We start from the raw sequence: 115,343 nt of genomic DNA on the forward strand, positions 1-115,343 counted from the left end.
CCAATGCGAAACGTTATGTGCCTTTTTATATGGCGTTAGCGGGTTTTGTGATGTCATTAGTGACAATCACCAAAGGCTTAAAGCACGTTGGTTTACACTTTTCGACCGTTGAAGCATACATGTTAGCGACTGCTGTTGCTGTTGCTGTCGGTATTGTGGGCAAAGTTGCGATTAGTCGTTTAAAAATGAGTGACAAAGCAGACGTTAAAACCCAATTTGGTAATGTTGAGAAAGTATTTGCCGTATTAATGGTTGTAACGGCCTGCTGTATGGCGTTTGCACATGGCTCAAACGACGTCGCCAATGCGATTGACGCGTTAGCTGCAGTGGTCTCTATTGTAGAAAGCGGTGGCGTTATCGGTGCTAAAGCCGTGTTATCTTGGTGGATTTTACCATTAGGTGCTACGGGTATTGTGTTAGGTTTGGCTATTTTTGGTCAGCGTGTAATGCAAACCATTGGTAAAAATATCACTCATCTAACTCCTAGCCGTGGTTTTGCTGCCGAACTTGCTGCCGCATCTACCGTGGTATTAGCTTCTGGTACTGGTTTACCTATTTCGACAACTCAAACCCTAGTTGGTGCAGTATTAGGTGTTGGAATGGCTCGTGGCATTGCGGCGATTAACATTGGTGTAGTGCGTAATATTGTTGTGTCTTGGGTCGTTACCTTACCTGCAGGTGCGGCATTATCGATAGTGTTCTTTTACATTATTAAAGCAATGTTTAGTTAATTTAACTATCGAGTCGCACACATTCGTAAAAATATGAATGGTTAAATGCATTTAAGAAGGAAGTCATATGACTTCCTTCTTGCATTCAGGGCATTTAATAAATAGCATGACAACAAGTTTACAACGTTTGGATAATTACCCGTGTTAAGACTGCTTTCAATCTTCGTTTTAGTGCTTGTACCCAGTTTAGTGTTTACTGTGCAAGCCGAATCTAATTATATCTCTGATGATGTATTCACCTATATCCATGGTGGTAGGAACTGATTACCGTATTCTTGGTAGTGTAGAAGCTGGGCAGCCAATCACTTTATTGGATAATACCCAAGGTGACTATACTCAAATTATCGACCATAAAGGTCGTGAAGGTTGGGTGTTAAGCAGTTTAGTGACCGACAAACCCAGTTTCCGTGTACGTTTTCCTGAGATGGAAGCGCAACTGCGAGAAACCAATGAGCAGCTCAATAAAGTGTCTCTCAGTACCGACAACAATGAAGAATACTTAAAGCTGGCCAATGATAAAATTGCCGAGCTGACAACAGCGTTAGCACAAGCCACGACGGAACGTGATGAAGCGCAATCTAAAATTTCTCAAGTGGTTGATGATCAACGTTATGAGTTGTGGCAACAAGGTGGATTGATTGGTGGCTTAGGCGCGTTAATCGGTATTATTTTAGTTTATTTACCTCGCCCGCAGCGTCGAAAGAAAAATCGTTGGATGTAAGCTAATCGCGATTCTCTGCTAAACTACAGCTAATAAATGGTCAACGATTTAAACGTTGGCCTTTTTTTATGTTTTTTTATAATGAATTTTACTCATGGATTAACATTTTAGTGGTTGGTTATTAATTTTATATAAATTAAAGGTTTACGATTATTTTTGAGTGTAAAAAACTGATTTTGACAAAGTTTTTTTGCGAGTTCTAATCTAATTAATTAAACATTCAATCACAACTATTCAACTAATGTGTGCAAGTTCACATTTTGAATGTATAATCGCCGAAAATCAGATCGTACATTGTATACAAAATAAAATATTCGTGAATACAGTGTCCATAAATCACCACCATAACCATCCTTAACCTGACCTAGATGGAAGCGAATACTATGTTCAAAGCGAGTGAAGTACTGGGCGGTCGTTATGACAATGCCACTCTAGAGGAACTGTTTCGTGCAGTGACGAACAACTACATTGTTGATGAAGAGCAATACTTGTCTGAGTTAATTAAGCTTGTGCCATCGTCAGAACAAGACATTAAACAAGTCACTCATCGTGCCCATGAGCTTGTGAGCAAAGTGCGTCAGTTTGAGAAAAAAGGCTTAATGGTGGGTATTGATGCCTTCTTGCAGCAATACAGCTTAGAAACACAAGAAGGCATTATCTTAATGTGTTTAGCAGAAGCCTTATTGCGCATTCCAGATGCGGAAACGGCGGATGCATTAATTGAAGATAAATTGTCAGGTGCGAAGTGGGATGAACATTTAAACAAAAGTGGTTCTGTGTTAGTTAACGCGTCTACTTGGGGCTTAATGTTAACCGGTCGTATCGTTAAATTAGACCGTAATATGGATGGCACGCCAAGCAACCTATTGAAGCGTCTTGTTAATCGCGTGGGCGAGCCGATGATCCGCCAAGCCATGCTTGCCGCAATGAAAATCATGGGCAAGCAATTTGTATTAGGCCGCGATGTCAAAGAAGGGCTTAAAAACAGCGAAGCAAAACGTAAGTTAGGCTATACCCACAGTTATGACATGCTCGGCGAAGCGGCATTAACCACATTAGATGCGCAAAAATATTTTATTGATTATAGCAATGCGATCCGTGAATTAGGCGCGCTGCAATACGATGAGTCAGACTCGCCAAGACCGACGATTTCAATCAAGCTTTCGGCTTTGCACCCTCGTTATGAAGTGGCAAACGAAGACCGTGTATTAACCGAATTATACGACACTGTTATTAAGCTCATTGTCCAGGCGCGTGAACTGAACATTGGTATTTCTATCGATGCTGAAGAAGTGGATCGCCTTGAGTTATCACTCACTCTATTTAAACAGTTGTATCAGTCTGAAGCCGCTAAAGGTTGGGGCTTATTAGGCATTGTTGTGCAGGCTTATTCAAAGCGTTGTTTACCCACACTATGTTGGCTAACGCGTTTGGCGAAAGAACAAGGTGATGAAATTCCACTGCGTTTAGTTAAAGGGGCGTATTGGGACAGTGAGCTTAAATGGGCGCAGCAAGCGGGTGAAGCAGGCTACCCACTGTTTACTCGTAAAGCGGGTACCGATGTGTCGTACTTAGCTTGCGCGCGTTATTTATTGTCTGACACCACCCGCGGTGCTATTTATCCTCAATTTGCGACTCACAATGCCCAAACTGTTGCCAGTATTGATTTGATGGCTGGCGATCGTTTGTACGAGTTTCAACGCTTACATGGAATGGGCCAAGAGCTATACGACACCATGCTGGCTGAAAGCGGTGCCAAAGCGGTCCGCATATATGCGCCAATTGGTGCCCACAAAGACTTATTGCCCTACTTGGTGCGCCGTTTACTTGAAAATGGTGCCAATACGTCGTTTGTGCATAAGCTCGTTGATCCAAATACCCCAATAGACAGCTTAGTGGTACACCCTTTGGTCACGCTATTAGGTTACAAGAGCTTAGCAAATCATAAAATTGTTCAACCAGCTGATATTTTCGGTGCAGAACGTAAAAACTCTAAAGGATTAAACATGAACATTATTTCTGAATCAGAGCCATTTTTTGCTGCAATCGATACCTTTAGCAACACTCAATGGACTGCTGGCTCATTAGTTAATGGCAAAATCTTACCGGGTGAAGTGCAAACCGTTGTGAGCCCATTTAATACTGAATTAACGGTAGGCACAGTTGCATTTGCCGACGCAAACGCGATTGAGCAAGCCATAGCAGGTGCTGATGCCGCATTTACCAGTTGGACACGAACTCCCGTTGGCACTCGTGCGAACGCACTGCAAAAATTAGCTGACTTATTAGAAGAAAACCGTGAAGAATTGATTGCATTGTGTACCCGCGAAGCTGGTAAGAGCATTCAAGACGGTATTGATGAAGTGCGCGAAGCCGTCGATTTTTGCCGTTACTATGCAGTGCAAGCTAAAAAGATGATGGCTAAGCCTGAGTTACTTCCTGGCTCAACAGGTGAGTTAAACGAACTGTTTTTACAAGGTCGCGGTATTTTTGTGTGTATTAGCCCTTGGAACTTCCCATTAGCGATTTTCTTAGGTCAGGTATCAGCAGCACTAGCCGCAGGTAACACGGTGATTGCTAAACCTGCAGAGCAAACGTGTTTAGTCGGTTTCCGTGCAGTGCAATTAGCTCACCAGGCGGGTATTCCGACTGACGTATTACAGTTTTTACCCGGTACGGGTGCTGTGGTGGGGTCGGCGATTTCAGCTGATGAACGTATTGGTGGTGTATGTTTTACTGGTTCAACGGGCACGGCTAAACTAATTAACCGTACTTTGGCAAATCGTGATGGTGCCATTATTCCATTGATTGCTGAAACCGGTGGCCAAAATGCCATGGTGGTTGACTCTACTTCTCAACCAGAGCAAGTGGTTAACGATGTCGTTTCGTCATCATTTACCAGTGCAGGTCAACGTTGTTCGGCGTTACGTGTGTTGTTTTTACAAGAAGACATTGCCGATCGCGTCATTGAGGTGATGAAAGGCGCCATGGAGCAATTAACCATTGGCGACCCAAGCTCAGTGAAAACCGATGTGGGTCCAGTGATCGATGCCACTGCAAAAGCGAATTTAAATGCGCATATTGATCACATCAGCCAAGTGGGTAAGTTACTTAATAAGCTTGAGCTGCCAGAGGGCACTGAAAACGGTCACTTTGTGGCGCCGACCGCTGTTGAAATTGATTCAATTAAATTACTAGAGAAAGAACACTTTGGTCCTATTTTACATGTGATTCGGTACAAGGCTGCCGATCTTGCTAAAGTGATTGATGAAATCAACAGCACAGGTTTTGGCTTAACATTGGGGATCCACAGCCGTAATGAAGGTCATGCATTATCGTTAGCCGATAAAGTGAATGTGGGTAACGTGTACATTAACCGTAACCAAATTGGTGCAGTGGTTGGCGTGCAACCATTTGGCGGCCAGGGATTATCTGGTACTGGTCCTAAAGCCGGTGGTTCACACTACTTAACGCGTTTTGTGACAGAAAAGACCCGCACTAATAACATTACCGCAATTGGTGGTAATGCAACGTTATTGTCGTTAGGCGATGCTGACGAGTAAGTCATAAAGCCATTATGCTGAATAGCCCACGTTTAAGTGGGCTTTTTAATGCCCGCTAATGTTGAGTGGGAACATTATTGCGTTTTAAACCACGGTTAACGTTTGTGCACATTTTGGCAAAGCGACTGATATCACCGAGTGTAGGAGTAATCCCTTGAGCCATGGCGGCTTCCCAATAATTGATTTCAGCGTCGACTAAATCGAGTAACTTTTTAGGGCAACCGACACAAGTATTATTTGGCTCACAGCGAAAGATATCAGGCTGATCAAGTGGGAAGCTGGCTTTTACTTGAGAGATGAGTTGTTTCATTGCCGTCATTCTGTCTGGCTTATGTAACATAGTTTCACCTTATGGATGTCGATGAACTTTTGTAACGTTAACAAATCGGCATTAGGTTAGTGTTAATTTAAATCAAGTTTGAGTGAAATTAATGGGAGAGTCTGATTAAATTTTGTAGAAGTTTACCTGCTTAATGATAAATAATGCTTTGGCAGCAAAGAAGTCTAGACGTCTAGATTGACATAAGCAAAAAGTTCTCTTATTCTTGGCGCAACTTGTTAAGATGTGACTGCAATATTTAGTTTGTGCCCCAGAGCCACTAGATAATACCGATGACCGAGATTGTGTCGTACTCGCTTTTCTCATCCGACAACCCCAAATCGTTAAGATAAAGAGAGATTACTTTGACCACACCAATTCAATCATCCACGACAGCTGTTAAAACTCCTGCTTCGTTTGTGGCGTTATTACCCTTATTTGTATTTTTAGGTTTATTTATTGGCGCTGGCTTATACTTTCAAAGCCAAGGTATCGATTATGCGTTTTATCAATTACCGAGCGTAATCGCCATTTTGCCGGCCATTGTATTGGCCATATTGTTATCTAAGCAGAAAATTAACCAAGCAATTGAAACGTTTATTGAAGGCATTGGCCACAGCAATATCATTGCAATGTGTTTAATCTATTTGCTCGCGGGTGCTTTTGCTGCAGTGGCTAAAGCAACGGGGGGTGTCGATGCGACCGTCGCCTTAGGTTTATCGTTTATTCCGTCTAATTTATTGCTGCCAGGCTTTTTTGTAATAGCAGCATTCATTGCCACGTCAATGGGTACCTCAATGGGAATGCCATTGCTGCGGTTGCACCTGTCGCGCTAGGTGTTGCTGATCAAGCTCAAATTGATTACGCATTAATGGCGGGCGCAGTGATGTCGGGTGCATTATTTGGCGATAACTTATCGATTATTTCAGATACCACTATCGCGGCAACTCGTACGCAAGGCTGTGAAATGAAAGACAAGTTTCGTGAAAATTTAGTCTTTTCTATTCCAGCATCAATCATCACCTTGGTGTTGTTTGCCCTCGCAGGCCAAGGCCAGGCAGACATTGTTGCTCAAGATATTGATTTGCTGAAAGTGGTTCCATATTTAACGATTTTAGTGCTTGCAGTTGCAGGACTTAACGTATTTGTGGTGTTGTCTTTAGGCATTGTACTTGCCGGCGCCACAGGGGTGTTTACTTCAGAATATACCGTTATCCAAATGGGTAATGATATTTACACTGGTTTTACTAACATGCAGGAAATTTTTATTCTGTCGATGTTAGTGGGTGGTTTAGCCGCGCTAATGCAGCAACAAGGTGGATTGACCTTTGTCAGTCAAATCATTGAGAAACTGATTCGTCGTTTTTCAAAAGCCAGTGGTGAAGCGTCAAGCCGCGCGGCAGAATTAGGTATGGCGACCATTGTTGCGGCAACCAATACCTGTGTGGCAAACAATACGGTATCAATTGTTGTTACTGGTGATATTGCCAAAGAACTCGCTGAAAAACACGGCGTAACACCTAAACGTGCTGCCAGTATTCTGGATATTTTCTCTTGTATTATTCAAGGGTTAATTCCCCACGGAGCTCAAGCATTGCTGATAGCATCGGTATTTACCATTAGCCCATTAACTGCAATCTCAAACGCATGGTATTGTATGGTGTTAGCCGTTACTGCCGTGGCAATTGTGATTTTGCGAAAGCGAACTTAATCAGTAGCAAGCTTCATTTATAATTGATACAAGCATGCCCAACCCCAAACGGTTGGGCATGTTGTTATTTGCTTTAAATTTAGCCGCTAACGGGTTAGTATTTGCCTCCTTTTTAATATAAGCATGATCAGTATCAAGTGATATCTAGAACTCGAAATTACGACTTGCACCTAGTGATTGTGTTGATGTCTTTAGCCGCAGCAGTGATTTCCTCATTTGGGGTCGGCAGTGCATTACTGGCTGATGCTGGCGAGATCAGCGTTGATATGCTGATGACCCGTCCTGACACGTTGGGTGATTATATGAACTCGCCGCTGGCGGTGGTGTTTAATTTGTCGTTGTTAGCCGCTGGCGCTTGCTTGTTGCTGGCTATGGTTGCAGTATTTCATACCTATCAAGATGGACTCAGTCGCTACTTGGCTATGATGGGGGGGATTGTGGGGGCGAGCATTATTTTGATGGGCGTGTTTCCGATTAACTTTTTAGATATCCACCGCAAAGTGTCTACGTTGTATTTGTTTAGTTCCATTGTACTGCATTGTGTATGTGTTTTAGATTACTTTAAACCCGGCAGTACCATGAATAAGCGCATGTTGGCGTTTACTATTATGGCGTTGTTCAGTGGTGGCTTGTTATTGTTACTGTTAGATTGGAATTTACTCGACTTTCCTGAGTGCTCGGCTTACATGCCGCAGTATTGTGGTGTGCCTTTAGCGATGTGGTCGTTAACTCAAGCCAATATTTTATGGTGTGTTTGTTTGAGTTTTCACATGATGAAAGCCATTAAAGCTCAGCAAAAAGTGGTTTATAAGTGGCTCGAAAACTATTAGTTTTTAATTTAAAGGTAACTCTAGGCTATGTCTTTGGTTCGCATTAGTCATTATTTGGCCTTATGTGGTGTTGCGTCACGTCGCCAGGCTTCGCGGTTAATTGAGAGCGGAACCGTTACCATAAACCAGCAGCGGGCTAACCATAGCGACCGCGTCGATAGCTCAACGTTGCTTAATATTTGTGTTAATGGCCAATCTGTGTCAGCTCCACAACAAAAGCAATATTGGCTGTACCATAAGCCCGTCGGTATTGATTGCCGTTTATTGATTAACGACCCCAACAGTTTACTTCATTTACTTCCCGCAAGCCCAAGGCTGTATCCCGCAGGGCGTTTAGATAAAAACTCGCGTGGTTTATTACTGTTAACCAATGATGGCGAGCTTACTCAAAGGTTAATGCATCCAGATTTTCATCACAGTAAAACTTATGTAGTACAGGTGGATAAACCGCTCACGGCTGAGTTTTTAAATGATATGGCACAAGGAGTGAGTTATGCCGAGGTACAAACAAGGCCATGCGCCATAACGTTAGTTAACTCAACAACCTTTGAAATTGTGCTCACTCAAGGGTTAAATCGTCAAATAAGGCGCATGTGTCAGGCGTTGGGTTTTAAGGTGATTGATTTACTGAGAACAAAGCTCATGGCGGTGTGTTTAGATGATTTGCCAGAAAAAACAATGCGGCCAGTATCGGCCGCAGAGTTATTGATTTTACAGCAACTTAGTTAAAGAAACTGAGTTAATACAAGGACTATTTGGCGATATCCATTTCAGCTAATAGGTTGTCAGCATTATCTAAATACTTCATCACCCATAACATGTAGCGGCTATCAACTTGAATAGAACGATTGCTTTGAGCATCGTAACCCCAATCGCCAATAATGCTCTCGTATACGCCATCAAACAATAAACCAACAAGTTCAGCACGACCATTTAAGGTGGGTGAGCCCGAGTTACCGCCTGTGGTATCGAGGGTCGACAAAAAGTTAACTGGCACAGAATCAATTGCCTTAACGTAGTAATCGCCATATTGCTTTTGCTTAATCAGTTCAAGTTGTTTAGCTGGTGCATCAAATGGATCTGCTCCAGTATCTTTAGCTAATAAGCCCTCTAGGCGAGTAAAGGGTACCGCCTGTAATCCATCTTGTGGCGAGTAACCTTTCACGTTACCCACAGTCACTCGTAAGCTTGAATTTGCATCAGCGTAAACTGGCTTACCTAGCTCACGGTTATAGGCAATGATGGCATCCATATATTGTGGACGCACTTTCATTAAGTCACCGCTTAACTGCTTTTCGGCTTTTTCGAGTGCCATGTCTGCATCATAGGTTTGTACTGCAAATTGAATAAAGGGATCGTTAGACGCTTTAAAGTCGGCAACTGATTTATTCATCCAGGCTAAACGCGTGTCTTTATCGTCTAGCTTGGTTTTGGCGTACATTTTGTCAAGTGTTTTCGCTAAGGCTTTAGCGTCAAACGTATCGGTAATACCAAATGCCTTATCTAATGATGCAATGCGCTGCTGTGCAGGTAATGCAGCATAGCGAGTCAGTAAATCTGCTAATAACGCTTTATCAACACTGGCAGCATAGCGGCGATCGATTCGCTCCATGCTTGAAGTAAAGTTAGTCATGTCGCGGTCTTGGTAACCAGGCTCGCGCGCCATATCGGCTAAGTTTTTCTCGTTTGCTAAGCGGTATAATTTACGTGCAGTGGTGACCATGGTGGTGTAGCCAATATAACCTAGTAATATGTCACGCTCTTGGTTTAGTTGGCTTTTAGCCACTAATTTCTCAAGGTTTGCTAAGGTTTCGCCGTACTTTTGCTGGCGTTGGTTATCTTGGCTAATCCAGCTTGCAAGATCACTTTCCACTTTTTTGCGATCGGTTAACATGGTTGATTTACCATAAAACTCAATCATCGAAGTGAAGTTTTTAGCATAGTTAGCTAAGCCAGCAATTAAACTTTCGTACTTGATACGCTCGTCGCTGCCTTCAGGTGCGGTGTCTTTAATGATATCAATCATTGTCTCTTGCAGTTCTTTTGCATGAGGATAAGACCAATTAAACTGATTGTTCACTTCATCTGCGGTGCGATAACGGTTAGTGCGGCCAGGGTAGCCTGCCACCATCACAAAATCGCCATCACTCACGCCTTTGGCTGATACTTTTAAAAAGCTTTTGGGCTCATAAGGAACGTTGTCTTTACTAAAGTCGGCTGGCTTACCATCTTTTGATACATAAGCACGGTAAAACGAGAAATCACCGGTATGACGAGGCCACATCCAGTTGTCGATATCGCCGCCGTATTTACCCACGCTGGCCGCTGGGTTATAGGCTAAACGCACATCGCGAATTTCAAGTTGTTTTACTAGGTAGTATTCTAAACCGCCGTGAAAACTATACACCTGGCAGCGGTAGCCATCTTCTTTTTCACACTCAGCGACTAAAGCTTTTTCTTGTAGCTCAATGCCTTTGTAAAAGTCATTGCCGACTTTATCCATTTGGCCAGCAGTCACTTTGTCTGTCACGTTGGTGACGTCTTCGGTAACAAAAATACGTGAGCCTGGTGTGGCTGGTAATTCTTCTGCATATGTTTTGGCTAAAAAGCCGTCTTTAAGTAGGTTTTTCTCTGGTGTGGAGTTGTACTGAATCGATCCATAAGCACAGTGATGGTTGGTAACCACCAACCCTTTAGGTGATACAAATGATGCTGTACAACCGCCTAGGCTGATCACGGCATTCATTGGGAATTCTGTTAATTTTGAAATAGAGTCTGCGCTTATCTCTAACCCTTTTGCTTTTAGCTCATCAGCCATTGCAGGTAATTGATGTGGTTGCCACATCCCTTCATCAGCCGAAGCACCAAAACTGGCGGCGATGGCGATGGTTAATAACCATTTTTTCATTTTGATTAGTCCATTTAGGTTTTATTAGTTGCCCACAAACAAAAAAGTCAGGCTAGGCCTGACTTTAACAAAAGTTGTCACTTCATGGTAGCGCCTGAAAAACTCGCTTACAAATGATTAACAGGCCTGAATTAGCCCAGTGCGACCATCAGTTGAGCAAACACAATAAGGGCTCCTGATAATCCGGCAATGGCTAGCGCAAATTTACCACCAGAGACTTGATAACCCCCTAAAAACTGGGCGCGTTGTTTTAATGCCATTGCGATCGGTAAAAAGATGATCATCACTACTAGTGGAATGGCGGCAAACCCCAATACCTGGAAAAAGCCATCAGGATAATAAAGCGCGCACAGCAGAGGTGGTACAAAAGTGATTAACCAGGTTTTAGCCCGTCCGGCAACATTATCTTTGGCGCGAGTTAACTCTGCGACGTAATCAAATAAGCTCATGGTTACCCCTAAAAATGAGGTAATTAATGCAAGGTTAGCGAAAAGATCAATGGCCTGGCTAATAATGCTTGATTGGACCAGTCCTTGTAATGCAGCCACCAATTTAGGCAATGAACCACCAAAACTATGTACCGCTTCACCGCCTAATGAACCTAGAGTCACCAGTAACCATAAAATGTAACAAACTAAAGGAATGGTTGAGCCGATTAAGAGTACTTTTCTTAATGCCACAGCATCACCATCAAGGTAGCGCACAATAGTTGCAATACACACGTGAAAACCAAAAGAGGTAAATACCACAGGGATAGCAGCTAACCAAAGTTGTTGCAGTGCATCACCAGATGCCACGGTTGTAGAGTAGTTATTTAATGCTGTCATTAAGCTCACATCGGGTAGTAAAAAGCTGACGACCACAACTAATAACAGCACCATGGCACTAAACAAAATACGCGATATTTTATCAATCCATTTAACGCCGATAGCAATCAAGCCACCAAAAAATACGGTAAATAAAATCACCGCTACTTGGTTGCTCATGTTAATGCCTATTGGTTGCAGGCGGGTTTCAAGCAACGATGAACCACCCATTAAATAGACCATGGTTAAGGCAAATAATAAGCTCAAAAAGGAGCCACCTTGAATCACCTGGCCAGCTTTACCTAATGTTTTGCCTGTGATGGCATGGACATTATCGCCCACACCGCTGCGCAGGTTAATTTCTAGCATAAGAAGAGAGGTGTAGGCAGAGATAGCCCAAATGACCACTAATAAGATTAATGCGGGGATCATACCTAACGCCGCAGTGGCTAAAGGTAAGGCGAGCATACCGCCGCCAATAGCGGTTCCCGCGACAATCGAAATAGAACCTAACGTTTTCAAATTCACAGCCAATGTCCAGTGTAATTATTATTTTATTTGTGTCGGACATTATCAGAAGGATAACAGGGCAGGCAAGGATCTTCGGCAGTTAAAGGCTATTAGCGCTGTTTATAAACAATTACGTAACATTAAGCCAATCTGTTTTACACGCCATTTTTTGCAATAGTGTAACATTACAGCATTGCTGTTGGTTCGCTATGGATTTTAAGCCAGATTTATAATGTATAAACAGGTGATTGAATAAAATTCCTAAGCCGTTATAATGCGCCTAGTTTTAGGGGAGTAGCTAATCTTGTATTGCGCAACGTAGCATGCAAGGTGTCTGTATCAACATATTTGGCCTCATGCCATGGTGCAGACAGTAACACGCTGTAAATCGGTGATGTTTACCCAGCGAGACCTAAGCACAATCACTGCATCAAGGGGTATGCGGCGGCTTGTGCTTAGTTGTCATTTACCCCTAGGATTGTCATATTGGACGCATTACTCACTTCAACCTTTTCTGTTGCAATTGCCGAAATCGGCGATAAAACACAATTACTCGCATTAGTATTAGCTATCCGTTTTAGCAATAAATCCGCCATTATTAGTGCCATTTTACTTGCTACATTAATGAATCATTTTATTGCTGCGTATTTGGGGCAATGGGCTATAGGCTGGCTCGATCCTCAATGGTCACGTTATATTATTGCCGCGAGCTTTTTTGCCATTGCATTATGGGTGTTAATTCCAGATAAAATCGACGATGATGATCATCGTTTTTATAAACTCGGGGCTTTTGGTGCGACGTTTATTTTGTTCTTTATTGCTGAAATAGGCGATAAAACGCAAATCGCCACAGTGGTGCTCGCGGCAAAGTATCAATCGCTGACCTGGGTTGTTATTGGCACTACGTTAGGCATGCTCATTGCCAATGTACCTGTGGTGTTAGCAGGGCACTTTAGTGCGAACAAGTTACCTATGGCACTTATTCACCGAGGTTGTGCGCTGATTTTTGCACTGCTTGGGATCGCCACGCTCATGTGGTAAAGAGGGATGATGATCAAAAGCCAAATTCTTGATAACAAGACTGCCCGAGGATTACCTTGGGTAGTGGCGATTGCGTTTTTTATGCAGTCGTTGGATGGCACTATTCTCAATACCGCCTTGCCCGCAATGGCCAACGATTTACATGAAGACCCACTGCGCATGCAAGGGGTCATTATTGCTTACATGCTTACGGTGGCATTGTTGATCCCTGCATCAGGCTGGATAGCCGATCGCTTTGGCACCAAAAAGATTTTTTTAAGCGCGATTGTATTGTTTAGTTTTGGCTCTTTGTTGTGTGCTTTATCAAACTCACTTGATATGTTGATTGGTGCGCGTGTGGTGCAAGGGCTCGGCGGCGCATTAATGTTGCCGGTAGGGCGCTTAGTGGTTTTGCGAGCTTATCCGCGATCTGAGCTTGTGCGGATAATGGGTTTTATTACGATCCCTGGTTTACTCGACTCATTGATTGTACTTCAACTATGGGCGGTTGGATGGTGCAATACTTAACCTGGCATTGGATATTTTTAATTAACCTGCCAGTTGGACTCGTAGGATGTTATGCCGCCTTTAAGTTTATCCCCGACTTACGTGGTAAACAAAAATCGCGTTTTGACAGTCTAGGTTTTGTGTTATTTGGCGCTGCGATGCTGCTCATCACCATTGCCATGGAAGGGTTGGGTGAGCTGCACTTACCTCATTTACGAGTAATGTTGCTGCTATTTGCTGGCATGGCATGTTTGATTGCTTATTGGCTGCGAGCTGGACGTGTTGCCAATCCCTTATTTTCACCTTCTTTATTCAACACCAGAACATTTGCGATAGGGTTATTTGGCAATCTCTTTGCAAGGCTTGGTAGCGGAGCATTGCCTTTTTTAGTGCCGTTATTATTGCAAGTGGCTTTGGGTTACTCACCGTCTCAAGCTGGGATGAGCATGTTACCTTTGGCCGCCGCAGCCATTTTGGCTAAGTCGTTAGCGCGACCCATTATTGAACGTTTGGGTTATCGATTGGTGCTTACCGCAAATACACTCGCATTGGGGATTATGTTGGCCAGTATTGGCCTTGTGAGCGAGCAAACTCCTTATTGGTTGTTACTGGCTTTACTTGCCATTTTAGGTGCAATTAACTCTTTGCAATTCACTGCGATGAATGCGGTAACACTGATTGATTTAGATGATGAAAATGCCAGTAGTGGCAATAGTTTGCTATCAGTGGTTGCCCAGTTATCGTTAAGCCTAGGGGTTGCATGTGCTGGCGCGTTGCTCGGCGGCTTTAGTGCCGAGGTTGGTAGCGCTACACAAGACACTGTGTTGAGTGCGTTTCAGCTGACTTTTTTTAGCGTTGGTGTGATGACCATATTCGCTGCAGCGATCTTTTCTCTGTTATCAGAACATGATGGTCGGATGATGGTTCAAGACTAAAATACACTTACCATTAGCTCAGCCTAAATCTGATGATTAATTAAGCATTTTTTGTGCGGTTAGGCACACTCTTTACCTTTAAAGGGGTTAAAATATCAACATAAGTCTCGGTTTTTTTATATTACTAAGGAGTGGGGTATGAGTATTAAAAAACATGGTTTGTCGATTGGCATAAACCGTATCGAGAATGTTTTCTTTGTGACACTTAAAGCTGTGGGTACCCTAACCCATGAGGATTATCTGGTGATAACGCCAATGCTTGAAGGTGCGCTTAGCCAAGTCGAACAACCCAAAATCAGTTTGTTATTGGATGCTACTGAACTTGAGGGCTGGGATTTACGTGCAGCCTGGGATGATTTAAAGCTGGGATTAAAGCATCAGTCTGAATTTGAACGCGTAGCCATATGGGGCAATAAAGGCTGGCATGAATGGGCTGCAAAAATGGGCAGTTGGTTTATTTCTGGTGAAATGAAGTATTTTGAAGAGCAAAACGATGCGCTGAAATGGTTACGTTATTAACCCCTAAGTCGCCTTAAAAACAAAAAACAGCTAGGGTCTGTAGATCTTTTAAGGTTGTTTTTGCAAAGATCTGCTGGCTCTAGGTTTTTTTATGCACTATGTTGCTATGCCGTGGTATTAATATTATGACCGCTATTGCCGACTGGTTGTGGTGCTGCGGCTTCAATAAGCTGTAGTGCCATTTGACCTTCAACTTCTTGTTGATCTTTTGCCATCACAGCCACTTTCAGGCTGTTTCCTGAATCAATCGTCGTTGGCATCGAAGATGGTGCATTCACACTGATAGTCATGTTTTCCCCTCAGATTCATATGATGTTTAGTTATCGGCTTTTGCCGTAACAACTTGAGCAAAATATCATAACCAATATAGATTGCGCACAATCAACATGTGTTACAATAAGGCCATTGATTAAATGATGTGTTGCGACTTTTATTTATTAATTGAGTATAGCCTATGACGACTAAAACCCCCATGGTAAGCGGATCTAAAACTGCCCAGAATCCATTAGCACTTGAAAACCAAGTTTGTTTCTCATTGTATAGTGCGACCAATGCCATGATCCGCGCCTATAGACCGCTACTTGAGGAACTGTCACTCACTTATCCGCAATATTTAGTCATGATGGTGCTTTGGCAAGAGCCAGGTATTAGCGTGAAAACCTTAGGTGAAAAGCTCCATCTAGATTCTGGTACGTTAACACCATTACTTAAACGCCTTGAGGCCAAAGAGTTAGTCAGCCGTGGCCGCAGCGAATTAGATGAGCGCGTACGAGTATTGCACGTTACCGAAGCAGGACGTGAGTTACATCATCAAGCGTTAGCGGTTCCAGAGCAAATGCGTTGTAAAGTTGGCGGAACGCTTGACGATCTCGCCCAACTTAAACAATTGTGCGATCAGGCTTATGCCATGCTGAATTCGGGCGAGGCGACAAGCTGTGAAATGTGATTATTTTCAGCGTGGTGATTGTTTATCATGTCGCAATATTGTGCAACCAATGGCACAACAAATTGCCATTAAACAACAGCAACTTGTGGCGCTATTTGGTGAGTTAGCGGTAGGCAAATGGCTACCACCGGTGTTGAGTGCCGAGTCTGGTTTTCGTAATAAGGCAAAAATGGTGGTGTTAGGCGCGGCGCATCAACCTATTTTAGGTTTGGTTAATCCGCAAGGTGAGGCTGTCAGTTTGTGTGATTGCAGCTTGTATCCGCATGATATGCAAACGCTGCTGCATCGGTTAGAGCGTTTTGTGCAACAAGCGGGCTTACCGCCATATCGTGTCGACAAAGCCAAAGGTGAACTAAAATACATCTTACTGACACGCAGCCAAAAGTACGGCCAATTTATGTTGCGTTTTGTGCTGCGCAGCGAGCAAGCCATTGCTCGGATCGAACGCGAGTTACCGCAGCTTTTACAAGAGTTTCCTGCTATAGCGTTAGTGTCTGTCAACATCCAGCCTGTACACATGGCGATATTGGAAGGCGAGCAAGAAATCTTTTTAACTGAGGCGACTCGTTTAGAAGACCAGTTTAATCATGTGCCACTTTTTATTCGCCCTAAAAGCTTTTTTCAAACCAATCCAGAGGTGGCAGCACAGTTATATCAAAACGCTCGGGAGTGGGTGGCTGAATTTAACCCTAGTTACATATGGGATTTGTTTTGCGGCGTAGGGGGCTTTGGTCTGCATTGTGCCGATAAACACATACGCTTAACGGGTATTGAAATTGAAGCCGAAGCGATTGAATGCGCCAAACTATCAGCTAAAAAGCTAGGGCTAACCAATGTTGATTTTAGTGCACTTGACTCAACAAAATTTGCCCAAGGTCAAGCTGAGCAAGACAAACCTGATTTGATTATTGTTAATCCTCCACGTCGAGGATTAGGTGAGGCATTGTGTCAGTCACTGAGCCATTTTGCGCCTCAAGCCATAGTGTATTCTAGTTGTAATCCTCATACGTTAGTGAGTGACTTAGCCAATATTGAAGGCTATCAAATCACCAAAGTACAATTGTTTGATATGTTTGCGCATACTGAACATTTTGAAGTGTTAGTCATGTTAGAAAAACAGTAAGTTAACAGTAGCGCGGTCATGAAATTGTCACTTTTATGTCATAAAATGATGGTTCAACATAAAAAGGATCTCGGGCGATGTGGCAAATCTTCAGTCGTTTTTTAGCATTAGGCTTAATCAGTTTTGGTGGCTATGCGGCACATATTGGCTATTTTAGAAAAACATTTGTTGAAGATTTGCAATGGTTAGATGGTAAGCAATACGCCAGTTTTGTTGCCTTAAGCCAATTTATGCCAGGCCCGGGTTCAAGCCAAGTCGGCTTTGCAATTGGTTACCATAAAGGTGGCTTACTGGGCGGGCTCGCCGCGTTTTTAGGTTTTACTTTACCGTCGTTTTTGCTGTTGTTTTTGTTTGCGGTAACTAGCGCACAATGGTTAGAGATTACCGCAGTGCAAGGCGTTATTCATGGTTTAAAATTGTTGGCTGTTGTGGTGGTTGCTGATGCCACGTTATCAATGTTTAATCAGTTTTGTCAGCGTAAAACGGCTAAGGTGCTAATGGCAGTAACAGCGGTTGTTATTGTAGTTATGCCGTCGATGTTAACTCAAATAGCCGTGCTTATTGTTGCCGCCATTGCTGGGGTGATATTACTGACTCGCGGTGAAAACATGACCCCAGAGACTCCTCAAATCTCGCTTGATTATCGCTGGCTGGCCATATTTATTTTTGGCTTAGTGGGGTCACTGTATTTAATCGGCCATGATGATAGTCTAGGGCAAATTTTTGCGCAGTTTTTTCAAGTGGGTAGCCTGGTTTTTGGTGGTGGTCATGTGGTGCTGCCATTACTTGAAGCAAGCGTTGGCGACTACATTACCCCAGATAGATTTTTGACAGGTTATGCGCTTGCGCAAGCGATCCCTGGATCGATGTTTACTCTGGCCACCTTTTTAGGTGCAGACATGTGGCTAGAATCTCCTATACTCGGCGCTATTGTGGCGACCTTAGCGATTTTTTTACCGGGTTTTTTACTGATGCTGGTGGGCTTAAAAAGTTGGCACGCGATTAGTCAATGCCCTCACATTGCTGGTGCACTAACCGGCGTTAATGCTGCCGTTGTGGGGTTATTACTTGCAGCGCTTTATCAACCGGTATTTACCAGTGCGGTGATTATGCCGCTCGATATGGCAATGGTGATTGTAGGCTTTAGTGTATTGAAAATTTTTAAACCGAGTATTGTGTGGTTGGTGCTAGGATTTGCAGTTATCGGAGCGTCACTCACTATGCTGTAGTGGTTATTCATTTTTTGTCATTTTGGGATATATTTCACTTTATTTGTTGAGAATGTTTGGTTACAAATCATAAACATCTATACTTAATTTACAATTACTCTATAGGTTGATTCAACTATGCTGAAATCCTCCCTACGCAATAAACTTTTGGGGTTATCACTAATCCCTTTATCGCTAATTTTAGCGGTATTACTGAGTCTGTTTTATGTTAATGAAGGTACCTCGTTAAAAAATGATATTGCCCAATTTCGCGGCGAATTAATCGCAGAACGAAAGACCCAACTTGCTGAAGCAACCGAAATTGCCCAAGGCGTTGTTGAGCATCAGCTTTCGCTTGGAAGCGACGGAAATGTTAACCAGGCATTACGCGATTTACGCTTTGGTAGTGCCGGTTATTTTTATATTTATGACACTGCTGGGGTCAATATTTTCCATGCAACTACTCCAGAGTTGGAAGGGCAAAATAAAATCCATATGGCTGACCCTAATGGCACTAAAATTATTGTCGGGTTATTAAATGCCGCTAAATCTGGCGATGGTATTTTTTCATATTATTATCAAAAGCCCGGCTCAGATAAGTTAATCGAAAAACTAGGTTATGCCGTGATGGTGCCTAATACTAACTGGATGTTAGGTACAGGGGCATATATTGATGATATCGAGCAATCTATAGCCACATTTCACGATGAAAAAGAAGAGCGGATGAACACCAAAGCGCTGATGTTTTTAATGATGGCGCTCGGCTTAACGGGTATTACCGCATTTGTGGTAATCATTATGGCGCACAAGTTAGTTGTGCCTATCCAAAATATGGCTAATTCACTTAACGATATAGCCCAAGGTGAAGGTGACTTAACCAAACGCTTAGATGTGGCTAGCGAAGATGAAATTGGCCAGCTAGGCAGTGCGTTTAATTTATTTGTTGATAAGCTGCAAACGATTATCGGCGATGTAGCCGGCGCGACTGATAAAGTCAAACACGGCGCACAAAGTATTAGTGTTCAAACGGCTTCAATGACCGAACAGCTTTATAGCCACAATAATGAAATTGACCAAATTGTTACTGCCATTACTGAGATGTCAGCTACCGCAAATGATGTGGCACACAATACCAGTATGGTGGCAGATGCAACGCACACTGCCTCAGGCGATGTGTCTAAAGCACAAGAGTGTGTCGATACCTCATTGACTGAAGTCTCTAATTTAATGAAACAAATTGATAATGCCGCTGAAGATGTTAAATCCTTAAGTGAGCAATCACAAAAAATTAATTCTGTGTTGAGTGTGATTGGTGGCATCGCTGAACAAACTAACTTATTGGCGTTAAACGCAGCCATTGAAGCGGCGCGTGCAGGTGAGCAAGGGCGTGGGTTTGCGGTGGTGGCTGATGAAGTGAGAAACCTCGCTAGCCGTACCCAAAGCAGCACGGTAGAAATTAATGACATGCTATCGCAGTTGCATAAATTAGTGACTAAAGCCGTGCAGACCATGCAAGAAAGCCAAACAAGCTGTTTGAGCTCGGTTGAATCGTCACGTGCAATATCTGAAAGCCTAGGTGCTGTCACCACTTCAGTCACCAGCATTAATGATATGAGTACCCAGATTGCGACAGCTGCAACAGAGCAAAGCTCAGTAACTGAAGAAATTAACCGCAACGTTAACTCGGTGCAAGAAATCGTTAACTCGTTATTAGCCGCCAGCCAAGATGCATCTGGGGCTTGTAAAGATGTTGCTAACGAAGGGCAAACCCTCGCTAAGTTGGTGGGTCAGTTCAAAATTTAGTGTACTAATTAACGAGGTTTACGTTTTATAGAAATGAACTCCTGGTGGGTTCATTTTTTTATACAAAAAAGCATATTGACCGAGTGTTCGCACTGTTGAAATTTATTCGCCATTAGTTTGTTAATAATCGGCCTTTCGGTCTAGGTTTAGCGCGTATCATGGGGTAAAATGCGCCGTTGCACCTTTTGTTAACTGCTAATTTAAGTTGAATATTCATGTTTGAAGTTAATCCGGTAAAATTCAAAATCAAAGAGCTCGCTGAACGTACTGAGTTACTTCGGGGGTATCTTTGACTACGCTGCTAAAAGTGAGCGTTTAGAAGAAGTCAGTCGAGAACTAGAAAGTGCTGAAGTGTGGAACGTACCTGAACGTGCTCAAGCACTGGGTAAAGAGCGCGCCGCACTAGAAGCGGTTGTTAAAACCATTGATGATATGGACGCAGGTCTTGAAGACATCGAAGGATTGCTTGAATTAGCCATCGAAGAAGATGACGAAGAAACCTTTAACGATGCTTCAGAGGAGCTAAAAACTTTAGATTCTCGTTTAGCTGACTTAGAATTCCGCCGGATGTTTTCGGGTAAAAATGACGCCTCAAATTGTTATTTAGATATTCAATCTGGTTCGGGCGGTACTGAAGCTCAAGATTGAAGCCAACATGATATTGCGCATGTATTTGCGTTGGGGCGAAGCCCACGGCTATAGCCCAGAATTAATGGAAGTCACCGACGGTGATGTTGCGGGTATTAAAGGCGCAACGATTAAATTTACTGGCGAATATGCTTTTGGCTGGATGCGCACCGAAACGGGCGTGCATCGTTTAGTGCGTAAGTCACCGTTTGACTCATCAGGTAAGCGTCATACGTCTTTTTGCTCGGTATTTGTTTACCCAGAAATTGATGACGATATTGAAATCGAGATTAATCCATCTGATTTACGTATTGATACCTATCGCGCCTCGGGTGCCGGTGGTCAGCACGTTAACAAAACGGATTCAGCGATACGTATTACTCACTTGCCAACCAATACCGTTGTGCAATGTCAAAACGATCGCTCGCAGCATAAAAACCGTGACTCAGCCTTTAAGCAATTAAAAGCTAAGCTATACGAGTTAGAAATGCATAAGCAAAATGCTGATAAGCAAGCCGCTGAAGATGCTAAATCTGACATTGGCTGGGGCAGTCAAATCCGTTCATACGTATTAGACGATGCGCGAATTAAAGATTTACGTACAGGGGTTGAGAATCGTAATACTCAATCTGTGTTGGATGGTGATTTAGATAAGTTTATTGAAGCCAGCCTAAAATCAGGACTTTAAAAATTAACTTTTTTCGTCATGCATTTAAGTGTGGCGAGTAAACGCGAGAATATAACATGACCGAACACGTACAAGATGAAAACAAACTGATTGCAGAGCGCCGCGCCAAACTCGAACACATCCGTACAAGCTGCCCTGCAAATGCTCATCCTAATACCTGGCAACGTAGCCATAAAGCCGCTGAACTGCAGGCGCAATATGGTGAACAAACTAAAGAAGCTCTAGAAGCGTTAGGTTTTCAAACCAGTATAGCCGGTCGTATTATGGCTAAACGTGGTCCATTCTTAGTGCTTCAAGACGTGTCTGGTCGTATTCAAGCCTATGCTGGCAAGCCAGTACAAGGCGACTTAAAAGAGCGTTATCAAGGTTTAGATATTGGTGACATTATCGGTGTTAAAGGTCAGCTGCATTTATCGGGTAAAGGCGACTTGTATGTCAACATGGAAGAATACCAGTTGCTGACTAAAGCATTGCGTCCATTACCAGAAAAATTCCACGGGTTAACCGACCAGGAAACCCGATACCGTCAGCGTTACGTTGATTTGATCGTGAACGAAGAATCGCGCAATGCATTTGTTATGCGCTCTAAAGTGGTTGCTGCTATTCGTAACTTTATGATCAAAAAAGAGTTCATGGAAGTTGAAACCCCAATGATGCATGTTATTCCTGGTGGTGCATCTGCACGTCCATTTGTCACTCATCACAACGCATTAGACATGGCAATGTATTTACGTATCGCGCCAGAACTATACCTTAAGCGTTTAGTGGTTGGTGGTTTTGAGCGTGTGTTCGAAATTAACCGTAACTTCCGTAACGAAGGCTTATCACCACGTCATAACCCTGAATTCACCATGATGGAATTCTATATGGCGTACGCTGATTACAAAGATTTAATGGACCTAACTGAAGAGATGCTCAGTTCAATCGCCATTGAATTATTAGGCAGTGCACAAATGCCATACGGTGAGCACACTGTTGACTTTGGTAGCTCTTATGCGCGTTTAAGCATGTTAGAAGCCATTCAAAAGTACAATCCAGATAACGCTACTATTCAAGCAATGACCTACGAGCAAGTTAAAGACGTTGAATTTATGCGTGATTTAGCGAAGAGCTTAGGCATCAAGTTAGAAAAATTCTGGACTTGTGGTCAGCTACTAGAAGAAATTTTTGGTGAAACCGCAGAGCCTAAGTTAATGCAACCTACGTTCATTACCGGTTACCCAGCAGACATTTCACCGCTTGCACGTCGTAACGATGACAACGATTTCATTACAGACCGTTTTGAGTTCTTTATTGGTGGTCGTGAAGTGGCTAACGGCTTTAGCGAGCTTAACGATGCAGAAGATCAAGACAACCGCTTTAAAGCACAAGTCGATGCAAAAGATGCAGGCGATGACGAAGCCATGTTCTACGATGCAGACTATATCACAGCCCTTGAGCACGGCTTACCGCCAACAGCGGGTCAAGGTATTGGTATCGACCGTTTAGTGATGTTATTCACTAACACTCATACTATTCGTGACGTGATTTTATTCCCAGCGATGCGCCCACAAGCCTAATCGCCCTTGTTGGCTTGGAGCCAATATTGAGGAATAATAAAAAACCAGCCTGCGGGCTGGTTTTTTGTTGCTGCTTTTGTTTTAGTGAGTTGGTATAACTCTTAAGTTAAAAGCGAGCGTTGACCATTTGGAAGGTTTTGTAACCGCCCGTGAGGTTACGCACCTTAAAGCCGTGTTGAGTGAGCATGCGATAAGCAACATGTCCACGTAAACCAACCTGACAGAATACCAATAACTCTTTGTCTTTTGGAAGCTCATTAAGTCGGTCACGCAGTTGTGGCAGTGGCATATTCATCGCGCCACCAATAGCCCCTGCAGTGGTTAATTCACCAGGATTGCGAATATCGACGATGATTTGATTTGCACTTAAGTTAACGAAATCTTGAGTGTGACAAATCTGTTCATCACCTAACAATACGTTTGCAGCCACCATACCCGCTTGGTTAACCACATCGCGCGCCGAACCAAATGGCGGTGCATAGGTCAGCTCAAGGTCGGCTAAGTCATATACTGTCATACCAGCACGTTGTGCCACGGCTAGCACGTCAATTCGCTTGTCTACGCCATCTAATCCTGCCGCTTGAGCGCCTAAAATTGTGCCATTATCTGGGCTAAATAACAGTTTTAACGTAATAGGGTGAGCACCAGGGTAATAACTGGCGTGGCTGGCGGTATGTACATAAATTTTTTCAAATGGAATGGCTTTTTTGAGCAAGGTCTTTTCATTGAGTCCAGTAGACGCTATGGCCATGTCAAATAGCTTACAAATAGCAGTACCCTGAGTGGCGCGATACTTTATATTTGCACCTAACATGTTATCGGCTGCTAAACGCCCTTGTCGGTTAGCGCACCGCAAGTGGGATTAACGTTGGGTTACCAGTGACAAAGTCAGCGGTCTCTATGGCATCACCAACGGCAAAAATATCGGCGTCTGAGGTGCGCATTTCGTCATCAACTCGAATACCACCGAGCTGACCTAACTCAAGGCCGCATGCCGACGCCAAGCTGGTTTCTGGTTTAACACCAATGGCTAAAATCACTAAGTCGGTGGCGAGTGTTGTGTTATCACTTAAGGCTAATTGCAAATGAAAATGTGGTGATAAAGGTTTATCGTAGTCATCCGTGTTGTCTGATTCAGTCAATTGAATAGGGCATTCTGTTATGGCAGCTAGCCCGGTTTTTAAACGTAAATCAACGCCGTTATCCACTAACTTTTGGTGCAGCATATTGGCCATTTCAAGGTCTACGAGCCCATAACTTGGTCGGCAAGTTCAAGTAAACTGACCTTTAAACCAACATGGCGTAGTGCCTCGACCATTTCTAAACCAATAAATCCACCACCCACAACCGTGGCATGTTTGGGCTTATGCAACATTAAGGTGGATAGGACTTTATCCATATCGGGAATATTACGCAGGCTATGAACAAAGTGGCTATCAATCCCTGGCAGTGGCGGTTTAATTGGTGAGGCACCAGGGCTTAGCAGCAATTTATCATAAGATTCTTGGTAGGTTTCATTGGTTGCAAGATTGCGTACTGTCAGTTGTTTAGCCTGGCGATCAATAGTGATCACTTCGTTTAATACTCGCACATCAACATTAAAGCGCGATTTAAAGCTTTCGGGCGTTTGCAGTAATAGCGCATCTCTTGATTCTATCTCGCCACTAATATGATAAGGCAGGCCACAGTTGGCAAATGATACAAACTCGCCACGTTCTAACATAATAATTTCAGCGGTTTCAGATACTCGTCTTGCTCTTGCTGCTGCAGATGCACCACCGGCAACGCCACCAATAATCACTATTTTTGTCATGCTTTTCTCCAGTAAATTAAGTCATAAAACCGATGTATAATGCGCAATAGGTTTTAGGTAATCGATTCGTTTTGATGTGCTTTTTGACACTCAAAGCACTGGCCATACATATTAAGGCTGTGGTGATGAATGCTCATACCATGATGCTCAGCAGCTAAGCTTAAACGCAGTTCAATTAGCGGGTCGACAAAATCAATGACCTTGCCGCAAGTTAGGCAAATTAAATGATCATGGCGTGGTTTATTGCTGAGCTCGTAAATCGTTTTCTCAGATTCAAGCAAACGACGAGTCACAAGGCCTGCTTGCTCAAAATCAGACATCATCCGGTAAACACTGGTGAGTCCAATGCTCTCACCTTGTGCGTTAATACCTTGATAGATATTCTCTACTGTTAAATGCTGCTCATCAACTTGGTTGATAAATTCGAGCAATTTACATCTTTGATGAGTTACTTTGAGGCCAGAGTCTTTTAATACTGCTTGCATTAGCCTTACCTATTCACGCCATTACGTGTTTACTGTACTGCTGATTTAGTTGATGCTTTTTGTCATCAATGCTTTGCCATTAATTAAGCTATCAACCACCTTGAGCCTTGCGGCTTTCACTAAATTGGCCAGTGTTTGACGAGATACGCCCATCGACTTAGCCGCCTCTTGTTGTTGCATACCGAGCAAATCAACTAAGCGTAATGCTTCCATTTCGTCCTCAGCTAGAGGCACCTGTTCCAATTGCGTCATTGGAATACCATTAGGTTTAAAGCAAATGTTGGCTGGTTGTCCGCATATGTTTCGGGGTATTTTAGGTCTTGCCATTTGACACCTCATTTTTAGCATATGCTATATATACTGAATGTGGTTCACACATGCAAGCTCTATTGTTTATAGAGTTTGAGATACAAACAGATCTTTGATCTAGCCCATAAAGCTGACAACTCTACGATACTGATTTTATCACTGTGCTAAATCAAGCTGGCATTGGGAGTGTTAGTGATGGTTTAGTGATGATATTGATTCTATCCGAGATTATTTTACGCCAAACATTGCAAGCATCTATGAGGCGCCAATTACCAATCAGCCACACTAACAAATCAAATAATGCGGTAATGATTTTAATTATAACGGTGGCTTATAAACTTATAAGCTCCACGTCTCAAGTGCGCCATCTGAGCTTAAGGTCAATAGCTTACCATCAGGTTTCATTACCATTGAAAATACCGTGGTGCCAGCGTTATAGGCGGTGATATCCCAATGAGAAAGCTCTTTTCCTGATGAGGCATCCCAATAGATAACACTTTGTTTTGACGTTGCGGTAATTAAGTTTTTGCCGTGATTGACGAATAAAGCCTGCCGAAAATAGCGATAGCGTTCAAGGTAATCTAGATGACTTACTGACTGCATTGTTTGGGTATCGATAATGACATTGTTATCGAGTGCATCGGCAATAAATAAGCGCCGATTAGCGTCATCAAAACTCACGCTGGTGATTTGCTGAGGACGTGAGAAACTGCTGATTAACTCACCGCTATAAGCAGCCCAAATGTGTACATCACCATCAAGCCCAGTCGATAATACCTGCTGTTCAAAGCCCGATAGTTCAACATGATTAACTGCGGCGCTGTGTTGTTTAAACAATGACATTGTCATGCTACTTCGTTGTATCACTGTAATTGAACCATCATTCATCCCCACCAAAATAGTGCTGCCTGTTTGGCTTAGAAAAAGGCTCGAAATACTGGCGTCGGGATTAAATCCCTGAGCGAGCCAACGGATATCTAATTTGCCTGTCTCAAGGTTAAAAACGGATATTTTTTGTTTGCCAGCAGTCGCAAGGAATTGTTTGTTACCTGATAACGCCAGCAGATAATTGGTTTCATCAAAGTCATCGTCAGACCATTGATGTAATAGTTGGCTTGTTGCCACATCCCAAATGGATAATGTACGGCTTCTGCCTAATGTAATAGCCATACTGGCATCGTTAGACAATACGCCATCAATTAGCGTTTCTTGAACAAGTGGTTGAATATTGTCGGAGGTTTTCATCACCTCAGCTTGATTGCAGCCAGAGACAATCATCATTATCGTGATGACGGTAATAAAGTGCACATTGATTAGTAATCTAGAACCGGCATTAGCTAACAATTTAATTCCCCTATAAGAAAGATGCTTTCAACATAATAACATAGAGGGTTACCGCTGGTTTTAATGGTCTGTCGCTACATGAATCGCGCGACTTTATATTAAAAATGGCATGATTTTTTGATATAGAAAAGTCTGCGTTCAAATTATGCATCTATTAAGAAAAAGCGAATTCAGGCACAATAGCGGCAATTTTGGTAGTAGCACTAGGAATCTACATGACGCAAATAACCCTAACAACGCCAGACGATTGGCACCTTCATTTTCGTGATGGTGACATGCTGCGTGAAACCGTACCCGCAACAGCAAGGTTGTTTAAACGTGCGATTGTGATGCCAAACCTAGTACCACCGGTTACCAATGCCGACATGATTGTGGCCTACCGTGAGCGCATTTTAGCAGCGCGCCCACAGGGTAGTGATTTTGAGCCGCTAATGACGCTGTTTTTAACCAACAACACTAGCGCCCAAGATATTATCGACGCTAAGGCCGCCGGTGTGGTTGCCGCTAAGTTATACCCTGCAGGCGCCACGACTAACTCTGATGCCGCAGTAAAAGCATTAGATGCGTTGTTTCCCATATTTGAAGTGATGGCTCAGCAAGGCATGTTGTTGTTAGTACATGGTGAAGTGACAGAGTCGCACATCGATATTTTTGATCGTGAAAAGCTGTTTATTGACCGCTATTTATCTCGCATTGTTGAAGCTATTCCTCAACTTAAAGTGGTGTTTGAACATATCACTACCAAAGAAGCCGCCGAGTTTGTCGCTGGCGCATCAGCTAACGTGGCCGCCACCATTACTCCGCAACACTTACTGTTAAACCGCAATGATTTGTTAGTCGGTGGTGTGCGCCCGCACAACTTTTGTTTGCCAGTATTAAAGCGAAACATTCACCAGCAGGCGCTGCAAGCCGCGGTGGCAACGGGTTCTAGCAAGTTCTTTTTAGGTACCGATTCAGCCCCACATGAAAAACACCGTAAAGAGTCTGCATGCGGTTGTGCAGGCTGTTACAGTGCGTGGAGTGCATTAGAGTTATATGCGCAGGTGTTTGATAATCTAGGCGCGCTAGATAAGCTGGAAGGTTTTGCCAGTTTCCATGGTGCTGACTTTTATGGTTTACAGCGTAACACGGGGACTGTGACGTTAGTAAAACAAGAGTGGACAGTACCAGAGCAAATTATTTTGCCAAATGGTAACCCAATTGTACCGTTTTTTGCTGGCGAAACCGTTAGCTGGAAAGTGAAAAGTGCTTAATGGCTGTTAGCTTTTGCTGGCATTATCGCAACGGCTAACTCATCTTTGGGGTTAGCTGTTGCGTTATGTCAAAAGGGTTGGCAGTATTATTTAGGTTCGTGTTGTGCGTCTAATAGCGCTTCAAATTCAGCTTGAGGCAGAGGTTTGCTAAACAAATAACCTTGGCCGTAATCGCATTTTAATGCATTAAGTAATTGATATTGTTCTTCTGTTTCAATCCCTTCAGCAACCACTCTTAAGTTTAATCCATGGCTCATTGCTATGGCGGCGCTCACCAATTCTAAATCACCCGGGTCGACGGTAATGTCATTAATAAAGCTTTTATCTACTTTTAAGGTGTCAAAAGGATAACTGCGCAAATAGCTTAAGGATGAGTAACCAGTACCAAAGTCGTCCATGGAAATACTGACACCAATATTATTGATGGCCGTTAAGTTATTATTGATAATCTGGTCGCCGCTGAGTAATACCCCTTCAGTGATCTCGAGCTCTACACTACTAGGCTGAATATCGTATTGAGATAATGTCGCTGTAAGCATATCGACAAATTTATTTTCTCTAAATTGTTTTGGTGACACATTAATCGCGATTTTAAATTGGCGGTTATAATACATTTGCCAATGGTATGCGGCACTAAAAGCGTTTTCTAATACAAACTGCCCAATAGAAATGATTAATCCTGTTTGCTCTGCGATTGGAATAAACTCGTCAGGTGTGACATTACCGAGTTCAGGGTTATGCCAGCGTAATAAAGCTTCTGCACCAATAATGTTACGATTACGAATATCAACCAGCGGTTGAAAGTAAACCTCTAACTCATTGTTTTTTAATGCATTACGTAACGACTCTTCCAATTGAAGGCGGCGGTGCATGTCATTATTCATTTTATGAGTGAAAAATGTGTAAGTATTCCGGCCTTGTTCTTTTGAGTGGTACATCGCCGAGTCTGCCTGTCTAAGCAGCTCTTTTGCATCAACACTGTCGTTAGGATAAAGCGCAATACCAATACTAATGGTGGATACCAATTCTCGTTTTTCCAGCTGGAAAGGTAAGTAGAATTGCTGTAACAATTTATTCGCCGCAATCTCAATATCTGTTGGTTGGTGAATGTCGCTTAGTAAAATAATAAATTCATCACCACCAAGACGCCCGACAACATCATCACTGCGAATGGTGTTTTGCAAACGGGTAGCGGCTTGTATTAACAGCTCATCACCCACCGAGTGCCCTAAGGTGTCGTTAACCTTTTTAAAGTCGTCTAAGTCTAAAAATAATACGGCGACTTGGCTGTTGTCGTGTTTTCCTTGTGACAGCATTTGAGCGAGCCGCTCTAGTGACAATAAACGGTTAGGTAAGCCGGTTAAACTGTCGTAATGGGCTTGATGAAGGATTTTTTCTTCTTGCTGTTTGTATTGAGTAACATCTTGTTTTAACGCTAAATAATGTTTAGTGATCCCAGCGTTATCAAAAATAGGGACAATGTGGGCGTGCTCCCAAAATATGTCGCCATTTTTCTTTCTATTCTGCAGTTCGCCTTGCCAAGTCTTTCCGGAGGTAATGTTTTCCCATAGTTCGCTATACAAAGATTTGGGCGTTAATCCCGATTTAAGCATACTCGTAAACTGGCCTAAGACTTCGGCAGCACTGTAACCAGTGATCTTTTCAAAGGCGCTGTTAACGTATTCAATTTTACTGTCTGTATCAGTTAAAATCATCGAGATAGGGCTTTGCTCAATAGCTTGTGACAAGGTTAGTGCTTGTTCTTCAGCTTTTTTCTGGGCGCTTAAGTCAATATCGATACAATACATTTCCGTTTCGTTGTCGGTGTTGTTGATTAATGTATGCGAGGAATAAACAGGGACGCTGGTACCATCTGCGCGTTGAAGCATTAACTCTTCTGCTGGAATTGGAATACCCTCATTGAGCCATGATGTAACGTTATTGATAACATCCTGTCTATATGGCGCGGGAATAATCAAATCCTCCAGTTTTTTCCCCAGAGCTTGCTCCCGAGTGTAACCATACAGTTTTTCGCTAGCTTTGTTCCAAAAAATCACTGAGCGATTTTTGTCATATCCTTGTACTGAAATCGCCGGGATACGTTCAAAAATATGCCTGAACTTAGATTCACTAAGCAGGAGTTTTTTCTCAGCCTCGATCCGCTCCGAAATATCTTTAACAAAACAGAAAAACATGCCGTTATCGCCGTCCCAATAACTGACCGTGACTTCAACATGATAAAGGTGCCCTTGTTTATGTCTATGTAATGAGGTGTAGTTAAAGCGTTTTTCACGTTTTGCTTGGTCAAGTTTTCGCGTTGAAAACTGGTGTTTATCATCGGTTTCAATTTGATTAACAGACAGGCTAGTTAATTCATCTGTGGTATAGCCTGTCATATTGGCAAAACTCTGGTTTACCTCTAATATCTTTCCTTCTAGCGAGGCAATTAAAAAACCGTCCTGGGCGGTGCTAATAATATTGTGGTAAGTGGACTCACTACGCTGTAATTGTTTTTCGATATGCAGTTTTTCTGCGACATCGTTGCTCACTCCGACAGTCCCTAAAATATCGCCATCAACATTGGTGAATGGCGTTTTTTGAGTGCGATAAATATGCTCCATTCCATTGTCGGAGGTCACTCTATCTTCATAAACTAGGGTTGCCTTATGCGTTAATACTTGAGTGTCTTCATTAGTGAATTTGCTGGCTTTTAGTGTGTTAAAGAAGTCATGGTCAGTGTGCCCCTTGATTTCATCTAACGTTCGATTTAATGCGTTCGCAAATGCTTTATTGCAACCGAGATATTTACCATCAGTGGATTTGTAAAAAATCAAATCGGGTATGCCGTCGATGATATTTTGTAAAAGGTTTTTTTCAGTTTCGAGTAACTGTTTATGGTGCAATAACTCTCTGGCCAACTTTTGACCATCAATCCGATGTTTCAGTAGGAGTCCGAGTAAGAATGACAATGCAGTGAATACGGTTAATAAGGTAGGGCTAATTGTTGAAATAATGGTATATCTATCTGATACCGGCATGAGCAGTAAACAGATGATAACAATCACTTCTACGGCCACGCTTAACGCTAAAATGTTTTTCCAAGTCAGCTTTGTATTTGATTTTGTTAGCCAGTAACGCCAACACAATCCGCTAATGGCGCTGATGACAATAATGAACGTCCCTACATAGACTCCGTCGCCACCCAGGTAAACCCTAAAACTTACAGCAAATATGGTTGCAATAAGCGTGGGGACGAATCCAAAAAATAACCCGCTAATGCTCAGTAATATCCAGCGTGCATCAAAAAATACCCCTGGGCGCAGTTCCCAAGGATTACTCATGACACTAATGGCAATGATGCCAATAAAAACCCCACTTAATAAAGACTTGTATTTAGACGGGGTTATTTTTTGCAAGCCAATTGCATCGTATATCACGACTAGCGCGAGCAAGAGTATTGCGTTGTTCATCAAGCTAAAAAAACTATCCATTGGTTCCCCGCAGATAAAAGAGCCTGTCATCCATTACTATAAGTTGTGCGCATTGACTTGGCTTAAAAATGCCATTGTTCAAGTTACAAATGACGCACTGAATTCCTTTTAATGAGTTTAGTCGTATATTTATTTTTTACCTAAATCATCGCCATAGCGGCAAACTAAGATCAAAATTGAGAAATGAGGTTCACGCTATCATGCAGCTTAATAGATTGCTAAATAAGCTTAAGTAAATGTGAGTGGGCGCATACTTATTTATGGAAGAAAATTTTTTATTATTAAAACAAGTGTAGTAGATTGTTTTTGGGGCGATGTTAGAGAGCTTTAAATTGATATTCAAACATTGTTGAAAGATTAATTGTACTCGAGGGGTCTTTTAAATCAATACAACTTGCTTGATGGCCAGGCAACATTTTAAAAGGACAACCCCATGAAATTATTAACTAGCAATGCAATGACACCTAAATCTGTTTTTAGCACAGCGATTATCAGCCTCAGTTTATTATTTGGAGTTCAAGCGCAGGCCTCCAGTTTAACTGTGCCTGATTCGTTTATTGTCGAAACCGTCAATGGCGAGAGTGTTAGCCTTGATAGCACTGTCGGCCTTGAACGCGGTCAACAACTGGTAGAAATCAATTACCGGGATTTGTTTCAAGATAACGCCGATGACTCAGGTTATTGGGTGCGCTCAAAGCCACTTTATCTCACGTTAAATGTGGCTAACAACCAACGTTATGAAATTATCACCCCAACCATTTACAACGCTGAAGAAGCGCGTGAGTTTTTAGAAAACCCACAAGTTAAGTTAACCATCAATGGTGAACATCATGATGATGTTGAGTTACTCACTCAAGCGAAATTACTCACACAATTGCTGCTTAAGTAGTGTATAAGGTTAACTTAGCATTAGGCTTACGAGCGGGTGCTCGTAATTAAAAAGACAAACATAAAAGCAGAAAGGTAGCCTAGGCCACCTTTCTATTTTGATATAATAAGCATGAATGTTTTGGCAGTTTATCTAGCCAGTGTTATGCGGTACAGGCTTATTTATTGTCAGAGCGGATCACCAGTTCAACTCGGCGGTTTTGCTTTTGTCCCGCTTCATCAAGGTTATTAGCAATGGGTGAGTACTCACCAACACCTTTGGCTTCTACCTGTTGTGCTGCAATAGAGAATTGTTTAATTAGGTGTGTCATATTTAGGTATCGATAATTATCAAATAGATGAAAATGAGGCGTTAGCGTTCGAAGATGCTAAAAATTCTAGCAGCAGTTTAGTTAGTGACAACGCTAAGCAGCGTGGGCATGACTTAGAGCTGTGGGTTCCATACCGTTTCGACACGATATCACCAAAGACTAACGAAGCGATTCAAGGCTATGGGACTTGCAAGCTAGCCTATTTAGAAAACCAGTGGAAGGTTGTTACGTTATTGTAGGAGTCTACCTTTCCTGTTTACTTATTAGCAGCAGCTAAAAAGCCTAGGGTCTGTTGATCTTTCAAGGTTATTTTTGCAGCGAATTGTTGGCCATTTATACAAGGCAGAGACTTTGAGGTGTAGTTATTCTACATAAAAAGTCGATAACGCAGTAAAAATGGCCAACAAACGCTGCCCGAAGGGTTCGGCTAAAAACGTTTTACTCTTTGTTAAATGGATTTTGCTTAGATTGCTAGGCATCAATCCATTCGCCTCGATTAAAACGTTTTTAACTCGAACAAAATTCAAACAGCAAAGATCAACAGACCCTAGGTACGATGAGTTTATTCATGGGATGTTTTGTAGAACAAGTCTACAAAACGTAATCATATCACTGTTAATTGTTAAGGATAACAAGTGCAACATTCATCATTTTTAAAAAAAGCCAGCTTGCTGGTGGTCATGACTACCGCCATTACCACAATGAGCTTTGCAACATTGGCGAGCAACCAAGGCGCTATTGATGCGTTTGAGGCTAAAACTAAACCGATTGCCCAAGATGCAAAAGTGATATCTGAAAAACAATTAGTGTTAATGGACGATTTTAATCAACTTATGGAGTCGGGTAATGCTGCTGCAGTATTTCAAAGTGGTAAGGTGACAGAGTTACAAGATCTAGGCGAACAGACGCTGGTGCAAGCTAAGCTGTTTGTCAAAGAGTATGAGCAGTTTTTAGCGCAATTACCTGAAACCTCTACCTGTTATACACCTGAAAATGTCACTGAATATAATCAGCTTATTAATGAGGTGGCGACTAAGAATCAATCTTTATCTGAGTTAAGCAGTACGGTCGCACCAGGTGATGAAATGGCGGCTACGATGGCAGTATTAAACTTACAAATGCATGCCGGGCAGGTGGGTAGTTTGGTGCAAATGTTCCAACTGGTTAAGATGTGTTACATCTCTGATGCGATGGGTTATACCAAAGAAGATGTTGAGCGTATGCAAGCACAAGAAGAGCAGTAAATTCTATGTGAGTGATTTTTATTAACGCGCAATTGTAATGCAGCATCAAAAATAAACCCCATTCGCTTTTGCTTATGGGGTTTATTGTTATCGGTGACAACGCCTTAAATTAGACGACACAACTAGAGTTAAAGTACCAGTGGATTAACCTGATCATATAAGTGTTGGTATAACGTTTGAGTAAACCCAGTGTTATTGTCAAAGGTGACTGACACATTGTTAGAAGCAGACGTTTGCATTTTTTCATTGAGTTCAACTTTCATCAGCTGTTGGTCAACAAATAAGAAGTAGTCTGGATAGACATAATCCTGTGCAGTGCCTTCAACGATTTCAGCGACTTTAATTAATAACTGATCACTTGGACTGGTGCTTTTTGTCATTTGATAACGTTGTTCAATGTTGCCATCGCTATCAAGCAAAGCAATGGTTTGATCTTCTTCATCGATAATGATGTCGAGCGGGAAATAAAAATCAAATAAGACTTCGGCTACCATTGTTGTTGAAAGTGTTTCTTCAGTGACAAAACTTGATAGCGCGTATGTCTCATAATCTTCAACTACTCGGCACATTACATCTTCGACTTGAGTGAACGTTAAACTGTATAGCGTATCTGGCCAGGTTAATGTGTCTAATTTTAATAATTCTGGAGATGTATTTAACACTGACTGCCAAAAGTCGCTGGTGTTGGCGTTAGTGATTTTATTGATGTCGATAGTAATAGGGACATTCGTGCCGGCATAAACCGTGTTGTAGGTATTACCTGTAATGCTAGGTTCGGTGACAGAGCCATTGTCTTCTGTATACCAGCGTTTGTCTGTTGTGTGCCAACATTCGGTAAGCTCGTCATCGTCTTCATCTAATGGGGCTTCAAATGCTAGGGCTTGACCGGCCAGAGCGGAGATCCAGGTTAACATTTTTGTGTTGTCGGCATTTTGCATAGAAAATGCACTCAGATCAGAAGATAAAGTCAGTGATAAGGTATTAGCAAAACCGCTTTCATTAATGATATTACCTAGCGCAATATCCCAATCATCTTGTGACAAAATACGCGAATCGATAGGTAATTCTGTAAACCCTAATGCGATGGCTGAGTCACTAAAGAGTATATTAGCCGCTAAAGTGAATGTGTCATCCGAGAAGAACGCTTCGATAGACAGGCCGCTATCACTTAATATTTGCCAAAGCTCAGCATAAGTCGCGGCAAGGATTTTTTCTGCTGCAATGACGTTTGGAATTTGAGTCGCGATGACTTGTTGTAAATAGGCAATGGCATAGTCAATACGCATAAAATTAGCTGTGGCTGACGTTTCAGCGGAAACTGAGTATAAAGTGTCGGCATCTAATTGATACAAAATAGCTAATAGCGCGTCTAACTCGGTTGATAGTTGACTAATGTCACTGTCAGACAGATTTTGATTCATCATTTCTATTACGCGAGACTGCTTGATGTGTGTCAGGTTGTTAATCGCGCCATTATATTGTGGGTTTGCGATTAATGTTCCTTGTCCTGCATCATCAACAATTGCTTTTGGTGCTGCTCGGTTAGTCGGGTTTTTAACCTTAAGTGCCAAAGAGCGAGCCTGGATGGCTTGCGTTGCTGTCGCTGCTTGCCAGTTAGCCACTAAATAATAATTTGGGGTTTCAACTTCGCTCGTCCAGTCTATTTGATAATTACCCTCCGCGTCAGTTATTGCAAACGGTTCATCACTATCACAGCTTAAGTTTTTATTTAAATCTGCACACACTGTAGCGCCAGATAATGCCCCTTGATAAACCGCTAACCCAGCTATTTGATGGTTATATTCTGACACAGGGGTTGTTGGTGTGCCTGAGTCAGGCAGGGTTACTTCTGTACTTTTATCGTCGTCAGAGCTGCAACCGACAAGAAGTGTGCTAGAGATTAAAATAGCTAATAAACTTTTATGATGCATTAATGTGTCCTTACATTAGTAGGTATTACGCTGTATTAGTTGCGCAATGAGGTGATACATCGAAATCCATCAGTCATACTCAACTTTCAATATGAGGCAAGTTAAACTGTGGATACAACAGCGATGTAGTGTGATTGAACAGAAGATACTGATTAACCCGCAGCGAACGCAAATAGCTGGCCACGATTTTTAATCTTGGTTTTTTTATAAATATTTTGCACGTGCATTTTGACCGTATTAACGGAAATGTTGAGCTCTTTAGCGACTTCTTCGTTAGTGAGCCCATGCAGTATTAGGGATAAAATTTGTTGTTCTTTTTTTGTGGTGACGGCGAGAATTTTAGCGCGGTTAGCGGAAGAGGGTACGCGTTTTTTTTGTAAAATATACTTAGATACTGCTTTGTCGCTAAAGCTAATCTCGCCGTCTTCAACTTTTTTTATACTTTGTATTTGATCAACGACGCTTTCATCGACACTTATTGCGCCATGAAAGCCAGATGCAATTAATATGACTTCAAGCTCTGTATTTAATGATGGGCAATAAGCGATATGTCGGTTGCTTTTGAGTGTATCTCTGGACAGGTAACTTATTTTTTGAAGGGGGTTATCAAGGTAATGAATCAATATCGCGGTACTATTTTTAATGTTAGCAATAGTTGCTAGCTCTGCTGAAGTACTGCTAGAACTGCATGAAATAAGGTTGCATTCAATAAGGTTTGCAAGGTGCTGAAATGGTGCTTGCAGATGCAGAGGGAGGTCTAGAATAAGAAGATGCTTACTGAACATGTTACTTTCCTTGTGTCAAAATACCGCATCCCTTTGCGATATTGTTTGAACTTTTCGGTTATCGACCATGTTTTAGCTGATATAGCCTGACTATTCTAATGGAATACTATTAACATTTTGTACATATCAGCAACATTGGTCGTATTCAAGGCTGCATGTTTTATGAGCATAATAAAGCATATTTAAAAGCTGAAATGTAAATGACGCCATTGTCAAAGTTATAGTGTAAACCACTGTTTATAAGTCATATTTAACATTAACTATTGCTAATAAAACGAGCAAGGCAATATACTACAACATAATTATCTTGTTGCATACGGTAAAGCAGGTGTTTTTTTGTGCAACACCTATTCTTTACAATAGACCTTTTGTGTTGCTGAAGCGTTAACGCTTAGGTTTGCGCGAATGGTTTGGTTTACCTTTATTCGCGGTGGGTTTTTTAGGTTTGCTGCCTCGGCCTTGCATAAAGTGTTCTGGACCTTCAATTTTGTCGCGCAAACTTTTTAAAGGTTTCTTCTTGGCTTTTTGAGGGGCTTTTTTCACTTCAGAAGATGAATGCTCGATTAACTTCATTAAAGTGCTGAGCTCTTGCTCGTCTAGGTCGCGCCATTCACCAATGGGTAATCCTTTGAGTGACACATTCATAATCGATTGGCGTTCAAGCTTGGTGACTTCATAGTTGAAGTATTCACACATGCGGCGAATTTGGCGGTTAAGGCCTTGGACCAACACAATTTTAAAGGCGTAGGTTGAAACCTGCTCAACCTTACACTTTTTGGTTACTACACCCAATATCGGTACACCAGCGGCCATTCGTTTAATAAAATCATCGGTGATAGGTTTGTTAACGGTAACCACGTATTCTTTATCGTGGTTATTGCCCGCGCGCAAAATTTTATTCACTAAATCGCCATTGTTGGTTAAAAATATCAACCCTTGTGAGTCTTTATCTAGACGACCAATCGGGAAAATCCGTTCGCTGTGGTTAACAAAATCGACAATGTTATCGCGCTCGGTGCTTTCTGTTGTACTCACAATACCGACGGGCTTGTTTAAGGCAATAAACACTAAATCTGCTTCGTCACGCGGTTCAATGTCCTGACCATTCACTTTTACTTTGTCACCAAAACTTACCGTGTCGCCAATTTTTGCGCGTTTGCCGTTAATAAATACATTGCCTTGCTCTATAAAGCGATCTGCTTCTCTGCGCGAGCAGATCCCGCTCTCGCTGATGTATTTATTTAAACGGGTTGCAGATTCACTCATAGCGGTTCCTTTATCAACATAAACGCGCTGCAATGGCAGGCTTAATCGGCGCAGATAATATCATAAAATTTTTGATTATTCTGTAAGGTGAAGTCGTTAAAACTTGATGTGCTCATCATCTTTGTTGCGTTATAAATCAAAGCCCATTTGCGCGGTCGCGTCTTGATGTTGTGCCAGTAAGTTGATGTCGTTAAGTGAGGCGGGGGTATCGATTAATTGTTGCTGTAATAACCGATATAAATCGACAGCTAATAGGGGGGCATCGTGATTGTCTGGGGTGTGAATAAACAAGTAGGGCTGCTTGCCCTGGGCCATCCATAATGGCAGTTGTTTCAGCCAGTTTTGAAAAAAGTGCACATTGGCTTCAGCTTGCGGGTGGCCAATAAAACGTACTACCGGATGTTGAGCAGTGGCGATGGCGTGCACTGGTACTTTGGGCTTTTTTTGATGGGCGTCAATGACGGCTTCGGATGTTGGCGGTGCTGCGAATACGGGCCGAGTATCCATCATAATGCGGTTGCATTTATTATCGATAAGCAAGCGGTTAAGGTCTCGCTCAGCATCACCTTTGGCAAAAAAAGCTGGGTGACGAACCTCTACGCCATAGGTTAATCCTTGGGGCACTTGTGTTAAAAACTGGGCTAAAATAGGCAGATGTTGTGCACCAAAACTGGCGGGTAATTGAATTTTCCACATGCCTGTCACGTCGATTAATGGTGCCATTGCCGAAAAAATTGTTGTACTGCAATATTGGAGTCTTGCAGCATTAATTCGTGAGTAATGAGTTTGGGCAGTTTAAAGGTAAAACGAAAGTTGTCATTAACGGCATTACGCCAAATTTGGGCTTGCTGTATCGATGGCGTAGCATAAAACGTGGTGTTGCCTTCAACGGTATTGAATATTTCAGCGTAACGAGCAAGCCGCTGGTTGGGGTCGTTATGGCCATAAACAGTATGTTGCCAATGGTTTTGTGACCACATTGCGAGTCCCAATCTTATGGCGGGAAAATCGACTTGCGATGATGCTTGTGTATTCAAAACGATCCTCAAGCTGAAATGTCGCTTTTATATGAAAATATCGTGGTAATAACCAAAACCGCTTAAACTAGCTAAAAAGCAATATTTAGTTATTTTGTCTATATCTAATCGCTTTATCCATCTGATAAAATTAGCGAGATTGACAATCATATCAGTCAAAAAACACATTGTGCATTATCTTGGTTTTATGGGTTAGTTGGAGTGTTTGTGTCGAGTCAGCATACTGAGCGCCAGTTTGATAATTATCGTCCAAAAGAGTCTACGGCCAAGCCGGTTAAAGCTCGTAAAAGCAAAGCCGGTATTTTATGGGTAATCCTGATATTGGCGACTGCTTATTTGCTTGAATTCGAAGTCAGGACATCTTATTACCAATCGCACTTTCTGCACCAGTATGCCAGCAAGCTCACCTATAAAAAACGTGATTATCGTAGTGATGCGGTGATTTATCCTGAATATGGCCCTTTGATGATAGGCATGGCTATAGCCAATTACCGAAAAAAATTGAACGCCTAATCGAACGTAATTACCAGATTACTCAGCAAGTGGTATTTTCGCCAATGTTGATGGATTACACCGAAAAGGGCTTTTTCCCACCGTATCACGAAAAAGCCCAATCAGGTCTGTTGATTAGAGATTGCCGCGCCATGACGGTATTCGACTTCTCGTACCCTAAACGTGTCTATCAAGACCAGGACACCATACCGCAACAAGTCATGAGTACCTTGCTGTTTATCGAAAACCGCGAAATGCTTAGCCCTGAAACCAACTATAACCCAGTGGTCGATTGGCCTCGTTTTGTATTGGCTGCAACGAGCCAAGTTGCCGAACTGGTGGGTGTAGATATGTCAAAGGCTGGTGGTAGTACATTAGCCACCCAAATTGAAAAGTTTAGGCATTCAAATCACGGCTTAACCTTAAGCATCAAAGATAAACTGTTGCAAATTGGTTCGGCCATTGTGCGGGTATATCAGCAAGGCGAAAATACCATTAATGCACGCCAACGTATTGTGCAAGATTACCTCAACACGGTGCCATTATCATCTGCTCCAGGTTTTGGCGAGGTGCACGGTATAGGCGACGGTTTATGGGCGTGGTTTAAAACCGACTTTGCCCAAGCAAACCAGTTATTACTTAGCCGACACACGCCACAAAATGGTGCGCAGCGCGGTAAAGTGTTTAGAGAAATCGTCGCGCTTATGATTGCTCAGCGTCGTCCGTCATATTACTTACTACAAGGCCACGATGATTTAGAGTCATTGGTCGACAGTTACTTACGCTTATTGGGTCGTGATAGCTTAATTGAAACCCAGTTAATGGTGGCAGCGTTAGAGAGTTCGTTAACCTTTAACACCACTAAGTTAGCTGCTACTAACCAAACCCATGATAAAGGTATTAATGCGGTGCGCATTCGCACGGCAGGTATGTTAGACCTTAATTTATACGATTTAGACCGTTACGACTTAGCCATTAACAGTACATTCCATGGTGATTTACAGCAAAAAGTGAGTGATTACTTACGCAGTTTAGCGCACGTCAATTCAGCAGAGCGCATTGGCTTATTAGGCGAACGTTTATTGTCGGCGCAACAACTCGACAAAGTGCTGTATAGCTTTACCTTGTACGAAAGCACCGACAGCGCAAACAGAGTGCGTATCCAAACCGACAGTATCGACCAACCTTTTGATATTAACGAAGGCAGTAAACTGGAGCTTGGCTCAACCGCAAAACTGCGAGTATTGGCAACCTATTTAGACATTATTGCCGAGTTGCAACAGCGCTTCTCGGCCATGACGGTAGCCGATTTGCGCCAGGTCGATGTAGAACGTAAAGACCATATCACCCGCTGGGTGGTTGATTATTTGATTACCACGCGTGACCGTAACTTAACCCGTATGCTCGATGCAGCCTTACAACGTGAATATTCTGCCTCGCCAGATGAACGCTTTTTCACAGGGGGGCTTGCATGTGTTTAATAACTTTAACAAGAAAGAAAACAGTCGTGTTCCCAATTTGTATCAAGCCTTGCAAGAGTCGATAAACTTACCGTTTGTACGCTTAATGCAAGACATTGTCAGTTACAGCAGTAGTTACAATAGCGAAGGCAGTGTGTCGCAATTATTGCGTAATGATAAAGATCCGCGCCGCGAAGAATATTTAAAAGCCTTTGCTAAACGTGAAGGAAGCTCGTTTGTAAAACGCTTTTATCGTAAGTACCGTCAATTGGCGCCTGAACAACGCTTAGACGTGTTATTTGATGGTATTGCACAGCAAGAGCAAAAGTTAGCGGCAGTGTATCGCTATGTAAAACCTTACGATGGTGCCCGTGATCTTAAAGCGTTTTTAAATGCGCGTTTGCCAAGCAAACACTTTAGCGATAAAGAGATTAACGCACTGTATAACAAGTACGGCGAAGACAAGTTTAACCTAGCCGACCAGGGTTATATTGCCCGAGTACATCCACTTGAATTATGGGTACTTCGTTATTTAAATGATTACCCAGAAACTGGCTTAACCCAGGTATTAGACGATGCGCAACCGCAGTTACAAGCCGTGTATCGTTGGTTATTTAGAACCCGTTATCAAAATGCCCGCGATGTACGTATTCAGGTGATGTTAGAGGTTGAGGCGTTTTTAAGTATTCATCAGCGTTGGGTGCGTATGGGTTACCCGTTTGAATATATGGTGCCGTCGTTAGGTTCTGCATTAGGCAGTTCGGGCGACAGACCCGCAGCATTAGCTGAACTAATGGGCATTATTCAAAATGACGGTTATCGTTTTCCAACCGTACGCATTGATGAGCTGCAATTTGCTAAAGACACACCCTATGAGGTGACGCTTGCCAACAATAAGCAAATGGTTACTCGGGTAATGCATCAAGAAGTGGCTCGAGCCCTTAAGCGTGCGCTTGCGAATGTGGTGCAAAATGGTACCGCTAGACGCCTTAATGGTAGCTTGACGGATAATCAAGGCCAGGCAATTGTAATGGGCGGAAAAACCGGTACTGGCGATAACCGCATCGCAACCGAAATTCGTGATGGTCGTAAGGTTGCATCAACTGCCATCAATCGCACTGCGACCTTTGTGTTTTATTTAGGCGATAGTCACTTTGGTACCTTAACGGCATTTGTGCCGGGTGAAAAAGCCGATGACTTTAGCTTTACTTCTGCACTGCCATTACAAGTGCTTAAAGGTATGATGCCAATTTTGTCGCCGATGATTAATCAAACCGAGCAATGCCAGGCAGGATTGTGATTTAACTAAAGCGATTGCGTAAACAGCCCATAAACCTTTGGGCTGTTTACATTGAAAAACTATTGATACAAGCTAAACATCACCACCGCATGACACAATGCGACCACACTGGTGAGTATGGTGCGCAGAGTCATGTAGCTGGCAGAACTTGATAATTGCTTGGCCTTAAACTCAACAAACAGCAGGTATAAATAACCACTGAACAATAAGATTAATGCTGACAATTCAAACGGCGTTAATAATGCAACCCAGCAACCTAACGCAATAACGTTACTGACAATCAATAGCTTAGCAAAATTATCTTCGGTGCTAAGAACAACGGCTTTACCCCATAATGTGCCCGCCATAAAACTTAAAATAATTGCACTATAGCTAATAAAGCCAAGTAAGGTATGCTCAGGAGATAGCACGCTATGATTAAACGCCAATAGGCTTAACACAATAAACGGCATTAAACCTGCGACCCCGAGCCATTGCCAAGTACTAATGTGTTTCATGCTATCTCCAGTGATACAAATAAAACCTCTAGATCCAATATAAATGATCTTGGTTGTACAACCTATAGGTGAGCGAAGCGCAATGAATATTTATCTTAAAGACGTTAGCGAACAAGATTTAAGCGTATTATTTGATTTTCAAAATGATCCTATAGCCAACAAAATGGCCGATGTGCCGGCGCGAGCGCGCACGGCGTTTTATCAGCATTGGCGACAAAATATTTTTGCCAACGAGCAAGGTATCGCAATCGGTATTTGGCATGACAACGTATTAGTTGGCCATCTGGTATCGTGGATTAATGATGAGTTAGCCACCGAAAATGAACCAGAAGTGCGACTCATTGGTTATTGGATAGGCCGTGAATATTGGGGGCAGGGGATTGCCACCAATGCCTTGAAAATGTTTTTACAACACTATATAAAAAGCCCGGTTTACGCCTACATTGATGCGCAAAACCAAGGCTCGCGAAAAGTGGCTCAGGCCAATGGGTTTGTTAATGTTACGCCGCAATATCCATCGCTGTTTACTAAAGATAACTTATTAATATTTAAGCGCGATAACCTTAAAAGTTAATTAGCCGCACCGCCACATCCACCACAACAGCTGCCGCCATTACCTTGTTTTTTCTGTGATGTGTCAGTTTTGGGTGCTGAGTTGGCTTGCTCTGCTTTGGGCGCAACATGACTAACCGATTCAGTTTGTTTGACCGGTTTAAAAATACCGCTAATTGAAAAACTCATGGTGATGCCTCGTAATAAAGTGGTGTATAACAAATGAATTAAACATATAAATATTTTGCATGTTTAAATTGTATAAGTCCCACCTTTTTAGTCAAGTACTATTTGTGGCATTTTGTTTGGCATACATCGGGATGTGTTAAACGTCACATTGAGTAGCAGCACAATGTCATTACGAGTCTTTGTTTTGATGCGAATGGGCATGATAAACTGCGCATCCACCTGTTTGGAGCTGTTATGTCTTTTGTTGAATTATCACTACACCCTTCGTTAATGACCCGTTTAGCTGAGCTTAATTATCAGCAAGCGACCCCGATCCAATTACAGGCTATTCCGGTGATTTTAAGCGGTAAAGATGTCATGGCTGGGGCGCAAACTGGCACGGGTAAAACCGCTGCTTTTGCGCTGCCTATATTGCAGTCAATCTTGAGTCAGCAATCATCAACTCAAATACATTCAACAGAAACTCAAGAAACACCACAGCGTCTTAGCAAGGTTATTCGTGCGCTTGTATTAGTACCTACACGCGAGCTGGCGCAACAAGTTCATCACAGTATTGAGCAATATGCCCAAGGCAGCGGGATTAGCAGTGTAATGGTATATGGCGGCGTGAGTATTGGCGCACAAATTCACCAGCTCAATAATGGCACTGATATTCTGGTGGCAACCCCTGGGAGATTGTTAGATTTATTACGTAAGCGGACATTGACCTTATCGCAGTTAACGCATCTCGTGTTTGACGAAGCCGATCGCATGCTAGATATGGGCTTTAAAGACGAAATTATCGATGTACTAAAACAAGTGCCTAAAACCCGGCAAACGCTGTTGTTTTCAGCCACCTTAGACGATCGCATTTTTAGCTTTAGTAAGCGTTTATTACAGTCACCTAAAGTGATTGAAGTCGCCAAGCGTAATACTACTGCCACGAGTATTGTTGAACGCGTCTATAACCTAGACAGCAACCGAAAATGTGCCGCATTGTGTCATTTAATTAAGGTTGAAAAGTGGCAACAAACTTTGGTTTTTAGCCGAACCAAACAAGGTGCCGATGCCTTGGTGAAACAAATGAAGCACGCAGGTGTCGCCGCCGCAGCATTTCATGCTGATTTATCGCAAGTGCTGCGTGAGCAAGTGCTAAGCCAGTTTAAAAATGGCGAGCTAACCGCATTGGTGGCTACTGACGTCGCAGCGAGAGGATTAGACATTAACGAGCTTAATTATGTTGTTAATGTGGAGTTACCGTTTCAGGTTGAAGACTATGTTCATCGCATAGGTCGTACAGGTCGTGCGGGTAATCAAGGCCAGGCAGTCACGTTACTCAGTGTTGATGACGAGCCATTACTGATTAAATTAGAAACCTTTTTAGACCGTCGCTTACCGCAACAATGGTTAACTGGGTATGAGCCAGATTTAACTCAAATGGCTGTTACTACAAGAAAAACCACCAAGAGTGCCCTTAAACAACAAGCGCGTAAAAAAGCCTTAGGTCAACGCCCATCGCGTAATAAAAAATAATCTCTCAGCACCACTTCATATTGTGAGTGGTGTATTCGTGTATTGTCATTACCGTCTTTTAAATGCAACATTATTGTCACTTTTTTTGAACCTTGCTGTCACATTAGATGCTTATCTTAACTGTCGAATAATCATACCTACAGTTAATTTTGAGCATAGACAAGGAATACTTTATGAGCAAGGCGACGTTTAATCCAACTCGTTTTAATAAAAGCAAAAATACTCCATTTAATGAAGTCATGGACGCCCACTTATCACGCCGTAATTTTGTTAAGCGTGGTTTGGGCCTAAGCGCTATGACCGCCTTTGGTGGTTTCGGATTGAGTGCCTGTGGTTCTGATAATGATGATAACAGTACAGAAGAAACGCCAACCACACCGGAAACACCAACACAAAGCTCTGCAGTGCTAGGCTTTGAATCTATTCCTGGCTCGTTAACTGATGCTGTCGCGATTCCTGCGGGGTATTCAGCTTATGTATTAGCACCTTGGGGCACACCGCTTAACTCAAAAGCAGCAGCATGGAAAGATGATGGTAGTAACACGGCTGAAGACCAAGCAAACTCAGTCGGTATGCATCATGATGGCATGCATTTCTTCCCGCTTAGTGATGCCGGTGATGACGGCTTGTTGTGCATTAACCACGAGTACATTGACCAAAGTGCATTACACCCAACAGGCCCAACTTACGACACCGATGGTAAACGCACTGTAATTGACGAGATACGTAAAGAAATCAATGCTCATGGCGTGTCAGTAGTTCGTATTAAGCTTGTTTCTGGCATGTGGCAAGTGGTTGAAAACGACAGTTATAACCGTCGTTTTACTGGCGCAACGGTAATGGATGTTGCCGGCTGCTTTAGCTTACAGCTCATACCTTGAAACGCGCTACTCGCCAGACGGCAGCCAAGCGCGCGGTACGTTAAACAACTGTGGTAATGGCTACACTCCTTGGGGTACTTATTTAACCTGCGAAGAAAACTGGCCTGGCTACTTTGTTAACAAAGGCACACTTACAGACGAGCAAACCCGTATTGGTATCTCAACCTCTGATACACGTTATGGCTGGGATCATTTAGCGGGCGATGACGATGAACGTTTAGACGAATTTGCTCGTTTTGATGTGACGCCAAGCGGTTCCAGTGCGGCTAACGATTACCGTAACGAAGCCAATGGCCATGGTTATATTGTTGAGATAGATCCATATAACCCTAACTCTCGTGCAGTTAAGCGCACAGCATTAGGCCGTTTCCGTCATGAAGGTTGCGTGTTCGGTAAGCTTGAAGAAGGCAAACCCATTAGTTTCTATTCTGGTCACGATTCTCGCTTTGAATACCTCTACAAGTTTGTGTCTGACGCAGTGTGGGACGCAGCAGATGCCAATAGTACTAATCGTTTAAGCGTTGGCGACAAGTACATGAATGCCGGCACTTTATATGTGGCCAAGTTTAGCGAAGATGGCGTGGGTGAATGGCTACCGTTAACCCTAGACGGTGTCACTACAGATGGCAGCACGCTTGCCAACAGTTTTGACTCACAAGCCGCAATTATCTTAAATACCGCTGGTGCTGCGGATCTTGTCGGTGCGACCCCAATGGACCGTCCAGAATGAGCCGCGGTTGATCCATTTACAGGCACGGTTTACCTGACACTGACCAATAACAGTCGACGTACTGAAAGCACTAACCCTGCTAATCCACGTTTAAATAACAACTTTGGTCATATTATCCGTTGGGATGAAGGCGACGCTGCCACCGAATTTAGCTGGGACATCTTTGTCTTTGGATCACCTGATGATGGCGATGCTGAAACCAACTTATCTGGCTTAACTGATTTAAATCAGTTTGCTAGCCCAGATGGATTGGCGTTCGATGCTCGTGGTATTTTATGGGTGCAAACCGACAATGGCGCCTCTGAAGTGACTGAAGAAACTAACGACCAAATGTTAGCGATTGTGCCATCAACCATGGTAGATGACGACGGTAATCAACAAGTGGTTAGCGCCGACAACCAAACCCAACTGAAGCGTTTCTTTGTTGGTGCAAACGGTTGTGAAGTCACAGGGTTTGCGATTACCCCTGATTACACCACTATCTTTGCTAATATCCAGCATCCAGGCAACTGGCCTTATTCAGATAAAGCAGACGAAGCTACACCTGCAGGTGTGACAGTGCGTCCACGCGCTGCCACTGTGATTATTCGTAAAGATGATGGTGGCGCAGTGGGTGTTTAATAGGCCGTAGGCGACTCAGAGCCAACAGCAAGATAACTCATGAGTTGCCTTAAGCGGTAACCACTTTTAATGCTGATTAAAACCCTGATAGACTCGTGCTATCAGGGTTTTATTATTTATCAGCGTATTATTAAACACAGGAGCGTTATGCTAAAAGGCATTCACCATGTGGCCATCATTTGTGGCGATTATCCCCGTTCAAAAGCGTTTTACACCCAGGTATTAGGGCTTAAGATTATTGCTGAAAATTATCGTCAAGCGCGCGATTCTTACAAACTTGATTTAGCCTTGGCCGACGGCAGCCAAATAGAACTGTTTTCATTTAACGCAGCCCCGCCAAGACCGAGCTTTCCCGAAGCGCAAGGATTACGCCATTTGGCATTTAAAGTCGACGATATCAAGCAAGTGGTACAACATTTACAACAGCATGGTGTAGAGGTTGAGCCTATTCGAGTCGATGAGTACACCAATAAGCATTACACTTTTTTCTGCGATCCTGACGGCTTGCCACTCGAGTTATATCAAACAGCTTAGCAGGCTTTCTCCCAACGTTACCGCTCAACTTCTTACTCTTTCATTGCGCTTGTACTCACGCTGCCTAAGCCATTATTGGCAGCGTGCTTAGGTTATTTTGTGTCAATGTTGCCTTTACCTTGTTGTTAATTGTCATCTAATGAAGCGCAAATACGCACAATAAATTACAATCTTTACACAAATGATAATGATTTGTATTTGTGATCTTTGTTGTGTTTATGTAGAGTACGTCACATAAACGAACTTTCATAAAAGCTAATTAATAATAGGATGATGTTAGATATGAAATCGAACAGTTACAGTAAGTTGTCATTAGGTGCACAGGCTGTTGCCGCCGCATTAGTGTTTGGCAGCCCAGCAGTTTATGCCGCTGACACTCAAAATGAAACTTGCGATAAGGACATTTTAGCCAACTGTAAGCCAGCAGAAACTGACGAGTCTATCGAGCGCATTCGTGTACATGGTGTGCAAAATTCGGTTTACATGTTTAACAGTTCGGCCGACAAACGCCGTCTTGCAGAGTTAGTTGATACCCCACAAGTTATTACGGTATTAACTCAAGACCAAATTCAAGAATCAGGCAACACTGACTTAAAAGACATCTTATCAGCTCAGGCGGGTGTAACCTTAGGCACTGGTGAAAACGGTAATGCGTTTGGCGATCGTTATATTATTCGTGGCCACGAAGCGCGCAGCGACGTGTTTGTTGATGGCTTGCGCGATCCTGGCATGACAACCCGTGAAAGTTTTGCCACTGAGCGTGTTGAAATTACCAAAGGCCAAGTTCAACCTTTGCTGGCCGTGGTTCATCAGGTGGTGCCATTAACAGCGTCACTAAAAAAGCGTCGGTAGCCTATGACTTTGGCCGTGTGGATTTAGGCATTGGCACTGACGATCACAGCCGTATCACCATTGACTACAATTTACCGCTGTCTGATAAAGCCGCAGTACGCTTAAACGGTTTAACTGCAGAAGAAGATAAGCCAGGCCGCGAAGGCATTAGCAGCAAACGCCAAGGTGTACAGTTATCGGGTGTGTATGAAACCACAGATGCACTCACATTCACCGCAGACGTTTACCACTTAAATGCTGAAGACGTACCAGATTTAGGCAGTTACTTTGATCAAGATACCCGTAAGCCATTAGAAGATATTCCAGTCTATGCGCAAGACGGTGACTTTTTAGACTCAGAGGTGACCACCTTTACCCTGCGAACAGAATACGAGCTTAATAGTGACATTACCCTGTATAACGCCACTCGTGTTGGTCATACCGAAAACGGCTACATAACTACCGGTATGAGTGGCACAACTCGCGCCGATACCGATGCAACCGCGCCAGGCGAAGATACTTTAAGACTCAGTACTCACCAGGGTAATCAAGATGTAGATTACTTTAGCACCCAGTTTAATTTATTCTGGAACACCAAAATCTTTGGTTTTAACAACAAGCTAGTGTTTGGTTTGGAATACACAGACGAAAACGTTGATAACGGTGTGTATAACATTACCAACAACAATCCAACGAACTGTTCTATAGATGGTCGCCGTGGCGTGTCTGAGTCTTATTGTATTATCGATGGCGATGGTAATACCGTTGATAATATCAGCCAGCTTATGGGCTACACCTATGTAAAAGGCGAGTCAGATGCCATCTTCGACATCCAAACAGTCGCGGCATACATGATGGACAACGTTGAACTGACTGAGCAACTGTCAATGTTTTATGGTTTAAGACTCGACAGCTTTGATTACAGTAACCAAACTAGCGATACCTTATATGAATATTCAGACACCATGTATAACTTTAACTTCGGTTTAGTTTACGACCTGTCTGAAGACGCTAATATTTATGCTAACTACAGCACCGCTACCAACATCAATGGTGGCGAGTCTGACTTAGGCGGCAACTGTGGTTATGGCGGTGTATGTGGTACTGAAGAGCAAGCCAGTGAAGCCGATGCTGAAATCGTTGAAAACATTGAGCTTGGCACCAAGTGGATGTTATTTGACGATAAAATGATGTTCTCAGCGTCTATTTTCCAAATCACAAAAAGTGATGTAATGGAAAGTGTAGGCGACGACAATTACTCAACACTAGGTACCTTAAACACCGGTGAAAACCGAGTTAAAGGGATTGAGTTTGGCATGGTCGGTAATATTACAGACAAACTGAGCATACAATTTTCAGCGGCTAAAATGGATTCCGAAATATTGGATTCTTACGACCCAGCAAACATTGGCTTAGCGTTAAGTAACTTTGCAGATGAAAGCGCGTATTTACAACTGCGTTATCAGCTAACTGAATCATTCGTCATCGGTGGTAGCTATACATATCAAAGCGAGATGTATGGTGGACAACCCGATACTGCAGCAGGTTACGATACCACCAATGAGCGTTACAGCATTGTGGTACCTAACTACCAAGTGGTTGATTTATTTGCGAGCTACAATGCAACTGAAGCCTTAACATTCCGCTTAAATGTGGGTAACGTAATGGACGAAGAGTATTGGACGGCAGCATACCGTTCGGGGGCATTTATGTACCTAGGAGATGCGCGTAATTCAAGACTGTCGATGACATACGAATTTTAAGCCGTTGTTCACAATAAACGGTTAACCATTGATTAGTTAACCATTAACTCCAACGCTTAACCTCTCGTTAAGCGTTGGTTTTTTGGTTTTAGAAAACAGGAAATAAGCATGGTTGTTATAGAAAAAGTGCTCAGTAAAGAGCAAGTCAGCGCTTATCGTCAGCAGCTTGCACAATGTCCCTGGGGCGACGGTCGTCAAACTGCAATGGGTATGGCTGCGTCTGTTAAACAAAATCATCAAGCCGATGCGCAAGACGCCAATGTGCAGCAACTGGCCAACCAGTTATTAGCACGTATTGGTGATACGCCTAAAATCGTTTCCGCGGCATTACCGCATAAAATTTTCCCACCGTGTTTTAACCGCTACAGCGAAACCGAAGAATATGGCTACCATGTCGACGCCGCAATTATGCGTATTCCACATACCAGTGAGGTGATCCGCAGCGACGTGTCGATGACGGTGTTTTTAAGCGAGCCAGAAGAATACGACGGCGGTGAATTGGTTATCTCTACTGAATTTGGTCAGCAACAAATTAAATTGCCAGCCGGATATGCAGTGGTGTATCCATCAAGCAGTTTACATAAAGTTACCGCGGTCACTCGCGGCCAGCGTGTTGCTGCTATTACCTGGATGCAAAGCATGGTGGCAGATACAAACTTACGCCAAACCTTGTATCAACTTGACCAAAGTATCCAAAAACTGATTAACGCCAACAAAACCGATCGCGCCGAACTCGACAATTTACACAATGTGTATCACAACTTAATTCGGCAATTTACCCAGCTATAATACGACAAAAAGGGCGTATATTTTGTCAATATACGCCCTTTGAGCTTGTTGAATTTATTGTTTTTAATGTATTAGCTTACCGTCATCTGCCCGGTGTAAAGAATAAAGTTACGCAGTAAAATCACCCCAAGTAAACTTAAACACGCCGTACCGGCCACGTATGAAAACTTACGTTTTGAGGTGGCAGTCATAAACAGGTTCATGGCTAAAGGTGCAGATAATCCCAACCCCATAATACCGAACCAAAATACCCATCCCCAAAATCCTTCACCAATGGCAGTAAAGGCAGCCATTTTACTTTGGCCTCCACTGAGAATAAGCCCTGCAAAGAAAGTGAACACCAGAAATATCTCACCTAAAATCAATGGTATTTCTACTTTATGAATAAATTGAACTTCTTTACCCGTAGGATTACCTTTAAGTAACACGCCACCGAGCAATGCTGATGCAGCGCCTGACGATAAGCCAGATGCTAAAAACAGTAATGGCAACACCGGATTATTTAACATCGGAAACCGAGGCTGAGCAGAGAGTAAAAAGCCTGTGTAAGCGCCTAATGCCACGGAAAATATAATCAGTAATCCGGTCACACTGGCCTCATAAGTGGCTAATTTTTCACTGAGCTTAGTGATAAATGCAAACCGTGGTCGACACCAGTCTTCAATAGGCTTACGAAAGGTGATGGCTATCCAGGCATACATAAAGACTTGGTAAATCATCAGCACCACAACCCCTAAGGACATCACCGAGGTTGGGTTGTAAAAAACTAATATTTTCCAAAATTCAAAGGGCTTGGTTAAGTCGAGCACCAAAATCCCTAGCCCTGCTAACACCGCAATAGGAGCTACAATACAAGCTGCCTGCACAAAACCAGACCGATAAGCTTGGTCTTTAAGGCACGCATGCTTTAACAGCACAGCAAAAAACATCGCCCCAGCAGACACCCCAGCCAAAAACAGATAAATGGCAATCGGCCAATGCCAGACTAACGAGTCAAAGTGGAAGGCACTCATAATGTAATCTCCCCTGGTTTGGCGGTAATTCTAAACAGTTTAGGGCGGGTGCCTAAATCTTGTTTGTTTCGTTGGGTCGAATTAGCTTTTAAGGTCGCAACTATTAACGAGTCGGGATCTTTAAGGTTACCAAACACTAACGCATTGGTTGGGCAAGCTTCGACACAGGCAGGCTGTTTACCTTGTTTTAGATTAGTCTCTTTGCAAAAATCGCACTTGTCGGCCGCTTTTGTCACCGGATTGATAAAACGAATTTCATAAGGGCAAGCTAAAAGGCAATATTGGCAACCAACGCATTTATCGGCGTGCACCGACACAATCCCGGTTTTTTTATCAATATAAGCGGCACCTGTTGGGCACACATTCACACAAGGCGCGTCTTCACAATGCTCGCAAGAGTGGCGGGTAAAGTGGTAATACTGATTTGGATACTCGCCATAAGAGCCTTTCCTTTCGATGCTTAAACGGGTTACGCCTTCTGGTACATGGTTGGTTTCACGGCATGCTTCAACACAGGCATTACAGCCAATGCATTTGGTTTCATCGTGAACGATGGCGTACTTTATGGCTTGTTCAGTTTCAGCATCTGTGGTGCCATTGACCGCGAAAGGCGATACCGACACTCCCGCCACTAATGCACAGGTTCTCCTAAGGAAATCTCTTCTTGAATTTTCCATAATTTATTACCTCTGCACACTATGACAACGCTGGCATTCATCACTACGTTGTTTGGTTGTTAAGGTCATTATTCTGTCAGTTTGTGGATGCAATTGATGGCATGCACTGCACGCAACTTTTTGCGCATGCACATTATGAGTCCACTCAGTATCGGCTAACTTTTTAGGGATATGGCATGTTAAGCAAACATTGTTTTGGGTCGCAACCGCAAGGTTACTGTCGGCTGAAAACACCATTAAATCATTCGGTTTTTTAGGGTGATTACCTTTTTCACCATGACAAGAACTGCAGCTTAAATTAAGCTCATCGAGGGCGTGATGTCCCTGCATTTTGCCATTGCGTTTATGGCATTTCATGCACGAGTCATTGTTAATTTGCTCAGTAGAGTCATTGCAATGTGCTTGCTGACTCATAAGGGCAAGCGATAATACACTTGCACTTAACATCAGTAGCCAGTTTATACGGGACATAGCCAGTCCTCTCTACAATGGTTTATTACAGAAAATGTCGGGTGAGAGGGGTAAGCTGCCACCCGACAGGGCTTTCACGCAGGTAACACGCCTTGTAACATCTGCACGTCATAAGGTTTGCCTCGCGCCATTTCAACCAATTTCACATTGAATTTCTCGAATAAACTTTTCGCGTTAGCGTCATCTTCTTTACTGAAATCAGAGATAATCAGTTTCACTTCAGATGAGTCATGGTCTATGACTACGTAATCGAGTTTCGTGTGGTTTTCGGCTGCGGTGTGGGCATCCATTTCAAACACATTGTCCATGGGGACATTGCAGCAAACGTCGTACTTTCCTCCCACCATTGCTTGTAGTGATTTCATAAAATCAAAGCTTTGGGTGTCAAAAAGCGTTTTTTTGAACGTGATAGGGTGCTCTTCGTGATCTGTTTTGAAGAACTTAATACATGTCATAATAAACATGACAATGATAAAAGGCACTGCAATAAACAGAACAGAGTACACAAACGCATAACTTAAAAAGACTGAAGTAAACATATATACCTCCCAAACGCATTTTAAAATTATTTTTTAAAACCATCTTTTGTCGTAGATGCACTATCAATACTATGCCTGATGTGGTCGATTTAATTGATCTTAATCAATAAATCACAATGAGTTGCTGATTGTTGGTGAGAGTTTAGGGTTGGCTCTAATTCACTGTTTTTATCTTTTTGTTTTAGGTTTTTGGGTAATAAATAAAGCATTAATGAGTAATGCTAGTTATGCAATTATGGTTAGTTAAAATCTATTTTGCTCAAATAGGGATTACGTAAATTGTAATTCGTGATTGTCTGTGGGGTTTAGATATTTAGCTTTGTGAATTTAATGATCTAGATTAAACAAAAGGCAAATAATTAAAATATCGTTATCATATCTTTGATATTTGGTTAATATTACAGGTTGCATTGGCAACAGGAGACATTGATATGAAACCGATTGAATTAGATAAATTGGATTTATTAACGCTCACTATATTAGTTAACCTATATGAGCATAAGTCAGCCACACATGTCTCTAGAATGTTAGATATACCCGCATCAAAAATTAGTCGCTGCTTACACACTGCAAGATTAATCTTTGGTGATGACCTGTTTATTAGGCGAAAATACGGCTTAGTGCCGAATGATTATGCCGGAAAAATTTACCCCATAGCCAAAGAAATTGTTGATTGTGCAAAACACTTTAATCGAGTTAACAGTGCAGAGCAATTACACCATCGTTATTTTGAATTAACCTTCCCAGGCATGATAGCACACGCATACCCTATAGCCTTAATGCACGCCATTAAAGTACATAATAAAAATATTCATATCAATGTCAGCAGTTGGAGTAATCATTCACTCGAAACCCTGACCAACGACCCTCATGGTATCGTTATGTGTTGTTGTAAAGACCCTGATGAAATACGTTTTTTTGATCAAAACTTGCAGGTTGAAGTGCTTGCAACATTAAACCGTCAGTATTTGTTAAGTTGTAAAAAACACCCTATTTTAAAACAAGAAATCAGCCTAGAAACCATTGCTAACTACCCGTTTATCAACACCTTTATTGGGGTGCAGGCGCCAATACTCAATCCGTTTCAAGAATATTGCCAATCCCATAAGCTCACCTTAAATACTGAAATGACGATTACCAGCATTTCATCGTTATTTGAGTACCTCTCTGATTGTAACTCGTTAGCGATTACGCCATATAAAGCGGTATACGACATGCTTGATGATGACTCAGGTATCCATGCTTGCCAGTTATCAGAGGTGGAGTGTGAACGTCTTTTTCAAGTTGTTGAGCCTTTAAAGCTGGTCATGGTGACGTATCCTACAGCAGACAACGAAGAATCCATCTGGCTAAAGAAAAAAATCCGCGAATTAACCTTAGAGTTGGTGTAAATGCGGCACTAAAATTACGTTTTGAGAATGCGGAATAATGAATCTCTCTTCCCATTTTGTGATACCTATATGTTGATACCTATAAGTTGATAATTTTATCATCAGCATAGATTTATTTCGCAGCAACCGCTTTATATTCCCTCCCAATCGACAAACATGCTATTTTTATTCATCTTTAATAAATCAAACCAATGGATGTTGATATTATTTCGTTAATTCAATAGGCGCTATTATTGCTCATGCTTTAATCATGGCATTATTGCTGGTTTAGCATGTAGATATAACGTGGTGTAAAAGTGGTTACTGCTGTTTTTAAATTTCTTATTACATATTGTTGAAAAAGTTTACTGGGGTGTGAGAAATTAGATTTATATAAAATGCATTTTATATTTTGGTATTTGTGTTTTTGGTTTACTTTAATTATTAAGCATTTTTCCTATGATTGTTCACTTTTATGCCATTTATTAGTGCCATCTTTTTTGATTGTCAGTAAGTGCAAAAGTCTAGCTGTATAATAAATACACGTTATATAATCTTTTAAAAATAAGGCATTAATAAGGCTTTACTGTTTTATTCCGAGTAAGCTAACCTTCAGTTAACATCGCGCGCATAAGTGTTGCAAAGGACGGCTGCATAAGGAGACAGTGTGAGCACTGCCGAATCTATTACTCGATCCACCAATAAAACCAAATCATTTTTTGCAGGTGCCTTAGCGGTGATGCCATTAACCATTGCAGTCATCCCCTGGGGCATTTTAGCCGGCTCATTCGCATTAGAGATTGGCCTCACCGCAGTAGAAAGCCAAGCGATGTCGGCGATTATTTTTGCAGGCAGTGCGCAATTGGTCGCCCTCGGGATGATAAAAGCCGGTATTGGTATTGGCAGCATTTTAATCACCACCTTGCTCATAACCTCAAGGCATTTACTCTATGCCATGGCCATGCGCAGCCACATTAGCCCATTACCCCTTAAGTGGCGGCTAGGGCTGGGGTTTTTACTCACCGACGAGTTATTTGCTATTTCAAACCAGACTCATGGCGGCCAAACGTCCGCACAGCATCAATTTGATCGCTGGTATGCGCTGGGTGGCGGCTTAACCTTTTATATTGGCTGGAACATTGCCACCTTACTCGGCATAGTCGCTGGCCAGTCTATCGATAATTTAGATGAGCTTGGGCTCGACTTTGCCATTGCTGCCACTTTTATCGCCATAGTAGTACCCACAGTGAAAAAGCCGTCAATTTTAGTGAGTGTATTAGTGTCGCTCACCTTAGCGGTGGTGTGCGCCGTGTTTGCCATTCAAGCTGGTTTATTGATTGCCGCCATATCGGGCATGGCTGCGGGTATGGCTTATGCCAAATTCACCAATGAAGGCGTTACAACTGCTGATAGCCCCGGTGCTGATATCACGCCCACCAAGGAGGACAACCTATGACATGGTTGATTATTTTATCAATGGCAGCGGTGGTGTTTGTGAGTCGGCACTTGTTATTAGAGCCCAAAATCCCTATTAGGTTGAGTAAAAACACCTTAACCTTTTTAAGTTACTCTGCTCCTACCGTTTTAACGGCCATACTCGCCCCTATTGTGTTTGTACCAGAGGGTAAACTGGCCATTAGCATACATAACCCTTATTTAACCTGTGCGCTGGTGGCTACGGTGCTGGCTTATATTACCCGCAACACCTTACTTACCACTGTGCTGAGCATGGGGTTATTTTTCTTTTTATATTCGCCCTAATCCTATTGATGATTCTCAATAATTGTTAACTGACATTCACTGTACTCAATAGATTAGAATAAGCGCCATATAATGGATCAGTAGAGTGAAATCATGCATGTACACATTTTAGGGATTTGTGGCACTTTTATGGGCGGATTAGCCCTGCTTGCCCGCGCAATGGAGCCATAAAGTGACCGGCAGCGACGCCAACGTTTACCCGCCAATGAGCACTCAGCTTGAGCAACAAGGCATTGAACTAATACAAGGTTTTGACCCCATCCAACTGGGTAAAGAAGGCGAAAATCAACCCGATCTTGTGGTGATTGGTAATGCCATGAGCCGTGGTAATCCTTGTGTTGAAGCGGTATTAAACCGTGGTATGAAATACACCTCATGGCCGCAATTTTTATCAGAACATATATTGCCAGAACGCTGGGTGTTAGCTGTGGCGGGGACTCATGGTAAAACCTCTACCTCAAGCATGCTCGCCTGGGTGTTAGAGTATTGCGGTTATGAGCCGGGGTTTTTAATTGGTGGCGTACCACAAAACTTTGGTGTGTCAGCGCGCTTAGGTAATTCACCATTTTTTGTGGTTGAAGCCGACGAATACGACAGCGCCTTTTTTGATAAACGCTCTAAGTTTGTTCACTACCGTCCGCGCACACTGGTAATCAATAATTTAGAATTTGATCATGCCGATATTTTTGCCGATCTGGCCGCCATTCAACGTCAATTCAATCATGTTATTCGCACCGTACCAGGTGAGGGGAAAGTGATTTGGCCACGCGACGTTGACGCTGTTAAACAAGTGATTGACATGGGCTGCTGGAGCGAGCAAGAAACTTATTCTAAACACGCTACAACAACTGAACCAAGCGCCTGGCAGTCGCGTACTATTGCCGACGATGGTCATAAATTTGAAGTGTTGTTTAACGGTGAAACACAAGGTGTTGTGAGTTGGGGCTTAATTGGTCAGCATAATATTGAAAACGCCATAATGGCCATTGCTGCCGCTCGTCATGTTGGGGTTGCACCTAATCACGCCATTGAAGCGTTAACACAATTTAGCCCGCCAAAGCGCCGTCTGGAGTTATTAGCCACCGTGAATGGTGTGGCGGTGTATGACGATTTTGCCCATCACCCCACAGCGATTGCCACCACCTTACAAGGTTTACGGGCCAAAGTGGGCGTTGATACCAATGCTGCAGGGAAGATTATTGTCGTGCTAGAGCCGCGCTCCAACACCATGAAAAGCGGTGTGCATAAAGACACCTTAGCTAATTCGATGGCGTTAGCCGATGCGGCATATTTATATCAAGCAGACAATATTGGCTGGGACATTACCACCAGCATGGCCAATGCGCCGATACCTGTGACGGTTTATCATAACATTGAAGATATTATTACTAACGTAGCCAATACCGCGCAGCCAGGTGACACCGTGGTGATTATGAGTAACGGTGGTTTTAATGGTATTCATCAAAAAATCATTAAGGCATTAGCGTAAACGTCAATGCAATAGAGGATACAAGATGGCCTACGCCAAAAAAGCCAAAGCAATTAGTCTCGCCTGGACAGGCGCCTCGGGTGCGCCGTACGGCATCAAGCTACTCGAATGCTTGCTGGCGAACGACTACCAAGTATTTTTAATGATCTCCAGTGCCGCGAGAGTGGTACTGGCCACCGAGCATGGTTTACAACTCAGCGCCAACCCAGACAAAGCCAAAGCGCAATTGCTTGAACAGCTTGATAACCCAGATGCTCCCCTTAAAGGTGAGTTGGTGGTGCTGGGTAAAGATGAATGGTTTTCGCCGCCGGCCTCAGGCAGCGCTGCGCCAAAACAAATGGTGATTTGTCCGTGCTCAACGGGCACGTTAGCGGCAGTAGCAACAGGTATGAGCAATAATTTGCTCGAAAGAGCAGCAGACGTTGTACTAAAAGAGCGTGGCCAATTGATTTTAGTTCCGCGAGAAACTCCGTTTAGCGCCATACACTTAGAGCATATGTTAAGCCTAACCCGCAATGGTGCCACCATCATGCCAGCCGCGCCAGGCTTTTATCATAATCCCCAATCGGTAGAAGATCTGGTAAACTTCATGGTTCTGCGGATCCTCGATCATTTAGGGATCGAGCACGACCTAACGAGTCGCTGGGGATACGGACACACCCAGCCAAACGACATCGACAATTGAGACATTTATGAAGCACACAATTGAAATGATGATTTCTGAGCAAGAAATCAATAAAACCCTCGACCAGTTAGCCGAACGCATTAACGCCCATTATGCGCACAGTGAGCGCTTATTAATGGTTGGCCTATTAAAAGGATCAGTCGTGTTTATGGCCGATTTGTGTCGTCGTATTAAAGGCCATGTCGAAATCGATTTTATGGCTGTGTCGAGTTACGGCAATAATATGAACAGTTCTCGCGATGTTAAAGTGCTTAAAGACGTACAATCTGACATTGCTGGCCGTGATGTGTTAATTGTTGAAGACTTAATCGACTCAGGTAACACCTTAAACAAGGTGCGCGAAATGCTATTGCTGCGCGATCCTAAAAGCTTAACGCTGTGTACTTTGCTCGACAAACCAGAACGCCGAGAAGTTGACGTACCCGTTGATTTTATTGGCATTACCATTCCTGACGAGTTTATCGTCGGTTACGGTATCGACTACGCAGAGCAATATCGCAATCTGCCTTACATCGCTAAAGTGGTGCCATTAGATTAGATCTTTTTATATAATTGATAAACTCCCGCTATAGGCGGGAGTTTTGTTTTGGTAGGCGAAAGTGTTGCGTCTTTTTCATTTTTATAACGTCTTTAGATACACGTAATAAAAAGTCTTTAATACGCAATTTATTGATTAGAGGTATGACAATGAGTAACACCAACAATGCATTGGTGATCGACAACCTTAAAAAAACCTACAAAGGTGGCGTACAAGCCGTTAAATCGATTAGTTTAACGGTAAAACAAGGTGATTTTTTTGCGTTACTCGTACTCTAACGGCGCCGGTAAATCGACCACTATCGGCATTATCAGCTCGTTAGTGCAAAAAACCTCAGGTTCGGTATCGGTATTTGGTTTTGACATTGATAAACAACTTGAACAAGCCAAGTTATGTATAGGGTTAGTGCCGCAAGAGTTTAACTTTAACCAGTTTGAAACCGTACAACAAATTGTGGTTAACCAAGCAGGCTATTACGGTGTGCCTAAAGATGTGGCATTACAACGCGCCGAAAAATACTTGTCTCAACTTGATTTATGGCAAAAACGTCATGCTCAAGCCCGCGAGTTATCGGGCGGTATGAAACGCCGTTTAATGATTGCGCGCGCGTTAATGCACGAGCCCAAGCTGCTTATTTTAGATGAACCGACCGCAGGGGTAGACATTGAACTGCGCCGCTCAATGTGGGACTTTTTAAAGCAAATCAATCAACAAGGTGTGACCATTATTTTAACCACCCACTACCTTGAAGAAGCCGAAATGCTGTGCCGCACCATTGGCATTATTGACACAGGTTTACTGGTGGAGTGCACCACCATGAAAGCCCTACTCAGCAAGCTTGATGTGGAGACTTTTATTTTAGATTTACGCCGCGACCGAGAGACTGCACCGCAATTAAAGAATATGAATTGCCGCCTAATCGATGCCCATACTTTAGAAGTCGATGTGGCTAAATCGCACAATATTAATGAGTTGTTTGCTCAATTGAGCGCAGCCGATATTGAAGTATTGTCGATGCGCAACAAAGCAAATCGCTTAGAAGAATTATTTGTAGAGTTGGTCGAAAAAGCCAAGGAGTCAAAATAATGAACCACCTGTACTTTGTGGCTTTTAAAAGTATTTTAACCAAAGAAATTAACCGTTTTACCCGCATTTGGGTGCAAACGTTAGTCCCGCCAGCTATTACCATGACGTTATATTTTCTTATTTTTGGTAACTTAGTCGGTAGCCGTATTGGTGAAATGGGCGGCGTGAGTTACATGGAATTTATTGCCCCAGGTTTAATTATGATGTCGGTAATTACCAGCTCATATTCTAATGTGGCATCGTCGTTTTACAGTGCCAAGTTTCAACGTAACATTGAAGAGATTATGGTTGCGCCAGTACCACATTATGTGATGATTGCAGGTTACGTTGGCGGCGGGGTTTCACGTGGTTTGTGTGTTGGCTTAATTGTCACTACAGTGGCGATGATGTTTGTCGATATTACCTTACATCATGTTGGCTTGGTAATACTCACCATGTTTTTAACTTCAGTGTTATTCGCACTGGGAGGGTTAATTAATGCGGTGTTTGCCAAAAGCTTCGACGACATTAGTATTATTCCAACCTTTATTTTGACGCCTCTGACTTATTTAGGAGGTGTTTTTTATTCGTTATCGCTATTACCAGACTTTTGGCAAGGTGTGTCGGCTTTAAATCCTGTGGTATATATGATCAACGTCTTCCGCTACGGATTTTTAGGGTTTGCCGATCTTAGCGTGCCATTATCTATCGCTATTATGGTGGGCTTTTGTGCCAGCTTATGGTTTGTTGCTTATTATCTGATATCTCGTGGGATTGGGTTAAGAAGTTAATACATACCAAGCACAAAATGAATATAGAAAGGGCTCGAAAGAGCCTTTTTTGTGGGTGAAATTTAACAGGGATTTACTCAATAGGTTTGATCTCGGACTAAGTAATTACAGTTGCTAACTGTAATCCATTGGGCTCTTTGTACGCCTGTTTGGTGCAAACCTGCAACATGCGTATAAATCTGGGTTGTTTTTACATCTTCATGGCCGAGTAATTCCTGCACGGTTCTTATATCGTGACCACGTCTCAGTAAGTTTGTTGCAAAGGAATGCCTAAAAGTATGAGCGGTAATGCGTTTAGTGATAGTCGTTTTCTGAACAGCTTTTTTTAATGCCTTTCTAAATGTTGTTGGGTCAATATGATGTCTGCATCTATAGTCATTAACAGGATGTGACACACAGTGAATCGAAGGAAAAAGATATTGCCAATGTAATTGTTTGGCGCTTGTTCCAAACTTTTTGAGTAAGCTAGGAGGCAAAGAAGCCATCCCTAATCCCTGAGATAAGTCGTGAGCATGAGTCTCTCGCACATGGTGCATCTGCTGCTGTATGGGGTCAATGGTCATTTTAGGTAAAATACAAACTCTATCTTTTTTACCTTTACCTCTAAATACAAAAAGTGTGCGATTTTCAAAATCGATATCCTTAAGTCTAATACTTAACGCTTCAATTAATCTTAGCCCCGCGCCATATAATAAACAGCCAATCAGTTGGTATTTACCATGTAAATTATCAATGACCTGTTTGGCCTCAACATCATTTAATACCTGCGGAATACGACTTGGAGGTTTAGCATATGGGAACTGTAAATTATCAGTATCGATAGCTAATACATGTTTAAACGCAAAAACAAGGGCGCAAAGGGCTTGCTGTTGTGTACTGCTTGATACGTGTTTATTGTTTGCCAAAAATGATAAAAATTGTTCAATATGGCTAGGGGAAATTTGCTTTGCCGTCGAAAAACGAAAATGGCGAATAAAATATTGATTCCAATACAAATAAGATTTTTCAGTTTGATAGCTGTAATGTCTTACTCTAATTTGTTGTCTAATCGCTTCTAAATATCCAGTTTCTGCCATCATTTCCCCCTTTATGTTACCTACACTGTATTTATATACAGTTATAATGGGTTTTGACGTGTTTTCAAGCTAAATCGGCTAATAAGTAAACTAAAGTCGTACGATAAAGAGTTTGTTTATTTCGTAATGCATTGAAATAAATATGCTTTAAATCTTTGATGAATATTAAGTCCACTTTTAACGTGCAAGCTCGCTTTTATTTGTCAGTGGAGTTAAATAAAACTGCTTTACAACAATAAGATAGTAAATGTAGGATGTTAATAATCAATAAGTTAAAGGGCGACTTTAATTTTGTTTTGCCCTTCAATAAGCTGTTATGTTTACAGGGAGGTATATGTACCATTTCAAATTATACGATGATGAAAGGCTAGTTTCTTTAAACAGAGAAGAAAAACATCATATTGTTAATAAAGCTATCAAGGCTTACCGTAATGAAAATCCAATCAACTGGATAAAACGTTTAAGTTTATTTGCTTTAGTTTCGTTTTTACCAGCTTTAATCATATATGTTTTCAATGGCTCTAGCTTTGTAACTGGTTGGCTTGCAATATCTTCATTTATTCTTGCGGTAAAGCTAGCTAGCGATGAAACACCCAATATTTTACCTTACTTAGACAAAGAGTTGAGTTAAGGTAAATATAACAAGTGCAATCAACGGATAAATTTACGCTGGCTTTTCGCTTCGCTCAATTATAGCCAACTCAATTTACCGCTGTTGCAAAGCGTTATAAAGCATGGAGACTATGGCGTCATTTAAAAGTTTTGTATGTGAAATTGATAATTTCCTTCATGAGCTTAAGGCAACTAATCCTGTCCGAGACTCTAAGAGCTGGTATCTCGTAAACCACTTAAGTAAGTTATCTTATAACTGCCACTCATCAACGTCAGCAAAAGAGGTAAATAATAGTGTTAAGTCTTTACTTCGTTTTGCAGTTGATAGCTTAGATTGGGACTCAGAATTATCTAATAAAGTTAATCGTCTTGCTGAGTATCATGCTAGTTTAATTAAGGCTTGTGAGTAATTGCTTTATAACACATATGAGCCTTCCGCCAGTCAATAGGCGCGCCTAACTTATTTGACTGCTTTTGCTGTCAAATTAAAATCAATCAACAAATTCATCTACTTCGTCTGTCATTTAGCTGTCAAATCATCGTTTACAGCAAACACATATAGAGGCTCTCTTAGTGCGATCTTATCGCTGCCTGACGCTTTTCATTCCGTTGAAATGTCAGGGGCACTAGACATTTATCGGTTAACCCTAAGATGGCACTATTCAAGTCAGAGGTGCTTTTTGCACAGTTAGTTTCAGGCTCATTTAGGGTGTAAACGACTTTGTTGATTGTATTCATTAATGCGCGCCAATAAGGTGTCTAATCAAGGCGATGTAGCTTAAATAGCATTTGGCATAGTGATGATGGTGAGAAGTCATTGCTTCATTAGCCACATCATTCACGGTCATGCTCGCTTCTCTTTTTAAGAGTATCTAGTTAGACGTTCAGCTCACCTTATTGCGCGACTTATCCTTTTAAGAATCGTTGTTCATCAAACACCGTTTTGTTCTTCAGCATGAAATAGACGCAGCGGCCAAGCTTATGTGCCAGTGCAGACAACGCTTTTGCTTTACTCATTCGTTTTTGTAATCGATTAAGGTAGTTACGTGCTTTGTCATTACCACGTAGGTAAAGCACCGCTGCTTCGGAGAATGCCCATTTCAAATGAGCATTACCGATTTTATTGCCATTTGTGCCGTAGGTTTTACCGGCTGACTCCGCTTTGCATTTGACCAATCGAGAGTATGACGCAAACTTTTGTACTGATTCAAATCGACTGATATCACCGATTTCATAGAGGATTGTCAGCGATAAAATCTTACCAATGCCAGGTACTGTTTTAAGTAGTTCTAAATAGACGGGGTTATGGTTTTTGGCTTGTTTTTCGATGAACCATTCAACCTGTGCGAGTTCCTTTGCATAACAATCAAGTAGTGCCATGTCTAAATCAATGTTGCGCTGCACGATAGGGTCTTGATATTGCTCGCGAAGTTTTTGTCTTGCAGAGATGTTTTTAAGATTAAGTTCAGTTGCAGGTAAATTGTATTGGCTATTAGTGTTAACCACATGACCTTTAAGAATAGCGCCGTGACGGACAATCTTCATTCTACGACGTAGTAAGTCACGTGTTGCGCGCATTTCACTTGGATAATCATAAGCTATTGGAAAGTTACCACCACGCAGTAGTGTGGCAATTTTAAAGGAATCGACTTTATCATTTTTGGTTTTACCACCGTGAATCGCCTTCATATAAAGCGCATGACCTAAGATAAAATCAATCCCAAGTTCAGCACACCAGTCGGACACCCAATACCAGCAATGCATGCACTCAACTCCGACAATTACATTGCCGATATAAGGTTCTAGAATGAGTAATAAGTCATCTTTACTGGCACCTATCTTTTTATGAGCTACAACTTCCCCTTTAGAATCAATGATACAGACATAAAGTAAACGTGCATGTAAATCGATACCACAGTAGTATGGATGTGAGTTATTATAAAATCTCATTGAGTTTTCTCCTGTTGGTTTAGTCACCTTAAGCATACCGCTGATGCGGCTTGCTAGGGAGGGGCTCAATGAGTATCAAGTCACTTAAAAGGACAAATAACAGTTGGTTTTTGCTCCTTCGTCGCTTATTTTAGCCAACAATTATTTGCCTCTTAACGAGGCGTTGAGGCTGTAGAATTTCTCCAAAATAGACGTTTTTAACGTCTATTTACTAAAAAACAAATTGGTTGTTTTTTGAGCTTGCGGTGTGTCGATGCCTGTGATCTAATAGATATTATTCACCTACAGTAAATTGTTATGGCCAACTACAAGCCTGACTTATCCTGCCAAAGTAAATTCATTCCCATCAATTTTTCAGAGCAAATTTTGCCTGGCACATTCGAGTATGCCCTTTGTTATATTATCGAAAATAAACTCGATTTATCGGGGTTTGATGCTTGGTATCACAATGATAAAACGGGGGCGGCAGCGTATTCACCAGCAGTGATGCTCAAAATTATTTTACTCGGGTATGCGCATGGGTTAATTAGCAGTCGACGCATTGCTAAGGCGTGTGAAAACAATATTTTGTTCATGAGCGTGTCGGGTGATGTACAGCCACATTACACATCGATAGCGGGTTTTGTGGCTAAAATAAATTAACATGGCCACCCATAATAGTTGGCGATAAATTAACATGGCCACCCATAATAGTTGGCGAAATAATAAACAGTGAACTACGCTTTATTTACCCTTTCCAAACGGTAATTAAAGATGGCCAGACCAAGACAGACAATCGTGAGCCTGGAAGATACACCTTACTACCACTGCTGTTCTCGTGTAGTGCGTAAGGCATTCTTATGTGGAATAGATAATTCAACAGGTGAGAACTTTGAGCATCGCCGTGAGTGGGTCGACTCCCGGATTCTAGAATTAGCGACTATCTTTGCCATTGATATCTGTGCTTATGCCGTGATGAGCAATCACTTACATGTGGTTATAAAAGTCGATGCTGATAAAGCAAAACAGTGGTCAGATAAAGAAGTGCTCATTCAATGGCACAAAGGCTTTAAGGGCACGTTGCTTACGCACAAATACCTAAAAGAAGAAGACCTTAACCAGTTTGAGCTTCAAACGGTTAATGAATGCATTACTGAATACCGTAAACGCTTAATTGATATCAGTTGGTTTATGCGCTCACTCAGTGAGCCTATAGCCAGAATGGCCAACAAAGAAGATAAATGTACCGGAAGATTCTGGGAAGGCAGGTTTAAATCTCAGGCTTTGCTTGATGAAGCCGCAGTTTTAGCCTGTATGGCTTATGTCGATTTAAACCCTGTCAGAGCCAAAATGGCTGCAACCCCAGAAACCTCAGATTACACCAGAAACAAATTAACATGGCCACCCATAATAGTTGGCGAAATAATAAACAGTGAACTACGCTTTATTTACCCTTTCCAAACGGTAATTAAAGATGGCCAGACCAAGACAGACAATCGTGAGCCTGGAAGATACACCTTACTACCACTGCTGTTCTCGTGTAGTGCGTAAGGCATTCTTATGTGGAATAGATAATTCAACAGGTGAGAACTTTGAGCATCGCCGTGAGTGGGTCGACTCCCGGATTCTAGAATTAGCGACTATCTTTGCCATTGATATCTGTGCTTATGCCGTGATGAGCAATCACTTACATGTGGTTATAAAAGTCGATGCTGATAAAGCAAAACAGTGGTCAGATAAAGAAGTGCTCATTCAATGGCACAAAGGCTTTAAGGGCACGTTACTCACACACAAATACCTGAAAGAAGACCTTAACTCATTTGAGCTTCAAACGGTTAATGAATGCATTACTGAATACCGTAAGCGCTTAATTGATATCAGTTGGTTTATGCGTTCACTCAGTGAACCCATCGCCAGAATGGCCAACAAAGAAGATAAATGTACCGGAAGATTCTGGGAAGGAAGATTTAAATCTCAGGCTTTGCTTGATGAAGCCGCAGTTTTAGCCTGTATGGCTTATGTCGATTTAAACCCTATCCGCGCCAAAATGGCAACAACTCCAGAAACCTCAGATTACACCAGTATTCAGCGTCGAATAAATTCAGCAATGAGAGGCGAGCAACCATCTGAGCTATTACCGTTTGTGGGTAATGAGCGACTCAATATGCCTAACGGGCTCATGTTCAGCGTGAAAGACTACATTGTACTGGTTGAAGATACCGGTCGGATTATTCGAGAAGATAAGCGTGGTGCCATTAGTTCAAGTAGTCAGGACATACTGAATAGACTCAACATCCCCGCAGATAATTGGCTTAAAATCACCACTGAATTTGGTGCGTTATTTAAAGGTGCTGTAGGTGCACTACCTGCCTTAACTGAATACTGTGAGCATTTAGACCGAAAACGACGACAAGGCGCATCAAATTGTCAACGTTGGCTGCAAGCTTAAATAAAACAGACTAGAAAATATTGTTTATCTACTGCTTGATTGATATCAGGTCTTTAGAGGTGCGCAGCGTTTAGTGTTTTTCTCCTGCAGCCTTCGTATAATCTTAAGTGGTAATATGTTTAGATTGAATTTGTCGATTTGAATAATAAAAAATAAGTAGATTTCCGCTCAGATGATTAAACATAAAGGCTTTCATGTTTATCGACCTAATCTTGGGTGGCATTTGTAGAAAAAGTATAAAGGCTTTCATGTTTATCGACCTAATCTTGGGTGGCATTTGTAGAAAAAGTAGTATTTTTAAAAGGCGTAGTAATTTAAATCTCAATTTAAAATCTGCAACTTAATATCAGTTACAATTGTGGTGGTGCCATCCTGACGCGAGGGGAGTGTAAAGCTCAACCATATCGATTAACCCACACTGATATGTCCAGTCATATTGTTTCATCTCATAGCTTTAACTGAATCCCTTTGCTATCTTTATTGTAAGGCAGAGTCGCGCTCTGTTTTATTTCAGGAGAATGTGTGGCTAAATTACTTGTATTGTTTGTTGTTTTTTGTCTAACCCCCATCTTTTCTGTCTATGGAAAAGAATTGAAGTTTGCTGTGGTACCTAAATTTAACAGTGCTTTTTTTGACCAAAGCAAAACAGGCTGTATAGATGCTGCGGCTCAAATAAAAGGTGTAGAGTGTTTATATCGGAAACCATATAAGTAACGTTAGGATGCAAGACCAGGTAATAACTCAACTGATTGATGACGGTGTAGATGGTATTGCTGTCGCCATCACACAATCTAAATATCTTGCCAAAAATAGCCTGAAAAGAGCTAAAGAAGCAGGTATCCCGATTATTACCTATGACTCTGATTTTGATGCTTCAATTAACGAAGACCCTAATAATTTACGCCTGGCCTATATAGGTACTGATAACTTTGAATTGGGAAAATCATTAGGGGAAGAGTTGAAAAAACTTCGGCCAATGGGGGGACACTTATAATGCAATCTGGACGACCAGATTCTCCCAATTTAAATTTAAGACTGATGGGAGTCCGTTCCGCATTATCCGGGAAAAAATACGATGCACCTCCTGGAGAATTGCTTAATAACGACTCGGGCTGGACTGAGGTTAGAGAACCTTTTTTTAATTTTGATCAACTTGATCGTTCCGTTAAGCAGATGGAATCGGTTTTGAAAGGTAAGCCTGTAAAAGCAAACTCCTTTATTGCAGTTGGTGGTTGGCCGCAAAATAACCAAGTGCTTTACCGTCAAATGATTGCCCCGTACCAGGAAAAAATTGATGACAACAAGGTCATTATTGTTATCACTGATACATCCGCTGAACAATTAACGATGTTGGGAGATAATCTTGCTCATATCAATATTGGTCAAAACCCATACGAAATGGGAAGACAAGCCATTTTGACACTGTATAAGATTGTCACAAAACAAAAATACGACAAAACAATTCACACACCTATCAGGGTTTGTACTGCAGATAATTTTGATACCTGTACCAAGAATGTAGGGTTGTAACCATATTTAATTTTATCTGCTTCCCAATAATTACATGGCTAAACAGCGCTCACCCACAATGTCATTTATGTACATTATATGTAATGACTTGCAATGAGATGATCATGTTTTAGAAGTGCCATTGAACGTAAACCGTTTGGTAATTACTGCCACCTTTGATGCGTCCAAATGCAGAGCTGGTTTCAAAAATGCCAGATCGATGATGAATGGCATAGCCAAACCATATGCTATCTAATTTCGAGTTGTTGAATAGATCGCCTATGTTGACGTCGAGAGAGAAATCAAGGTAGTTCAGTAATTTTGATGGTGTATAACCTTTCTCCTCGATCTCAGACCCTTCAATATAAGTCAGGTTGCTGACATATGAAAGTCCTTCTGCTACACCTAGTCTAAACCTCGGCTCTAGTTCGAATGTGTAAAATGCTTTAATCGCGACGACGCCTTCGGTTAAATTATTTTGCACCTTAGAGCTGTGATGCCATACCACGCCGGGCGTAAAGTAAAGCTCAATGGGTAAGGTAAATAGCGTTTTGGTCAATCGAGTACCATAAAACAACGAACTCATTTGATTATTGTATGGGTCAGAACGCGTGTTCCAGCTTAATATCTCGTTGAGGTTAGACGGTGTTGCCCAGCCGTGTGAAAGCCTTAAAAATTCATCGCTGCTATCACTAAGGGGCGCAGAGTAATGGTGTTGTTTATTAGGTTCAGGGAAGAAGGCAACACCTAAAAATGACTCATACTGATAAGCGTTATCTATGGTTGGAAGGTTCGATACATTGTCTTCTAAACGATTAACGCCGAACTGACCAAGCAGATAAAGATTACTGATCAAATGATACCGCGCTTCAAGTCCTGCATTAACTTGAATACCGCCACCCACATCATATTGTTCTAACCCATAATAATACTGGTTAAAGTCATCGCTTTTCCATTGAAACTCTGCGTAAGGTGTGAGTTTCCAGTTTCCTTGCTGCCAGCGATATTTCGTGCGCGTATACGCATAACTGCGCTTGTAAGAGTCTGATAATAATGCAACATCAGCCTCCCATGGTCGTGATTGAATTTATATTGTAAACCAAAATCGAAGGCTTGAGCTTGAGATTGATTCTGTAATTCTTTTGGTATGTCGACGAAACGAAAGCGGGTATAGGCATTAATCTGGTGTTCGCCTTGTTGCCACAAGTGTACACCGCCCTCCATACCATTGATAAAAATATATTCATTTTCAAACTTCAATAGCGGCAGAACATCATAGACTTCATCGTCCTCAACTGCATAGGGAATATCACCCCGACGAATACCGATAGCTATGCCCCAATTGTCAGTATTATGGTTTACTTGCTCTTGTGTAACTTCTTTTGCTGCGAGTGATTGAGGCGCTATGAGTGATGCCGATAATGCTAGCGTGCTGAGTAATTGAATTAAGGTCATTATTTTCATCAGGCAGTGGGGCATAACTATAGAATGCTACAGATAAGTTAAAAATCAAGTTATTACCTTGGAATAACTGAGTTGTGCTCTGCTGAGGAAATCTACATTTGCCTTCGGCATGTCGAAGAATCGCCTGCTTTAGCCTAACTGCCGTAAAATCATTATAAAAATGGGTCGTTCAAAATGAAAAGTTCATTAACGATATGGCTTATTATGGGAGGGAATTACGGGAAAGCTATAGGGGTGCTAAGCTTTGATAGTATGCAACGGCAGCATAACAATGTGTTTACTGTATTGTAGGTGTTATGTCTTGAACTAAAGGAGAAGAGTATGGATCAAGCACTGCAAACGATGATTGATAATATGCCTGAAAAAACAGGTAGAAAATTAACCGAGTGGTTTGAAATATTAAAACAAGAAAATTTTGTTAAACACTCTGAGGCTGTAAAGTTTTTGAAAACAGAGCACGGTGTAACTCATGGGTTTGCCAATACCATTGTCACGCTGTCAAAAGACACAGTGGATTCTCCTGATGATTTAATAGCAAACCAATATAGTGGTAAAGCATCTCTTAAACCCATTTATGACTTATTAATTTCAACCGTACAAAAGCTGGGTGACGATATTGTCATTACGCCCAAAAAAACAAGCGTCAGTATTATTCGAAAAAATCAATTTGCTTTAATTAAACCGGCCACTAAAACAAGAATAGATTTGGGTTTAAAACTTAAAGGTGTAGCAGTACAAGGGCGCCTAGAAAACTCTGGAGCCATTTGGCACAATGTGTACCCATAGAATACAGCTGCAACATGTCGCCGATGTTGATGATGAAATTATTAAATGGTTGTCTAAAGCCTATGATAGCTCTGTTTAATCAACAACTCACTGGTTCATTTATCGTTGCGGCCAATAGCAATATTGATTAAATGCTTTCCCTAAGCACCTTAGTTAAGCACTTTTTGAGTACACGCCATTTTTCAACGCTTTATCTAGTTGACAATAATAGTGTCGACATAACAGACTGTGTGGCAATTGTTTTTTAAAGCTTACAGCGTAAACGGAAATCACAAGCATGCCACACCAAGATCAACCTCTTAGCGTCAAAATGGCGGCTCCTTTTTGTATATTACTGTTGGTGATATTGTTGTCTCAGGTCGTGGGGGTGTATGTCAGCAACAGCTTTTTAGCGTCAGGCGGGTTTAAAGGTTATTGGATTTTAAGCCGGTTAGTATTGCCTTTTATTGTGGTGTTTTTATTGGCGATACCGTTAAAGCATCTGTACTTTTCTCGGCTTCACGATTAATCGTGAAACCCTGATATTTATGGGTGTGCTTTTTGGGCTTTTGTTGTGTTTGTTTGTTTATTTGCAATTTTTTGCTGAAGATTACTTATCTCACTACCGTCATGGTCGTTCGCTCGAAGGGCTTCGTGAGTCAGGCGCATTTCAACGTTTTTTAATTTTTACCGCGTCGACCATTATTGGTTGGGAGGTCATTCATAGAGGTTTTTTACTCGGTGGTGGGCAATATTGCTTAACCAAGCACTATAAGCTTAGCCCTACCGCAGCTGCGGTGATTATGACGATTATCGTTTGTATATTCGAAGTGTTATTTCACATCAAAAAGCCAATTTATGAAGCCGTAGGGATGATTTTTGCCTCGCCTTTATTGTCTTATTTAACCCTCAAAACTCGCAGTTTATGGCCTGCGTTGACTTTCCATTTACTCATTGAACTCGCGTTTGGTTTTTCGGCGTTTTATTATACCAATCCGCATTAGAATTTGCTCTTTTAGCGAAAATTATCAGTGAGGTATTCGAGGCAGCCTTTTGAAAACATAGTCGTTCTCAGCAAGTCGTGGCTGAGAGCGATAATAAAGTGATTGTGCGAGCGGCATAAAACCTAGGGCAAAGCTGATTTGAAATTGCAGGGGGATTTTATCGTTATTGCTGACCACAAATGAATGGATGTGATCAGCTGAAAATTTGAAACGTCATTAAGGAAGTTGTAGTTATTTAGGCTTCTTCTACGGGCTTATCTTTTAATGAATCAGCGGTTTTATCTGTTAACGTAATAAGCACGCCAGTTAAAAGACTCATGCTGTAGCCAAGCATTGCACCAATCATAAGGGGCGGGACAATTGCAGCAATATCGGCATTTAAAGCGAATGTGATACAGCAGCCAATAAATGTACCAGGGATAAACGCAAAGTTTTTATTGCTCGCTTGTAGGCACATAAATGCAGTCACAATACCGGTTAATGCATAGCTAATGATAGATGATCCCAATACACCACTGCCTGCAATAATTAACCATCCCCAAAATACCCCCGAAAGATTCGTCATCATTGCCATCATCATTCCTTTAACGCCCGTTTCGGTTTGCGCGAAAAAGGTGCTGCAACCCAGAAAGCCGACCCATGTCACCAGATGAAACACATCCGCAAGCCCGGCCCAAACAGCTGCTAATAAGCCTGCAGAAATTGCAATTTGCCAACGATGCGCCATAATCGCCTCTCAAGATTAAAATTTAGAACGGTGAGTTCTAAATTTAGCACAATAAATCAAATTTATGCAGTTTTAGTTTATGAAAAGCGATCCAGTTCGCAAATAATCGTAACTGCTAATAAATGTTGAGCGCCTAATTTTGGGGCTGTGTAGCTTTTTTAACAACGATATTAGTTGCTTGATGAACATCGTGTAAGTTGATTGCTTATTTAACATTAAAGGGGGGACAACATTAAATCGTACAGGTGCAACTCTTGTGATGATCAGGCTATTTAAAGGTCACTTTACCTCCAATCATTTTAAGAGTCGGTGCGCCGCGAATTAGACATTCGCGGGCAAATGTTTGCCCGCATGCTGGACAGGTGCAAGCGACTTGAGTGAAATCTTCTACAATACGCTCTTTAAAGCACTTTATGAGGGCGCCCTTGCCACCTTTACGGTACTTATAAAGTTGGACTTTACATTTAGCGCAAAAAATATTGACTGTGCGTGTTGGACTTTTTTTATTGGGTTTCGCCATTTTTTGTTTTTTATGGTGAGCAAACTTGGCTAAATGAGTTGTTATTATAGTATGATGAATAACAGTTCAAAATTGAACTAGAATTAACTGATATGTCATGCTAGGGACAGCAAATTGATTTAGGTTGTTTTACGGCGCGTTGGTGAATCATCATTGACACTGTGAGTTTCAAGGTAAGCGCTGTGTGTTAACGCCATGCAATATAAAAAGCAATAACACCATAACCATTATCAATAACCATAACTGTTCCTAACAACGTTTGGATAAAATTGGACAAGTTATCTAGCGCGTCTGCCTACTCTAGACTAGTCTTTGACTATCTTATAAAACTCATTAAATTCATGGCCATCTATAATTTAGGGCATTAGGCTGCCGTGTCAAAATACAGGAATACTAGATTAATGATCATCCCCAACTTGTGGGCAACGGAACTTGAGTATCGTCGTACAGTGTTAAAGGCGGTGTTAATTGTAATCATTATTGCAGGCAGTATTTTTGTTGTTAATAACTGGTTCAGCGGTTTCCAAGTGTACGCCATGGTTGAGTTGGCGGTAGTTTTTTTGTGTATTGGTATACTCGCGATTCATAAACGAACAACCAATTTAACCCTATGGTGCTGCATATTTTTATTTGCCCTGTATACGGTCATTCTTATTGGTATTTACAGCGCATCGTTTAATTCGGGGTTGTTTACCTGGTTATTTATTATTCCTGTTCTGTCATATCTGCTACTTGGCATTAGGTTAGGCACTATTTACACCAGTGTGTATATGGTGGCAGGTATTTCGATTTTGACGTACGCCTTGATATACCATATTGCCGATATTTACCCTATTACTATCGCTAATATCTTGCTGTGTCTGGCCGCGATTTGGGCGTTGTCTTATAGTTATGAATATAAACGCGCCGAGGCGGTAGAGCGCTTACAACAAATGGCTTCACTTGACCCACTAACAGGGTTAAATAACCGTTTACTGTTGGATTCTATTTTTGAGATGTTGTGCCAAAGCCTGAGCGATGAGCAAGCGTCGGTTTCTATGCTGTTATTAGACCTGAACTACTTTAAAAAAATTAATGACGAATTTGGTCACGATGTTGGTGATAAGTTATTAGTTGAGGTATCAACAATAATCAGCGATATGCGACGTCGTAATGATTGGGCGTTTCGTTTTGGTGGCGAAGAGTTTTGTATGTTAATCCCTAATACGAGCATGCGACAGGCTGAAAGAATTGCTGAACGTTTAAGGTTGGCAATTGATAAAATTACTGGCATTGACGGGTGTCTACTTAATATCACCATTAGTATTGGGGTCGCGCGTTGGCCTGATGATGGTAGCCACTTACCCCAGATATATAAAGCCGCTGACGAAAGACTTTATAAAGCCAAAGCTCAAGGGCGAAATCAGGTGGTTTCGGAGTAATATCACGATCAACCTAAACTGATTACGCAGTCGCCCGGTTGATAATATCGGTGAATGTTAATCCGTTTTTTTGACTTTTTTGACTCTATTATCGATGGCTTCTGTGAGTTGCTGCTTTTGCTTATCTTCGCCACAATACTGAGCAAAACCTAATCCCCAGCCATGGGGGTTAACTTGGGTTGCCAGGTTGACCACTGTGTAGCAATAATCACCTTGTTTAACAATTCTATTAGGGTCTAATTTGTGATTTAAGGTATGAGGTTGGTTGGTATCGGTTGGAGTGGGGGTTAATTCAATAAAGTCCAATGTCACATCCATTTCACTCATAGTCCCCTTCGGTTGATGTAGCGCTGCAGTTTGTTGACCAACAAGTTGCTCAAATTCCATTTGATTTTGTTGCTGTAGATATTGGCTTGCGGCTTGTTTCATTGAGCTCGCAGTATGAATAGCATGAGTTGATATCTGTGCTGATGGGGTTGTTGGTGTACTCGTTTTATTAGGTTTATTGAGTGCTGGCGTATTTGCTGTGTCGGCTACCGTAACCGATGTTATTTGTTCTGACTTATTGCTAACCTTATTTGAAGGCTTGGGGTTGTGCTCATCTGATAGAATTTGAATGGGTTGAACGGGCGCTTGTGGCTGACTGCTGGATTTAGAATGACTTTCGGTAAGCATTGACTGGTATTGCTGCGAGGTGATGAGATAACTTTTAATCGCGCTATGTTTTACTGGCGTGTTGAGTTCAGCCATTCTTTGTTTGGTGTCTTGTTGCCAAAACCAACCTATTAACAATATCAATATACAGTGCATTACAGTCGCGAAGAACAAAGGCGTAACTAAGCGCTGATCATTAAGCGGTATAGGTTGTTTGTTGCTGGTGTCTCGCGTTACTGTGAGGCTATCCATATCGCTAAAATATCGTTTATTTTATTGGTGTTAGGTTTGATTGTTAATAGAAAGTAAAGTTCAATTTGTGGTAAAGAGGGCGTGTCGCGGTGTAACGGGGCATTAGAAGAGCTAAAGCGCATTTGTGCAAGCTGCGTAAAAATAAGCCTGCCTTAAACCAGTACACTAAACTGGCGATTGCATTTTTAATCATTGCTGTAGCGTGCTAAAAAGCAAACCGATAACGTTAATCTGTTTTCAGTGCTTTAACGGTTAATCTCTCTTGATTTGATAGGCGAATTTGTATGCCATCAATGGTGGTTATCCTTTGATCTTCAATATCTTTTTTACGTACTTTGTAACTAGCTGTCATCGCCTCAATAGGTGATGAAATGGTGACTTCTACAATCGTATTGTCATCATACCAGCCCCACCCCCAATAACCTGCAGTTGCCAGCATTGATACGGCGATCATCGAATAGATAGCTATCTTGCTGAGCAAGGGTGGTTTTTCAATTTCAATCGTTCTTGTGTACTTGACGTTGCGATTTCGTCCACGTCGTAAATACACTACGGCACCCAGAATAACTAACACTGTAATAAGGATCTTTGTGAGCACGCCATTTTCCTTAAATCGTAAATTAACCTAGATTATACGGTGTTTTGCATCCTTTACCGTTACCTAGTACACATCATGAGTAAGCCAGTATTATTGTTATGGGGTGTTAACTACCTTACTAAGACTTTGTTTATTACGAATTGAAGTAAAGTCTCGGCCGGTGCGACAACACAATGGGTTAATATTATAATGTGACTTATTTCGTGAATATTAAAAATGGTCATGTTTTTTTGATTAAAGTCGCGGGTTATCACATAAAAATTATATTAATTGATTAATAATCAGTCTACTGACCTACACAACAATATTAACTACATCAATATGGCTAAAAAAGAAATTATCGATGAGGAAGTTATTTACCCGTCAGATTATAAAATACTCTCCACTACCGATTTAGATAGCATCATTACCCACGTTAATGAAGATTTTATTAATGTGTGCGGGTACAGCAAAGATGAGTTAATTAATCAGCCACATAATATTGTGCGCCATCCTGATATGCCTAAGGCTGCTTTTGCTGATCTATGGAATACCATACAGCAAGGAAAAAGCTGGATGGGGTTGGTCAAAAATCGGTGTAAAAACGGTAAATATTATTGGGTCAATGCCTATGTGACACCGATAAAACGTAATGGCATTATTTGTGAGTATCAGTCTGTACGAACCCAACCAGACCCCGAGCTCACTCAGCGTGCTCAGGCTTGTTATGATTCAGTTAATTCGGGTAAAGCCGCCAAGCCAAAATTTGGCGCCAGTATTATTACTCAGCTTTTTTTACTTGGCTGTGTTCCGTCATCCTGTTTGTCAGCCTGCCTTATTTAAGTTCAACATTGGCCGTTTTTGGGTTTGTTGCAGCTGTAATGTGCTTTTGCATGCCACTTTATTTTTTGAAACACCGTTTTGCAGCTGTGATCGCTGTGAGTAAGTCAATACACGATAATCCGCTTAACCAATTTGTTTATACTGGCTATGTCGATGAGTTATCTCATTTAGAGTTAAGTTTACGAATGCAAAAAGCCGAAACATTGGCTGTTATAGGACGGATTAAAGACAGTGGCGAGCATCTACAGCAAGGTTTGGACGAGCACCAGCAGCAAAATGAAGCTAACCAAAGCCAGCTTGTTGAGCAATCACAAAATCTTGAGCAAGTCGTTACGGCTATTGGGCAAATGAGTTCTTCTGTGACTGATATTGCTCAAAATGCCGCAAATTCAACCACAGAAATTCATCAGTTAGTGTCGCAAATCGAGGCAACTAAAGAGGCACTCACTCAAAGCCAAACGGCAACATCAGAAATTAATAACTTACTTGCAGAGTCGCGAGCGGCTATTTCGTCTTTAAACCAGCAGTGCCAAAATGTTAATAAAGTGGTTGAGGTCATCGAGGAAATAGCTCAACAGACGAACTTATTAGCACTTAATGCCGCCATTGAAGCAGCCCGAGCTGGCGAAACGGGTAGGGGGTTTGCTGTAGTTGCTGATGAGGTGCGCAACTTAGCCAGTCGCTCGGCAACATCTGCCAATGAAATACATGCCATTATTAATACACTCAGTGAGACGACCGCTCAGGCAGTAGCCCAAATGGATCAGAGCCATTTACTGACTAATAAAAGTATTGATTCAAGCAAAATGCTGGATGAAAGTTTAACTTCAGTCAGTAATGTTATGGCGATTATTGAGAGTAATGGTGAGCAAATATCGGTAGCGGCGGAGCAGCAATCTGTAGTGGTTAATCAAATTCATACTAATGCGATGACCCTGCAAAGTGGCATTAAACAGTTTGAGCAAAACGGCCAAAAAGCGGCGTTACACAGCCAAGATATTAGTGCCCAGGGGAGCAGACAAACTGAGTTGGTGTCGCAGTTTAATTGAGGCTAACTTTATTTTATTGATTTTTAGTGCAATTAAGTTATACCGCGCTGTGCTTGTCCAAATTTGCTATCAGCGCTCAGTTCTGCCAGAACAGTATCTATTTTATCGACAATAAATCACACTATCATGCCATTCTTATTCTGCTAGCGGCCTGCTATTCTGTAACAAATGGATTTATAGGTTGAGGTTAGCATGAAAGTGTTACAACGCTTCACTGCCGAAGCGGCAATGGACGGCGATGGTGTGAATATCCATCGAGTGTCTGACTTTGAGCAACTTCGCTTTGATCCTTTTTTAATGATTGATGAAATCAAATCTAACGAACAACAAGATTTTATCGGTGGCTTTCCGCCACACCCTCACCGTGGTGTTGAAACCTTTACTTATATCCGTAAAGGCGGATTTGAACATCGCGATCAAATGGGCAATGTTAAGCCGATACATGCCGGCGATGTGCAATGGATGAGCACTGGCCGTGGCGTTGTTCATTCTGAAATGCCATTAGCCGGTGCCCATGATGGTTTGCACGGGTTTCAAATTTGGCTAAACATGCCAGCTAAAGACAAAATGCGTCCACCAATTTATCAAGATAGCACTCACCGTAATAAACCGCAGCAGAGTAATGACCACGGTGCGACGCTGAATGCACTAGCTGGCCATTGGCGCTTTAATCACAGTCTGGACGGTATTGATGGATCATATTCAAGGATTAGCAGGTGAGGGTGCGATAGCGGATTTAATGTTGAATCGCGACGGCTACGGCACACTTAACCTTGAACATTATCACACAGCTTTTGTATACATATATCAAGGTGAAATTCATTATGTTGATGAGCAGGGGCTGCGTGAAACTTCAGGGGAAGGGGTGTTGTTACTGTTAGATGCCGTTGAGTTATGTCATTTCCAAGCAGAAGCCTGCGGGGCTGGTTTATTGGTTTTTGCCGGTAACCCTATTAATGAGTCAATCGTGCAAATGGGGCGCTTTGTGATGAATACTCAAGCCGAAATAGACCAAGCGGTTCAAGATTACCAACAAGGGCTTTTTGGCCAGATTGAATAGCCTGCTAATCATTAAATATCCCTGTTTGAGAGAAAGATTTGTCAGCGAAAGCTGAAGATAATTGCTACAATAGCGCGTATACCCAATCAACTTGAAGCGACGTGTTTCAGAGCCTCACCGTGTTTTCAATACTAGGCGCGTTAATGCAGTAATGTAGGTACCTTATAAATTAGCGCAACAACGTAGTGGTAACACGATGAAACTCCCAAAGGGCAAGTTTTACACGCGTTTATGCTGTGTTATTGATTATGGAAAGGGAACAACCATTAGCCGCAATCAATGCCTTGCCTAAACGCGTGTAAATTCTTGCTGAAATCGAACATCTTCAGGTTGATTGGGTATATATGGCCAAGGACAATTTGATGTGTAGCATTCGCTATACTGACAATAATCACCTTGGCTAATTTGTTTGTGCAGCACTTGTGTGCTTTTTTGCTTTCGATATCAGAGGATATTCGCCTTGAGTCAGTCTACTGAACCGGCCGTTAACATGGCTTTCGCATCACTTAATTTAAAAACTGAATTGCTTGAAAACCTACAAACCATGGGTTTTGAATCAATGACTCAAATCCAGGCCGAAAGCTTACCGCCAATTTTGGCCGGTGAAGATGTCATAGGCCAAGCAAAAACAGGTTCAGGTAAAACGGCTGCGTTTGGTTTAGGCCTGTTGAACAAACTCGAAGTAAAACGTTTCCGTATTCAAACCATGGTGTTGTGTCCAACCCGTGAGCTTGCCGACCAGGTCGCTGAAGAAATCCGCACACTTGCCCGAGGTATTCATAACATTAAGGTATTAACCTTATGTGGCGGTGTGCCAATGGGACTGCACAAGTGGGTTCGCTTGAACATGGCGCGCACATTATTGTCGGCACTCCTGGGCGTATTGTCGATCATTTAGATCGCAACCGTTTAGATTTAAGCAATATGAACATGCTGATTTTAGATGAAGCCGACCGTATGCTAGAGATGGGTTTTCAGCAACATATTGACCAGATTATTGCTGCTGCGCCGCGAGAGCGCCAAACCTTATTATTTAGCGCGACATTCCCTGAGCAAATCAAATCGATTGCCGATCAAATTATGTATAACCCTGTGATGGTAAAAGTTGAGCAAAAGCATGACAACTTAACCATTGAACAACACTTTTATCGTGTTGATGATAACAAAGCTCGCCTTGAGGCGTTGCGTTTGTTATTGCTTGATAAGCAGCCTCGTAGTTCAGTGGTATTTTGTAATACCAAGCGCGAAACCCAGCAAGTGGCAGACGCATTAGCTGAGTTTGGTTTTAGCGTGCTCGCACTACACGGTGATTTAGAGCAGCGCGATCGCGATCAAATGTTGTTACAGTTTGCTAACCGCAGTGCCCGTATTTTGGTGGCGACAGATGTGGCAGCCCGTGGTTTAGATATTGATGAGCTTGATGCGGTATTTAACTACCATATTGCTTACGATACCGAAGTACACATTCACCGTATTGGTCGTACAGGCCGTGCGGGTAGCTCGGGGGCAGCCTATACCTTCTTTGGTGATGATGACGGTTACAAAATGGCGATGATTGAAGAAGCCATGAACAAAGATATCATCGGTGAAACACTGCCTGCGATGAGCGCACTCAACAAGCAGCCTCAAGCTGCTGAGATGATCACCATTCAAATAGATGCTGGTAAAAAGCAAAAGATTCGCCCAGGCGACATTGTTGGCGCATTAACTGGCGATAACGGTTTAGACTTTAATGATATTGGTAAAATTAAAGTCACTGATTTCCGTGCCTATGTTGCTGTTAGCAGTAAGGCGTCAAAGCAAGCGCTAAATAAACTCAATAAAGGTAAGTTGAAAGGTCGTAATTACCGAGCCTGGTTTATGTAAGTTTGGTTTCATCTAAAACCAAAAACCGCTGAACAATATTCAGCGGTTTTTTATTGGCTAAGCGACGACTGGCTAAGCAACTACTCTATAAGAGATAAGATATAAATCGTATCGCTTAACTTAAAGCTTAACTTTTTACTTTGGCATTGGCGTATGGATTAACGTTGCCCTTTGACGCAGAACCCGTGTTGTTATTGCTACTCGCCGCCGCACCACTTGTTGCACCACCGCTGCGACGCGGTGGACGGTTACGCTGTGGTGGTTTGTTACCATTGGCAATCGCTTCAGCTCTGTTGCCGGCGGCTTTTGGCTTGTTAGCACCTTGCGACTGACCTTCTTTATTGCTGCGAGATTGCTGACGCGAGTCATATTTACGTGCAGGCTTATCACCTTGTGCACCATTGGCTTGCTGCTGAGCATGCTTGCTGCGATTCGGGTTGGGCTTTTTAACACTATTAGCTTTATGACCTGAGCGGCTACTTGCTTCAGGGATAGTGAATGGTGCTTCAAAACCGGCAAGTTGTTTGCGTTCAATGGTGCGATTAATTAAGCGCTCAATATCATGCAACAATTTAACTTCTTCAAGGCCGACTAACGATACTGCTTGGCCTGTTGAACCCGCACGGCCAGTACGGCCAATACGATGAACATAATCTTCAGGTACGTTAGGCAGGTCAAAGTTAACCACAAATGGTAGTTGGTCGATGTCGATGCCGCGTGCGGCGATGTCAGTTGCTACCATGACTTGCACTGTGCCAGCTTTAAAGTCAGCTAATGCTTTAGTGCGGGCTGTTTGGCTTTTATTACCATGGATTGCCGCCGCTTTAATGTTGGCAGCGTCTAAATTTTTGGCTAAACGGTTAGCGCCATGTTTAGTGCGCGAAAACACCAATACTTGTTTCCAATCATTGGTTTTAATTAATTCGATTAACGCCATCGATTTACGGGTTTTATCCAATGGGTAAACACATTGGGTAACGGTATTGGCGGTGGCATTACGTGGTGTCACTGAAATTTCGACTGGGTTGTTCACTAACCCTTTCGCCAGTTCGCGGATGTCGTCAGAGAAGGTTGCAGAAAACATCAAGTTTTGACGTTTAGGCGGCAGTAAAGCTAACACCTTTTTTATGTCGCGAATAAAGCCCATGTCTAACATGCGGTCAGCTTCGTCTAACACCAGAATTTCTAATTTGCTAAAACTAATGGCTTTTTGTTGGCACAAGTCGAGTAATCGACCAGGGGTTGCCACTAAAATATCTACGCCATTACGCAGCGCAGCAAGTTGCGGGACGATAGAAACGCCACCAAATACCACGGCCGATTTAAGCGGTAAGTTAACGCCGTATGTGGCCACACTTTCTTGTACCTGGGCGGCTAATTCACGCGTTGGTGTCAATACTAATGCACGCACTTGACCGCGTTGGGCGCGACTGCCTTTGGACAATAATTCTAGGATTGGCAGGGTAAAGCCTGCGGTTTTTCCTGTTCCGGTTTGGGCTGCTGCCATCACATCTTGTCCGGCTAATACGGCAGGAATGGCTTGTGCTTGAATGGGAGAGGGGGTGTCATAACCTTGTTTTTCAACCGCTTTTAAAATAGCAGCATTCAGACCAAGTGAGGCAAAACTCATAGAAAAATCTCTTTGGGCAACGCATTGTTGCTTTGAATAAAAGGTAGCCAGAAACGGCGGCCGTGAAGCTTACCTGAAAACCGCTATAAGTGCTAATAAACTCTTGATAATTGCAGTCAATGTAGCGCCGTTTGAGCTTGCTGTGGTGTCTTTGATAAACATTTAGCTATCAATGCTTATGAATATAATGATTTAGAATGAAATAGTGTTAATCTTGAGGCTACGATCAGTGCTAAAACTCAACTTATTACATACAATAAAATGACAACCTATATTCAGCGACTTAGCTGAGGTTATTTACTGTTAAGGTGATATCAACTGATGAAATTAACGGCGCACTCACACATCGAGAAAACGGCATATGAGCTGCGAGATCATGCTCATGCTGTGATTAAGAATGTGTTGTTAATGTCGAACATTTCTACTTTAGCGTTACAAATGGCGATGCGCCAACTTTCTAGCCACAGTCGAGTGGCCTTGCATTTTCACCCCGACCGAATTGATAGCCGTGGTCTCTGTGTGGTCGATGGCTTATTGCGCGACGGTGTGTATAAAAGCCAGTTTGAAACGCACGTGTCCAATGGCCATTTGTCGCCTGAGCTTGGTGGTTCTCGTGATCACTGGGAAAACCAATTATTTGGCAATTGCTATTCTGGCATTAAGCATCGCCCCAAATACGGCGCGCTTGATTTTGGTCTCTGTCCGTTAGGCCCAGCACCGCGTTTTGGCAGTTGTTACTTAGTGACTCATTCGCACATATTACCGCGCTGTACTTTCAGCTATATGGACTCGTACCGACTGCCAAAAGAGAAAGGCACCATTAAGTGCTTTGATGTGATTTTAGCGGCGCTATTAAGCGAAAGTTTTGAGCGCCAATATGCCTTAGGGTGCGTAGGGTTTAAACCCAGTAAGTTGATTAATTACTTTAGTCAACATTTAACCGCCCCAACAGAAAAGCGTTTTGACAATGAACCTTGCGGTAATTTGGATCATTATATTGAAGCGCAAATTCACGGTGATGTATCGTTAGATAAAGATGTTGCCGTGTTAGTGGCCGACCCCTCATTTATGGGCAGTCAAATTGGTGATTCATTAGTGGCACTGTGCGATGAATATGACATTGAACTGCTTTGGCACAATGGCAGACAAATGCGGTTTACAGATGTACCCGATGATTTTCGTGGTGCAGCAATGCCGACGTTGGCACAAAGTATTGCCGAAGATCAGATTATCAATGCTGAAATTATTGGCCGAGCCGCTTATCAGTTGCAAAAGCAACCGACCTCTTGGAGTGAGCGCGGCGCGCATACCAAAAAGTTGCAAGACTTAAAACTGTTATGGCATGTGTTAGTAAAATACGGCCATACTCCCTCGAATGAACCTTTTCTGTTGTAGTTTAAGCTTGATTTAAGCGCGATTACCTATAACTGATATCCATTACTGATAGTCCATTAGCAAAATGTGAATCAGTTAACATTTACACTATTTAAGGTGTTATCTCACGTCCAGTACTGCGATACTGCCGGGCGAATTTAGGGCGAAAATAAACACTGCCGGAGCGTCATGGATAAGTCGTTAGAAAAGTCATTAACTCAGTGGCTTAAAAGCCAACAGTCTGCTTGTGGTATTTTCCTGAAGTTTTCTATTTTATGTGGCTGGCTCAATGGCGTTGCTATTGTTGGTCAGGCTTATTGTATCGCGCGCATTTTGCAGCAAGTGATTATGCAAAATATGCCTCTGCAAGCATTTAACATTGAATTTATCGCTCTTATTGGCTTATTGCTTCTGCGCGCCGTATTAGCGCAAGTGCGTGAGCGAGTCAGTTTTGAGGCGGGTAAGCGTTTACGCAGTGACATTCGCCAAGCTGTGTTGAATAAGTTGGTTGAGTTAGGGCCAGTGTTTATTAAAGGCAAACCATCAGGTGCTTGGGCGAGTTTAGTATTTGAACAGGTTGAAGACTTACACGATTATTACGCCAAATATGTACCGCAAATGATGTTAGCCGGCTTTATTCCTTTGCTGATTTTAGTGTGTGTATTTCCGCTCAACTGGGCGGCAGGGATTATCTTATTAGTCACAGCTCCCTTGATCCCAATGTTTATGATTTTAGTGGGTATGGGCGCGGCCGATGCTAATCGTAAAAATGTTAAAGCGTTAGCACGTTTGAGTGGTCATTTTATGGATCGCTTAAAAGGCTTACAAACCGTTAAGTTATTTCATCGCGGTGATGCTGAGCTTAGCAATATTGAAAGCGCATCAGAAGACTTTCGCAGCCGGACAATGTCGGTGCTGCGTTTAGCGTTTTTAAGTTCCGCGGTATTAGAATTTTTTGCTGCAGTGTCGATTGCCGTGCTTGCGGTGTATTTTGGCTTTAGTTATTTAGACCATTTAGATTTTGGCCATTACGGTGTCGGCATTAGCTTATTTACTGGCATGTTTGTACTCATTTTAGCGCCCGAGTTTTTTCAGCCGCTGCGCGATTTAGGCACCCACTACCATGCTAAAGCACAAGCCATTGGCGCTGCAGAAACCTTAGTTGAATTACTCGACTACCAAGTTGAAGGCACTAAAACCGATGCTCAAAGCCCAGCTAAAACGTCATTTTCAGCCGATGCCATCAGTATTGAAGCGGTTGATTTTGAGGTGTTCAGCCTCGACGGACAGCGCTTATTAGGGGCCGATTTCCTTTACCTTGCCTGCGGGTGAACATTGGGCGATTGTTGGCTCAAGTGGTGCAGGTAAAACCAGTTTACTTAATGCTTTGTTAGGTTTTTTACCCTACAAAGGTCATTTAACGATAAATCAACAGCCACTGAAGAGTATTGCGTTAAGCGACTGGCGCCGGCATTTAGCCTGGCTTGGTCAGGACCCTCAATTGTTTCATGGCTCGGTGCGCGATAATGTCGCACTGGCAAATCCACTCTTAACCGACTCGCAAATTATGGCACTACTTGAACAAGCCAATATTAGCGACTTTGTCACTCAAGATGCCCAGGGACTGGACCGAATGATCAGCGATCAAAGCGCGGGTGTTTCTGTTGGTCAGGCGCAACGTTTTGCTTTGGCTCGCGCACTAGCACAACCTGCCAAGTTGTTTTTACTCGATGAACCCACCGCCAGTTTAGACGCTCAAAGTGAGCAGTTTGTATTGGCGTCACTGCAAACCGCCATGCAAGGTGCTAGCGGATTAACTGTTACCCATCGATTAGATGACTTAGACTCGATGGACAAGGTGTTGGTGATGGATAAAGGCCTTATTGTGCAGCAAGGAGAGGTGAGTGAGTTACTTGGCCGCGATGGCTTGTTAGCACAAATGCTTAATCAGCAACAGGAGGTGTACTAATGAATCAATCAACTGAACAAACATCGCCTCAAACAGTAGCATCACAATCGATATCAACGCGTAGCACATCATTACGAGTACTAGTGCCGTTTTTAGCCTTGTTTCGCCGCCAATGGCTAATGATGTTGACCGGCTTAATACTCACCTTTATTACCTTATTGACAGGCATCGGCTTGTTGTCATTATCGGGCTGGTTTTTATCGGCCACAGCAATCGCGGGATTATCGGTTGCTACAGCGCAAATGTTTAACTTTTTCACCCCAGCTGGCGGCGTGCGATTTTTCTCTATTGCCCGAACAGCAAGCCGCTATGGTGAGCGTTTAGCCACCCACGAAGCCACATTTAAATTGTTAACTCAGTTACGCATTTGGGCGTGGCAAAAGCTCTTACCGTTGAGTGCCGCTAACTTACAAGGACTACGCCGTGGTGATTTGCTTAATCGTTTAGTGGCCGATATCGACACCTTAGATCATTTATATTTACGCTTGCTGACGCCTTTAGTGGCGTCATTATTGATGATTGCAGGGCTGTTTGTTTTTTTAGCCTGGTTTGACCTTAACTTGGCCTTGAGTTTATGCAGTATTTTATTGTTCGCCTGGTGCGTATTGCCTGTGGTTTTTTATGCACTCGGTAAAACGCCTGGTAGAGCATTAATTGATGCAAAACAACAATATAGAGTAATGCTGCTTGATGTGATCCAAGGTCAAGCCGAATTAAGCCTGTTTGCAGCAAACCCGCGTTATTTGGCCATACTTGAGCAAGCACAAGCGCGATTATTTAGCCAACAGACGGCGATGGCCAATATTACAGGCTTAAGCCAAGCCGTGCTGATTTTAGTTAATGGCACCGCCGTGGTGGTGATGTTGTATTTGGCCAGTCAAGGCGTGGGCGATGCAACGCCACCAGGACCGTTGATGGCGTTAATGGTATTTGCAACGATGGCTAGCCTGGAGATGATGATGCCCATCGCAGGCGCATTTCAACATTTATCCAGTACCCTGTTAGCCGCGCAGCGTGTCACAGACATAACCGAGCAACCCCCCGCGATAAACTTTAACTCGCACAGCCGCTTGAAAGCCAACTCGGGCGCGCTGACATTTCACAATGTGCATTTTGCTTATCAACCGCATACCCCCATTTTACAAGGGCTGAGCTTAAGCCTAAACGCAGGCCAAAAAGTGGCAATACTAGACTCAACTGGGTGTGGTAAGTCGAGTTTGTTGGGGCTAATGACGCGTGAATGGTCAGTTCAACAAGGTGATATTACCCTCGATGGTCAACCCCTTAGCGATTACAGTGAAGCAGAGCTCAGAGCGTCTATGACCGTTGTTAGTCAGCGTATTTATTTGTTTGCCGGCACGTTGCGCGAAAACTTAGCGCTGGCTTTACCTTATCAACAAGGTGAACCGAAAAAAGCTCACGATGAATGCTTCATCTCGGTATTACAACAAGTAGGCTTAGGGACGTTGTTGCAAGGCGATAAACCGCTGGATATGTGGATTGGTGAGGGTGGTCGACAATTATCGGGTGGTGAGCAGCGCCGTATAGGTGTGGCCAGAGCGTTACTGCGCGATGCACCATTGTTATTGCTCGATGAACCGACTGAAGGGCTTGATAAGCGCACCGAGCGCGAGATACTTTCACTGCTGTTGAGCTTTGCTGAAAATAAAACCTTATTGATGATTAGTCACCGCACAACGGCCTTAGACAAAATGGATGCTGTTTATCGGTTAGAGCAAGGCACTTTACAGCGTTTTTATATTGATCGTTAATCCTTTCTAAAACCCCGTCTAAATATAAGTTTATGCTTACTTGCTGTATTAGCAGGTAAGCATAAACACTCAGAAACGTAACAACCTTTTTGATACAAAAATTACATAAAGTGTTTTCGCTGGCTGAGATAAATTGATCTGCTTCACAAATTTGTGATTAGGTTATGTTCCAAAATTACAAGCCGCGCTGGGAGTGTGATCTTTGTTCATATATTAGCAGTTGCAAACATATACTATAAGCTATCGAAATTTTTTTAGATGGTGAATGACATGACTGGTGTGACAAATCCAGTGATAACCATTAAGCGGGGACTTGATATCCCGATTGCTGGTGAACCACTACAGCAAATAGACGGCGCGCCTAAAACCACCCAAGTGGCACTCATTGGCGAAGAGTATGTCGGCCTAAAACCAACCATGATGGTTGAAGTGGGCGACCGCGTGACTAAAGGCCAAGTTTTATTTGAAGATAAAAAAACGCCTGGCGTGCTATTTACTGCACCTGCTAGCGGCGTAGTTTCTGCGATCAATCGCGGCGAGCGCCGTGTATTACAGTCGGTTGTGATTGACTGTGATGCAGACCAAGCAACCGCAAACGTAATAGAAGCAACTGAATTGACAAGCTTAAACCGTGATAGCGTTAAGCAAGGTCTAATCGCCAGTGGCTTGTGGACTGCGTTTAGAACGCGTCCGTTTTCACGGGTGCCCCAACTTGATGCGGCTCCAGCCGGTATATTTGTTACAGCCGTTGATACCAATCCATTAGCGGCAGACCCTCGGGTGGTGATTGCCACTCAGCCACAGACTTTTGAGGCGGGTTTATATGTATTAAGCCTATTAACTTCTGGCAAAGTGTACTTGTGTCAGGATGACGGCGAATCGCTACTGTCTGCAACATCTGAATACGACTTATCTCGTGTCAGTGTGCAAGGTTTTAACGGTGTACACCCCGCAGGCTTAGTCGGTACTCATATTCATTATTTATTGCCAGCCAGTGTTGATCGCCAAGTGTGGCACTTGGGTTATCAAGACGTGATAGCGTTTGGCAAATTGTTTTTAACTGGCGAATTATACACAGACCGTATCGTGGCGTTGGCAGGCACTAATGTATTAAAACCGCGTTTAGTGCGCACTCAATTGGGCGCTAAGTTAAGCGAATGGGTCGAGTCTGAAATTGATCAACGTCAGTCGCGCATTGTGTCTGGGTCGTTATTGTCAGGCCATACAGCAGCAGGCGTTTATGATTATCTTGGTCGATTCCACAACCAGGTGAGTGTATTAACTGAAAACGATCGCCAAGAAGTATTACCTTGGGTTCGCCATGACAGTAATAAGTTTTCGCTCACCGGTATCATGATGTCTGGCTTTAGCCGCACCAAAAAATTATTTGATTTTACCACTCATGCTGGTGGTTCACCTCGCGCCATGATGGCGTTTGGTCGACTAGACCATGTGATGCCTTTGGATATTTTACCCATCTTACTGGTACGTGATTTAGTGGTACGTGATACCGACGAAGCACAACTGCTTGGCGCATTAGAGCTAGATGAAGAAGATTTAGCTTTATGTACATTTGTGTGCCCCGGAAAGTATGACTTTGGTAAAGAACTTCGTGCTTGCCTAGATATTATCGAGAGGGAAGGTTAATGAGTCAGCAACAGAAAAAGCCCAGCCAAGATAGCTATTACGCTCATGGCGACTCGATGCGTAGTTTCTTACGTTCATTATGGATTGCCAATGGCCGTAGCACTAAAGGCCACGTGCATATTCGTGATGCCATTGATGTTAAACGCACCATGCACATTGTGGGCATGTGTTTATTCCCAGCCATGTTATTTGGTATGTACAACTTGGGGCTACAAGCTCAGTTGGCCATTATGGCCGGTGCTGCGCAACCAGAAGTATGGCAACTGGCTATTTATAACTTGTTGTTTGGTAGCCGTTAACTGAAAGCTCAGGTTTAATCAGTTTATTTGCCTACGGCGCCAGTTTTTATGTGCCATTTTACCTAACTGCATTGGTGGTAAGCCTAGTGTGGGAGGTGGTATTTGCCAAAGTCCGCCGCCAAGAGTTACACGAAGGCTTCTTTGTCACTGCGTTATTGTTCTCGCTCATTTTACCGATTTCGACACCGTTATGGATTGTGGCACTTGGCCTCAGTTTTGGTGTGATTGTGGCAAAAGAGATGTTTGGCGGCATGGGGTATAACTTTTTAAACCCTGCACTGGCGGGTTATGCATTTATCTATTTTGCTTATCCAACTGAAGTGGCTGCATTAAGTCAATTTGTGGCGGTTGATGGCTATTCTGGCGCAACCACATTAACTCTAACAGTGGCGAAAAAGCTCAGTTTTGTCGATGCAAGCTGGTTTAGTGTATTTAGCGACAGCACTTGGTGGGATGCGTTTTTAGGTTTTACCCCTGGTTCTGTTGGCGAAACTAGCACCTTAGCGATTTTAATCGGTGGCGGTATTTTATTGCTGACTCGTGTGGCCGATTGGCGTGTTGTGGCTGGTGTGATGGTTGGGATGATCTTTACGGTAGTGTTGTTTAACTACTTTGGGTCTAGCAGAAACCCAATGTCAGCAATGCCGTGGACATGGCACTTAGTGACGGGTGGTTTTGCCTTAGGGATGATGTTTATGGCGACCGATCCGGTGACCGCCTCATACACCCGCAAAGCTAAGTTCGCTTATGGTTTTATGATTGGTTTGATGACCATTATTATCCGTTTACTCAATGCCAAAATGCCAGAAGGCATTATGTTAGCCATTTTGTTTACCAATTTATGGGCACCGTTATTCGACTACCTAGTCGCTCAAGCCAATATCAAACGGAGACTAAAACGTCATGGCCTTTAAAAAAGATACCGTTACTGGAACTATGATTTTTATTATCGTTTTAAGTTTGGTTTGCTCGTTTATGATCACAGGTACTGCTGAGATTTTAAAAGAACGTAAGCTGGCTAAAAAACGTGATGAAGTACAACAGTTTGTATTAAAAGCTGCTGGCATTGATATTAGCCAAGGTGACTTTAATGCCCTGTTTGAACAACGTGTTAAGCCTAAAATGGTGAACTTAGCCAGTGGTCAAGTTTCCGAAAAAGACAACTTACTCGACTTTGACGAGCGTATGGCGGCCATTAACCCTGAGACGTCAACTAAGCCTAAAAAAGACATCGCCAAGATTAAAACCATGGCGACTGATATCCGTATTTTTGAGGTTTATGATACTGATGGTCAGTTATCAAGCATCGTGATGCCGATTTACGGTAAAGGTTTATGGTCGATTATTTATGGTTATATGGCGATTAAACCTGACCTTAACACCATAGAAAATATTGTGTTTTATGAGCACGGTGAAACCCCTGGTATTGCCGATTTTGTTACCGACCCAGAATGGTTGGCGTTATGGCAGGGGAAAAAGCTGTTTGATGAAAAAGGTAAAATAGCCATTAAAGTCATCAAGGGCGGCGCTAAAGAAGGTGATATTCACGGTATCGATGGCGTCAGTGGTGCAACACGTACCGGTGTGGGGATTCAACGTTTAGTTGAGTTTTGGTTTGGCGTTGAAGGGTATCAAACCTATTTACACGCTATTGCTGCGGAGGGTAAATAAATGAGCCAAGTCAGTTCGACTCGCGAGATTTTAACATCGCCAATTTTTACCAATAACCCTGTTGCTATGCAGGTACTGGGTGTGTGTTCGGCATTGGCGGTCAGTAACTCAATGCAAACGGCATTAGTGATGACCTTAGCCGTGACCTTTGTACTGGTATTTTCAAACGTAATTATTTCTAGTATTCGTCACTTTATTCCCAACAGTGTCCGTATTATTGCACAAATGACCGTGATTGCTTCATTGGTGATTATCGTTGATATGGTGTTGCAAGACGTAGCGTATGAACTATCAAAACAGCTGTCTGTGTTTGTGAGTTTAATCATTACTAACTGCATCATTATGGGTCGTGCAGAAGCCTTTGCCATGAAGCATCCACCGCATTTAGCGCTGGTTGACGCACTAGGCAACTCTATAGGTTATGGCTTAATTCTGTTAGGCGTGGCATTTGTTCGTGAGCTATTAGGTCGTGGCAGTTTGTTTGGTCATGAGATATTAACCACCATCGAAAACGGTGGTTGGTACCTTGCAAATGAAATGTTCACATTACCGCCTAGCGCATTCTTTTTAATTGGCGTGATGATTTGGTAGCCATTAAAGTCGTTCAACGTAAGCGCAGTTAAGGAGGCATCATGGAACACTATATTAATTTATTTATCCAGGCTGCATTTATCGACAACATGGCTCTGTCTTTTTTCTTGGGCATGTGTACGTTTCTTGCGGTATCTAAAAAGGTGTCTACCGCCTTTGGTTTAGGGATTGCCGTCATTGTGGTGATGATGTTGGCCGTGCCATTAAATCAAATCATTTACGTCAATATTCTTGCACCAGGCGCATTGGCGTGGGCAGGCTATGCTGAACTGAATTTAAGCTATTTGCAGCTCATTACCTTTATTGGGGTTATTGCCGCATTAGTGCAAATTTTAGAAATGTTTTTAGACCGTTACATTCCTACTTTGTATCAGTCATTGGGGATCTTTTTACCGCTACTAACCGTAAACTGCGCCATTTTTGCTGGGGTAATTTTTATGGCTAACCGTGACTACAACTTAACGGAATCAGTGGTATTTGCTTCAGGTTCGGCTGTAGGTTGGGCGATGGCGATTGTATTACTTGCAGGTTTACGTGAGCGGATGAAGTTTCATGCCATTCCCGATGGGTTACAAGGTATCGGTATTACCTTTATTACCACCGGATTAATGGCACTTGGATTTATGTCTTTTGCTGGCATCACGTTATAACGCATTGATAAGAAGGGCTATGTAATGGAAATGGCAATAGGTATAGGCATGTTTACCATTGTGGTATGCATCCTAGTAATGGTGATTTTACTCGCCAAGCGTAAGTTAGTCAGCACCGAAGATGTCACTATTAGTATTAACGGTGATGCTGAAAAAACAGTTAGAACGCCAGCGGGCGACAAGTTACTTGGCGCGTTAGCAGGACATCAAATTTTTATTCCTTCGGCTTGTGGCGGTGGTGGCACGTGTGGCCAATGTCGCGTTAAAGTGAAGTCCGGTGGTGGTGATATTTTGGCTACTGAGCTTGACCATATTACTAAAAAAGAAGCCAAAGAAGGTTGTCGTTTAGCGTGTCAGGTTGCTGTGCGTACCGATATGGAGCTTGAAGTTGACGAAGAAATCTTTGGGGTTAAAAAATGGCAATGTGAGGTTATTTCAAATGATAACCAGGCAACCTTCATTAAAGAATTGCTGTTAAAAATACCTGATGGCGAAGAAGTACTATTTAAAGCCGGTGGTTATATTCAAATTGAAGCCCCTGCACATGAAGTGCGTTATGCCGATTTTGATATTCCTGAAGAATATCGTGGTGACTGGGTTAAATACGGTTTATTCGACTTAGTGTCTAAGGTGGATGAAGATGTATTGCGTGCTTACTCAATGGCAAACTACCCTGATGAAAAGGTACGCATTATGCTTAACGTGCGGATTGCGACGCCACCCAAAGAAGGGTTACCACCAGGTAAAATGTCGTCGTATATCTTTAATTTAAAGGCGGGCGACAAGGTGACTATTTCAGATGCCATTTGGTGAGTTCTTTGTTAAAGAGACCGACGCAGAAATGGTGTTTGTTGGCGGTGGTGCGGGTATGGCGCCAATGCGTTCACATATTTTTAACCAATTAAAAAGTGTTAAAACCAAGCGTAAAATGAGCTTTTGGTATGGCGCTCGCTCAACTCGTGAAGTGTTTTATCAGCAAGATTTTGATCAGCTGGCCGCCGAAAACGATAACTTTGTGTGGCATGTGGCACTGTCTGATCCGCTACCAGAAGATAACTGGACTGGCTACACTGGCTTTATTCATAATGTGCTGTATGAGAACTACTTAAAGCAGCATAAAGCGCCAGAAGATTGTGAGTTTTATATGTGTGGCCTCCAATCATGAACGCCTCTGTAATTAGTATGCTAGAAAGTTTAGGTGTTGAGTCTGAAAATATCTTGTTAGATGACTTTGGTGATTAATCTTGGCTAGCAATAGCAATCCCCAACGTGATAATCGTTGGGGATTGTTTTATAAAGTATATTTAGAGATTAACTTAAACGATCAGAACACCTCAAACAGCGCATAACCTCATCTTTATTAAAACTGAGCTCTTCACCATGTTGCTCGCTAGTTAATAAGCTTTCACGAGCGTAACGTTTTATTGTTGTGGGTGTTTTATCCAGTATCTTGCAGACTTCATCTAAAGTTAAATAATCATTGTCAATCATATTCACCTCCATTTTACGGTTTGCTAGTTAACTTTTATCAACTAATACGGTGTCACCTTTGTGTTTTATCTGTCTAGAGTATTGTTAAGAGCGATTAAGCGTCGTTAGGTTGTTTTTCATGATGACATTCATGCATCATTACATTACTGATGGTTCTGGTGGTAGGAGCTGCTTGTGGCGCTAAAGCGACTTGATACATTGCCTCTGCTACTGTTTCAGCTTTGATCGGTTGATATTGTCGTAAAGAACCCACAAATAACCACGACAAGCCCCCTAAAAGCACCTGACCAATACCTTCTAAAAAGCGGCTGTCTTCACGTTTGCCAAGCAATAAACTGGGTTGAAAAATATTCAATACAGGGAGGGCGAGGGTCATCAGCGACTGCTCTAATTCACCTTTAACTCGGTTATAAAAGACTGACGACTTAGCGCTGGCACCGTGGGCAGTAACCACTAAAAATTTAAGCGCTGGGTTTTCCTGACCTTGGCACAATTTTGCAAAGGCCAGCACTGACAGTTTGTCGACTTGAATAAAGGCCTCTTCGCTGCCAGCTTGTTTAATTGTTGTCCCTAAACAACAAAATGCATGATCAATTTTGTCGGTCAATGTGAGTTCGTGTAACTCGTCGAGTTGGCAGGCAATAAATTGGACTTTTTCTGCGCCAAACTGATGCTCAACTAAAGCCGGTGTTGAGCGACCGATAACGATAACTTTGCTGTAGTGTTCACTTTCTATTAATTGGCTGAGTAATGCATTACCCACTAATCCAGTCGCACCCATTATCGCTGCAATCATATAATCCTTTATTAAGCTAAATATTGAATTGATGGTATTGAATGTAATCTGTCATTGTGTCGGTTTCAATAAGAATATTTGTATAGCATTTTTTGTTATGTTTGTTAGCTTAGTGCGATGTTTCAATCGTCTCATTTTAAAGGACTTGTTATGACCGCACATTTGCCGCTTACCGATTTTATAGAATATCCTCAAGATGAAATGCTTAAACGCGCACAAGACAATTACTTGCAAGTCAAACGACGCCATTCGATAAGATCATTTTCTGATCGCGCCGTACCCCAGGCCATCATTGAGCAATGCATTTTGGCTGCGGGCACCGCACCTAATGGCGCAAATCATCAACCCTGGCATTTTGTGGCTATTAATAGCCCTGAGATAAAAGCGCAAATTCGCCAGCAAGCTGAGGCGTTAGAGCAGGCTTTTTATGCCGGTCGGGCTGGTGAAGAATGGCTCGATGCGTTAAAGCCATTGGGTACAGACGCTAATAAGCCATATTTAGAGCATGCGCCTTGGCTAATTGCGGTGTTTAGCAAAAAACGTAGCGAGGAAGAGGGTGAACAAAAAACCAATTACTATGTGCATGAGTCTGTCGGCATTGCGACCGGTTTTTTAATTCAGGCCTTGCATCATGCAGGGTTAGGTACGTTAACTCACACCCCTAAACCCATGAGCTTTTTGAGTAAAGTGTGTGGCCGCGACAACGATAATGAGCGACCTTACATGTTAATTATTGCGGGTTATCCTGCTGAGGACGCAACCATCCCGCAGCATGCCGTGGATAAAAAATCCCTCGCTGAGATTTGCGACTTTATCTAAGTTTAATCATGATATTTGGCTGTACTTTTTTTAATCTTGTTAAAGCGTATTGGGGTTTGCTAAAGTAAGATATGATCTATATGGATTAGTTCTAGACTTTTTTCGTGTATAAATAAGCGTATTAAATGGAGTTAATATGAATGTAACAAGCTCGCTGTTGATATTTGCATTAGGTGGCATGGTGTCAATGCTCGCTGAAGCAGACAATCAACAGGCTCAATCTACTCAGGGCGATCTAGTTGAGTTGTCGATAACACTTAATGACCATTCTATTGGCTTAAGTTGCTTACCTAAAACCCAAGCGGCCAGCATAAATGCTGATTGGGTGGTTGAATGTAATCGATTAGCCTATGAATACCTATTGGAAAAATCAGCTGAAGGTATGGCGTTTCAACGTCAAGTGAATGAAAAACCTTTTGGCATGGCCGCCGACTTTATTGCCACTAATTTGATGCAAAACCCGACCAGTTTTAAGGCGGCGCATATTTCTCAAGAGTTTGAGTTTATACCTAAAAAAACCTAAAACATTGTTGAAGGTTGAATAAAAAAGCGCCGTTATGGCGCTTTTTTATTATTTGTATAACGACGGTGAGCCTTTAATTGGCCTGGTTTTAAAGCGACGATGCAGCCACATATATTGGCTTCTGTTGCGGTTAATTAATTGCTCAACAATTTGATTGCCGCGAATGGCATCATCGGTTTCGTTGTCGCCGGGAAAGTTGTCCAGTGCGGGCATAATTTCGAGATTATAACCGGTGTCATCGGCGTTTCGTTCAACAAAGAAAGGTAACACATTGGCTTTACCTAGCCTTGCAAGTGAGGTGGCACCGGTAATGGTTGCCGCGTCGGGTACGGCAAAAAACGGGATAAATACCGCGCTTGAGCGGCCAAAGTCTTGATCGGCGGTATACCAGATAACATCAGGTGCGCGTAAGCTGCGGATCATTTGGCGTACATCACGCTTAGGCACCAGACCTTTATTAGAGCGCAAACGGCCTTTAACCTGTAAATACTCCATCACTGGGTTGTTATGCGGGCGATAAACGCCTATCCCGGGAGCAAATTGGCCAAAGATACGTGCGCCCATTTCAAGTGGTAAGCAATGCACGGCAAATAAAATCACCCCTTTACCATTGTCTAAGCTATTGCTGACGTGCTCAGTGCCTTTGATAGTCATGTGTTGTTGAATACGCTCATTTGACCACCACCAGGCATTAACAGTGTCGAATAATGCTTTGCCGGTTTCTTCAAAGGTACTATCGAGGAGTTGCTGCTTGTCTGTTTCACTCATGTCCGGAAAACATAGATCAATATTACGACGTGCGGTGTGAACACGTCCTTTTGCGAATTTTTTAACTAAACGGCCAATGCCTGTGCCCATTTTCATTTGCCAACGCAACGGCAGTAACAACGTGGTGCGCATTAGTAATACGCCAAACCACATCGGCCAATGTTTAAGATGATATAAATCAGAAGAAAATTCGGCTTTTTCGACCACGGGTTACTCGTCTTGTTCACAAAAATTATTTGTTATTCTAACTCATTATTCTGATGAAAATTAGGTACAATTGCGGTTAAATTTTTGCAACACAGTGAATACACAATGAAGGTTTCTCTGCCAGCGTTTGAAAACGCGCGTATTTTAGTGATTGGCGACGTCATGCTGGATCGCTATTGGGTAGGTCCAACGGGACGCATTTCTCCCGAAGCGCCTGTGCCTGTTGTTAAAATTAACCAAATTGAAGATAGACCAGGCGGTGCGGCCAACGTGGCGTTAAATATTGCCGCATTGGGCGGCCAAGTGCAGTTGGCTGGCCTTGTGGGACACGACGAAACTGCAGAAGCACTTACCCAAGGGGTTAAAGTGTTTGGGGTTAAGCCGCAATGGTTAAGTGTTGCCGATAAGCCAACGATTACAAAATTACGAGTTTTGTCTCGTAATCAGCAATTAATCCGTTTAGATTTTGAAGAATCGTTTGATAAAGCCAGCAGTCAGGCCTTGTTTGATCAAAGTGAAACGATTTTAGATAACGTTGATGTGTTAGTGCTGTCTGATTACGCTAAAGGCGCGATTAACGAACCCAAAGACTTTATCGCCAAGGCTCGCGCAAAAGGCGTAACGGTATTGGTCGACCCTAAAGGCCATGATTTTGCCCGCTACCATGGTGCATCACTAATCACCCCAAATATGAGCGAGTTTGAAGCTGTAGTCGGCAGTGTGACTAGTGAAAGCGATCTGATTGAAAAAGCGCAGGCATTAATTAAGCAACATGACTTTAAAGCCATTTTAGTCACTCGTTCAGAAAAAGGCATGACGTTAGTGTCTAAAGACCAGCCTGAATTGCATATTCCTACCGTTGCCCGTGAAGTCTATGACGTGACCGGCGCGGGTGATACGGTGATTTCAGCGTTAGCGACATCGATTGCTGCGGGGGCAACGTTAGCGCAAGCATGTGCGATAGCGAATACCGCAGCCGGAGTGGTAGTGGGCAAATTAGGCACCTCGACGGTGAGCCGCATTGAGCTGATACAAGCGTTGGCACAAAGCCATGGCGAGTCTGGTTTTGGTGTGATGACTGAAGATCAACTCGCGTATGCAATGGAACAAGCGCGTTTACGTGGCGAACGTATTGTGATGACTAACGGTTGTTTTGATATTTTGCATGCAGGCCATGTAAGCTATTTACAGCAGGCTAAAGCGTTAGGCGATCGCTTAATTGTGGCGGTAAACAACGATGATTCAGTCACGCGCTTAAAAGGCTACTGGTCGCCCAGTTAATCCGGTTGATCGCCGCATGGCTGTGCTTGCTGGCTTGGCTGCAGTTGATTGGGTTGTTCCCTTTAGTGAAGATACCCCACAACGCGTGATTGCCCGTTTATTACCGGATGCTTTAGTTAAAGGTGGCGATTATAAAGTTGAAGACATCGCCGGTGGTGCTGAAGTGATTGCCGCTGGCGGTAAAGTGGAAGTGCTTGGTTTTGAAGATGGCGTATCGACCACGGCGATTATTCAAAACATCATGTCTAAAAAGTAGTGATGACTTTTCACTGGCAATGGTTATTCGTTAGCCTTATCGGTTTCAGTGTTGCTGTTGCCAGTGAGCCCCTCTCAGATCAATCGCTCTCACCGAGTACATCGGCTCATACCGCTGTTAATCCAATAAAACCGATGTCAGACTCAGTTTCCTCGAATTATCAGCAAGGTTATTTTACCGATATCGCTAACAAACGCGCGTTAGTGTGTTATGTGACGACGTTAAGCGACTGCTTGCAAATGTTGCCGTCGCATTTACGCCAGCAAACGGTATTTTCTGGCGCTGCGATACGTCACGCAATAGGCTATAAAAGTGCCATGGTGCTGTCAGCTCATGATAAAGCCATTGCTGGGGTGATAGTGCTTAATCCCAGTAAAGATATTGCTGAGCAAAGTGGCTCAATAGGGCTCACGACTTACCAATTGTCTTTAAAGCAACAAGAGCAGCTCACTTTGTGGCATGAGCTAGGGCATTTGTACAATATTGACCTGCAACAGACCTTACTGCCTAGTTCGCTAACAGAGTATCAGCATGAATGGTTAGCTGATATCTATCTACTCTGGCGGATTGCCCAGCATTATCCGCAACTCGATTTAGCTTGGCAGCAATTTCACCGCCGAAATTTAGCGCTGATTAATGACAGTGCCAATTTATCTCATTGGAGCGCCCCGCAACTGCAAATTGCGTTAAATCACTACCATATTGAGCAATTACAGCAGTTTATTCGTTATGAGGATTTTATTGTCGCCGTTTATCCGTTAATGCCGATGTGGTCTGAGCGTGATATGGCCGAGTTTTCAAGCTTAATACAACGCACCTTTGGCGCAGGGGTCGTGCAACCGTTACCTGGCTATATGTTTTGGCGCCAACCCAAACTTGTTGAAGTCTTATCGCCAACCCTTGAGCAGTTAATGGGAAAAGGTAATGCACAACTTTGGCTAAAGCAGCAATTTCGCACTGTTAAATAATTTGTAACTTTATGTGACTCTCGTTTATTGACTCATTATTTACCGTATGACGCTTGTTTGTCGATAAAGTCTATAACCTTTGATTTTAAAGGGGTAAATCAATCGTTATCGCGATAATATTCTGATTTATACTCACTTTCTGGATATTGTACGGTTAAATATGTTGTAAATTTGCTGATTCTTAGCAGAATTTTCTAGTTTGGTCTGGTAAGCTCTTGCACCAAAATAATTAGAGAGACCCATGTTTATGGCCAAGCGTTCACGAGTTGAAACTGAGTTAACCGTTAACCAAATTTTAGATGAAGCCTTTAAACAAATCCTCACGATTGGTTTTGAGGCCATGTCTTATACCACCTTATCTGCAGCAACTGGGATAAGCCGAACGGGTATTAGCCATCACTTTCCACGTAAAACGGAATTTTTAGTGCGTTTAGATGAACGCATAGGGCAGTTTTTTATTGAAGGATTAGATTTTTCTTCAATAGCGCAATTAAAGCAATCTTGGTTTGCATTGATGCAACACCCGGAGCGCAAAGCTGTGTTAAAACTGTTTTTAAGTTTATGTAGCAGTACTGATGACAATATTAAAACGCTTAAATCGTTAAATATTGTTAGAGATACTGCCGTAGCGCAATTTGCAGAGGCGGGAGGTCAATGCATTGAGCAGCTCATTGGACACAGTGTTTTAGCGCTGTTTAATCATGGGCAAGCTACGCAAGAAACGATTGAATAAAGTGTCAGTTTGGCAGAAATTTGTTTTACCCTGTAAGTAACGCATCGGTATTTAAATTGGCGTATGATCAATAAAATATCGACATACCAATATTGAGTTGAGTGAGTGGTTGACGTAAACCTTTAGCTTACACAGCAAGCAATAGCATTTTGGTATATCACGCGAGCAGCACTTAACGGTGTTGCTCGCGTTTTACTTTATACCCAATTAACCTGAATATGCATAGTCAACTTGATTTGGCACTAGTTCTTTTTACGATTTTCGTAACGGTCACACATTTGCTGAGCTTTTTCGTCGTCGTATTCACGCAGACCACTTAGTACCAGGGTTTTTACTCCGCTGCCAATTACTTTTCCTTCGCTGTGTAATTCAAAGGTTAAGGTCACATCACCGCGCTTGCCATTAATCACCAATGATTGCTCAGCTAAATGTAAACTCATGGTGCTGAAGTCAAAATGTTCAAGATGGAACGACATGCTTTCGTAAATAACCAATGGGCGCTCTGGGTTAATCATTACTTGATGTTGTTTCATCATCGGCATTAACACATGGATGAAGTTTAAACCTGAAAACGCGACGTAACTCTTAATAAATGCCGCGGTTTGCACGTCGCATTTACACACTTCGCCTTGGCGTTCAATGTGCAGATACTCTTTGCCTTTGGTATCGCAAATACTGAATTGATCAGTGACGCTTTTATCTAGATGCAGTTCTACATTATCACCGACCATACCTGCAAACTTAAATTGCATATTTTGGCTTAAGCCATATTCAGTGAGCACTAAAGCAAACAACAAATCACCTGGAACACAAAAACGCTTTGCACCGACATCGTGAATGGGGTTGAAGTCTTCGGCGACCTTTTTGGCAAAGTCACTGGCTTGTTGAGCAGAAATAAACACACTTTGATCTTGTTTTGTAAAGTAAGGTGATAAAAACATATAGAATTATTCTTATTGGTCAGTTGTCTGCTAATGCACCACAGCGGTTTGTATCTGATTATGCAGTAAAAAACATAATTTGGTGCATTAATATTTTTAATAAAATGGTTAATTGAGCGAGAGTTTACTTTATAACGCCAAATAAACTCACCCGATGACTAGGGTCTGTTGATCTTTCAAGGTTATTTTTACAGCGAATTGTTGGACATTCGTACAAGGCAGAGACTTTGAGGTGTAGTTATTCTACATAAAAAGTCGATAACGCAGTAAAAATGGCCAACAAACGCAGCCCGAAGGGTTCGGCTAAAAACGTTTTACTCTTTGTTGAATGGATTTTGCTTAGATGGCTAGGCATCAATCCATTCGCCTCTATTAAAACGTTTTTAACTCGAACAAAATTCAACCAGCAAAGATCAACAGACCATAGAGCCTACTGAGTTTTTGCCGTGCTCGGTTTCACAAAATCTTGATTTAAATATCGTGGGTGGGGTATTGCACTTTGCTGTAAATATTTTTTTGATAAAAAGATATACTGCTACCAGAACATGACATTATGTTTACCGTGTTTTTTAACGCTGTACATGGCTTTGTCAGCCTGCTCGCAAACATTAGTAAACTCATCGAGTTCGTCGAATACACTAATACCAATACTTAAGCCTATGTTGATGGTTTCACCATCGAGCTCCAGTGGTGGGCGGTATAAATCTAACAAGATATTAGCCATTTCTACGAGTAACTCAACGTCATTGCATTGGGTTAAAATGACAAATTCATCGCCGCCAAAACGCGCCACATGAAAGTTATCTTGATTGGCTTTGGAGTTGTCAGAGTTAAATAACTGTTGGCAAGTGTGTAATAGTTGATGTGCAATATGAATTAATAAGTTATCACCATAACGATGGCCTAAATGGTCATTAACGATTTTAAAGCCATCTAGATCAATGAAACATAACGCACCACAATTATGTTGGCGGTTTTGTTGTTTTTGCTTTTTAAATGCTTTGACTAAAGCGGTACGGTTAAGCAGGTTAGTGAGCGGGTCCGGTGAGCCAGTTTAGCTAATTCTTCTTCGTAACGTTTTTCTTTAGTGATATCAACATGAGCTCCCATAATCCGTAGGGGCTGGCCATTGATGTCATGTTCAATAATCCGGCCACGGTCAGACACCCAAGCGACTGAGCCGTCTTTGTGGATCATGCGGTGCACAGCTTGGTAGGTTTCAGCTTTACCGGCAACGTGACTCTCGAATGCTTCGATGACCCAGTCTTTATCATCGGGGTGTAAGTTGCCTTTCCAGCTGTCGATATGTGCGGGCAGTTCTTGACGGGTAAACCCGAGAAGGTGACCCCATTGTTGATTAAAAATAGTCAGATTACCGCTTGGGATGTGTTGTTCCCATAAACATAGGCCTGTGCCATCTAGAGCTGCATTGAGTTGTTCATTAACCCGTTTGTTCACTAGGGTGAGGTGGCTATTCTCACGCTCTAGTTGCTTAATTTTGAGCTTGTATTGCTCAATTTCAAGCTGAAGCTGGGTTATGTTGTCCTGCACTGCCATTGCTAAGCGATAATCCTTTTAATCCGATATCAAGTAGTTTAGCTAATTATTAAATAAAAAAATACCAGCTGTTAAGCTGGTATTTTTTAGACGCGGATTAAACGTTAAAGTGCTTTTAGAATTGCTTCGACACTGTCTTTAGCATCGCCAAACAGCATTTGGGTATTGTCTTTAAAGAACAATGGGTTTTGTACACCGGCATAACCTGTGTTCATTGAACGTTTAAAACCAATCACGTTTTGCGCTTTCCACACTTCGAGTACTGGCATACCGGCGATGGGACTATTTGGATCTTCCATCGCAGCAGGGTTAACCGTATCGTTAGCGCCAATCACTAATACTGTGTCAGTGTCGCTAAAGTCTTCATTGATTTCGTCCATTTCGAGTACGATATCGTAAGGGACTTTTGCTTCTGCGAGCAGTACGTTCATGTGGCCAGGTAAGCGCCCTGCAACCGGGTGAATACCAAAGCGAACCTTAATACCTAATGCCCGCAGCTTTTTAGTGATTTCTGCTACAGGATATTGCGCTTGTGCAACGGCCATACCGTAGCCTGGAGTGATAATGACTGACTCAGATGCTTTAAGCATATCTGCGACATCTTCTGCGCTGGTTTCACGATACTCACCAACGGTTTCATCACCAGATGCTGCAGTGCTGTCGTTACCAAAGCCACCGGCAATCACTGAAATAAACGAGCGGTTCATGGCTTTACACATAATGTAAGACAGAATCGCACCCGATGAGCCCACTAGTGCACCCACAACAATCAATAAGTCATTTGATAGCATGAAGCCCGCTGCTGCAGCTGCCCAACCTGAATATGAGTTCAGCATTGATACCACTACAGGCATGTCTGCGCCGCCAATTGATGCCACTAAATGCCAGCCAAATGCAAAGGCAATTAAGGTCATTAAAATTAGTGGAGTGACAGCGCCGCCTGCTTGTACAAACATCACCATCAAAATGAATGATACTACTACCGCAAGCAAATTAAGCTTATGGCGGTGCGGTAACATTAGCGCTTTTGATGATATAAGTCCGCGTAACTTAGCAAAGGCAACAATAGAACCGGTAAAGGTCACTGCACCAATAAATACCCCTAAGAATACTTCAACTAAGTGAATGTTTAGCATGGCGCCAGTTAAGTGTTCAGCTTGCTGTACTTGGCTTGCTTCAACAAAAGCGGCTTTAGCAGACTCTAGAGTTGTATGTAAGTCTTGACCTAATACTAAAACAACTTCAGAGACTTCGTGAGGCTGAATATCAATAAAGCTATTAAAGCCCACTAATACTGCTGCTAAACCCACAAAACTGTGCAAAATGGCGACCAGCTCTGGCATTTCAGTCATTTCAACTTTTAATGCTAAGCGGATACCTATTGCACCACCAATCACCATGGCAAGAATGATCCATTCTACGCCGCTTGTAGCAGGGTTGAGTATGGTGGCTGCAAGCGCAATCGCCATACCAATTATGCCAAATAAATTACCATTTTTAGCTGTTTCTTGTTTTGATAACCCAGCTAAGCTGAGAATAAAAAATACCGCGGCAACGATATAAGATGCTGTAACCAGTCCTTGAGACACGATATTACCCCTTAATCTTTACGGAACATCTTCAGCATACGCTGAGTGACGGTAAAGCCGCCAAAGATGTTAATACTGGCGATAAGCACCGCAACAAACGCAAGTGCAGTGACAAGGGCTGAGCCTTGACCAATCTGCAATAGCGCACCTACCACAATAATGCCTGAAATCGCATTAGTGACTGACATTAATGGTGTATGTAACGCATGAGACACGTTCCACACCACGTAGTAACCTACAACGCACGACAAAATAAACACGGTAAAATGAGATAAAAACTCAGCTGGTGCCACAGATGCTACAGCGGCAAAGCCGGCAATCCCCAGTGCACCTAAGATGTATTTAAGCTTTGACGGTGCTTTTTCTACTTTTTCGGCTTTAGGTTCAGTGCTGGCAGCAGGTTTTGCAGGCGCTGCTGAGACTGAAATGGCGGGTGGTGGGAAAGTAATTTCGCCGCCACGAGTCACGGTCATATTGCGCATCACCACATCATCAAAGTCGAGTACTGCATTACCGTCTTTTTCTTTACACATTAACTTCATCAAGTTGACTAGGTTAGTGCCATAAAGTTGTGATGATTGTGCTGGTAAACGACCAGGAAGGTCGGTGTAACCTAATACTTTTACGCCATTATCAGTAATGAAGCGCTCGCCACTTACTGTGTACTCACAGTTACCCCCCGTCGCAGCAGCTAAATCGACAATCACTGAACCTGGTTTCATGGTGTCTACCATGTCTTTGGTGATCAGTTTTGGCGCAGGGCGACCTGGGATAAGTGCGGTGGTAATAATAATGTCGACTTCTTTAGCTTGCTCGGCAAATAACGCCATTTCAGCAGCAATAAACTCTTCTGACATGACTTTGGCATAACCGTCAGATGAACCGCCTTCTTTGTTTTCAAACTCAAGCTTTAAGAAGCTGCCGCCCATTGATTCAATTTGTTCTGCCACTTCTAAACGAGTGTCAAATGCGCGAACGATTGCGCCTAGAGAACCTGCAGTGCCGATAGCAGCAAGACCTGCTACACCTGCTCCAATGACTAAGACTTTGGCTGGAGGAACCTTACCCGCAGCGGTAATTTGTCCGGTAAAAAATCGACCAAATTCGTGAGCGGCTTCTACCACTGCACGGTAACCACCAATGTTGGCCATTGATGATAATGCGTCAAGTGATTGTGCCCGTGAAATACGTGGCACCATGTCCATTGCCATCACGGTAATGTGTTGGCTTGACAGTTTTTCAACGAGCTCTGGGTTTTGTGCTGGCCAGATAAAACTGACTAACGTGGTATCTCGATTTCATTTTTGCAATTTCTTCATCGGTCGGTGCATTAACTTTAAAAATAAAGTCTGCTTGATACACGTTGTCGACTACATCTGCTCCAGCAGCTTCAAATGCAGCATTATCAAAGCTCGACTTCACACCTGCCTGTGCTTCGACTGCCACACTAAAGCCGAGCTTTTTTAGCTGTACCACAGTGGCTGGAGTCGCCGCGACTCGAGTTTCACCTTCGATACTTTCTCTCGGTATTCCAATCTGCATGACTGTTTCCTGATGGTTAATAAAAGACTGTCTATTGCTTGCCCCATCAATAGACTATTCCGTTTGAGTATTACTTTTCCACATGGGCACTTAGCGGGTAGAAAAAGTGCAGCATATGGCCATTGAAGTTGGATAAACTCTTTAATCAATGGCGTTGCGATGACATAACGATATTATAACCGCATCCCGTTTTACTCAGAGAACAATCAACATGATAGTTTTTCATCAGTTAATTGGATCCCATAGCTTGCGACATGAGGTGTGTTCGGTACAAGTGCCTAAAGGCGAATTCCTCGTTTTAAATCGAGGTAATTTAAAAACTTTTAACTCCGCCACACTTTTGTAGCCTAAAAAAACGTCTTTGCATATTCCTAAATGGTATAAAAAATTATCTTTTATTCTTTTTTGGTTTTCAAACCTAGTAGTAAGCTAATTGCATTACACTGTTATAAGGCCGTCTTATGTTGTTAAAAGAACTTTCAGCGTTAGCGTCGCCATTGTCTCAAGGGCAAGTCGATAAGCTAAAACAATTCACATCAGAATTATCGTCTATGCAACTTGCATGGGTTAGTGGTTATTTAGCCGCAACGGCGAATCAAAGCCCAACTGCAGGCGTACCAGCAGCAGAGACTTCTGCCGTACAAACAGTGACCATTTTATATGGCAGCCAAACCGGCAATGGCCGCGGTGTCGCTCAGGCATTAGCCGCTAAAGCTCAGGCTCAAGGTTATGCTGTTAACCTGAGTTCCATGGGTGAATACAAGGTTCGCCAATTAAAGCAAGAAACGGTGTTACTGCTGGTTGTGAGTACTCACGGTGAAGGTGAAGCGCCAGACGATGCCATTGAACTACATAAGTTTTTAGCCTCAAAACGTGCGCCTAAATTAGATAACTTACATTACTCGGTTTTAGCATTAGGGGATTCAAGCTACGAATTTTTCTGCCAAACAGGTAAAGACTTTGATGCCCGTCTGAGCGCACTCGGTGCTAAAGCGTTACTGCCTATCGTTGAATGTGACGTTGATTACGAAGATGCCGCAGCGCAATGGCAAGACAGTGTAGTTGAGGCGGCTAAGCCACATATTCAAACCTCAGGTGCCAGCGTAACCCCTATAGGTGCAACTGCTGCTGTTGGTGAAAGCCAATATACTAAGCAAAACCCATACAGCGCTGAAGTGCTAGTTAGCCAAAAAATTACCGGCCGTGATTCTGACCGTGACGTACGCCATGTTGAAATTGATTTAGGCGAGTCAGGGCTAACCTATCAAGTAGGTGATGCGTTAGGTGTGTGGTTTAGTAACAACGAAGCCTTAGTGGATGAAGTGATTAACGGCCTTGGTTTAGATGCTGATGAAAATGTCACAGTATCAAAAGAGTCGTATTCATTAAAAGCGGCATTAACCGACAAGAAAGAATTAACCCAGTTATACCCTGGCCTTGTTAAATCATGGGTCGAGCTGAGTGGCAGTGCCGAGCTTGCAGCCATTTGTGAAGACAAAGAGCAAACCAGGCTATTTATTTTAGCAAATCAGCTAGCCGACTTAATTGCAGCTTATCCTGCTAAGGTCAGTGCAACACAGCTAGTTGATATGTTGCGTCCGCTAACTCCACGCTTGTATTCCATTGCCTCAAGTCAGGCTGAAGTTGAATCTGAAGTGCATTTAACGGTTGCATTAGTTGAAGATGAACGTCAAGGCCATGCCCGTTTTGGCGGAGCATCGCACTTTTTAGCGTCAGCTGAAGAGGGGCAACAGGTTAACGTTTATGTTGAGCCTAACAACCACTTCCGCTTACCTGAAAACCCAGAGACCCCAGTCATTATGGTTGGCTCTGGCACAGGTGTTGCGCCATTCCGCGCCTTTATGCAGCAACGCGCGGCAGACGGTGTAACGGGTAACAGTTGGTTATTCTTTGGTAACCCGCATTTTGAACAAGACTTTTTATATCAGGTTGAGTGGCAGCAGTATCTTAAAAACGGCGATTTATCACGTTTAGATGTGGCGTTCTCGCGCGATCAGTGCCTATAAAGTGTATGTGCAGCATCGAATTACTGAACAAGCTGAAACCTTATGGCAGTGGCTACAAAATGGCGCCCATGTGTATATTTGCGGTGACGCAGAGCGCATGGCAAAAGATGTACATCAAGCATTAGTGAATATTGCGGTTGAACAAGGTGGCTTAAGCGCTGATGACGCCGAAGCGTACCTTGAAACACTGCGTAGTGAAAAACGTTACCAAAAAGACGTGTATTAAATTCGGTCTAGGTTAGTTTTCAATACCCAATCGCACTAATGAATTGAACAGAATTAAGAGAGGCCAAGGCCATGAGTGAGCAAAAGTTAGCAGTAAACGAATATTTAAAAATCGACAGTGATTATTTACGCGGCGATATCCAAGGTGGGTTAGATACCCAAGTGACCGGCTCGTTTAGCGATGGCGATCAGCAGTTAATTAAATTCCACGGTTTTTATCAGCAAGACGATCGCGATTTACGTAATGAGCGTAAAGAGCAAAAGCTAGAGCCTTTGCATAGCTTTATGCTGCGAGCTCGTGTACCTGGCGGTATTTGCACCCCTGAGCAGTGGTTAGAAGTTGATAAAATTTCGTCAACATTAACCACCTCTAACAGTATTCGTTTAACTACGCGCCAAACGTTCCAATACCACGGTATTCCTAAGCGTAACCTTAAGACGCTAATACAGGGATTAGATCGCGCTGCACTTGATTCTATTGCCGCCTGTGGTGACGTAAACCGTAACGTAATGTGTAACCCAAACCCAGTTGAGTCAAAGTTACATGCACAGGCTTACGCGGTTGCCAAGCATTTATCTGATCACTTGCTGCCGCACACGCGTGCTTATGCTGAAATTTGGTTAGATGAAGAAAAGCTCTTAGGTACCGAAACCGTAGAGCCAGTTTACGGTAAAACCTATTTGCCTCGTAAATTTAAAATGGCTGTCGCGGTTCCTCCGCATAACGATGTTGACGTTTACACCAATGACCTTGGCTTTATTGCCGTTGCAGAAGACGGTGAATTAGTTGGCTTTAACTTAGTTGCAGGCGGCGGTATGGGGTCAACCCATGGTGAAGTTGAAACCTTCCCACGGTTAGCGGATGACTTTGGTTTTATCAAAACAGAAGATGTCACCAAGTTTGCAGAAGCGGTTATGACTGTTCAGCGCGACTGGGGTAACCGTGTTGTGCGTAAACGTGCGCGTTTAAAGTACACCATTGTTGACCATGGCTATGATGCGTTTAAAGCCGAAGTTGAAAAACGTGCCGGGGTTAAGTTTGAGCCAAAACGTGACGTAGTCATTGGCGATCGCGGCGATCGTTATGGTTGGGTTGAAGGCATCGACAATAAATTCCACTTAACGTTATTTATTGAAAGTGGCCGCATTAAAGATATGCCAGGCCAAACCTTGCAAACCGGTTTACGTGAAATTGCCAAAATTCATAAAGGTGATTTCCGCATGACCTCAAACCAAAATATGATCATTGCTGGCGTTGCTGCAGAAGATAAAGCTGAAATCGAAGGTTTGGCACGTAAGCACGGCTTATTAGGCCAGGTGCTAAGTGGTACTCGCGGCCATTCAATTGCTTGTGTGGCATTACCGACTTGTCCATTAGCCATGGCGGAAGCTGAACGTTATTTCCCAGAGTTTATCGATCATATCGATGCATTGCAGGCTAAGCACGGCATTAGCGAGCAGTCAATTGTGGTGCGAATGACAGGTTGTCCAAACGGCTGTGCTCGTCCATTTGCTGCTGAAATTGGCTTAGTGGGTAAAGCGCCTGGTCGTTATAACTTATATTTAGGCGCCAGCTTTGAAGGCACGCGTTTAAACAAAATGCATAAAGAAAACATTCAAGAGGCTGAAATTTTAGCGGAATTGGATGCTTTGTTTGGCCGCTACGCCACAGAGCGCGATGCGGGCGAAACCTTTGGTAACTTCACGGTGCGCATTGGCGTTGTGAAGGCGGTTAATGACGCCGCTAAGGATTTTCATGCCTAATGAAGTGGTAACGACTGCATCGAAAGATGCAGGCGTCGATCATAGTGTCACTCCCGCACAACTGCAGGCGTTGTTATCAGCGCCTAAAGCTGAGCAAGTGACTGCACTGGAAAGCATAAACCAGTTTTTAGCGGGTTTAACGGCTCAGCAGCGTGTTGCTTGGGGGTTAGCCTATTTACCAGGCGAGCATGCGTTATCGTCAAGCTTTGGTATTCAAGGCGCGGTAATGTTGCATATGGTCACCCAAGCGCAAAGTGATATCCCGGTGATTTTAACCGACACTGGCTATTTGTTTCCTGAGACTTACCAATTTATTGATCAGTTAACCCAGCGCTTAAACCTTAACCTTAAAGTGTACCAAGCAGAGCAAACTCAAGCGTGGCAAGAAGCGCGTTTTGGTAAGCTGTGGGAGCAGGGGATTGATGGTCTAGAAAAGTATAACCGCATCAATAAGGTGGAGCCTATGCAGCGCGCATTAGCTGAATTGAATGTCGGCACCTGGTTTGCAGGATTACGTCGCAGTCAATCGAGTACGCGTGAAGCATTGCCTATTTTAGCCATAAGTGGCAAAAGGTTTAAGTTGTTGCCCATTATTGAGTGGAGCAATAAAGACGTACACATGTATTTAACTGAGCATAATCTGCCATATCACCCTTTGTGGGATCATGGCTATGTGTCAGTGGGTGATACTCATTCTAGCAAGCCGCTAGAGTTAGGTATGACAGAAGAAGAAACCCGTTTTAATGGTTTAAAACGCGAATGTGGTTTGCACTTCGATATTTAGCCGTATTTCGGAGAGTAAAAGGCTTTCAAACAGTCCCCTGAGTTCTGATATTAAGTGTTTTATACCTTATTTGAGTCTAGTTGATTAAGTCTTTTTCTGTAGTGTCGTGAGGTATTCACCTGTTAATAAAACGGGTGAATGTTGACTAACCTCAACTGTGTATAATCATTTTTTCACACAGTCCTATGCCCTGTTAACTGGATTATTTTCTACATAAAAAACCGATAATAGAAATACTATTGATGTGTCGATTCGCTATACCATCAATGTTTTAGTTGCAGGTGCTCCTCCAAAAGATTGAATTTTTCAGGTGTCATCGACGCTTAATCGCTTTGTCATGTCAATAAATCATAGTGTTATGATTGGCTGTATGAATTAAACGATTAAATTTTATTTAAATTTTCATGCAAGCATGCCGATAATAGTCTAAATTTAGACGTTCCCGTAGAGGGTTTTTGTTGGCGTTTTGGGGTTGTTATTGCAACCCACGTACCTTCAAAAGCTTCGCTCGCATCCTCGAGCACTTTGATTGACTTGTTAGCGTATAAGCAATCAACAATGTAAACCCGATAACCCAGATGTATATGGGTTATCGGGTGTTATTTTTTCCTTCCCGATCATTTCTGCCTGTCCTTCATCTTTTATGATGAGTTCGCTATCCGTTCACGAATTATGTTGAATCGCCACTACAGATGCGTAATGCTTCATTTAATGCTAGATTAATCCGTAGTTTATCGGTGTAATCGATAATGAATTTTAGATGTACAACATAATTTTAACGCTAACTCATGTCATGGAAGAGTTAACAACAATATAAATTGGAGTTTATAGATGAACAAAATGGCAATTGCAGCTGTGGTATTGGCCGTTGGTGCAGGTGGATATTTCCTGTCACAACAAGGCACATCGGTTGTTAAAAATGATCCGATGCTAGATTTTATCCCTGCTGATACCGTGATGTTTTCTGGCCAGCTGGCACCGTTTCCATTAAAAGATTATTTGTACAGTATTGCGGGTAATTACCAAACTAATGGCATGGATGAAATCCTGCAACTTAATGCCAGTTCATCTGAGCAAGAGCGATTTTTTGTCAGCTTATATAAGCAGTACATGAATGTATTGCCAACCCCTGATGTGTTGTTAGCCACGTACGGGTTACCTGACTCGGTTAAGAGTTATTTCTACACTCTGGGCGCGCTGCCAGTCATGAAAATACAGTTAAGTAACCCAGATGCATTTTGGGCTGAGCTGGATCGTGCTGAGCAAGACAGTGGTTTGGCACATACAACAGGTATCGTTGGTGAGACAGAATACCGTGCTTATTCATTAACTGACGCCAATGAGCAAGAGCAAATCAATTTAGTGTTTGCTGAAAAGCAAGGCTGGTTAACCGTGACGTTAAATACCTCATTTAATCAGGTGGAACTACTTGAAATGGCGCTTGGCGAAAAACCTGTTGAGCAGCCGTTAAGCGGCACAACATTGCTGCAAGACATTGCTAAAAGTCATGGCTTTATGCAAGACAGCATTAGTTTTGTTAACCATGTTGAATTGATCAAAGGCTTAACCACTGCTGATGGCAATATGCTCGCGAAGCAAATTAGTAAAATGGCCGAAACTCAGGGTGAAGATCCTTTTGCAGAACTAAAAATACCGACTTGCCAAACTGAGTTTGCGGCAATTGCGGCTAATTGGCCTCGTACCGTGATGGGCTTAAATAGCTATTCTATTAGCCGTGAAGAAAGTGACATTGATGCCGTTGTCGTCGTTGAGAGTCACAATCAAGTCATTTTGTCTGCACTGGCTAAAATGCGAGGCTTTATTCCTGCATTTGACAACAGCGACCACGATAACATTTTATCAATGGCTCTTGGAATGGATGTAAACCAACTTGCTCCAGCGTTGACTGAAGTGTGGAAAGATCTGCAAACTCCAAGTTATCAATGTGAAGCGTTAGCCCAAATGCAAGGCGAGTTAGATGAATTAAATCCTGCAATGTTAGGAATGATGACTGGCATGGCCAATGGCGTTAAAGGCATGAGCGTGACGTTAGCCGATTATAAATTAACCGAGGTTAATGGCGAGCCAAGCTTTGAAAAATTGGACGCGTTAGTGACGGTGTCGGCTGAAAACCCAATCATGTTAATTGATATGGTGAAGCCATTCTTCCCGCCTTTAGCTAACATTGACTTGAAAGATAATGGTGACCCAGTTGATATTACGCCTTTATTGATGCTTCCACCTGAATTTGGTGTGAGTGCTAAAATGGCGGTTAAAGGCAATCATTTAGTGGTTTATACCGGTGACAGAGGTACAGAGCTTGCTGATGGCTTATTTAAACAAACATTATCAGCCAATGGCTTTTTTGATTTTGCAGTGGATTATCAAAAAATGTTTATGCCACTAGTGGATGTGATTGAAATGAGCGGCGAGCCAATGCCTGAAGAACTCGAAGCATTAAAAGACTACAATATGCGGTTAAAAATGTCTGTAGATTTTACCGATAAAGGTATTGTGATTGGCTCTAAAGTAAACAGTAAAGCCAGCGCTGAGTAGTGCTCATCTGGTCTTATAGCAATTAAAAAGGTGACCTAATTAGGTCACCTTTTTTGTTTTATCTTGGATTAACGTACACGAGTTACAAAATATCGTTTAACGCAATACCAATACCAAAACGTTGATTGTGGTGATTGTAATCAATAAGGCTTTCACCGTAACCATTAAAATATTGGGTGTAGATCCGTAAGTTACCAATAACAGGGTAGCTCCAGGTGAACTCAACCGCGCCGCGATTAGGTGATTGTAGGTTATTACGCCATAGCACCGTAAAGCGATGTTCATCAAGGCCGTATACGCCGGTTAATTCAAAATTACCCATGTATTCGTCAATATCAGGGTTATCGTCGCCATCTGCTGAAGTGGGGGTTTCTTTTTCATCTTCAGGAATGCGCCACCACGCTTTTAATCCCAATGCGAATGGCAGCTTTGTCGAATACAGCGCTACCATAAATGCGGTTCCAACTACGTGATAAATCTGTGGATTGCCCATTAGATTGATGTACCAAGCCAAAGCCTAAAAATGAGTTAGTAAAACCGCCAATTTTCCAGTTGTTGTTAAATAGCATAAAGACTTCAGGTTCGTGGTTAGTTTCACGAAACGGTGACGAAGCGTCTTGGTTGTAGACTTGCCAGTACGATTGGTTGGTATATGCAAAAAATAAATGGCCGTTATCGCCAAACACGTTGTACCACACCGGAAACTTAAAACTAATTTGAAACTTAGCCTCGAGCTTATCAATATCAATGTCATCGTCGGGATATTTTGTTTCGAACGGCAATGGGTTAGTGCTAGTTTGGTAGGTTACTGGGAGTAAATAGTTCGCTTTATGTGGGGTGAGCACAAAAGGTTTTTCTGAGGTAGCTAATTCATCTTTAACACGCTCGTCTACTAATGAATCTTCAGCAAAGCTTGAACTGATACTGCCGAGTAACAACAGCGGTATCGCTTGGTAGTATGTGTTTTTTTTCATTGCATTATCCATTAGCAAAGTTGTAATTGTAATTATTTGAAACACATTGTTATCAATTGTGTTGCTTTTGTCGAATTAAGTTCAAGCTTAATCTACTAATACGTGATTGAGTGGTAACTAGATTTAATTACTTCATATACCTTTTGGTTATAAAAACTAACTTTTTACTATTGTATATGGAATATGTAAAACGCTATATTCGAGCATAGTAAATTATATTGAGGTAGATGTGATGGAATTAGTATCGATGCCAGGGCAAAAAGCCAAAGGCAAAGTATGGTTAGTTGGCGCAGGTCCTGGTGACGTTGAGCTATTAACCCTAAAAGCTTTTCGCATTCTTAAAAACGCTGATGCTGTGCTGTATGACGCATTAGTGAGCCAAGATATTGTAGATCTGATTCCATCGAGTGCTGAAAAGATT

The 115,343-nt window shown here is 42.5% G+C and carries 85 protein-coding genes and 23 pseudogenes (2 of these 108 running past the window's edge); 70 read left to right on the top strand and 38 right to left on the bottom strand.

Annotated elements, in window-relative coordinates; translation table 11 throughout:
* From N4T56_RS00830 to putA, 3 genes are all read left to right on the top strand, one after another.
* Window positions 1-731, top strand: partial view of an inorganic phosphate transporter gene (locus tag N4T56_RS00830; protein WP_261731895.1) — the 3' portion only. It extends 538 nt beyond the left edge of the window; 731 of the gene's 1,269 nt are visible here — the last part of the coding sequence; the start codon falls outside the window, past its left edge; its stop codon occupies window positions 729-731.
* Window positions 732-957: 226 nt separating this feature from the next.
* Window positions 958-1,452, top strand: coding sequence for a TIGR04211 family SH3 domain-containing protein (locus N4T56_RS00835; protein ID WP_315902993.1), 495 nt, complete (start codon window positions 958-960; stop codon window positions 1,450-1,452).
* Window positions 1,453-1,820: 368 nt separating this feature from the next.
* On the top strand, window positions 1,821-5,015 hold the full coding sequence (putA, locus tag N4T56_RS00840) for a bifunctional proline dehydrogenase/L-glutamate gamma-semialdehyde dehydrogenase PutA (protein ID WP_261731896.1): 3,195 nt from the start codon (window positions 1,821-1,823) through the stop codon (window positions 5,013-5,015).
* Between the two features lie 55 nt (window positions 5,016-5,070).
* Here putA and N4T56_RS00845 read toward each other — a convergent pair whose 3' ends face one another.
* Complete coding sequence (locus tag N4T56_RS00845) at window positions 5,071-5,355, bottom strand: hypothetical protein (RefSeq protein WP_261731897.1); 285 nt, start codon at window positions 5,353-5,355, stop codon at window positions 5,071-5,073.
* A gap of 356 nt (window positions 5,356-5,711) precedes the next feature.
* Between N4T56_RS00845 and N4T56_RS00850 the strand changes: the two are divergent.
* From N4T56_RS00850 to N4T56_RS00860, 3 genes and pseudogenes are all read left to right on the top strand, one after another.
* A pseudogene (locus N4T56_RS00850) lies at window positions 5,712-7,045 on the top strand (Na+/H+ antiporter NhaC family protein).
* Between the two features lie 137 nt (window positions 7,046-7,182).
* Window positions 7,183-7,875 carry a DUF998 domain-containing protein gene (locus N4T56_RS00855; RefSeq protein WP_261731898.1) on the top strand — a complete coding sequence of 231 codons (693 nt, stop codon included), beginning with the start codon at window positions 7,183-7,185 and terminating at the stop codon, window positions 7,873-7,875.
* A gap of 27 nt (window positions 7,876-7,902) precedes the next feature.
* Window positions 7,903-8,604: a 23S rRNA pseudouridine(2604) synthase RluF gene (locus N4T56_RS00860; protein WP_261731899.1), complete on the top strand. Its 702-nt coding sequence runs from the start codon at window positions 7,903-7,905 to the stop codon at window positions 8,602-8,604.
* Window positions 8,605-8,626: 22 nt separating this feature from the next.
* Here the strand turns inward: N4T56_RS00860 and N4T56_RS00865 are convergent, their stop codons facing one another.
* Both N4T56_RS00865 and N4T56_RS00870 read right to left on the bottom strand, forming a co-directional pair.
* A complete protein-coding gene (locus tag N4T56_RS00865; RefSeq protein WP_261731900.1) occupies window positions 8,627-10,783 on the bottom strand; it encodes a S46 family peptidase in 2,157 nt (718 codons plus the stop codon).
* A gap of 131 nt (window positions 10,784-10,914) precedes the next feature.
* Window positions 10,915-12,117: an aromatic amino acid transport family protein gene (locus N4T56_RS00870; RefSeq protein WP_261731901.1), complete on the bottom strand. Its 1,203-nt coding sequence runs from the start codon at window positions 12,115-12,117 to the stop codon at window positions 10,915-10,917.
* Between the two features lie 468 nt (window positions 12,118-12,585).
* Here N4T56_RS00870 and N4T56_RS00875 point away from each other — a divergent pair, with 468 nt between their 5' ends.
* The 4 genes from N4T56_RS00875 to N4T56_RS00890 all read left to right on the top strand — a co-directional run bounded on the left by N4T56_RS00875 (window position 12,586) and on the right by N4T56_RS00890 (window position 15,080).
* The gene (locus tag N4T56_RS00875) at window positions 12,586-13,140 is read left to right on the top strand and encodes a TMEM165/GDT1 family protein (protein ID WP_261731902.1); all 555 of its coding nucleotides are present in this window, start codon (window positions 12,586-12,588) and stop codon (window positions 13,138-13,140) included.
* Between the two features lie 6 nt (window positions 13,141-13,146).
* The gene (locus N4T56_RS00880) at window positions 13,147-13,647 is read left to right on the top strand and encodes an MFS transporter (protein WP_261731903.1); all 501 of its coding nucleotides are present in this window, start codon (window positions 13,147-13,149) and stop codon (window positions 13,645-13,647) included.
* A complete protein-coding gene (locus N4T56_RS00885; RefSeq protein WP_261731904.1) occupies window positions 13,632-14,561 on the top strand; it encodes an MFS transporter in 930 nt (309 codons plus the stop codon). Before N4T56_RS00880 ends, N4T56_RS00885 begins: the two co-directional genes overlap by 16 nt.
* 138 nt (window positions 14,562-14,699) lie before the next feature.
* Window positions 14,700-15,080 (top strand): SpoIIAA family protein, encoded by a 381-nt coding sequence (locus tag N4T56_RS00890; protein WP_188918681.1) that lies wholly within the window; start codon window positions 14,700-14,702, stop codon window positions 15,078-15,080.
* A gap of 104 nt (window positions 15,081-15,184) precedes the next feature.
* Here N4T56_RS00890 and N4T56_RS00895 read toward each other — a convergent pair whose 3' ends face one another.
* Window positions 15,185-15,370, bottom strand: coding sequence for a cytoplasmic protein (locus N4T56_RS00895; protein ID WP_261731905.1), 186 nt, complete (start codon window positions 15,368-15,370; stop codon window positions 15,185-15,187).
* A 164-nt stretch (window positions 15,371-15,534) separates the two neighbouring features.
* Here N4T56_RS00895 and N4T56_RS00900 point away from each other — a divergent pair, with 164 nt between their 5' ends.
* From N4T56_RS00900 to lysS, 6 genes and pseudogenes are all read left to right on the top strand, one after another.
* Window positions 15,535-16,026 (top strand): MarR family winged helix-turn-helix transcriptional regulator, encoded by a 492-nt coding sequence (locus tag N4T56_RS00900; RefSeq protein WP_261731906.1) that lies wholly within the window; start codon window positions 15,535-15,537, stop codon window positions 16,024-16,026.
* Window positions 16,016-17,149, top strand: coding sequence for a 23S rRNA (uracil(747)-C(5))-methyltransferase RlmC (rlmC, locus tag N4T56_RS00905; RefSeq protein WP_261731907.1), 1,134 nt, complete (start codon window positions 16,016-16,018; stop codon window positions 17,147-17,149). Before N4T56_RS00900 ends, rlmC begins: the two co-directional genes overlap by 11 nt.
* Window positions 17,150-17,226: 77 nt before the next feature.
* The gene (gene chrA, locus N4T56_RS00910; RefSeq protein WP_261731908.1) at window positions 17,227-18,378 is read left to right on the top strand and encodes a chromate efflux transporter; all 1,152 of its coding nucleotides are present in this window, start codon (window positions 17,227-17,229) and stop codon (window positions 18,376-18,378) included.
* 117 nt (window positions 18,379-18,495) lie between these two features.
* Window positions 18,496-20,160, top strand: coding sequence for a methyl-accepting chemotaxis protein (locus N4T56_RS00915; RefSeq protein WP_261731909.1), 1,665 nt, complete (start codon window positions 18,496-18,498; stop codon window positions 20,158-20,160).
* A 215-nt stretch (window positions 20,161-20,375) separates the two neighbouring features.
* Window positions 20,376-21,475, top strand: a pseudogene (gene prfB / locus N4T56_RS00920) (peptide chain release factor 2).
* Window positions 21,476-21,531: 56 nt separating this feature from the next.
* Window positions 21,532-23,034, top strand: a complete 1,503-nt coding sequence (gene lysS, locus N4T56_RS00925; RefSeq protein WP_261731910.1) for a lysine--tRNA ligase — start codon at window positions 21,532-21,534, stop codon at window positions 23,032-23,034.
* 106 nt (window positions 23,035-23,140) lie between these two features.
* Here the strand turns inward: lysS and N4T56_RS00930 are convergent.
* The 4 genes and pseudogenes from N4T56_RS00930 to N4T56_RS00945 form a co-directional block, all read right to left on the bottom strand.
* Window positions 23,141-24,847: pseudogene (locus N4T56_RS00930) on the bottom strand (FAD-dependent oxidoreductase).
* 53 nt (window positions 24,848-24,900) lie between these two features.
* The gene (locus tag N4T56_RS00935; protein WP_188738216.1) at window positions 24,901-25,332 is read right to left on the bottom strand and encodes a transcriptional repressor; all 432 of its coding nucleotides are present in this window, start codon (window positions 25,330-25,332) and stop codon (window positions 24,901-24,903) included.
* 45 nt (window positions 25,333-25,377) lie between these two features.
* The gene (locus N4T56_RS00940; RefSeq protein WP_315902994.1) at window positions 25,378-25,680 is read right to left on the bottom strand and encodes a DUF134 domain-containing protein; all 303 of its coding nucleotides are present in this window, start codon (window positions 25,678-25,680) and stop codon (window positions 25,378-25,380) included.
* Between the two features lie 300 nt (window positions 25,681-25,980).
* On the bottom strand, window positions 25,981-26,985 hold the full coding sequence (locus tag N4T56_RS00945; protein WP_261731911.1) for a WD40 repeat domain-containing protein: 1,005 nt from the start codon (window positions 26,983-26,985) through the stop codon (window positions 25,981-25,983).
* Between the two features lie 215 nt (window positions 26,986-27,200).
* Between N4T56_RS00945 and pyrC the strand changes: the two genes are divergently transcribed.
* Window positions 27,201-28,238, top strand: coding sequence for a dihydroorotase (gene pyrC, locus N4T56_RS00950; RefSeq protein ID WP_261731912.1), 1,038 nt, complete (start codon window positions 27,201-27,203; stop codon window positions 28,236-28,238).
* A gap of 86 nt (window positions 28,239-28,324) precedes the next feature.
* On the opposite strand, the gene N4T56_RS00955 is transcribed toward pyrC, so the two are convergent.
* Entirely contained in the window at window positions 28,325-31,729 is a 3,405-nt protein-coding gene (locus tag N4T56_RS00955; RefSeq protein WP_261731913.1) for an EAL domain-containing protein, read from the bottom strand.
* Between the two features lie 433 nt (window positions 31,730-32,162).
* Here N4T56_RS00955 and N4T56_RS00960 point away from each other — a divergent pair, with 433 nt between their 5' ends.
* Window positions 32,163-32,618 (top strand): DUF2057 domain-containing protein, encoded by a 456-nt coding sequence (locus N4T56_RS00960; RefSeq protein WP_261731914.1) that lies wholly within the window; start codon window positions 32,163-32,165, stop codon window positions 32,616-32,618.
* Window positions 32,619-32,775: 157 nt separating this feature from the next.
* Here N4T56_RS00960 and N4T56_RS00965 read toward each other — a convergent pair whose 3' ends face one another.
* Window positions 32,776-32,928 carry a hypothetical protein gene (locus N4T56_RS00965; protein WP_261734899.1) on the bottom strand — a complete coding sequence of 51 codons (153 nt, stop codon included), beginning with the start codon at window positions 32,926-32,928 and terminating at the stop codon, window positions 32,776-32,778.
* Here N4T56_RS00965 and N4T56_RS00970 point away from each other — a divergent pair.
* Entirely contained in the window at window positions 32,922-33,167 is a 246-nt protein-coding gene (locus tag N4T56_RS00970; protein ID WP_261731915.1) for a hypothetical protein, read from the top strand. The genes N4T56_RS00965 and N4T56_RS00970 overlap by 7 nt on opposite strands.
* Before the next feature lie 24 nt (window positions 33,168-33,191).
* Here N4T56_RS00970 and N4T56_RS22625 read toward each other — a convergent pair.
* Window positions 33,192-33,407, bottom strand: a pseudogene (locus N4T56_RS22625) (hypothetical protein).
* A 156-nt stretch (window positions 33,408-33,563) separates the two neighbouring features.
* On the opposite strand from N4T56_RS22625, the gene N4T56_RS00980 reads away from it, so the two are divergent.
* Window positions 33,564-34,172: a hypothetical protein gene (locus N4T56_RS00980; RefSeq protein WP_261731916.1), complete on the top strand. Its 609-nt coding sequence runs from the start codon at window positions 33,564-33,566 to the stop codon at window positions 34,170-34,172.
* 128 nt (window positions 34,173-34,300) lie between these two features.
* Here N4T56_RS00980 and N4T56_RS00985 read toward each other — a convergent pair whose 3' ends face one another.
* The 4 genes and pseudogenes from N4T56_RS00985 to N4T56_RS01000 form a co-directional block, all read right to left on the bottom strand.
* Entirely contained in the window at window positions 34,301-36,103 is a 1,803-nt protein-coding gene (locus N4T56_RS00985; protein ID WP_261731917.1) for a hypothetical protein, read from the bottom strand.
* Between the two features lie 152 nt (window positions 36,104-36,255).
* On the bottom strand, window positions 36,256-36,888 hold the full coding sequence (locus N4T56_RS00990) for a response regulator transcription factor (protein WP_261731918.1): 633 nt from the start codon (window positions 36,886-36,888) through the stop codon (window positions 36,256-36,258).
* Between the two features lie 384 nt (window positions 36,889-37,272).
* Entirely contained in the window at window positions 37,273-38,154 is an 882-nt protein-coding gene (gene rluF / locus N4T56_RS00995; RefSeq protein ID WP_261731919.1) for a 23S rRNA pseudouridine(2604) synthase RluF, read from the bottom strand.
* Between the two features lie 129 nt (window positions 38,155-38,283).
* Window positions 38,284-39,134 (bottom strand): annotated as a pseudogene (locus tag N4T56_RS01000) (DUF72 domain-containing protein).
* A gap of 264 nt (window positions 39,135-39,398) precedes the next feature.
* On the opposite strand from N4T56_RS01000, the pseudogene N4T56_RS01005 reads away from it, so the two are divergent.
* Window positions 39,399-42,443: pseudogene (locus N4T56_RS01005) on the top strand (transglycosylase domain-containing protein).
* A 59-nt stretch (window positions 42,444-42,502) separates the two neighbouring features.
* On the opposite strand, the gene N4T56_RS01010 reads toward N4T56_RS01005, so the two are convergent.
* Entirely contained in the window at window positions 42,503-42,940 is a 438-nt protein-coding gene (locus N4T56_RS01010) for a DUF3429 domain-containing protein (RefSeq protein ID WP_261731920.1), read from the bottom strand.
* A gap of 82 nt (window positions 42,941-43,022) precedes the next feature.
* On the opposite strand from N4T56_RS01010, the gene N4T56_RS01015 reads away from it, so the two are divergent.
* On the top strand, window positions 43,023-43,514 hold the full coding sequence (locus N4T56_RS01015) for a GNAT family N-acetyltransferase (protein WP_261731921.1): 492 nt from the start codon (window positions 43,023-43,025) through the stop codon (window positions 43,512-43,514).
* Here the strand turns inward: N4T56_RS01015 and N4T56_RS01020 are convergent.
* Complete coding sequence (locus N4T56_RS01020; protein ID WP_261731922.1) at window positions 43,511-43,681, bottom strand: hypothetical protein; 171 nt, start codon at window positions 43,679-43,681, stop codon at window positions 43,511-43,513. The genes N4T56_RS01015 and N4T56_RS01020 overlap by 4 nt on opposite strands.
* Before the next feature lie 234 nt (window positions 43,682-43,915).
* On the opposite strand from N4T56_RS01020, the gene N4T56_RS01025 reads away from it, so the two are divergent.
* The 6 genes and pseudogenes from N4T56_RS01025 (at window position 43,916) to N4T56_RS01050 (ending at window position 51,342) form a co-directional block, all read left to right on the top strand.
* Window positions 43,916-45,193: a DEAD/DEAH box helicase gene (locus tag N4T56_RS01025; RefSeq protein WP_261731923.1), complete on the top strand. Its 1,278-nt coding sequence runs from the start codon at window positions 43,916-43,918 to the stop codon at window positions 45,191-45,193.
* A 173-nt stretch (window positions 45,194-45,366) separates the two neighbouring features.
* Window positions 45,367-47,425 (top strand): annotated as a pseudogene (locus tag N4T56_RS01030) (PhoX family protein).
* A 147-nt stretch (window positions 47,426-47,572) separates the two neighbouring features.
* Window positions 47,573-47,959 (top strand): SMU1112c/YaeR family gloxylase I-like metalloprotein, encoded by a 387-nt coding sequence (gene gloA2, locus N4T56_RS01035; RefSeq protein ID WP_261731924.1) that lies wholly within the window; start codon window positions 47,573-47,575, stop codon window positions 47,957-47,959.
* A gap of 282 nt (window positions 47,960-48,241) precedes the next feature.
* Window positions 48,242-48,811 (top strand): TonB-dependent receptor plug domain-containing protein, encoded by a 570-nt coding sequence (locus N4T56_RS01040; protein WP_261731925.1) that lies wholly within the window; start codon window positions 48,242-48,244, stop codon window positions 48,809-48,811.
* A gap of 17 nt (window positions 48,812-48,828) precedes the next feature.
* On the top strand, window positions 48,829-50,553 hold the full coding sequence (locus tag N4T56_RS01045) for a TonB-dependent receptor (RefSeq protein WP_261731926.1): 1,725 nt from the start codon (window positions 48,829-48,831) through the stop codon (window positions 50,551-50,553).
* 108 nt (window positions 50,554-50,661) lie between these two features.
* Entirely contained in the window at window positions 50,662-51,342 is a 681-nt protein-coding gene (locus tag N4T56_RS01050) for a Fe2+-dependent dioxygenase (RefSeq protein ID WP_261731927.1), read from the top strand.
* 71 nt (window positions 51,343-51,413) lie between these two features.
* Here the strand turns inward: N4T56_RS01050 and nrfD are convergent, their stop codons facing one another.
* The 4 genes from nrfD to N4T56_RS01070 all read right to left on the bottom strand — a co-directional run bounded on the left by nrfD (window position 51,414) and on the right by N4T56_RS01070 (window position 54,042).
* A complete protein-coding gene (gene nrfD, locus N4T56_RS01055; protein WP_261731928.1) occupies window positions 51,414-52,355 on the bottom strand; it encodes a cytochrome c nitrite reductase subunit NrfD in 942 nt (313 codons plus the stop codon).
* Window positions 52,352-53,032, bottom strand: coding sequence for a 4Fe-4S dicluster domain-containing protein (locus tag N4T56_RS01060; protein WP_261731929.1), 681 nt, complete (start codon window positions 53,030-53,032; stop codon window positions 52,352-52,354). Before N4T56_RS01060 ends, nrfD begins: the two co-directional genes overlap by 4 nt.
* 6 nt (window positions 53,033-53,038) lie before the next feature.
* Entirely contained in the window at window positions 53,039-53,503 is a 465-nt protein-coding gene (locus N4T56_RS01065) for a multiheme c-type cytochrome (protein ID WP_261731930.1), read from the bottom strand.
* 74 nt (window positions 53,504-53,577) lie between these two features.
* Entirely contained in the window at window positions 53,578-54,042 is a 465-nt protein-coding gene (locus tag N4T56_RS01070) for a hypothetical protein (RefSeq protein ID WP_261731931.1), read from the bottom strand.
* 431 nt (window positions 54,043-54,473) lie between these two features.
* On the opposite strand from N4T56_RS01070, the gene N4T56_RS01075 reads away from it, so the two are divergent.
* The 8 genes and pseudogenes from N4T56_RS01075 to N4T56_RS01110 all read left to right on the top strand — a co-directional run bounded on the left by N4T56_RS01075 (window position 54,474) and on the right by N4T56_RS01110 (window position 61,741).
* Window positions 54,474-55,433 (top strand): LysR family transcriptional regulator, encoded by a 960-nt coding sequence (locus N4T56_RS01075; RefSeq protein WP_261731932.1) that lies wholly within the window; start codon window positions 54,474-54,476, stop codon window positions 55,431-55,433.
* A 664-nt stretch (window positions 55,434-56,097) separates the two neighbouring features.
* Window positions 56,098-56,868, top strand: coding sequence for an AzlC family ABC transporter permease (locus N4T56_RS01080; RefSeq protein WP_261734725.1), 771 nt, complete (start codon window positions 56,098-56,100; stop codon window positions 56,866-56,868).
* On the top strand, window positions 56,865-57,173 hold the full coding sequence (locus tag N4T56_RS01085; RefSeq protein ID WP_261731933.1) for an AzlD domain-containing protein: 309 nt from the start codon (window positions 56,865-56,867) through the stop codon (window positions 57,171-57,173). Before N4T56_RS01080 ends, N4T56_RS01085 begins: the two co-directional genes overlap by 4 nt.
* 93 nt (window positions 57,174-57,266) lie before the next feature.
* Window positions 57,267-58,662 (top strand): annotated as a pseudogene (mpl, locus tag N4T56_RS01090) (UDP-N-acetylmuramate:L-alanyl-gamma-D-glutamyl-meso-diaminopimelate ligase).
* 25 nt (window positions 58,663-58,687) lie between these two features.
* Window positions 58,688-59,347: a flavin prenyltransferase UbiX gene (locus tag N4T56_RS01095; protein ID WP_261731934.1), complete on the top strand. Its 660-nt coding sequence runs from the start codon at window positions 58,688-58,690 to the stop codon at window positions 59,345-59,347.
* A 7-nt stretch (window positions 59,348-59,354) separates the two neighbouring features.
* Entirely contained in the window at window positions 59,355-59,885 is a 531-nt protein-coding gene (gene hpt, locus N4T56_RS01100) for a hypoxanthine phosphoribosyltransferase (RefSeq protein ID WP_188927171.1), read from the top strand.
* A 149-nt stretch (window positions 59,886-60,034) separates the two neighbouring features.
* Window positions 60,035-60,971: pseudogene (locus N4T56_RS01105) on the top strand (ABC transporter ATP-binding protein).
* Window positions 60,971-61,741, top strand: coding sequence for an ABC transporter permease (locus tag N4T56_RS01110; RefSeq protein WP_261731935.1), 771 nt, complete (start codon window positions 60,971-60,973; stop codon window positions 61,739-61,741). Before N4T56_RS01105 ends, N4T56_RS01110 begins: the two are co-directional and overlap by 1 nt.
* A 77-nt stretch (window positions 61,742-61,818) precedes the next feature.
* Here N4T56_RS01110 and N4T56_RS01115 read toward each other — a convergent pair whose 3' ends face one another.
* Window positions 61,819-62,820, bottom strand: coding sequence for an integron integrase (locus tag N4T56_RS01115; RefSeq protein ID WP_315902995.1), 1,002 nt, complete (start codon window positions 62,818-62,820; stop codon window positions 61,819-61,821).
* Between the two features lie 331 nt (window positions 62,821-63,151).
* On the opposite strand from N4T56_RS01115, the gene N4T56_RS01120 reads away from it, so the two are divergent.
* Together N4T56_RS01120 and N4T56_RS01125 are read left to right on the top strand one after the other, a co-directional pair.
* A complete protein-coding gene (locus N4T56_RS01120) occupies window positions 63,152-63,448 on the top strand; it encodes a hypothetical protein (RefSeq protein WP_261731936.1) in 297 nt (98 codons plus the stop codon).
* A 112-nt stretch (window positions 63,449-63,560) separates the two neighbouring features.
* Window positions 63,561-63,839: a hypothetical protein gene (locus N4T56_RS01125; RefSeq protein WP_261731937.1), complete on the top strand. Its 279-nt coding sequence runs from the start codon at window positions 63,561-63,563 to the stop codon at window positions 63,837-63,839.
* 496 nt (window positions 63,840-64,335) lie between these two features.
* Here the strand turns inward: N4T56_RS01125 and N4T56_RS01130 are convergent, their stop codons facing one another.
* Window positions 64,336-65,379 carry an IS110-like element ISShfr7 family transposase gene (locus N4T56_RS01130; protein ID WP_261731938.1) on the bottom strand — a complete coding sequence of 348 codons (1,044 nt, stop codon included), beginning with the start codon at window positions 65,377-65,379 and terminating at the stop codon, window positions 64,336-64,338.
* A gap of 297 nt (window positions 65,380-65,676) precedes the next feature.
* Here N4T56_RS01130 and N4T56_RS01135 point away from each other — a divergent pair.
* The 4 genes and pseudogenes from N4T56_RS01135 to N4T56_RS01150 all read left to right on the top strand — a co-directional run.
* Window positions 65,677-66,018, top strand: a pseudogene (locus tag N4T56_RS01135) (transposase); the annotation flags it as partial.
* A 114-nt stretch (window positions 66,019-66,132) separates the two neighbouring features.
* Window positions 66,133-66,807: pseudogene (locus tag N4T56_RS01140) on the top strand (transposase); the annotation flags it as partial.
* Window positions 66,808-66,832: 25 nt separating this feature from the next.
* The gene (locus N4T56_RS01145) at window positions 66,833-67,807 is read left to right on the top strand and encodes a transposase (RefSeq protein ID WP_261731940.1); all 975 of its coding nucleotides are present in this window, start codon (window positions 66,833-66,835) and stop codon (window positions 67,805-67,807) included.
* Window positions 67,808-68,329: 522 nt separating this feature from the next.
* Window positions 68,330-69,337: pseudogene (locus N4T56_RS01150) on the top strand (substrate-binding domain-containing protein).
* 109 nt (window positions 69,338-69,446) lie between these two features.
* Here N4T56_RS01150 and N4T56_RS01155 read toward each other — a convergent pair.
* Window positions 69,447-70,403 (bottom strand): MipA/OmpV family protein, encoded by a 957-nt coding sequence (locus tag N4T56_RS01155; protein WP_390904100.1) that lies wholly within the window; start codon window positions 70,401-70,403, stop codon window positions 69,447-69,449.
* Window positions 70,404-71,101: 698 nt separating this feature from the next.
* Here N4T56_RS01155 and N4T56_RS01160 point away from each other — a divergent pair.
* The 4 genes from N4T56_RS01160 to N4T56_RS01175 all read left to right on the top strand — a co-directional run bounded on the left by N4T56_RS01160 (window position 71,102) and on the right by N4T56_RS01175 (window position 72,549).
* The gene (locus N4T56_RS01160; RefSeq protein ID WP_261731941.1) at window positions 71,102-71,566 is read left to right on the top strand and encodes a DUF4287 domain-containing protein; all 465 of its coding nucleotides are present in this window, start codon (window positions 71,102-71,104) and stop codon (window positions 71,564-71,566) included.
* Window positions 71,553-71,645, top strand: a complete 93-nt coding sequence (locus N4T56_RS01165; protein WP_261731942.1) for a DUF5655 domain-containing protein — start codon at window positions 71,553-71,555, stop codon at window positions 71,643-71,645. The genes N4T56_RS01160 and N4T56_RS01165 overlap by 14 nt, the downstream gene beginning before the upstream one ends.
* 198 nt (window positions 71,646-71,843) lie before the next feature.
* Window positions 71,844-72,074, top strand: a complete 231-nt coding sequence (locus tag N4T56_RS01170) for a hypothetical protein (RefSeq protein WP_261731943.1) — start codon at window positions 71,844-71,846, stop codon at window positions 72,072-72,074.
* Window positions 72,075-72,123: 49 nt separating this feature from the next.
* A complete protein-coding gene (locus tag N4T56_RS01175; protein ID WP_261731944.1) occupies window positions 72,124-72,549 on the top strand; it encodes a CPBP family intramembrane glutamic endopeptidase in 426 nt (141 codons plus the stop codon).
* Between the two features lie 235 nt (window positions 72,550-72,784).
* On the opposite strand, the gene N4T56_RS01180 is transcribed toward N4T56_RS01175, so the two are convergent.
* Both N4T56_RS01180 and N4T56_RS01185 read right to left on the bottom strand, forming a co-directional pair.
* Window positions 72,785-73,276 carry a DUF1097 domain-containing protein gene (locus N4T56_RS01180; RefSeq protein ID WP_261731945.1) on the bottom strand — a complete coding sequence of 164 codons (492 nt, stop codon included), beginning with the start codon at window positions 73,274-73,276 and terminating at the stop codon, window positions 72,785-72,787.
* Window positions 73,277-73,544: 268 nt separating this feature from the next.
* Window positions 73,545-73,796: a hypothetical protein gene (locus N4T56_RS01185; protein WP_261731946.1), complete on the bottom strand. Its 252-nt coding sequence runs from the start codon at window positions 73,794-73,796 to the stop codon at window positions 73,545-73,547.
* Window positions 73,797-74,197: 401 nt separating this feature from the next.
* Here N4T56_RS01185 and N4T56_RS01190 point away from each other — a divergent pair, with 401 nt between their 5' ends.
* Window positions 74,198-75,217 carry a GGDEF domain-containing protein gene (locus N4T56_RS01190; protein WP_261731947.1) on the top strand — a complete coding sequence of 340 codons (1,020 nt, stop codon included), beginning with the start codon at window positions 74,198-74,200 and terminating at the stop codon, window positions 75,215-75,217.
* A gap of 57 nt (window positions 75,218-75,274) precedes the next feature.
* Here the strand turns inward: N4T56_RS01190 and N4T56_RS01195 are convergent, their stop codons facing one another.
* Both N4T56_RS01195 and N4T56_RS01200 read right to left on the bottom strand, forming a co-directional pair.
* Entirely contained in the window at window positions 75,275-76,123 is an 849-nt protein-coding gene (locus N4T56_RS01195; protein ID WP_261731948.1) for a hypothetical protein, read from the bottom strand.
* Window positions 76,124-76,349: 226 nt separating this feature from the next.
* Entirely contained in the window at window positions 76,350-76,721 is a 372-nt protein-coding gene (locus tag N4T56_RS01200) for a hypothetical protein (protein WP_261731949.1), read from the bottom strand.
* Between the two features lie 321 nt (window positions 76,722-77,042).
* On the opposite strand from N4T56_RS01200, the gene N4T56_RS01205 reads away from it, so the two are divergent.
* The 4 genes and pseudogenes from N4T56_RS01205 to dbpA all read left to right on the top strand — a co-directional run bounded on the left by N4T56_RS01205 (window position 77,043) and on the right by dbpA (window position 81,518).
* A complete protein-coding gene (locus N4T56_RS01205; RefSeq protein WP_261731950.1) occupies window positions 77,043-77,543 on the top strand; it encodes a PAS domain-containing protein in 501 nt (166 codons plus the stop codon).
* Window positions 77,544-77,593: 50 nt separating this feature from the next.
* Entirely contained in the window at window positions 77,594-78,592 is a 999-nt protein-coding gene (locus N4T56_RS01210) for a methyl-accepting chemotaxis protein (protein WP_261731951.1), read from the top strand.
* 192 nt (window positions 78,593-78,784) lie between these two features.
* Window positions 78,785-79,652 (top strand): annotated as a pseudogene (locus N4T56_RS22325) (pirin family protein).
* 490 nt (window positions 79,653-80,142) lie between these two features.
* Window positions 80,143-81,518 (top strand): annotated as a pseudogene (gene dbpA, locus N4T56_RS01225) (ATP-dependent RNA helicase DbpA).
* Window positions 81,519-81,645: 127 nt separating this feature from the next.
* Here dbpA and N4T56_RS01230 read toward each other — a convergent pair.
* Complete coding sequence (locus tag N4T56_RS01230) at window positions 81,646-83,148, bottom strand: DEAD/DEAH box helicase (RefSeq protein WP_261731954.1); 1,503 nt, start codon at window positions 83,146-83,148, stop codon at window positions 81,646-81,648.
* 321 nt (window positions 83,149-83,469) lie between these two features.
* Between N4T56_RS01230 and N4T56_RS01235 the strand changes: the two genes are divergently transcribed.
* The 9 genes and pseudogenes from N4T56_RS01235 to nqrF all read left to right on the top strand — a co-directional run bounded on the left by N4T56_RS01235 (window position 83,470) and on the right by nqrF (window position 94,363).
* The gene (locus N4T56_RS01235; RefSeq protein ID WP_261731955.1) at window positions 83,470-84,543 is read left to right on the top strand and encodes a DUF3626 domain-containing protein; all 1,074 of its coding nucleotides are present in this window, start codon (window positions 83,470-83,472) and stop codon (window positions 84,541-84,543) included.
* A 168-nt stretch (window positions 84,544-84,711) separates the two neighbouring features.
* Window positions 84,712-86,491: pseudogene (cydD, locus tag N4T56_RS01240) on the top strand (heme ABC transporter permease/ATP-binding protein CydD).
* A complete protein-coding gene (cydC, locus tag N4T56_RS01245) occupies window positions 86,491-88,263 on the top strand; it encodes a heme ABC transporter ATP-binding protein/permease CydC (protein WP_261731956.1) in 1,773 nt (590 codons plus the stop codon). Before cydD ends, cydC begins: the two are co-directional and overlap by 1 nt.
* Before the next feature lie 270 nt (window positions 88,264-88,533).
* Window positions 88,534-89,910, top strand: coding sequence for a Na(+)-translocating NADH-quinone reductase subunit A (locus tag N4T56_RS01250; RefSeq protein ID WP_261731957.1), 1,377 nt, complete (start codon window positions 88,534-88,536; stop codon window positions 89,908-89,910).
* Window positions 89,910-91,123: pseudogene (locus N4T56_RS01255) on the top strand (NADH:ubiquinone reductase (Na(+)-transporting) subunit B). Before N4T56_RS01250 ends, N4T56_RS01255 begins: the two are co-directional and overlap by 1 nt.
* Window positions 91,113-91,880, top strand: coding sequence for a Na(+)-translocating NADH-quinone reductase subunit C (locus tag N4T56_RS01260; protein ID WP_261731958.1), 768 nt, complete (start codon window positions 91,113-91,115; stop codon window positions 91,878-91,880). The pseudogene N4T56_RS01255 and the gene N4T56_RS01260 overlap by 11 nt, the downstream one beginning before the upstream one ends.
* Window positions 91,881-92,471, top strand: a complete 591-nt coding sequence (locus N4T56_RS01265; RefSeq protein ID WP_261731959.1) for an NADH:ubiquinone reductase (Na(+)-transporting) subunit D — start codon at window positions 91,881-91,883, stop codon at window positions 92,469-92,471. It begins immediately after the preceding gene.
* Between the two features lie 41 nt (window positions 92,472-92,512).
* A complete protein-coding gene (gene nqrE, locus N4T56_RS01270) occupies window positions 92,513-93,121 on the top strand; it encodes an NADH:ubiquinone reductase (Na(+)-transporting) subunit E (RefSeq protein ID WP_188918177.1) in 609 nt (202 codons plus the stop codon).
* A gap of 24 nt (window positions 93,122-93,145) precedes the next feature.
* Window positions 93,146-94,363: pseudogene (nqrF, locus tag N4T56_RS01275) on the top strand (NADH:ubiquinone reductase (Na(+)-transporting) subunit F).
* Between the two features lie 69 nt (window positions 94,364-94,432).
* Here the strand turns inward: nqrF and N4T56_RS01280 are convergent.
* Both N4T56_RS01280 and N4T56_RS01285 read right to left on the bottom strand, forming a co-directional pair.
* Window positions 94,433-94,612: a helix-turn-helix domain-containing protein gene (locus N4T56_RS01280; protein ID WP_261731960.1), complete on the bottom strand. Its 180-nt coding sequence runs from the start codon at window positions 94,610-94,612 to the stop codon at window positions 94,433-94,435.
* Between the two features lie 94 nt (window positions 94,613-94,706).
* A complete protein-coding gene (locus N4T56_RS01285) occupies window positions 94,707-95,408 on the bottom strand; it encodes a nucleoside-diphosphate sugar epimerase (protein ID WP_261731961.1) in 702 nt (233 codons plus the stop codon).
* A 150-nt stretch (window positions 95,409-95,558) separates the two neighbouring features.
* Between N4T56_RS01285 and N4T56_RS01290 the strand changes: the two genes are divergently transcribed.
* A complete protein-coding gene (locus N4T56_RS01290; protein WP_188738928.1) occupies window positions 95,559-96,227 on the top strand; it encodes a nitroreductase family protein in 669 nt (222 codons plus the stop codon).
* 136 nt (window positions 96,228-96,363) lie between these two features.
* Window positions 96,364-96,750: a hypothetical protein gene (locus N4T56_RS01295; RefSeq protein WP_261731962.1), complete on the top strand. Its 387-nt coding sequence runs from the start codon at window positions 96,364-96,366 to the stop codon at window positions 96,748-96,750.
* Window positions 96,751-96,798: 48 nt separating this feature from the next.
* Here N4T56_RS01295 and N4T56_RS01300 read toward each other — a convergent pair whose 3' ends face one another.
* Window positions 96,799-97,725 (bottom strand): LpxL/LpxP family Kdo(2)-lipid IV(A) lauroyl/palmitoleoyl acyltransferase, encoded by a 927-nt coding sequence (locus tag N4T56_RS01300; RefSeq protein ID WP_261731963.1) that lies wholly within the window; start codon window positions 97,723-97,725, stop codon window positions 96,799-96,801.
* A 105-nt stretch (window positions 97,726-97,830) separates the two neighbouring features.
* On the opposite strand from N4T56_RS01300, the pseudogene hldE reads away from it, so the two are divergent.
* The 3 genes and pseudogenes from hldE to N4T56_RS01315 all read left to right on the top strand — a co-directional run bounded on the left by hldE (window position 97,831) and on the right by N4T56_RS01315 (window position 100,963).
* A pseudogene (gene hldE / locus N4T56_RS01305) lies at window positions 97,831-99,262 on the top strand (bifunctional D-glycero-beta-D-manno-heptose-7-phosphate kinase/D-glycero-beta-D-manno-heptose 1-phosphate adenylyltransferase HldE).
* Between the two features lie 2 nt (window positions 99,263-99,264).
* Window positions 99,265-100,230: a hypothetical protein gene (locus N4T56_RS01310; RefSeq protein ID WP_261731964.1), complete on the top strand. Its 966-nt coding sequence runs from the start codon at window positions 99,265-99,267 to the stop codon at window positions 100,228-100,230.
* Window positions 100,231-100,477: 247 nt separating this feature from the next.
* A complete protein-coding gene (locus N4T56_RS01315) occupies window positions 100,478-100,963 on the top strand; it encodes a TetR/AcrR family transcriptional regulator (RefSeq protein ID WP_261731965.1) in 486 nt (161 codons plus the stop codon).
* 242 nt (window positions 100,964-101,205) lie between these two features.
* On the opposite strand, the gene N4T56_RS01320 is transcribed toward N4T56_RS01315, so the two are convergent.
* From N4T56_RS01320 to N4T56_RS01340, 5 genes and pseudogenes are all read right to left on the bottom strand, one after another.
* Window positions 101,206-101,904, bottom strand: coding sequence for a DUF3581 domain-containing protein (locus tag N4T56_RS01320; protein ID WP_261731966.1), 699 nt, complete (start codon window positions 101,902-101,904; stop codon window positions 101,206-101,208).
* A 124-nt stretch (window positions 101,905-102,028) separates the two neighbouring features.
* Window positions 102,029-102,259: pseudogene (locus N4T56_RS22630) on the bottom strand (hypothetical protein).
* Window positions 102,260-102,439: 180 nt separating this feature from the next.
* Window positions 102,440-103,461, bottom strand: a pseudogene (locus tag N4T56_RS01330) (diguanylate cyclase domain-containing protein).
* 104 nt (window positions 103,462-103,565) lie between these two features.
* Entirely contained in the window at window positions 103,566-105,050 is a 1,485-nt protein-coding gene (gene pntB / locus N4T56_RS01335) for a Re/Si-specific NAD(P)(+) transhydrogenase subunit beta (RefSeq protein WP_188918156.1), read from the bottom strand.
* 11 nt (window positions 105,051-105,061) lie between these two features.
* A pseudogene (locus tag N4T56_RS01340) lies at window positions 105,062-106,592 on the bottom strand (Re/Si-specific NAD(P)(+) transhydrogenase subunit alpha).
* Between the two features lie 461 nt (window positions 106,593-107,053).
* Between N4T56_RS01340 and N4T56_RS01345 the strand changes: the two are divergent.
* The 4 genes and pseudogenes from N4T56_RS01345 (at window position 107,054) to N4T56_RS01360 (ending at window position 113,948) form a co-directional block, all read left to right on the top strand.
* A pseudogene (locus N4T56_RS01345) lies at window positions 107,054-108,845 on the top strand (assimilatory sulfite reductase (NADPH) flavoprotein subunit).
* A gap of 71 nt (window positions 108,846-108,916) precedes the next feature.
* On the top strand, window positions 108,917-110,608 hold the full coding sequence (gene cysI, locus N4T56_RS01350; RefSeq protein ID WP_261731967.1) for an assimilatory sulfite reductase (NADPH) hemoprotein subunit: 1,692 nt from the start codon (window positions 108,917-108,919) through the stop codon (window positions 110,606-110,608).
* The gene (locus N4T56_RS01355; protein WP_261731968.1) at window positions 110,601-111,392 is read left to right on the top strand and encodes a phosphoadenylyl-sulfate reductase; all 792 of its coding nucleotides are present in this window, start codon (window positions 110,601-110,603) and stop codon (window positions 111,390-111,392) included. Before cysI ends, N4T56_RS01355 begins: the two co-directional genes overlap by 8 nt.
* Window positions 111,393-112,223: 831 nt before the next feature.
* Window positions 112,224-113,948 (top strand): hypothetical protein, encoded by a 1,725-nt coding sequence (locus tag N4T56_RS01360; protein ID WP_261731969.1) that lies wholly within the window; start codon window positions 112,224-112,226, stop codon window positions 113,946-113,948.
* A gap of 82 nt (window positions 113,949-114,030) precedes the next feature.
* On the opposite strand, the pseudogene N4T56_RS01365 reads toward N4T56_RS01360, so the two are convergent.
* Window positions 114,031-114,922 (bottom strand): annotated as a pseudogene (locus N4T56_RS01365) (phospholipase A).
* A gap of 232 nt (window positions 114,923-115,154) precedes the next feature.
* Between N4T56_RS01365 and cobA the strand changes: the two are divergent.
* Window positions 115,155-115,343: the 5' end (the start) of a uroporphyrinogen-III C-methyltransferase gene (gene cobA / locus N4T56_RS01370; RefSeq protein ID WP_261731970.1), read on the top strand. The gene runs 630 nt beyond the window's last position; only the first 189 of its 819 coding nucleotides appear in the window; it begins with the start codon at window positions 115,155-115,157; its stop codon lies off the right edge, out of view.

It is taken from the genome of Shewanella phaeophyticola, assembly GCF_025398315.1.
Taxonomy (GTDB): Bacteria; Pseudomonadota; Gammaproteobacteria; order Enterobacterales; family Shewanellaceae; genus Shewanella; species Shewanella phaeophyticola.

What these genes read in the sequence shown, in the direction of transcription:
- N4T56_RS00835 (WP_315902993.1), top strand. Translation starts at nt 958, where the DNA reads ATGATGTATTCACCTATATCCATGGTGGTAGGAACTGATTACCGTATT.
- putA (WP_261731896.1), top strand. Translation starts at nt 1,821, where the DNA reads ATGGAAGCGAATACTATGTTCAAAGCGAGTGAAGTACTGGGCGGTCGT.
- N4T56_RS00845 (WP_261731897.1), bottom strand. Translation starts at nt 5,355, where the DNA reads ATGTTACATAAGCCAGACAGAATGACGGCAATGAAACAACTCATCTCT.
- N4T56_RS00860 (WP_261731899.1), top strand. Translation starts at nt 7,903, where the DNA reads ATGTCTTTGGTTCGCATTAGTCATTATTTGGCCTTATGTGGTGTTGCG.
- N4T56_RS00865 (WP_261731900.1), bottom strand. Translation starts at nt 10,783, where the DNA reads ATGAAAAAATGGTTATTAACCATCGCCATCGCCGCCAGTTTTGGTGCT.
- N4T56_RS00880 (WP_261731903.1), top strand. Translation starts at nt 13,147, where the DNA reads ATGATGATCAAAAGCCAAATTCTTGATAACAAGACTGCCCGAGGATTA.
- N4T56_RS00885 (WP_261731904.1), top strand. Translation starts at nt 13,632, where the DNA reads ATGGTGCAATACTTAACCTGGCATTGGATATTTTTAATTAACCTGCCA.
- N4T56_RS00890 (WP_188918681.1), top strand. Translation starts at nt 14,700, where the DNA reads ATGAGTATTAAAAAACATGGTTTGTCGATTGGCATAAACCGTATCGAG.
- N4T56_RS00895 (WP_261731905.1), bottom strand. Translation starts at nt 15,370, where the DNA reads ATGACTATCAGTGTGAATGCACCATCTTCGATGCCAACGACGATTGAT.
- N4T56_RS00900 (WP_261731906.1), top strand. Translation starts at nt 15,535, where the DNA reads ATGACGACTAAAACCCCCATGGTAAGCGGATCTAAAACTGCCCAGAAT.
- chrA (WP_261731908.1), top strand. Translation starts at nt 17,227, where the DNA reads ATGTGGCAAATCTTCAGTCGTTTTTTAGCATTAGGCTTAATCAGTTTT.
- N4T56_RS00915 (WP_261731909.1), top strand. Translation starts at nt 18,496, where the DNA reads ATGCTGAAATCCTCCCTACGCAATAAACTTTTGGGGTTATCACTAATC.
- lysS (WP_261731910.1), top strand. Translation starts at nt 21,532, where the DNA reads ATGACCGAACACGTACAAGATGAAAACAAACTGATTGCAGAGCGCCGC.
- N4T56_RS00935 (WP_188738216.1), bottom strand. Translation starts at nt 25,332, where the DNA reads ATGCAAGCAGTATTAAAAGACTCTGGCCTCAAAGTAACTCATCAAAGA.
- N4T56_RS00940 (WP_315902994.1), bottom strand. Translation starts at nt 25,680, where the DNA reads ATGCTAAAAATGAGGTGTCAAATGGCAAGACCTAAAATACCCCGAAAC.
- pyrC (WP_261731912.1), top strand. Translation starts at nt 27,201, where the DNA reads ATGACGCAAATAACCCTAACAACGCCAGACGATTGGCACCTTCATTTT.
- N4T56_RS00955 (WP_261731913.1), bottom strand. Translation starts at nt 31,729, where the DNA reads ATGGATAGTTTTTTTAGCTTGATGAACAACGCAATACTCTTGCTCGCG.
- N4T56_RS00960 (WP_261731914.1), top strand. Translation starts at nt 32,163, where the DNA reads ATGAAATTATTAACTAGCAATGCAATGACACCTAAATCTGTTTTTAGC.
- N4T56_RS00965 (WP_261734899.1), bottom strand. Translation starts at nt 32,928, where the DNA reads ATGACACACCTAATTAAACAATTCTCTATTGCAGCACAACAGGTAGAA.
- N4T56_RS00985 (WP_261731917.1), bottom strand. Translation starts at nt 36,103, where the DNA reads ATGCATCATAAAAGTTTATTAGCTATTTTAATCTCTAGCACACTTCTT.
- N4T56_RS00990 (WP_261731918.1), bottom strand. Translation starts at nt 36,888, where the DNA reads ATGTTCAGTAAGCATCTTCTTATTCTAGACCTCCCTCTGCATCTGCAA.
- rluF (WP_261731919.1), bottom strand. Translation starts at nt 38,154, where the DNA reads ATGAGTGAATCTGCAACCCGTTTAAATAAATACATCAGCGAGAGCGGG.
- N4T56_RS01010 (WP_261731920.1), bottom strand. Translation starts at nt 42,940, where the DNA reads ATGAAACACATTAGTACTTGGCAATGGCTCGGGGTCGCAGGTTTAATG.
- N4T56_RS01015 (WP_261731921.1), top strand. Translation starts at nt 43,023, where the DNA reads ATGAATATTTATCTTAAAGACGTTAGCGAACAAGATTTAAGCGTATTA.
- N4T56_RS01020 (WP_261731922.1), bottom strand. Translation starts at nt 43,681, where the DNA reads ATGAGTTTTTCAATTAGCGGTATTTTTAAACCGGTCAAACAAACTGAA.
- N4T56_RS01025 (WP_261731923.1), top strand. Translation starts at nt 43,916, where the DNA reads ATGTCTTTTGTTGAATTATCACTACACCCTTCGTTAATGACCCGTTTA.
- gloA2 (WP_261731924.1), top strand. Translation starts at nt 47,573, where the DNA reads ATGCTAAAAGGCATTCACCATGTGGCCATCATTTGTGGCGATTATCCC.
- N4T56_RS01040 (WP_261731925.1), top strand. Translation starts at nt 48,242, where the DNA reads ATGAAATCGAACAGTTACAGTAAGTTGTCATTAGGTGCACAGGCTGTT.
- N4T56_RS01050 (WP_261731927.1), top strand. Translation starts at nt 50,662, where the DNA reads ATGGTTGTTATAGAAAAAGTGCTCAGTAAAGAGCAAGTCAGCGCTTAT.
- nrfD (WP_261731928.1), bottom strand. Translation starts at nt 52,355, where the DNA reads ATGAGTGCCTTCCACTTTGACTCGTTAGTCTGGCATTGGCCGATTGCC.
- N4T56_RS01060 (WP_261731929.1), bottom strand. Translation starts at nt 53,032, where the DNA reads ATGGAAAATTCAAGAAGAGATTTCCTTAGGAGAACCTGTGCATTAGTG.
- N4T56_RS01065 (WP_261731930.1), bottom strand. Translation starts at nt 53,503, where the DNA reads ATGTCCCGTATAAACTGGCTACTGATGTTAAGTGCAAGTGTATTATCG.
- N4T56_RS01070 (WP_261731931.1), bottom strand. Translation starts at nt 54,042, where the DNA reads ATGTTTACTTCAGTCTTTTTAAGTTATGCGTTTGTGTACTCTGTTCTG.
- N4T56_RS01075 (WP_261731932.1), top strand. Translation starts at nt 54,474, where the DNA reads ATGAAACCGATTGAATTAGATAAATTGGATTTATTAACGCTCACTATA.
- N4T56_RS01085 (WP_261731933.1), top strand. Translation starts at nt 56,865, where the DNA reads ATGACATGGTTGATTATTTTATCAATGGCAGCGGTGGTGTTTGTGAGT.
- N4T56_RS01095 (WP_261731934.1), top strand. Translation starts at nt 58,688, where the DNA reads ATGGCCTACGCCAAAAAAGCCAAAGCAATTAGTCTCGCCTGGACAGGC.
- hpt (WP_188927171.1), top strand. Translation starts at nt 59,355, where the DNA reads ATGAAGCACACAATTGAAATGATGATTTCTGAGCAAGAAATCAATAAA.
- N4T56_RS01110 (WP_261731935.1), top strand. Translation starts at nt 60,971, where the DNA reads ATGAACCACCTGTACTTTGTGGCTTTTAAAAGTATTTTAACCAAAGAA.
- N4T56_RS01115 (WP_315902995.1), bottom strand. Translation starts at nt 62,820, where the DNA reads ATGATGGCAGAAACTGGATATTTAGAAGCGATTAGACAACAAATTAGA.
- N4T56_RS01120 (WP_261731936.1), top strand. Translation starts at nt 63,152, where the DNA reads ATGTACCATTTCAAATTATACGATGATGAAAGGCTAGTTTCTTTAAAC.
- N4T56_RS01125 (WP_261731937.1), top strand. Translation starts at nt 63,561, where the DNA reads ATGGCGTCATTTAAAAGTTTTGTATGTGAAATTGATAATTTCCTTCAT.
- N4T56_RS01130 (WP_261731938.1), bottom strand. Translation starts at nt 65,379, where the DNA reads ATGAGATTTTATAATAACTCACATCCATACTACTGTGGTATCGATTTA.
- N4T56_RS01145 (WP_261731940.1), top strand. Translation starts at nt 66,833, where the DNA reads ATGGCCAGACCAAGACAGACAATCGTGAGCCTGGAAGATACACCTTAC.
- N4T56_RS01160 (WP_261731941.1), top strand. Translation starts at nt 71,102, where the DNA reads ATGGATCAAGCACTGCAAACGATGATTGATAATATGCCTGAAAAAACA.
- N4T56_RS01165 (WP_261731942.1), top strand. Translation starts at nt 71,553, where the DNA reads ATGTGTACCCATAGAATACAGCTGCAACATGTCGCCGATGTTGATGAT.
- N4T56_RS01170 (WP_261731943.1), top strand. Translation starts at nt 71,844, where the DNA reads ATGCCACACCAAGATCAACCTCTTAGCGTCAAAATGGCGGCTCCTTTT.
- N4T56_RS01180 (WP_261731945.1), bottom strand. Translation starts at nt 73,276, where the DNA reads ATGGCGCATCGTTGGCAAATTGCAATTTCTGCAGGCTTATTAGCAGCT.
- N4T56_RS01185 (WP_261731946.1), bottom strand. Translation starts at nt 73,796, where the DNA reads ATGGCGAAACCCAATAAAAAAAGTCCAACACGCACAGTCAATATTTTT.
- N4T56_RS01190 (WP_261731947.1), top strand. Translation starts at nt 74,198, where the DNA reads ATGATCATCCCCAACTTGTGGGCAACGGAACTTGAGTATCGTCGTACA.
- N4T56_RS01195 (WP_261731948.1), bottom strand. Translation starts at nt 76,123, where the DNA reads ATGGATAGCCTCACAGTAACGCGAGACACCAGCAACAAACAACCTATA.
- N4T56_RS01205 (WP_261731950.1), top strand. Translation starts at nt 77,043, where the DNA reads ATGGCTAAAAAAGAAATTATCGATGAGGAAGTTATTTACCCGTCAGAT.
- N4T56_RS01210 (WP_261731951.1), top strand. Translation starts at nt 77,594, where the DNA reads ATGCCACTTTATTTTTTGAAACACCGTTTTGCAGCTGTGATCGCTGTG.
- N4T56_RS01230 (WP_261731954.1), bottom strand. Translation starts at nt 83,148, where the DNA reads ATGAGTTTTGCCTCACTTGGTCTGAATGCTGCTATTTTAAAAGCGGTT.
- N4T56_RS01235 (WP_261731955.1), top strand. Translation starts at nt 83,470, where the DNA reads ATGAAATTAACGGCGCACTCACACATCGAGAAAACGGCATATGAGCTG.
- cydC (WP_261731956.1), top strand. Translation starts at nt 86,491, where the DNA reads ATGAATCAATCAACTGAACAAACATCGCCTCAAACAGTAGCATCACAA.
- N4T56_RS01250 (WP_261731957.1), top strand. Translation starts at nt 88,534, where the DNA reads ATGACTGGTGTGACAAATCCAGTGATAACCATTAAGCGGGGACTTGAT.
- N4T56_RS01260 (WP_261731958.1), top strand. Translation starts at nt 91,113, where the DNA reads ATGGCCTTTAAAAAAGATACCGTTACTGGAACTATGATTTTTATTATC.
- N4T56_RS01265 (WP_261731959.1), top strand. Translation starts at nt 91,881, where the DNA reads ATGAGCCAAGTCAGTTCGACTCGCGAGATTTTAACATCGCCAATTTTT.
- nqrE (WP_188918177.1), top strand. Translation starts at nt 92,513, where the DNA reads ATGGAACACTATATTAATTTATTTATCCAGGCTGCATTTATCGACAAC.
- N4T56_RS01280 (WP_261731960.1), bottom strand. Translation starts at nt 94,612, where the DNA reads ATGATTGACAATGATTATTTAACTTTAGATGAAGTCTGCAAGATACTG.
- N4T56_RS01285 (WP_261731961.1), bottom strand. Translation starts at nt 95,408, where the DNA reads ATGATTGCAGCGATAATGGGTGCGACTGGATTAGTGGGTAATGCATTA.
- N4T56_RS01290 (WP_188738928.1), top strand. Translation starts at nt 95,559, where the DNA reads ATGACCGCACATTTGCCGCTTACCGATTTTATAGAATATCCTCAAGAT.
- N4T56_RS01295 (WP_261731962.1), top strand. Translation starts at nt 96,364, where the DNA reads ATGAATGTAACAAGCTCGCTGTTGATATTTGCATTAGGTGGCATGGTG.
- N4T56_RS01310 (WP_261731964.1), top strand. Translation starts at nt 99,265, where the DNA reads ATGACTTTTCACTGGCAATGGTTATTCGTTAGCCTTATCGGTTTCAGT.
- N4T56_RS01315 (WP_261731965.1), top strand. Translation starts at nt 100,478, where the DNA reads ATGGCCAAGCGTTCACGAGTTGAAACTGAGTTAACCGTTAACCAAATT.
- N4T56_RS01320 (WP_261731966.1), bottom strand. Translation starts at nt 101,904, where the DNA reads ATGTTTTTATCACCTTACTTTACAAAACAAGATCAAAGTGTGTTTATT.
- cysI (WP_261731967.1), top strand. Translation starts at nt 108,917, where the DNA reads ATGAGTGAGCAAAAGTTAGCAGTAAACGAATATTTAAAAATCGACAGT.
- N4T56_RS01355 (WP_261731968.1), top strand. Translation starts at nt 110,601, where the DNA reads ATGCCTAATGAAGTGGTAACGACTGCATCGAAAGATGCAGGCGTCGAT.
- N4T56_RS01360 (WP_261731969.1), top strand. Translation starts at nt 112,224, where the DNA reads ATGAACAAAATGGCAATTGCAGCTGTGGTATTGGCCGTTGGTGCAGGT.